Here is a 113893-nt window from a genome sequence, read left to right as displayed (position 1 = left end):
CGTGCGTGGCGGCGCCGGATGCCAGCGCCTGTTCGTGCGTGTGCAAGCCAGGGAACAGCGGCAGCAGCGACGGGTGGATATTCAGCATACGGTTTTCGTAGTGGGCGACGAAGCCCGGCGTGAGGATGCGCATGAAACCGGCCAGCACCACCAGGTCGGGGCTGAAGCCGTCAATGACTTCCTGCAGCGCAGCATCAAATGCTTCGCGGCTAGGGTAATCCTTGTTGCTGACTACGGCGGTCGGAATGCCGTGCGCGGCCGCGAATTCGAGGCCTTTGGCGTCCGCCTTATTGCTGATGACGGCGGCAATGCGGGCGGGCCATTGTTCGGCCTGGGCTGCACGGACCACCGCTTCCATATTGCTTCCGCGTCCGGAAATGAGGATGACGATGTTTTTCATGGCCGCCATTGTACCTGCTCAGGCGAGCCAACGCGACATTATGCTGCTGCGCAGCAAACTATGCAAGAGGGGAATCGGGACTACTCGAAGGAGTAGAAGACGCGGAACGGTACTTTCTTTTCAGCCCAGAAGTCGGCGGCATCGCGGAACACATCGAGCAGGCACTCGCGCGCTTCGCGGTCAAACTTTTGCGTATTCGGCAATTGCTCGAGCACGACCAGGAAGCCGGCTTGCTCGCCCGCCTTGGCCATGGTGTCGGTCAGGGTTTCGCGCAGCGCGTCGAAATTCTTGGCGTGCGGCTTCGGAATATGGAAAGACTCGGCAATAATCCCCAGGACTTGCTGCTTGGTCAGGCCGGCATGGCAATGCGCATACAAAAAGTGCTGCCCCAGGCGCGCTGCCTCGTCCTGCAGCTCTGCCACGCGGAAGGCGCGAATAGACTGGACTAAATTAGGCGGCACAGTTATCAACAAACTCATCTTTCCCTCAAATCGACCTATCCAATACAAGCCTCAGGCGGGTCAATGCGCCGGGGCCGGAGCTTTCGTTTCTCCCTGTCAATCTGATTCCTCGCCATAAGGGTAACGTGTTGTACTCTATGAATCAACCCGAAAGTGAGTCCTAACGCAAGTTTTGTTAAAAACTTACCATATTAACCCAAAAACATGGGGTTACATTTTGTTGCCTTACTTCCCACAGCGATGCGGCCGGCGGCGTTAATATTTAGGCGTGCAATTCCAATTCAACCCAGCGAACTGCTCAAAAAACCAGAAACGAGGTAAATAGAATGAACGCCAAAACTAAATTGTTTTTCGCAGCACTGAGCCTCGGCGCCCTGCCACTGGCGCAAGCGCAAGCCACTAATTTCGAAGACTACGGTCACGTCACCCGCGTCTCCCCGGTCACCGAACAGATCAATCGCCCGCGCCAGGAATGCCGCACCGAATATGTTCAGGTCCAGCAGCCGGCCGAGCGCGGCGTCGGCGGCAGCATCATCGGCGGCCTGTTGGGCGCAGCGGTCGGTAGCCAGGTCGGTGGTGGCCACGGCAAGACCGCCGCCACCGCCGCCGGCGCGATTGCCGGCGCCGTGATCGGCGACCGCACCCAGAACGCCAATGCGCAGCCGGGCGCGGTACAGGAGCAGGCCGTGAAGCAATGCCGCATGGTCGATGCCTATGAAACCCGCACCACCGGCTACAACGTCGAATACGACTACCGCGGCCGCAACTACACCAGCTTCATGAGCTACGACCCGGGCCAGCGCATCCGCCTGCGCGTGAATATCGAACCGATGAATAACTAAGCGCAAACGAATACCAGGGGGCGCGCCGCTTTTCCGCTGGACGGGAAAGGGGCGCGCCCCTTTTTCGTTTGTGCGCTTGCTTGCAAGCAAGATAACGCGGGATAATGCCGCCATGCTGATCAAACGTAAATCCATCGAAAAAGAGGAATCGCTGCGGCCCGCTTCCCGGCCCGCCGCTAAGCCGGCCACCCGCAAGCCCAAGTTCGCCCCGGTCACCCTGTCCGAACTGGACGGTGTGCGCTACCTGCACTTCGGCACCGAATGGGTGCAGGGCGCCATGCGCATCCGCAAGCCGGACTGGCCGGAACTGGAGTACGCGCAGCAGATGATGGCGTGGATGCTGTGGCACGCAGCGCCCGCCCATATCGCCCAGCTGGGCCTGGGCACCGGCGCGTTGACCAAATTCTGCTACAAGACTTTCCCCGACGCCCGCGTCAGCGCAATCGAGCTCAACGCGTCGGTGATCAGCATCTGCTATTCCATGTTCAAGCTGCCCGACAACGACGGCCGGCTGGATGTGTTGGAAATGGATGCCATGGATTACGTCACCAATCCTGCCAACCACGGCACGCTGGACGCGCTGCAGGTCGACCTGTACGACGCCACCGCCCGCGGTCCCGTGCTCGATACCCCCGAGTTCTACCAAGCCTGCGCCGCCTGCCTGAATGATGATGGCATCATGACCGTCAACCTGTTCGGCGACCATCCGAGCTACGCCAAAAACCTGAAGGCGATGAAGTTCGCCTTCGCGCAAGTGGTCTCGCTGCCGGAAGTGCATGATGGGAATGTGGTGGCGATCGCCTTCAAGACACGCCGAACGATCGACCTGGCAGCGCTGGCCGGGCGTGCCGCGCAAATCGTCGCCGACACCAAATTGCCCGCAAAGTCCTGGGTCAAGGGACTGCAAGCCGCACTCGCATAAGGTTACACATGGCAAAAGCACTCGATCTTCAAGTTATCTTCACCTGGCTGCTGGCTGATGGAATGGTCGAGAAGGCCGAAGTCAAGGGGCTTTACTCGCATGCGCAGGGCATCCTGCGCAATACGCCGGGCATCATGCACCCGCTCAGCGCGGTGGCGCACTGCAAGCTGGTGTCGGTCAAGGATGAAAAGCTGCTGACCCTCGATGCGCTGACCGAATGGGTCGCGCGCCGCTCCAAGCTGCCCTTCTACCGCATCGATCCGCTGAAGATCGACTTCACCAAGGTGGCCGACGTGATGTCGGCCAGCTATGCCGCTCGCTTCAACATCCTGCCGGTGGAAATCACGCCCGACACGCTGACCGTCGCCACCGCCGATCCGTTCGCCCTGGAGTGGGAAGGCGAGATCGCCAAAGTGTCGCGCCGCATCATCCGGCGCGTGATTTCGAACCCGCTCGATATCTCGCAGTACACCTCGCAGTTCTTCTCGCTGGCCAAGTCGATCAAGCACGCCAACAAGAATACCGGCCAGGACCTGGCACTGCGCAATAACTTCGAGCAGCTGGTCGAACTTGGCAAGATGAACAAGACGGTCGACGCCAACGACCAGCACGTGATCAATATCGTAGACTGGCTGTGGCAGTATGCGTTCGAGCAGCGCGCGTCGGATATCCACCTCGAGCCAAAGCGCGACCTGGGCACCATCCGTTTCCGCATCGACGGCGTGCTGCACCAGGTCTACCAGGTGCCGGCGGTGGTGATGATCGCAATGACGGCGCGTATCAAGCTGCTGGGGCGCATGGACGTGATCGAGAAGCGCCGCCCGCAGGACGGCCGCATCAAGACCCGCACCGCCGGCGGCCAGGAAATCGAACTGCGTTTATCGACGCTGCCGACCGCCTTCGGCGAAAAGCTGGTGATGCGTATCTTCGACCCCGAGGTGGTGGTGAAGACCCTGCCGGAGCTCGGCTTCCCGCAGGAAGACGCGCAGCGCTGGGACGCGCTGACCTCGCGCCCGCACGGCATCATCCTGGTGACCGGCCCCACCGGTTCCGGCAAGACCACCACGCTGTACACCACGCTCAAAGCGCTGGCGACGCCGGAGGTCAACGTCTGCACGGTGGAGGACCCGATCGAGATGGTGGAGGCATCCTTCAACCAGATGCAGGTCCAGCCGGGCATCGACCTCACCTTCGCCGACGGCGTGCGCGCCCTGATGCGCCAGGATCCCGACATCATCATGGTGGGCGAGATCCGCGACCTGGAGACCGCGGAAATGGCGATCCAGGCCGCGCTGACCGGCCACCTGGTGCTGTCCACCCTGCACACCAACGACGCGCCCTCCGCCGTGATGCGCCTGCTGGAACTGGGCGTGCCCTACTACATGCTGGAAGCCACCCTGATCGGCATCATGGCGCAGCGCCTGGTGCGCACCCTGTGCAAGGACTGCAAGGAAGCCGGCGGTGAAATCGCCGATGATATCTGGGAAGGCCTGAGCGGAGGCTGGGACATCAAGAAGCCGGAGCAGGTGTATCGCCCGGTAGGCTGCCCGGAATGCCGCCAGACCGGTTTCCGCGGCCGGACCGGCATCTACGAGCTGCTGACCACCAGTGAGACCTTCAATTCCCTGATGCAGGCGGAAGCCGACATCACCGCCTTGCGCAAGCAGGCCGTTTCCGAAGGCATGAAGCCGCTGCGCATCGCGGGCGCTTTCAAGGTACGCGAAGGGGTCACCACGGCCGAAGAAGTGCTCAAAGTGACCGCGATGCGTTAATGAAAAAAGCCGCTTGGCAAACGGCGCAAGTCACGTATATAATACGGCCTCTTCGGGTCGTTAGCTCAGTTGGTAGAGCAGCGGACTTTTAATCCGTTGGTCGCAGGTTCGAGCCCCGCACGGCCTACCAGAATGAACAGGAAAGCCTCGTCTTCGGACGAGGCTTTTTTGTTTTCGGATCCAGGAATATGCTACGGAATACCCACGTCACCCGCACGCTTTGCGCCTTGCTTCTACTGCTCAGCGGCCAGCTTCTACTTGGCGTTTCCCAATTCAGTTCGCTCAATTTCCACAGCGATCCCTCCCTTGACCTTCAATCCGCCGACAGCTTCGGCAAATGGCTTGAACTCGCGGCACGCTACCCCGGCGAAATCCTGCCCGCAATCCCGTTCGGGATACTCGATAGTATCTACGGCGTGATTGCCCTGGTTTGCATGCTGCTGCCCGTCTTCATTGTCGCCATATCCCGCACACGTCGCGGACTGCAGTACTTCACGCTGGCAGCGCTTGCCCTGCTGATCCTGGCCGACTTGCACTGCCTGCTGAATTTCAGAAGCGAAAACTCGGCGAACGAGATCCTCTGCGCCTACCTGCACTGCCTTGCCGGACTGGTAAGCGGCGGCCTGGCAGTAGTTCTCGCGGCCTGCCGCGCGCTGTCAGGGCGTCCGAACAGCACCGGCACCGGCACCGAAGAATAGCAAACGGCCATCGGCAGTGGCGGCAAGCAATTGGCCGTCGTGCCATATGGGCGCCGCGATGAAGGCGCCCAGCCGCTTCACGTGCTCGATCGAGGCCAGCACCGAATGTCGGCCCTCGTACAGGCGCTGGCCATTGAATTTTCCAGTGTCCGGGGCAAGCAGCCCGAATTCGTCGGCCGCGCTCTCCGCTGTGCGCCACGACCATTGCAGCTTACCCGTGGCGGCGTCCAACGCGAACAATTCGCCGCGCATGGTGGCGCCGAACACGGCGCCCTCCGACAGCAAGGGGGTTGCATAAGTCCACACCTTGGTATCGTGTTCGAACAGCGGCTTGCCCGTGCGCTTGTCCAGCGCGACCAGCAGGTTGCTGTCGGAGGTGCCGAAATAGACGCTTCCCGCATCGCTGACGGCGCCTGAGAGTACCCACGAACCGTTGCCGTTGTAGCGCCATTTCATTTTGCCGCTGGCCAGGTCCAAGGCATAGAAATAGGCATCGCGCGAACCGATATATACCGTGTCCCCGTCGATCAGCGGCGGCGCCTGAACGCCGGTCGTGTTGCCGGTCTTTTGCTCGGTCTGATAGCGCCATAGCTGTTTGCCATTGACCGCATCCAGCGCATACACCGCCCCGTCCCAGCTGCCGAATACCAGCGCCTTTCCGCTGACGGCCGGCGCGGCGTGGATCATGCCGCCGCTCTTGAATGACCATTGCATCTCGCCTGTCATTGCGTTGAGCGCGTACAGCCGCCCGTCGGAACTGCCGAAATACACGCGGCCGCCAGCCACCACGGGCGACGATAGCCAAAAGTCCCACGGATCGCCTGTTGCGGCACTTTTCCTGGCCCGGCCGTGCAGGCCATAGCTGTCAAAGCGCGCTTCGCCTTGCGTGGCAAATTCCCACAATTGAACGCCGGACTGGGCATCCACGGCATGCAGCAGGCCGTCGCGCGCCAACACGTACACGATGCCTTCCGCCACGGCGGGCGTGGAGCCGATACCGGCGCCGGCATGATAAAGCCATGCCAGCTTGCGGCTCGCCAGGTCGAAGGCGTACAGGTTGCCGTTCTCCGCGCCGATGTATAGCCTGCCTTGCGCAACGACAGGGCTCGCGGAAATCTGTGCGCGCAGTTCGATGGTGTGCTCCAGGTTCAGCGGCAGCGCCGCATCGGCACAGGCCGCAGCGAGGCATAGCGCCAGCGCCAATAGGGAATTAAACAATCGCATGAAGGTCTCCTTGGTGAATGCGGCGATTCTAGCGACGTGCGGCGCGGCCAACCTTCAGGCTTGCTAAAGGCCGCCGCCGCGCATGCTGCTACACTCTCCAGCCATGAAAATCCTTCTCGTAGAAGACGATCTGGAACTGGGCCGCGCGCTGCAGGCGGTGCTGCTGGACGACGGTTTCGATGCCGTCTGGGTGCGCATGGCATCGGATGCGCGGCGCCTGCTGGCGCCGGAGACATTCAGCGCCGCCGTGCTGGATCTCGGCCTGCCCGACGGCGACGGTATGGCGCTGCTGCGTGAACTGCGCAGCGGCGGCGCCCAGTTGCCGGTGGTATTGATTACCTCGCGCGATGCGCTGGAAGACCGCTTGGCCGGCTTCGCCAGCGGCGCCGACGACTATCTCGTCAAGCCATTCGACATGGCGGAGCTGTTGGCGCGCTTGCGCGCCGTGCTGCGGCGCACGCATGGCGCTGCGGCCGGATCGGGCCTGTGGTCCTGCGGCGCGCTCGCGCTGGACGACCGGCGCAAGTTCGTCACCTGCGAAGGCGAACCGCTCGCCTTGTCCCCGACCGAGTACTCGCTGCTCTGCGCGTTGCTGCAGTCCGCCGACCGTGTTGTGACGCGCACGGAGCTGGAAAACCGGGCACTGGCCGGCAGCGAAAGCCAGTCGCTGGACGTCCACATGTCCAACCTGCGCAAGAAGATCGGCGAACGGCGCGTGCGCACCGTGCGCGGCGTCGGCTACATGATCGCGCCATGAAGGCACAGCGCTCCCTGTTCCGCCGCCTGCTGGGCGGCTTCCTGCTTGTCATGCTTGCCATCTGGCTGGGCGTGGTCGGCCTGGCCGTGTACGAGACCAAGGTGCTGCATGCGCGCCATACCGCGGCCGAGAACCGGGGCTGGGCGCGCCAGGTCATGCTCAACCTGCGCTCTGTCGCGCGCGACCCGGCGCAAGCGGCGAGCGTGGCGCAACAAGTCGAAAGGCTGCGCTTCGAGATGCTGCGCGAAGTCGATTACTGGTCCAAACCGGCCATGCTGCAGGTATGGCTGCACGGGGAACGCATCTACCGCTCGGAAGGCGGCCTGCCCGGTGGCCTGACGCTGCCGCAGCCGGATAGCCCTGCGCTGGGTGCCGACTGGTCCTATGACACCGAGCACGATGCGGCCAGCGGCTTGATCGTGCGGCGCGACGCCATGCACGACACCAGCTGGCTGCTGACCGGGTCGGGCGCCGCCTACTATATCGCGCCGCTGCTATACAGCCTGCCCTTCCTGCTGCTGCCCGCATGGTTCATCGCCCGGCGCGGCCTGCAGCCATTGCAGGAAATGGTGGCCGCCATCGAGCAGCGCACCGGCAGCGACTTGCAGCCATTGCCGCCCTCAGGCTACCGGGAACTGTCGCCGCTCGCAGCTTCCGTCAATCGCCTGATGCAGCGCCTGACCGAAAGGGTCGAACGCGACAAGGAGTTCCTGACAGACGCGGCGCACGAACTCAAGACGCCGCTTTCCGTCATCCAGGCCAACGCCCACCTGCTGCTGAACCATCGGGAAAATCCCGCACGCGCGCACGAAGCCGATCACGGCTTGCGGCAAGGCGTGGCGCGCGCCACGCATACCGTGCACCAGTTGCTGGCGCTCGAACGTGCGCGCCACGACGACGAAGCCGGCGCCCCACTGCCGCTCGACCTGGCGCACATGCTGCGCGAGCGCATGGCGCACGCCGCACCGCTGGCAATACAGCGCAATGTGGAGCTGGAACTGGAGGCGCCGGCGGCCTGCATGCTCCCGCTGCATCGGGAGAGCATCGTGGCCCTGCTCGACAACATCGTGGGCAACGCCATCAAGTATTCGCCCGACGGCGGGCGCGTCATGGTATCGCTCGCGGGGAGCGCGGCGCCAGTGCTGGCGATCAGCGATGAAGGCCCGGGCATCGCGCCCGAACTGCGCACCAAAGTGTTCGAGCGCTTCTACCGCATCGCAGGCCAGCTGCAAGCGGGCAGCGGCCTGGGACTGGCGATCGCCGAACGGGCCGCCCAGCGCAACCGGGCCCGCATCGCACTGCTTGCCGGCGACGGCGGGCGGGGACTGCGGGTGCAGGTCAGTTTTTCGGAAGCCTAGCGGAAGCGCTTAGGCTGGCGGCGGCGGTTGATGGCATTCTGGTCCTGCAGGATCGAATCGACCCGCGCCGACGCGGAGCGCGACAGATCGAGCGCCAGTGCCACGTCGGGGAAGTGCTCCGGCATGCGATACCCCAGCCAAGCGTAGGCGGAATACAGGCGGCAAGCGTCTTCCGCCTCCTGCAGGTTCATCCAGTGCAACGGGTTCTGTTCCGGATGCAGTTGCGTCACGCGCTTGCGTGACAGGGAAACGCACCAGTGCTCCCAGGCCTTCTGCAAGGCGGCCACGTGAGATGAAACCGGCACCAGCGACAAGGTGAATTTTTCCGCCACCGACAGCGGCAAGGTATCGAGCCATTCGGCGCGCTCGAATTGTTCCTCGGTGATGCGCGGGAAGAAGAAACCGTCCGGCACATCGATATTGTGCACAAAGCGCTTTAACAGCCGCGCCAGCGAATCTTCGCCGGTGACGGCGGCGATGCGGTGCAGGTGCTCCAGCGTCGGCGCCACGGCGAAGCCGGTCGACTTGATCTGCGGCAGCTTCTCCTTGAGCAGCGAGCGCATCACGCCGTGCGTCTCGTCGTCGTAGCCGGCCACATGGCCTTCCTCGTGCACGCCGTAGCGCCCCGCCCGGCCGGCGATCTGGCGCGCCAGCGCAGCCGGGATTTCCTCCTCCTCGTAGCCGTTGTACTTGACCGTGGTGGTCATCACCACGCGCTGGATCGGCAGGTTCAGGCCCATGGCGATGGCATCCGTGCCGACCACCACATCCGCATGGCCGTCGCGAAAACGCTGCGCCTGTGCGCGCCGCACTTCCGGCGACAGGTTGCCGTACACCGTGGCGACCGACAGGCCGGCCTCGGTCACCATATCGCGCCACATCAGCACTTCACGGCGCGAGAAGGCGATCACCGCGTCGCCCTTGCGCAGGCCCTTCAGTTTGCGCACGGCGGACGATTCCATGCCCAGCGGCGCCTTGCGCTTCAGGATGTGCACTTCCAGTTCGCATTCCAGGCGTTCGGCCAGCGCCTCCACCGCGCGCCGCGCTTCAGCGGCGCCCACCAGGTAGACCGTGCGCGCCGGCGCACCGCAGACGGCCGCGGTCCAGGCGGCGCCGCGGTCGCGGTCCGCCAGCATCTGGATTTCATCGATCACCGCCACGTCCACCGGAGTGCGCGTATCGAGCATTTCCACCGTGCTGGCAATATGGGTGGCGCCCGCCTCGATGCGGCGCTCTTCGCCGGTGACCAGGCTGACCTTCAAATCGGGATCGGATGCCTGCAGGCGTTCGTAGTTTTCCAGCGCCAGCAGGCGCAGCGGCGCAAGATAGACCCCGCTGCGCGCTTTTGCCAGGGCTTCCATGGCCTTGTGGGTCTTGCCGGAGTTGGTCGGTCCCAGCAGCGCGATGAACTTGCGCGGCATGCGGCGCGCCACCTCGAAGGTGTCGGGATATTCGGCCAGGTTGATGCTTTGGCGGGTGCGCTCGGCATGGCGCTCTTCGCGGTGGCGTTCCACCGCATGCTCCAGGCGCTGGCGGATGCGGTCGAACACCAGGCCCGACGGCTCCGAGGTCTGCATGTCTTGCAGCGCATGCAGGAAGTCCATCGGCGCCATGCCGTAATCGTCGCATTCCTCGCGCAGTTCGGCGGCGAAAACGACGACATCGGCATGCAGCGCGCTTTGCGCCGCCTCGCCGCCGCGCTCCAGCAGCAAGGCCGCGCGTCCGTCGCGATCCAGCTTGCGCCACTTGGACGGCTTGGCCAGCACGCCTTGCTGCGGCACCAGGTCGTAGGGAATGTGCAGGCCGTCCAGCTCCACCGAACCGGTGAAGCGCAGGAATACCCGGCCTTCCTGCTTTGCCAGCCCGATGCCGCGGGCCGTCAGGCCCAGTTCATGCACCAGCTGTTCGTCGTCGTCAAAATCTGTCATGGCGTGGCGATTATAGCGCCTTGACGAGGCCCACGGCGCGGAGCAAGCTGGCACGCTGGCACGCTGGCAAGGCGCATTGGACGCGGTGCAGGCCGATGGCAGCTGGCGCCGCATCCTCGCCGGCTACGGCCATGGGCTGCCCCTTAATTCCAGATGCGGTAGATCCAGTAAGTCTCATCCTCCAGCCCGCGCCGCAGGATCTCCGTTGGACTCAGGCCGCTGATTTCACGGGCCTCGCGGCTCATATGCGCCTGGTCGGAATAACCGCCGCGCTGCGCCACATCGCCCAGCGATATCTTGCCTTTCAAGGCCTCGTCGCGGGCTGCAAGGAAGGACTGTTCGGCACGATAGGCGCGGCGCAAGCGGCGCAGCGGCTGGCCCGCCCATTCGCGTATGCGGCGTTCGGCCATGCGCGCGCTGCGGCCGATGCCTGCGGCGGCGGCTTGCGCGCCAAGGCGGCGCACCCAGTCGCCGGCGGCGCCATCAAACGGCCCGCCCTGGCGCACGGCCTGCCAGCGCGGCTCAAGGAATTCCTCCAGCAGCGCCACGCGCGCTTCGTCGCTGGCTGCCGCAAGCATGCCAGCGGCAAGTTCCCGCCATTCGGCGCCGAGCAATGCGTCGATGGGCAGGAACTGGCCGGCAAGACCATTCATGTCGATCCCGGTCAGCCGGTGCAGCGCGTCCGGGAAAAACAGAACCATCATGAAATGCGCCGGGCCGGGGTTGACCGAGGCGGTGGGTCCTTGCTGGATACCCGAGAGCAGCACGCCGCCTTCCGGACAGACCATCTCCGGCCGCCACGGTTCGACCATCACGGACTGCCCGGCCAGCTGCAGGAACAGGGTTGGAAATGCGCTTGCCGGGTAGCGGTTCAAGCGCTGTTCATCGGGCAGCTCGCAGCCGATCGTACTGCGCACCACGACCGCCCGCACACATGAGGCGAGCGACCGGCGCGGCACGATGAATGTACTAATTGGCAACATGCGGAGCATTGTAGCGCGATGTCGCAAATGTTCAAGACCGCCCCACTTAGCGCGCGCATACTGGCCGACATGGATACCACGACTACCTCGGCCGCCAGCGCGCCGCGCCGGATTTCCGCTCTCCCCGGCCCCAGGGGCCTGCCTTTTCTTGGCAACACCTTGCAGCTGCGGCCAAGCAAGGTGCACGCCGACGTCGAAGCCATGGCCCGCCGCTACGGTCCCCTCTTCCAGATGCGGATCGGCCGCCAGCAGGTACTGGTGGTCGCCGATGCGGCCCTGGTCGGCGCCATCCTGCGCGAACGGCCCGATGGCTTCCGCCGGCCCGACGTCACGGCCCGGGTCTCCGATGAGCTGGGCGGCGAACGCGGCGTCTTCCTGGCCGAGGGAGCAGTCTGGCGCAAGCAGCGCAAGATGGTGATGCAGGCCTTTGCGCCGCACGCGATCAAAGCCTACTTCCCCCTGCTGGCGCGCGTTGGCGCACGCCTGCAGCAGCGCTGGGCCCAGGCCGCCCGGGATGGCCGTCCCATCGCCCTGAATGCGGACTTGAAGCGCTACACCGTCGACGTGATTGCCGGCCTGGCCTTCGGCGAGGAAGTCAACACCATTGAAAACGGCGACGATGTGGTGCAGCGGCAGCTGGAACTCATCATGGAAGGAACGGCGCGCCGCTCCCTAATGCCGGTGCCCTACTGGCGCTACGTCAAGCTGCCCTATGACCGCCGGCTGGAAGCCGCCGTGCGGGCCACGCGCGCGGCGACCAACGGCTTCATCGCCAAGGCGCGCCAGCGCATGCAGGACGATCCGTCCCGCGCCAGCCATCCGCACAATATGCTCGAAGCCATGCTGGCCGCAGCGGACCAGGAAGGCAGCGGCATCGACCAGGGAGCGGTGATCGGCAATGTCAGCACCATGCTGCTGGCGGGCGAGGACACCACGTCCAGCGCCCTGTCCTGGCTGATATGGCTGCTGGCGCGCCATCCAGCCGCATTGCAGCGGGCGCAGGAGGAGGTACGCGGGGTGGCGCCCGATCCGTCGGCATTCACGATCGAGCAAATGGACCGGCTCGAATTCGTCGACGCCTGCGCGCACGAAGCCATGCGCCTCAAACCGCCGGCGCCCTTCCTGCCGCTGCAGGCCAATCATGACTGCGTGGTGGGCGATGTGCGGGTGCCGAAGGACTGCGTGCTCTGGTGCGTGCTGCGGCACGACAGCGTGTCGGAAGCGAAAGTGCACAATGCCGCCGCCTTCGATCCGCAGCGTTGGCTGGACGGCGGCAATGTGCGCCAGCTGGCCATGCCGTTCGGTTCGGGGCCGCGCCTGTGCCCGGGACGCTACCTGTCCCTGCTCGAGATCAAGGTGGCCATGGCTTGCCTGCTGGGGGCCTTCGACATTGTTTCGGTCGACGGCGACAGCGGGGAATACCACGGCTTCGTCATGCAGTCGGGCGCCTTGACGATGCGGCTTTTACCAAGAGCTGGATAGTCAGCGCGAAAACGAAGGCGCAGAAGAACGAAGCCGGCACCGGCTGGGCGCGCAGCAGCAGCGCGATGGACACGCAGAAGGCGGCGAAGGCGAAGTAGCCGAGCATCGTGCCGCGCAGCAGCATCACAGCGCTGCCGCGGCCGGCCTGCACGTGCGTGAAGCCGACCAGCACCGTCCCCATCACCGGGAACATGGCGAAGAAGCCGCTCAGGCGCGGGCCCAGTCCTGCCGCCGCGGCGCTGACCGACATCACCAGTACGGCCCCCGCCAGCATGCGCCAGGGCAGGTCGCCGCCGCGCCTGGCCGGCTGCGCCTGCTCCTGCGGGCCGGGCGCCGGGAACAAGCGCGGCGCAACCAGCAGCGCGCCAACCACCGCGATCGCCGCAAATGGCAACGACAACCGCATCGACTGCAGTGCCGCCACCGCGACCGCCCACGCGCACAGCGCGACCGGCATCGCACCCGCCACGCCCAGGTGCCCCGACGCCCACGCGTAAGTGAGGCTGAAGGCAATCATGGCCAGCACGGCCATCAAGGTTCCCTCCGCCGCTGCGGCAGCGAAGCCGCTGCCCTGTTCCAGCGCGATCGCCAGCAGGATCGGTCCGGCCACGATCGGAAAAGCCGAGAGCCAGCCTGCAACGGCGGGGCCCCAGCGCCGGCCAGCCAGGGTGACGGCGTAAATCAGGAAAGGAACGAGGAAGAGTTTCAGCGCGAGGATGGAATTCATGGGCCGCGAGTCTACCATGCGCATGCTTTGTAACGCCCAAGTAACAGCGCATTGACAGGGGGCCCCTGATTCCTCACTATCCGCGATTCGATTGATTCAACGAAGCCAGTGCAATGATTGCAACAAAAATCCTCCCCAAGCTCACTTCCCTGCTGATCCTCGGCGCCAGCGCCACCCTGGCTCAGGCGGCCGCGGTCGAACCGGCCAGGCATGCCATCACCCACGAAGACGTGTGGCTGATGAAGCGCGTCGGCGCCCCGCAGCCAAGCCCCGACGGCAAGTGGGCCGTGTTCTCCGTCACCGATCCAGCTTACGACAGCAAGGACCAATGGTCCGACATCTGGATCAAGTCCCTGGTTGACGACAGCGCAGCGCGCCGCCTGACATTCAGCAAAGGCAGCGAATCCGCGCATGCCTGGTCGCCGGACAGCCGTTTCCTGCTGTTCGTCGCCAAGCGCGAGGGCGACGAAGCGCCGCAGATTTACCGCCTCGACGTGGCCAATGGCGGCGAGGCGCAGCGCATGACCAGTCTGACGCTGGGTGCGCGCATGCCGAAGTGGAGCCCGGACGGCAAACAGATCATGTTCGTGAGCGAAGTCTTTCCCGGCGCCGACGATGAAGAAGCCGTGAAGAAGGCCGCCAAGGAACGCAAGGACCGCAAATACAGCGCCCGCGCCTACGAATCCTTCCCGCCGCGCTTCTTCGATAAATGGCTGGACGACAAGCAGGTGCGCCTGTTCGTGATGGAAGCGCAGGCGGGGGCAACGCCGCGCGACATCCTGGCCGGCAGCAAGCTGGCCGCCCTGCCTGGCTTTGGCGGCAGCCAGGGCGACGAAGGCCAGTCGCTGAACGCCGTCTGGGCACCGGACGGCAAGAGCGTGGTATTTGCCGCCTCCACCAACCGCAACGAAGCGGCGCGCGCCTCGACCTTCACCCAGGTCTACAGCGTGGCGCTGGCGGGCGGCGAGCCGGTGCAGTTGACCCGGGACGTCCGCAGCTATCACGACCTGCGCTTCGCGCCGGACGGCAAGACCCTGTTCGCCCTGACCGAAGAGGAAGTACCGCACAAGGTGTACGACCTGACCCGCCTGGCGAGCTTCACGTGGCCGTTCACCAGCGCGCAGCCAAAAATCCTGACGCAGGACCTGGACCGCTCGATCTCGCGCATCGCCCTGCCAAACGACGGCAAGCGCATTTACTACTCCTTCGAGCATGCCGGCCTGGAAAAGGTCAGCTCGATGAACTACAGCGGCGGCGACAAGCGTGAAGAGCCTTCGCTGCCGAACGGTTCGATCAACGCGCTGAGCGCGGGCGGCAAGGCCCTGGTGGGCGTCTGGGAATCCTCGATCAACCCGCCGGAAATCTATGCCTTCAACGGTACGCCGAAACGCCTGACTTCCTTCAACGTGGAGAAAGCCGCAAGCATCGACTGGCAGGCGCCGGAGCACTTCTGGTTCAAGACCCCGGATGGCCGCCAGATCCACAATATGATCGTGAAGCCGGCCGGCTTCGATCCGAACAAGAAGTATCCGCTGTTCGCAGTCATCCATGGCGGTGCTGCCAGCATGTGGCGCGACCAGTTCGTACTGCGCTGGAATTACCACCTGCTGGCCAAGCCGGGCTATGTGGTGCTGCTGACCGACTACAAAGGCTCCACCGGCTACGGCGAAGAATTCGCGCGCTCGCTCCAGTACGATCCGCTGAAGGGCCCGGGCGACGAAATCAACTGGGCGGTGGATGAAGCGATCAAGAAGTATCCATTCATCGACGGCACCAAACTGGCTGCGGGCGGCGCAAGCTACGGCGGCCACCTGGCCAACTGGCTGCAGGCCACCACCACCCGTTACAAGGCGATCGTGTCGCACGCCGGCGAAATGGACCTGGTGATGCAATGGGGTACCAGCGACAGCATCTACGGCCGCGAAATCAATGGCGGCGGCCCGGTGTGGAGCGACCTGCCGGTGTGGCGCGAGCAAAGCCCGATCATGCAGGGCGGGAATCACGAGAAAGGCACCGGCTTCAAGACGCCGATCCTGATTACGGTGGGCGAACTCGATTACCGTGTGCCGGTCAACAACGCACTGATGAACTTTGCGGCGCAACAGCGTTTGAATACGCCTAGCAAGCTGGTAGTATTCCCGGACGAGAATCACTGGATCCTGAAAGGCGAAAACAGCCGCTACTTCTACAACGAAGTGCATGGCTGGCTCGCCAAATACCTTCAATAAATAAGGAGAAGTAGAAGATGACGCTTGCAAACTGGTGCATCGCAGCAGCCTGCATCCTGCCCATGGCGGTGGCACTGACGCCGAAAGTCGCTTCGGTCAAGTCCAAGGACCGCTACGATAACGCCGAGCCGCGCCAATGGGCGGGGCGCCAGGAAGGCTGGGCCAAACGCGCCATTGCCGCACACCAGAACGGCTTTGAAGCCCTGCCGCTGTTCATTGCAGCCGTCATCCTCGCGCAGCAGGCCCACGCGAACCAGGACCGCATCGACATCCTTGCGATGGTCTTCGTCCTGATCCGCGTGACCTACAGCATCATTTACATCAGCAACCTGGCCACGCTGCGCACGCTGGTGTGGTTCGCCGGCATTGGCGTCAGCCTGGCGATCCTGGCACATTCCTGATCAGCCCCCCTCAAGGCAAGCCTGGCAGGCAGCGTCGGTAAAGCGCTTCTGGCACCAGCGCTTGCCAGGTTCCTTCTTCTCGATTTCCCGGAACATCTTGCAGTTCTCCGGCGCCAGTGCCGCGATCGCAGGCTGCTGGAGTTTCACGCCGTCCTTGTCGCTCATCGTCAGCCGCGAGCCGTTGTCGTCCGCGCGCATCTCGATCGTGCTTGCCTTGGTGATCAGGCTCATCGCGCTGCTCTGGCTTTCATCCGGACCGGCCACCATGATTGCCGCCATGCGGTGCTTGGAATCGAGCGTGATCATGGCATTGCTGCCTTCGTCGGCCGTAATATAGCCGCCCCGCTCGATGCCTTCTTCGTCATAAATGATCATGCCCGCGGCCTTGGTGCCGCGATTCGAAACGCGCCCTCCGGCCATGACGCCATTGGGCAGGTCACCGCCGACGCGGGCACGAACCGTGCCCTTGGAATCGACCACCACCAGCTCCTTGGCCCTGATGCTGTCGAACACGGCATCCTGGACCGCCGCCCCGGCGACGGCCACACCGCCCGCCAGCGCCAGCACGCTGAAGAGCCAGGCCGCGCTCTGGCGCGAAATTCGTTTGCGCAGGCTGGCGTTTTCCTGCTCTAGCGCCGCCAGGCGTTCTTCGATCGACTTCGTCACTGCCCTTCTCCCCTCCTGTTGTTGGAGCGAACAGCATAGCAAGGAGCAACGAACAACAATCTATCCCAATCTCACGCCGCCTTGGCCACCGTCGGCGCGGAGGCTGCGGCGGGGCGCAGGCGGATGGCCAGCGCCATCATTCCCGCCACCAGGCAGGCCGCGCCGGCGGCGAACAGCGCCGGGTTATACGTAAGCAGCAGGGTGCGCACCTGCCCGGCCCCGAAGGCCGCGACAGCAGCGCCCAACTGGTGGGCCGCAACGATCCAGCCGAACACCATTCCCGCCTTCTCCTTGCCGAACGTGGTCGCGCTCAGGCGCACCGTCGGCGGCACGGTGGCGATCCAGTCGAGGCCGTAGAACATGGCGAACAGCGACAAGCCGTACAGCGTGAACTCCGAATACGGCAGCCAAAGCAGCGACAGGCCGCGCAGGCTGTAATACCAGAACAGGAGCTTGCGGTTGTCGTAGCGGTCCGACAGCCAGCCGGAAGAAATGGTACCCACCAGGTCGAAGGCGCCCATCATGGCCAGCACCGATGCCGCCGGCACGGGCCCCATGCCGGCGTCGCCGCACAGGGAGATGAAGTGGGTCTGGATCAAACCATTCGTGCTCAGACCGCAGATGAAGAAGCTGCCAGCCAGCAGCCAGAATACCGCGCTGCCGGACGCTTCGCGCAGGATGCGAAACGGCGTCGCGAACCCCACCGCCATCGGCGCCGCAGCCTGCCCAGCGGCAGGCTGGATTGCGCCATACGGTGCCAGGCCGACGTCCGATGGGCGGTTGCGCATCAAGACGAAGACCGCCAGCGCGACCAGGCCGCATGCCACCAGCACCGGCACCACCGCCATACGCCAGCCGAAGTGCTCCACCAGCCAGGCGCCGACCGGCAGGAAGATCAGCTGTCCCGTGGCCGAACTGGCCGTCAGCAAGCCCACCACCAGGCCGCGGCGGGTCTCGAACCAGCGCGTGGAGACCACCGCGCTCAGCACCAGCGCGGTCATGCCGGATCCAACGCCCAGCATCACGCCCCACAGCAGCACCAGCTGCCAAAACTGCGTCATCCCCAGCGCCAGCAGAGAACCGGCCGTCACCAGGCTGAGCGCCGTCACCACCACATTGCGCAAGCCGAAGCGCTCCATCAGGATCGCCGAGAAGGGCCCCATCAGGCCAAACAGGGCGAAGCGTACCGCCAGGGCCGATGAGATCTGGTCCACGCCCCAGCCGAATTCCCGGCTCAGGGGCTGCAGCAGTGCGCCCGGCAAACCGAGCGCCGCGGACGATGTCAGCGCGGTCAGGAAGGTCAAGGCAACGATGACCCACGCGTAGTGGATGCCGCGGCGTTGCAACCGCTGGGAGATGGTATCGGCTATCATGCAGCTCAATATAAATGACGATCATCATTAAATCAAGGAAAATAAAAGCCGGCGCGATGCACCGGCTTGGGCTCGATCAGAGAAAGTTATTTCTTGATCTGCAGGGAGGATTTCACCTCCTGCACGCCTTCGACCCTGCGGGCCAGTTCGACAGCCTTGTCAGCCTCTGCCTTGGAAGGCACAAAGCCGCTCAGCATGACGATGCCTTTCTGGGTTTCCACGTGCACATCCATGGCTTTGACCAATGGATCGGCTGCCATTTCAGCCTTCACCTTGGTGGTGATCATGGTGTCGGACGCGGTGTCGGCCAGGTTGGCGCCAGCTTCGCGCGTGGTCTGCGCGATATTCGAGGTGGTGCTGCCGCCTGCATTGGCCAGTGCGGTCTTATGAGCGGACTTGGCATCGGACTTGCAAACCGATTTTGCCGAACCGCTCATATCGTCGCAGCGCTCCTTGGCCAGGTCATATTCAGCATCGGCCAGTTTGCGCTTGGCTTTCTCGACGTCCTTGGCCGTGTTCTGGTGCTGCGTGGTCGCATCCAGCTCGGCCCGGGCCAGCGCTACCTTGGCCTCTTCCTTGCAGACGTCTTCGGCGTTGTGCTTCAGGGTCTTGCAATTGTCCTTCGCCACCTTGTAATCGGATTCAGCCTTATCCTTGGCGGCTTTGTAGGCGTCGTTATCGGCAGCCTGCGCAACAGCGAAGGAAGTACTGAACAGGGCAGCCAGCGAAATACACAGGATTTTCTTCATGGTTAGTCCCCTTTAGGATGGTTTGCATGGCGATTAAACGCCTGCCGGGGACGAACTTCTGTGCGCGACCGTACACAGTTGGGTTATTGCTCGTCTTTTAGCAAGCCTTTGCCCCACAGGGCGCGCGCCTGTTCGAAGGGATTATGTTCGCTATCAAACACGGAGCCATCGGCTGCAAGTTGCAACCAGGCGCGCGTGTTGTGCGAACTGTGCGCAACCGGCTGGCGCACCTGCATCAGCCAGGCATGCACCTGCCGGTACTGCCCGGCGTTGGCGCGTTGCGTCCAGGCCAGCGCCACCAGGTCGGAAAAGGCCTCCTCTCGGCGCGTGTCGCGCATTGCCTTCGACAAGGCTTGCAATTCGGGACTATCGAGTTGCTCCTGCGGGCCCTCGACGAAACCGGCAGGCAAGGCATGCCAGCTGCCGTGCGCCTGGCGCCAGCAATGGCCGACCTCGTGCGCCGTCATGGCTTCGATCAGTACTTTCTGTTGCGCGGCAGGTACACCGTTCAGCACCTCTTCCGCCTGCGGATTGCCGCGCATGGAAAACACCAGCTTGCAGCGGCCATCGGCAAAGCCCATGGCCAGCGGCACGTCATTCGGCCCGGCCTGCGGCTGGACCACGATATCGATGGGGAGATTGAGTTCCTGCTTGGCGTAGGCCAGCACGGGAGAGCCGGCCTGCAGCCAGCGGGTTTCCGTTTCGGTCAGCTGTGCCGCGCCTGCCGAGGCAGCGCAGAAGGACAGCAGGATTGGCAGGCTCAGCTTCATGATGAACTCCGGTAACTAGCTTCAACTATACATGCCTTACGGCAAGCTAATACCGGAGTTTCGGGGCTGTTACAAAATATTGACTGAGCTAGTCGGCAAGTTTATTTTGCGAGCAAGGACTTGGCAGTCGGGAAAGATGGACGAATGTCATTGGGGACTGTCTTCATCTTGTCCAAGGCCTTCTGCACATCGGGGCGGATGACGACGTACTTCGCCATCATGTCCTTGGCGCGCGCGTAATCGCCGGTCGCCTCGATGGTGAGGAACTCGCGGTCAAGATCGATCACCGCCTGCTTGATCTTCTTGAAATCGACCGAGAAGGTACCGTCGCCGTGCGACACAAAACCGCCCTTGTCCAGCAGGTAATTGACCTGGATCGCCATGCCGCGCGCATGCGAATCGGTCAGGCCGAAGTGCAGCGTACGGAAAGCCGATGCCAGGAAGGAGATGTGCAGCTTGCGTTCCGCCGCCTCGCCCTGGCCCAGGGTATCGGCCAGTTGGCCCTTTTCCATCATGTACATCAGGGCATACAGGCCGGTGATATCGGCTTTCGCTTCCTCGATGGTGGAATAGGCCTCCTTCAGGTCCTGGCGCGGGGTCGATTCGTTGGCGCCAGCCTTGGTAATGTGCGGGCCCAGGCCGTGCGTGATTTCATGCGCCAGGATGTGGGTGAAGAAGGAATTGAAGTCCAGGTCCTTCTGGTCGGCGGGACGCAGCACCAGCTTGGCGATCGGGGTCAGCGTCGCCTTGAACTTTTCTTCCTGCACGTTCTTCAGCATCACGCGCTTGGAACCGCGCTGGCTGATGATGCGCTCATCGTTCGGCAGGTTGTAGGCGGCCGTTTGCACGCCCATATTGCCGTCGCCCGCGCCGTACACTTCGTTGACCACCACCATCGGCGCCACCGCGCCCACTTTAGGATTGCGGTACTGGGCGTCGAGCGGCAGATTGTCTTCCAGCTCCTGCATATGCTTGGCGAAGAAGTCCAGCTTGCGGGTTTCCTTCTCGTCGCGAATGTTCACATACGCCTCGAAGGCGGCCTTGTAGCCGAACAGCTCGTCGTTATAGGTTTCGTACGGGCCGATGGTGACGTCGACCGGCGAATCCAGGTCCATCCAGGCGAAGTCGGACGCCAGGTAGTCGTTGGAGAGGAAAGCATCGGCGCGCAGGTCGAGGAACTTCTTCAGCGAAGCGCTCGAGGTAGCGGCCGAGGCTTCCTTCAGCAGCTTGGCCAGCTTTTCCAATTCGGGCTTGTACTCGTCCGAATATTTGACGATCTTGAACTTGCCATCATCGCCCTTGCGGATGGTGGTGAAGAACCATTGCGCGTCCTGCTTCTGCGCCGCAGGCAGGGCGTTCATCCAGCTTTCCAGCTCTTCCTTGGTCGCGCCCTCGGGATAGAAGTTGGCGCCGGCAGGCTTGTGGGCCGGCACCTTGATGCCCGCCACTTGCTCCGGCAGGAAGGACTGGTGCTCATCGAGGATGGACCACGGGCCTTTGTTCAGCCACAGGTATTCGGTGCGGGCCTTGCCCAGCGGCGATTTGTCCTTCTGCAGCACGGCGTACAGGGACTCGTTGCCGGACCAGCGCTGGCGCAGCTGCAAAGTGTCGACGATCTTGGCGGCTTCGATCAGCTTCTTGATCGCCTGGCGGTCGCCGGCCGACAGCTGCGACGCATCGGCTTTCAGCTGCACCGGCGCGTAACGCTTGGTCATCTTTTGCAGCTGTGCGACGTCGGCCGGCGCCGCAGCGGCAGTGGCGCTCGCAATCGCAAGCACCAGCGGGGTCAAAAGGTTTTTCATGTGGCCTTTTCTCTACAGTTGAAAGGAAGGCCACATTGTATGCCTCGGCTTACCAGGCGCGGTAGGTTTTTCCGCTTTCTGCGCCTTCCACGCAACGGCTGTAAGCGCGCGCCACGCGGGCCGAGGACACCGGTTCGAAGCCATGGAACAAGGCCTCGAACTTCTGCGCCGACTCCTCCAGCAGGGAAGGATTGACAACGTTGATGCGCAAGCCGCGCTGCAGCTCCAGCGCCGCGCCCTGGGCGAAGCCTTCGACCGCATTGTTGACGGCGACCGTGTTGACGCAGCCGCGCAAGGGGTTATGCGCGTCCACGCCGCTGGTCAGCGTGATCGACCCGCCGTCAGGCAAATGATGCTGGGCCTCCAGCGCCACATTGACCTGCCCCATCAGCTTCGAATCGAGGCCGGTACGGAACTGCGCCTGCGTCATCTCGTCCAGCGGCCCGACATGCAGGGCGCCGCAGGCGACCACCACATCATCCACCCTGCCCGCCTTGGCGAACAGCGCACGCACGGAAGCGATATCTTCAATCGCCACGCGATGGTCGCCGCTGGAGCGGCCGGCGGTGACCACGCGGTGACGCTTGCCCAGCTCGCGTACCACGGCCCTGCCGATGGTGCCGCTGCCGCCGATTACCAGGACCGTACGCATTACCATACGCGGTAGGTTTTGCCGGTTTCCGCGCCTTCCACGCTGCGGCTGTAGGCCAATGCCACGCGCTTCGCCGGTACGGTTTCCATGCCGTAGAAATAAGGGCCATAGGCCGCCACCGATTCATCCAGCAAGGCCGGGCTGATGACATTCACGCGCAGGCCGCGCTGCAGTTCGATTGCCGCGCCAAGCACAAGGCCTTCCACCGCGCGGTTGACGGCACTGGCGTTGGCGCCGAAACGGATCGGCTGCTCGGAGACAATGCCGCTGGTGAGGGTGATCGAACCACCTTCGTGCAGGTGCTTCTGCGCCGCCAGCAGCACATTCACCTGGCCCATCAGCTTCGAATCGAGGCCGATGCGGAACTGCTCGGGGGTCATGTCCAGCAAGGGGCCGAAATGCAGGTCGCCGGCAGCCACCACCACGCCGTCAACCTTGCCCACCTGTTCGAACAGTGCCTGCACCGACGCCGGATCTTCGATCTTCACCTGGAACTGGCCGCTGCTGCGGCCGGCGGTGACGACTTCATGGCGCAGGCCCAGTTGTTCCACGATGGCTTTGCCGATGGTGCCGGAAGCGCCGATAACGATGATCTTTTTCATTTGAATCTCCTGTGGGTTGCGAAGTGAAGCCAGTATGCGCTCCGTCGCCACAGGAATAAATACGCTATCATTTAAATAATTACAAACCAATAGTTCGCAATGGATAAATTACGCAGCATGGAAGTGTTGGTCGCCGCCGTCGACTTGGGCAGCTTTACCGCCGCCGCCGATCGTTTCGGCATTTCGGCCGTCATGGTCGGCAAGCATGTGCGGGAACTGGAGCAGCGCCTCGGCGCCGCCCTGCTCACGCGCACCACGCGCCGCCATTCGCTGACAGAAATCGGCCGCCAATACGTGGAACAATGCCGCGCCATCCTGGCCCAGATCCATGCAGCGGAAAGCCTGGCCGAAACCATGCGCATCGCGCCGCGCGGCGTGTTGAAGGTATCGTGCGCCGTATCGTTCGGCATGGAATGGCTCGGCCCCATGATCGCCGACTACCTGGAGCAATATCCGGAAGTCAGCGTGGACCTGAACCTGAACGACCGCGCGATCGATATCGTGGAGGAGGGATTCGACATCGCCGTGCGCATCGGCACGCTGGAAGACTCGTCGCTGGTGGCGCGCCCGCTCAGGCCGTACGGGGTGGTGATCTGCGGCTCGCCGGCGTACCTGGCGCGGCGCGGCACACCGCAGGTGCCGGCCGACCTGGCGCAGCACGAATGCCTGGAATTCAGCGGCTGGACGCCCGGCTCGCGCTGGCGCCTGAAGGGCGACAGGGACGGGCGCCACGTCCCGCTCAGCCGCCTGCGCGCCAACAATAGCTATGCCTTGAAGCAGGCGGCCCTGAGCGGCTTCGGCCTGGTCATGCAAGCCGAAGTGGTGCTGGCGCAGGACATCGCCGCCGGCCGCCTGGTGCGGGTGCTGGACGACTACCTCCCCGCCCCGCGCCCCATGCACCTGCTCTACTCGCGCGACCGGCAGCAGACGCCCAAGCTCACCAGCTTCATCGACTTCATGCTGTCACGTTTTAAATGAAACCCTGAAGCTTAAGGTGCTTGCCAGCCGCCACCGAGGGCGCGGGCGAAGCTGACTGTGGCGAGCATGCGCTGGGTGTTGATTTGCACGGCGGCGCGGTCGGCGGCCAGGGCGCTGCGCTGGGCGTCGGTGACGTCCAGGTAGGTGCTGATGCCGCGCTCGTAGCGGGCGCGCGCGACGTCGTAGGCGCGGGTGGCGGCTTCGCGGGAAGTCGCCTGTACCTTGCCCTGCTGCGTACGCTGCTGCACGTCGGAGAGCGCGTCTTCCACTTCACGCAATGCTGTCAGCAGCTTGCCTTCGTGGTTGGCCACGGCTTCTTCGTAGCGTGCCTTGGCAACCGTCAGGTTCGACTGGTTGCGGCCGCCGTCGAAGATCGGCAGCGACAGGGCCAGCGGGCCGAAGCTGAATGCACGCGAGCTGCCCTTGCCGATATCGCCCAGGCTTTCCGAGGCATAGCCGAAGTTGCCGGTCAGGCTGATCGACGGGTAGAAGGCGCCTTCCGCCACACCGACGTTGGCGTTGGCGGCACGCACGCTTGCCACGCTGGACGCCAGGTCCGGACGATGCGCCAGCAGGTTGGCCGGCAGGCCGGCAGGAATCGCCGGCGGCGCAGGCAGCTCGGTGGCGGTGGCCGGTTCCAGCTGCGTGCTCGACGGCGATGCGCCGACCAGCACGGCCAGCGCGTGCTCCAGCGTGTTGCGCTGGCGTTGCACCTCTTCCAGGTCGGCTTCGGCGTTGGCGCGTTCGATGCGGGCGCGCGAGGTGTCCAGCTCGTTCGACAGGCCGGCGTTGAAGCGGGCGTTCACCAGTTCTTCGGTTTCCTTGCGGGTCGCCAGGGCGCCGCGCAGGATGGCCATTTCAGCATCCAGGCCGCGCAGCTGCCAGTAGCTGGTGGCGATCTGGGACGACAGCAGCAGCAGCACGCCGTCGCGGTCATGGCTGGCGGCCAGTGCTTGCGCGTCGGCCGATTCCACCGAGCGGCGCACGCGGCCGAACAGGTCCAGCTCGTACGAGAAGCCGGCGGCTACCGAGTAGTTATTGCCATGGATCGAGCGGTGGCCCAGAGCGATACCTTGCGAGGTATTGGCCGAGCTGCGCGTATTCGATACGCCGGTGCTGATCGTGATATTCGGCTTTTCGCTGGAACGCACCAGCCCCAGTTGCGCTTCGGCCTGGAACAGGCGCTGCGCCGCCGCCTTGACGGTCGGGCTGTCGCGCAAGGCCTGGTGTTCAAGCCGGTTCAGCGTGTCGTCGCCGAACACGGTCCACCACTGCGCCGGCAGTTGCGCTTCGCCGGATGCGCCTTGCGGGGCGTGGCGGAAGGCTTGCTCCGGCGCGCCGGCCGGGGCCTTGAAATCGTTGCCGACGGTGCCGCAGCCTGCCAGCACAGCCGCTGCGCTTACTGCCAATGCAATCATCTTGATGTTCATATCTTTTTCTCTCATTAGTGCGCACCAGCGCCGCCGCCCGATGGGGATTTCACCTTATCGGACAGCCACAGGATCAGGATGCAGGACAGCAGAATGCCGCCCACGATCAAAAAGCCGTCGTTGTATGCCATGACAAAGGACTCGCGCCGCACGATGCTGTCCACCGCCTTCAGCGCCTTGTCCGATGCCGTGATCGGATCAAAGCCCTTGCCGATGAACGATTGCGTCAACTGGTCAAGGCGCAGCTGGGTCGCCGCCGAGAAGCCGTTCACTGCCTCGCCCAGGCGGGCCGAGTGGAAGTGTTCGCGCTGCGTCAGCTGGGTCGCCAGCAGGGCGATGCCGATCGAGCCGCCCAGGTTGCGGATCATGTTGAACAGGCTGGAAGCCGATGCCGTGTCTTTCGGCGCAATGCCGTTCATCGCGAAGTTCGACAGCGTCAGCATCACGAATGGCTGCCCGAGCGCGCGCACCACCTGCGACAGCAGCAGCTGGTCGTAGCCGGTGGTCGCGTCCATATAAGCGTTCATGATGCAGGACACGCCGAACAGGCCCAGGCCAATCGAGCACAGGATGCGGTTGTCGACCTTCATCGACAGCTTGGCCGCAAACGGCATGATGAACAGCTGCGGCAGACCGGCCCACATGATCACTTCGCCGATCTGCATCGGCGAGTAGCCGGCGATCTGGCCCAGGTACAGCGGCAGCAGGAACGATGAACCGTACAGGCCCATGCCCATCACCGCGGCCAGCGCCGACGCCACCAGGAAGTTACGCTGTGCGAACAGGCCCAGGTTGACGAAGGGTTGCGGGCGCATGGCGCTCGTGATCACCCAGCCCAGCAAGCCGACGATCGCCAGGCCCGCAAAAGCGATGATGAAGCCCGATTCGAACCAATCCTTGCTATTGCCCTCTTCCAGGAAGATGGTCAGGCCGCCCAGGCCCATCGCCATGAAGGCGATGCCCAGCCAGTCCGCGTGGAACAACTCGCTAAGCTTGCGCTCTTCGTGATCCAGGCCGTAGGCCACGCCGGCGATCAGCAGGATGCCGGGCACCCAGTTGATGTAGAAGATCGACGGCCAGCCATATATTTCGCTCAGGTAGCCGCCCAGGGTCGGTCCCATGGACGGCGCCAGCGTCGCTGTCAGGCCGAAGATCGCCATGCCGACCGCGCGCTTGGATGCGGGAAGCTTGGCCATCACCAGCGTCATCGCCATCGGGATCAGCGCGCCGCCGGTAAAGCCCTGCATCATGCGGAACAGGATCATGCTTTGCAGATTCCAGGCCGTGCCGCACAGGGTCGAGAACAGCAGGAACAGGGCGGTCGTGCCCATCATGTAGGCGCGCATGCCGAAGGTGCGCGTCAGCAGCGCCGTCAGCGGGATCACGATGATCTCGGCCACCAGGTAGGCGGTCGAAATCCAGGAGCCCTCTTCCTGGGTGGCGTTCAGCGCACCGAGGATGTCGCGCAGCGAGGAGTTGGTGATCTGGATATCCAGCACCGCCATGAAGGCGCCCAGCATGCCGGCCGCCACCGCGATCCAGGTGCGGCCGGATACCCGTCCTTCAGGCACCATCATCGGGGCGCTCATTTTGCGTTCGCGTCGGATTTGATGCTGACTTCAGCGATAGCCGACATGCCAGGCACCAGGCGGCCTTCGTAGGCTTTCAGGTCTTCCGGCTTGAAGGTGATCTTCACCGGCACGCGCTGCACGATCTTGGTGAAGTTGCCGGTGGCGTTATCGGCCGGCAGCAGTGCGAACTGCGCGCCGGAGGCTGGCGAGAACGAATCTACGCGGCCCACCAGCTCTTTGCCCGGCAGGGCGTCGATGGTCAGGTTCACGTGCTGGCCAACGCGCATGTCGGCAAGCTGGGTTTCCTTGAAGTTGGCGGTAATCCATACATTGTCCTGCACCAGGGCCACCAGCTGCTGGCCCGGCTGTACGCGCTGGCCCACTTCCAGGCTGCGCTTGCCGACGCGGCCGTCGACCGGGGCGATGATGCGGTTGTAGGCCAGCTGCTGCTGCGCGTCTTTCAGCTGCACCTGCAGCACTTTGACTTGCGCCTTCAGCACTTCGCGGGCGGAGGTGGCGGAACCGATTTGCGCTTTCGCGGCTTCGGCGCTGTCCTTGCGCGCCGCCACATCGGCGGTGGCGCTGGCGCGGGCGGCGTTGGCGGCATCCAGTTCGGCTTTCGACACGGCCTTCATCTGGCTGGTATACAGCTGGCCGTAACGCTCGGCGTCCTGGGTTGCGCGCAGCTGGTTCGCTTGCGCCTGGGCCACTTGCGCGGAGGCGGCGCTGGCCTGTGCATTCACCTGGGCGATCTGGGCATCGGCCTGCAGCACCTGTTGCTGCACGCTGGCGATCTGCGCCTGGATCTGCTCAACCTTCACTTGCTGGTCGAACGGATCGAGCTCGGCGATCACATCGCCGGCCTTGACCAGCTGGTTGTCTTCCACCAGCACCTTGGTCACCACGCCGGCAATGCGCGCGGACACCGGATGCACGTGGCCCGCCACATAGGCATTTTCGGTTTCCACATAATGGTGGCCGCGGTACCACATGCGGCCGCCCGCGCCCAGTGCTGCCAGGGCGATCAGGCCGGCGATCAGGAGAACGCGACGGTTGGGTGGGGTGGCGGCAGGCGCGGCTTCAGGCACGGCGCTGAGCACTTTTTGTTCGGCTGGGTTGTGCTGGGACATGGTGGGAAACTCCCTAAAAATGAAATGAGTCGTGTGCATTATTCGCCAATCAATGCGTAAAGTCAAGAAATGAAACGATTGCATTTCATTTTAAATTGGCATAAAGTGGGGGCATCTGATAGTCTCTGCCTCCAATCATGTCTATTGAACAACTCATCGAGCCAGTCAAAGCTGGACGGCCCAAAGCGGCCGAGGCGGAAGCGCGCCTGAACGACCTGATGGACACGGCCGCCCACCTCATCCTTGAGAAGGGCTACGCCAAAGTCAGCCTGGAAGCCATTGCCAAAGAGGCCAGGGTTGCCGTGCGCACCATTTACGTGAAGTTCGGCGGCAAGGCCGGCCTGCTCAAAGCCATCCTGCTGCGTTACCGCGCGGGCGCCTTCGACCCGAGCGGCATGGAGACCTTGCACCGCCCTGTCCGCGAAACGCTGCTGGAATTCGGCATGCGCTTCCACCGCCTGGTCAGCACGCCCAGTGCGACGGCCCTGTACCAGATCGTGGTGGCCGAGGCGCACGCCAATCCCGACCTGGCCGAAGCCTTCTGGGATGCCGGCCCGCGCCAGACGCGCGAGCTGCTGGCGCGCTATTTCGCTCGCCCCGACATCGCCGCCCAGCTCGATACCGCAGCGCCGCCCGAGCGGCTGGCGATCTACCTGATGAACTGCCTGATGGGCGACCAGCTGCACCGCTTCCTGTTCGAATCGCGCTGCGGCGTGGCCACCACGCCGGAGCAGATCGAGCAAGGCATCGACCTGTTCCTGCGCGGCGTTTTGAAGCGTTAAGCCGTCTTTAAGCGTGCCCGGCAGCGTGTGTGCGCTAGCGCACGGTGGCCCGTCGGCCAGCTGCCGGATACTGGCCTTCTCAAGAACCAAAATTAAAGTGGGAGGTTGTATGAGCAAGGTCGACCGGCTCGAATGGAGCAGGAAAATCGCGACGCTCAACGAGCGCATCAAAGGTTTCCAGGAAAACCCCAGCAAGGAGCACCTGGATGCGGCGATCAAAGAACTGCGGGCCTATGCGGAAGCGGCCAGTAGCGGCGGCATTGAAATTCCGGAACGATTCATAGCGAGCTAAACAACAAACCGGGCCAATTGCCCGGTTTTTTATTGCGGCAAAGCGCCCGATGTGTCACGATGCCCACCCCTAGTATCAATTTTTGGTAGTGAAACATGAGCGAACAAGCAACCCAGCAGCAGCAACAGAACGACAACCAGAAGTTCTTCGAAAACGTCGACGCCTACATCGCCCTGGCCAATGCCCACGAAAACAGCAATGTCGGCGCGCCACAACTGGTTGGCGCCAGCCTGTTGTTTGCCGCCGCCCGCTACAACGCCTACTTGGTAGCCCGCGCCCAGCCGGACCTGGAAACCTTCAAAGGCAAGAAAGAAGAAGCGAAGGCCTACTTCATCGACCAGTTCAACAAGATGTTTGACGACAACTGGGCCGAATACACCGAGCAGTTCACCAAGAAATAATTGTCCCTCCTGGGGTCAGGAAGAAAAGTGGACATTTTTCTTCCTCCCCATGCCGCTCTGATCTAGATCAGCCCCTTGCATTACCAAGGTGATATCGTCGGTGAATGAGCCGACCGCCACGCCCCCTCTTCCCAGGCGCCTTCTACCATGTGACCTCGCGTGGCAACCGCAAGGCGAACATCTATCTCGACGAGCACGACTATTCAACTTGGCATGCGCTGTTCGCACGCACGGCCGAGCGCTTCGGCTTCATCTGCCATGCCTACGGCCAGATGCCGAACCATTTCCATCTGCTGCTGCAGACGCCACGGCCGAACCTGTCCGAGGGAATGCATTTCCTGAATTGCCTGTATTCGCAGAATTTCAACGTCCGGCATGGACTGACGGGGCATGTGCTCCAGGGACGCTTCCATTCGGTGCTGCTGGACGCCGAATCGCACTTCCTCGAACTGGCGCGCTATATCGCGCTGAATCCGGTGCGCGCCGGCATGGTGGCTTGCGCGGCGGATTGGCGCTGGAGCAGCTACCGGGCAATCGCCGGACTCGACACGCCGCCCGCTTGGCTGGATACGGCAACGATCCGAAACCGCTTTCACGGCGAGGATGATGCCGGGCGCATACGGGCATACTGCAATTTCGTCGCCGCGGGAGTGGGCGGGAAGGATCCACTGAAGGCGCCCGCCCTGCCCCAGGCCTTCGGCAAGCAGGCGAAGCAGCAGGCGATCGCCGAAGCACTGCGGGCGGGTCTGCACAGCCCCGCGCAGATAGCCGAGCATTTCAAGGTCTCGACCAAGACGGTACAAAGAATACGCGCAGCCGAAGCTGCGCGTTAAGGAAACAATTGTCCACCTTTCTTCCTGACCCAGGGGTGGACAAAAGTTGCTTTAGCGCTTGCGTGGGGGCGGCAGGTCGGTGCAGACGCCTTCGTAGGCTTCGGCGGCCATGCCGATCGATTCGCCCAGGGTCGGGTGCGGGTGGATCGTCTTGCCGATGTCGATGCCGTCGGCGCCCATTTCGATCGCCAGGGCGATTTCACCGATCATGTCGCCGGCATGGGTGCCGACAATCGTGCCGCCGATGATGCGGTGGGTTTCCGCATCGAACAGCAGCTTGGTGAAGCCTTCGTCACGGCCGTTGGCAACGGCGCGGCCGCTCGCGGCCCATGGGAAGTGGCCCTTCTCGACCTTGATGCCCTTGGCTTTCGCTTCGTCTTCGGTGATGCCGGCCCATGCCACTTCCGGATCGGTGTAGGCCACCGATGGAATGATCCTGGCATCGAAGTGCGCTTTCTCGCCGTGGGCGGCTTCCGCCGCGACGTGCGCTTCGTGCACGGCTTTGTGCGCCAGCATCGGCTGGCCGACGATATCGCCGATGGCGAAGATGTGCGGTACGTTGGTGCGCATCTGGCTGTCGACGTTGATGAAGCCGCGATCGGTCACGATGACGCCTGCCTTGTTGGCGGCGAGCTTCTTGCCGTTCGGGCTGCGGCCGACCGCTACCAGGACCATGTCGTACAGCTGCGGTTCCGGTGCGGTGGCGCCGGCTTCGGCGGCCTCGAAGGTGACCTTGATCCCTTCCGGCAGCGCTTCCACGCCGACGGTCTTGGTCTTGGTCATGATGCGGTCAAAGCGCTTCTCGTTGTACTTCTGCCAGACTTTCACCGCTTCGCGGTCGGCGCCCTGCATCAGGCCGTCCATCATTTCGACCACGTCGATGCGCGCGCCGAAGGTGCTGTACACGGTGGCCATTTCCAGGCCGATGATGCCGCCGCCGATGACCAGCATCTTCTTCGGCATGAAGCGCAGTTCGAGCGCGCCGGTGCTGTCGACGATACGCTTGTCTTCGGGGACGAAGGGCAGCTTCACCACGCTGGAGCCAGCGGCGATGATGGCTTGCTTGAACTGCACAACCTTCTTGCTGCCGTCGGCTGCGGTGACTTCGATGTGGTTAGGGCTGAGGAACTGGCCCACGCCCTGCACCACGTTCACCTTGCGCATCTTGGCCATGCCGGCCAGGCCGGTGGTCATCTTCTTGATGACGCCTTCCTTGTAGCTGCGCACCTGGTCGATGTCGATCGTCGGCTTGGCGAAGGTGACGCCGTTCTTGGCCATATGGCTGGTTTCGTCGACCACGGCCGCCAGGTGCAGCAGGGCTTTCGATGGGATGCAGCCGACGTTCAGGCAGACGCCACCCAGGGTCGCGTACTTCTCGACCAGGACGGTGTTCATGCCCAGGTCCGCAGAACGGAAGGCGGCGGAGTAGCCGCCAGGGCCGCCGCCCAGGACCATCATGTCGCAGGTGACGTCCACTTGGCCGGCATAGCCGCCAGCTTGCGGAGCGAGCGCAGGAGCGGCCGGTGCCGGCGCTGCGGCGGCTGGCGCCGGGGCGGCGGCGGGTGCTGCGGGTGCAGCAGCCGCTGGGGCCGGGGCAGCGGCGCCGGCGGCTTCTTCCAGCACCATCAGCGCGGAGCCTTCGTTCACTTTGTCGCCAACTTTGATCTTGAGCTCTTTGATCACGCCAGCGTGGGTCGATGGAATCTCCATCGATGCCTTGTCGGATTCGACGGTCGCCAGCGATTGGTCGACCTTGACGGTATCGCCAACCTTGACCAGCAGCTCGATCACTTCAACATCCTTGAAGTCGCCGATGTTCGGTACTTTAACTTCGATCATCGCGGCCTCCTTACAGCAGAATCTTGCGCATATCGGCCAGCACTTCGGCCAGGTATGCAGCGAAGCGGGCACCGGACGCGCCGTCGACCACGCGGTGGTCGTAGGACAGCGACAGCGGCAGCATCAGGCGCGGCACGAACTGCTTGCCGTCCCATACCGGCTTCATGGAGGACTTGGACAGGCCGAGAATGGCCACTTCCGGTGCGTTCACGATCGGGGTGAAGGCGGTTCCGCCGATGCCGCCCAGCGAGGAAATGGTGAAACAGGCGCCCTGCATATCGGTCGGCTTCAGCTTGCCTTCGCGCGCGGCCAGCGACAGCTCGCCCATTTCCTTGGCGATCTGGGTGACCGACTTCTGGTCGGCGTTCTTCACCACCGGCACCACCAGGCCTTGCGGCGTGTCGGCGGCGAAGCCGATGTTGTAGTACTTCTTCAGGATCAGGTTCTCGCCCTTCTCGTCCAGGGACGAATTGAAGGTCGGGAATTTCTTCAGCGCGGTCACGGAGGCCTTGATCACGAACGCCAGCATGGTGAGCTTGACGGCATCCTTGTTCTTGGCATTGGCGTTGTTGCTGTCGACGCGGAACTGCTCCAGGTCGGTGATGTCGGCGTCTTCGAACTGCGTCACATGCGGGATCATCACCCAGTTGCGGTGCAGGTTCGGGCCGGAAATCTTCTTGATGCGCGGCAGCGGGGACAATTCGGTTTCGCCGAACTTGCTGAAGTCCAGCGACGGCCATGGCAGCAGGTTCAGGCCTGCGCCGCCACCGGCTGCCGGCGCCGCGGCGGGTGCCGCGACCGCGCCGGACACGATGCCCTTCACGTAGTTCTGCACGTCGAGCTGGGTCACACGGCCTTTTTGGCCGGTGCCGCCAACGCGGGCCACATCCACGCCCAGCTCGCGGGCGAACTTGCGGACGGACGGGGAGGCATGGGCCAGCTTGCCATTGACCGCAGGTGCGGCAGGTGCGGATGCGGCCGGCGCTGCTGCGGCCGGCGCTGCTGCGACCGGAGTCGACGCTGCCGCAGGCGCTGCGGCAGGCGCCGGTGCGGGCGCGGCGGCGGGCGCAGGCGCGGGCGCCGCGCCACCAACGGCGTCGACGATCAGCACCAGCGAGCCTTCGGCAACCTTGTCGCCTACCTTGACCTTCACTTCTTTCACCACACCGGCGTGCGACGATGGGATTTCCATGGAGGCCTTGTCGGATTCGACCGTCACCAGGGACTGGTCCTTGGCGATGGTGTCGCCAACCTTGACCAGCACTTCGATGACTTCAACTTCCTTGAAGTCGCCAATGTCCGGGACTTTCACTTCAACCGGGCCGGCGGCGGCTGCAGGCGCAGCGGCCGGCGCAGCGGCGGCAGGCGCAGGGGCGGGTGCAGGGACGGCGGCAGGAGCGGCGGCGGCAGCCGGTGCGGCGGCGGCGCCGGAGGCTTCAACGATCAGCAGCAGCGAACCTTCCGCCACCTTGTCGCCGACCTTCACCTTGATCTCCTTGACGACACCGGCTTGCGACGAAGGGATCTCCATCGATGCCTTGTCCGACTCGACGGTCACCAGCGACTGGTCGACCTTGATCGTGTCACCCACCTTGACCATCAGTTCGATGACTTCAACTTCCTTGAAATCGCCGATATCCGGGACTTTCACTTCAACCATACTCATAGTGTTTGCTCCGTCTTCTATTTATTGGGTCACCGGATTTGGCTTGTTCGGGTCGATGCCGTACTTCTTGATGGCGTCTTCCACCACCGACATCGCGATCTTGCCTTCGTCCGCCAGGGCGCGCAGGGATGCGACGGTGATGTAGTAACGGTTCACCTCGAAGAACTCGCGCAGCTTGGCGCGGCTGTCGGAACGGCCAAAGCCGTCGGTGCCCAGCACCTTGTAGGTACGGCCGGCAGGCATGTATGGACGAATCTGGTCGGCAAATGCACGCATGTAGTCGGTGGTGGCGACGATCGGGCCGGCGGTGTCCTTCAGCAGGCCGGTCACGTACGGCACGCGCTGTTCCTTGGTCGGGTTGACCATGTTCCAGCGGTCGCAGTCGGCGCCATCGCGCGCCACCAGGGTCAGCGACGGTGCGGACCAGACGTCGGCGGCGATATTCCAGTCGTTCTTCAACAGTTCCGCCGCAAAGATGGATTCGCGCAGGATGGTGCCCGAGCCGACCAGCTGCACGCGCTGCTTGGCGGCCTTGTCGCCCTCCTGCAGCAGGTACATGCCCTTCAGAATACCCTCTTCCTGGCCTGGCTTCAGGCCCGGGTGGGCATAGTTCTCGTTCATGATCGTGATGTAGTAGAACACGTCTTCCTGCTCGCCCACCATGCGGCGCAGGCCGTCCTGGATGATCACGGCCAGTTCGTGGCCGAAGGTCGGGTCGTACGGCACGCAGTTCGGGATGGTGGCTGCAACGATATGGCTGTGGCCATCTTCGTGCTGCAGGCCTTCGCCGTTCAGGGTGGTGCGGCCGGCGGTGCCCGCCATCAGGAAGCCGCGGGCGCGCATATCGCCCGCCGCCCACGCCAGGTCGCCAACGCGCTGCAGGCCGAACATCGAGTAGTAGGTGAAGAACGGGATCATCACGCGGTTGTTGCTCGAGTACGAGGTCGCCGCGGCGATCCACGAGCTCATGCCGCCCGCTTCGTTAATGCCTTCCTGCAGGATCTGGCCGGCCTTGTCTTCGCGGTAGTACATCACCTGGTCCTTGTCGACCGGCTCGTACAACTGGCCTTGCTGGTTGAAGATACCGATCTGGCGGAACAGGCCTTCCATACCGAAGGTACGGGACTCGTCAACCAGGATCGGCACCACGCGCTGGCCCAGGGACTGGTCGCGCAGCAGGGCCGTGATGATACGCACATACGCCTGGGTGGTGGAGATCTCGCGGCCTTCCGGGGTCGGGTCGGTCACGGCCTTGAAGGCGTCCAGGCCCGGCACCACCAGCTTCTCGTCGGCCTTGGTGCGGCGCGACGGCAGATAGCCGCCCAGCGCCTTGCGGCGTTCGTGCAGGTACTTCATTTCAGGCGCGTCGTCGGACGGCTTGAAGAACGGGATGTCCTTCAGCTGGTCGTCCGGGATCGGGATGTTGAAGCGGTCGCGCATTTCGCGGATGGCCTCGTCGTCCAGCTTCTTGGTCTGGTGCGCGGTGTTGCGCGCTTCGCCGGACTTGCCCATGCCGAAGCCCTTGACGGTCTTCACCAGCAGCACGGTTGGCTTACCGACCGATTCGTTGGCCTGCTTGAACGCGGCGTAGATCTTGTGCGGATCGTGGCCGCCGCGGGTCAGGCGCCAGATGTCGTCGTCGGACATGTTGGCGACCATTTCCAGCAGCTTCGGATGCTTGCCGAAGAAGTGCTTGCGCACGTAGGCGCCGTCCTTGGCCTTATAGTTCTGGTATTCGCCGTCCACGGTTTCCATCATGACGCGCTGCAGGATGCCGTCCTTGTCCTGGGCCAGCAGGTTGTCCCAGCCCGGGCCCCAGATGACCTTGATGACGTTCCAGCCGGCGCCGCGGAAGTCCGCTTCCAGCTCCTGGATGATCTTGCCGTTGCCGCGCACCGGACCGTCCAGGCGCTGCAGGTTACAGTTGACCACGATGTTCAGGTTGTCCAGCTGTTCGCGGGCAGCCATGCCGATCGCGCCCATCGATTCCGGTTCGTCCATTTCGCCGTCGCCGCAGAAAGCCCAGACTTTGCGGCCTTCGGTATTGGCGATGCCGCGCGCGTGCAGGTACTTCAGGAAGCGCGCCTGGTAAATCGCCATCAGCGGGCCCAGGCCCATGGACACGGTCGGGAATTGCCAGAATTCCGGCATCAGTTTCGGGTGCGGGTAGGAGGACAGGCCTTTACCGTCCACTTCGCGGCGGAAGTTCAGCAGTTGTTCTTCGCTCAGGCGGCCTTCCAGGAAAGCGCGCGCGTAGACGCCCGGGGACGAGTGGCCCTGAATGTACAGCAGGTCGCCGCCATGGGTTTCGCTCTCGGCTTTCCAGAAGTGGTTAAAGCCGATGCCCAGCATGTTCGCCAGCGAGGCGAAGGAGGACAGGTGGCCGCCCAAGTCGCCGTCGGCGCGGTTGGCCTTGACCACCATCGCCATCGCGTTCCAGCGCATCCACGAGCGCAGGCGCTCTTCATATTCCAGGTTGCCTGGGCAGTGGACTTCTTTGTGGGCGGGGATGGTGTTGACGTAGGCGGTGTTGGCGGAGAACGGGATGTCGGCGCCGCGGCGGCGGGCCAGGTCGACCAGCCGCTCCATCAGGTAGTGGGCGCGCTCAGGGCCTTCGTTTTCCAGGACGGCTTCCAAGGCCTCCAGCCATTCTTTGGTTTCCTGTGCGTCAGGATCTGTGGCCGTTTGTGCCGTGACCTGGTCAAGTTGAGCTGACATGTAACTAGTCTCCTATCGATTTGAAGGCGCCCCACCCTGTGCTCCGGACGGTGCTGGTGATTATTTACTAAGACTTTGGCTAAGTGTGAAGGATTCTATCAGCGAATCCGTTGTTTTTCAAATTACGAAAGAAGATTTCGCAATGTGAAATATCGAGATTTTGAGCCAGGTCAATCGTGCGCGCTGTAACCGGTAGTAGCCTGACATTGAACAAACGAGGGGGCGCCATGTTTTACGAATTCCTATCAGAAAACCGCAGTTGGCTGCTGGACCGCTGCAAGGCATACCGCATAGTGCGCAGCCAGACCTCCACCGATGACCGCACCGACGAGGCCATTGCCTTTTTCCTCGACAAACTGATCGAGTCGCTCAAAGTCGAACTGGCGACCAGCAGTACCCACGCCGACGACGCAATCGCGGGCAGCACTGTCGGCATTCCCACCCACTTCGATATCGGCACCTCAGCGACCGAGCACGGCAAGGAGATGGAGCGTCTGGGCTTCAATGTGAACGACGTGGTACACAGCTATGGCGACATGTGCCACGCCATCGTGGAGCGGGCGATTCAGCAAGGCTTGAGCTTTGCCGTCGAAGAATACCGGCTGCTGAACCGTTGCCTGGACAATGCCGTTGCCAACGCGGTGAGCGAATTCACCTACCAGCACGACAGCGACCTGGCCAGTCTCCAGGCCGACGATGAAAGCCAGCGGCTGGGAGCGATCGCCAATGAATTGCGCAACCAGCTTGGCACCGCAACGCTGGCCGTGGCCGCGATCAAGTCGCGCGAGCTGACGCTGGGCGGCACCACAGGCACCATCCTGGAGCGCAGCCTGCAAAGCCTGGGGCGCCTGGTGGAAGATATGCTGGAATACGCGGAGCACAAGGATTCTTCCAGCGACTTGCTGGAATTGCTTTCGCTGCGCGAGTTCATGATGCAGCTGCTGCATACCGTCGAGCCGGTGGCAGCCAGCCTGTCGCTCAAGCTGACCTTGTCCGATGTCGACCCCAGCCTGGCGATCAAGGGCGGCCACGAGACCTTGCAGGCGGCTTTGGCGGGACTGCTGCAGGCTGCTTTCCAATTCAGCCATGCTGGCGAACAAATCCATATGCATGCCTATGCCAACGGCAAGCGCATCCTGATCGATATCGTGTGCCCCAGCCGCCCCAACGATTCGCTGGTCCAGCATCCGGCACTGGCGGTGGCGGGCCAGCTGCTCAATGGCCTGAACGGCAAGCTGGAATTGCGTGACGGAGGGCTCGTCCCCTATACCTTGTCGCTCGCCCTGCCTCGCTACAGCATGCCCACCTGAGAGCAGCCGTACCGCTACCCGCTTAATTTCCTGCTCCGGGGCCGGCGAACCCTGCCCCCCCCCTACTTCGCGCACAGTCCCAGGCTCGGACTGAAGGGGTCGAGCCAGAGTTCCTTGCGGGCCACCATGGCCGGGTCGATGATACGGTTCGGCAGCTCGATCCGACGGCGCTGGCACAGCCTGGCGCGCTGCAGGTGGCTACGGTGGTGTTCAAGCACAAAGCGCTCCAGCGTGCCGTCTTTCAGCATCGCTTCCATGCCGGCCACCAGCCGCTTGCGCAAGCGCGGTTGCTGGGGCGAGACGAAAAACAGCGTCGGGATGTGGTCATGCAGGACAAAGCTGTCCTCGATGGCGAGCTGCGGGAAGGCGGTCTTGCGCTGGTCATACTCGTCGAAGATCTCATTGACGCCGCGCGGGAAGTAGTCGAAGCGGCCAGCCATCAGCATATCGAACAGTCCCAAGTAGTTGCTGCCGGTGACATAGCGGAAGCCGTTGTCCTGCAGCGAGGCGCGCGTGACCCAGGACGCTCCAACGCCCGCGGTCAGCGCTTTCAGCTCGCCCGGCAGCGTCAACTTACGCATGCGCGCCTGCTGCCTGCCGTCGATCAGGGCGATGCGCCAGCCCAGAAGCCCCATATCGGTCGGCACCGGCACATAACTCAGCGATTTGAGCCATTTGGCGTCGGCGGGATAGGCGGTAACGTTGATCAGCTTGCCGTCCTTGAGCGCCTCCAGCATGCGCGCCCGCTCCATATGGGCGTCCGCGTAGTCGATTGTGTAGGGGCCGAACTCCGGCACCGTGCGCTCCATCACCAGCTGCAACAGGGCCTTCGAATATTCGCGGCGCAAGTCGGCCGCCGATGCCGCACGGTCGAAGAGCACGGCGTCCACCGCCTGGGCAGGCCGGCAAACGGCCAGCAATAGCACGAAAATTGCACGCAAGCATCTCATAATTGCCCGTCATCGCCAGTGTTGCTATTCGCTGCCTGATAAGCAGCCACGCATTGCCGCCTTCCTAACGGAAGTATATCTTGTTAATAGTCACTTCCCTGGCACAACAAGGAGAAACGCCATGTCTTTCCGTAATCTCAAAATTGGGGCGCGCATCGGGGGCGGTTTCCTGATCCTGATGTTGCTCGTGGTCATGATGGCCGTCATGGGGATTATTCGCATGGGGCAGATCCAGGACCGCCTGCTCGACATCGCCAAGGTCAATAACGTGGAAATGCAGTTGCTGGTCAAGATGCGCGACTCGATTACCGAACGCGGCATCGCCAACCGCAATATCATATTGCTGGACGATACCGAAGCGATGAAACCGGAAGCGGCCCGCATCGACAAGGCCACAGCCGCTTACGCCGAGGCGGAGGGCAAGTTGCGCCAGATGTTCGACAGCCTCGCCGCCACCACCGAGCACGAAAAACAGGCCATGGAAAAAATCAAGGCGGCCGAACAGGCGACCCTGCCGCCTTTGCGCAAGGTGACCGAGCTGGGCCTGGCCAACAAGAACGAGGAAGCGACCGCCGCGCTGTTAACGCAGGTGCGACCGGCCCAGAAAAAGTGGCTGGACGAGATCAGCGACTTGATCGTCTTTGAAGACAAGCTGAACCAGGAAGCCATTGCAGCCGCCGAATCCGTGTATAGCTCGGCCCGCGGCTGGATGATCGCCATCACCGCCGCGGCGATCGCCGTCGGCCTGGTGGTGGCCTGGATTACCACACGCAGCGTCACGGTGCCGATCCAGGCGGCTGTCGAGGCGGCGCAGACGGTGGCCTCGGGCGACCTGACCCACGACATCAAAGTCCTGTCGCGCGATGAGACAGGCCAGCTGCTGCAAGCCTTGAAGGATATGCGCGGCAGCCTTGAAGGCATTGTCGGCCGCGTGCGTGCCGGGACCGACGCCATCGCCACCGCCTCGACCCAAATCGCAAACGGCAACCTGGACCTGTCCTCGCGCACCGAGCAGCAGGCCAGCTCGTTGGAAGAAACCGCGTCCTCGATGGAGGAACTGACCAGCACCGTGCAGCAAAACGCCGAGAACGCGCGCCAGGCCAACACCCTGGCCGGATCGGCCACCCAGGTCGCCGAGCGCGGCGGCGACATCGTGACCCAGGTGGTGGCCACCATGGGCGAGATCAATGCGTCGTCCACCAAGATCGTGGACATCATCAGCGTTATCGACGGCATCGCCTTCCAGACCAATATCCTGGCGCTGAATGCCGCGGTGGAAGCGGCGCGCGCCGGGGAGCAGGGCCGCGGCTTCGCCGTGGTGGCGTCGGAAGTGCGCAGCCTGGCCCAGCGCAGCGCGGCGGCGGCGAAGGAAATCAAGGCACTGATCGACGCCTCGGTGGAGCGGGTCCATGCCGGCAGCCAGCTGGTGGACCAGGCGGGGACCATCATGAATGAGGTGGTGGACAGCGTAAAACATGTCAGCGCCATCATCGGCGACATCACCGCGGCCAGCGTGGAGCAATCCACCGGGATCGCACAGGTCAACCAGGCCATCATCCAGATGGACGACGTGACGCAGCAGAATGCGTCGCTGGTGGAAGAAGCCGCGGCGGCGGCCGGCGCCTTGCAGGAGCAGGCGCAAGGCCTGGTGGAGGCGGTCAGCGTCTTCAAGGTCAACGGCGCCACGCGGCCGGCGGCGGCCGCACCGCGCGCCATGGCGGCAGTCAGGCCTGCGGCCGCCGCTAAAGCCCCGGCCAGGAAGGCGCCGCTGCGGGCCGTGCCTGCCGCCCAGGCTTCCACGGGCGCCAGCAAGAAAGCGCCTGCGAGCGGCGACGATTGGGAAGAATTCTAAGGCGCGCACGGCGCAGCGGCCAGCCGGGGGCGTTGTCCGCCTGCAGCGCGTTCGCCTATCATAGCGCGATATGAGCAATGAATACGTCCACCCGACCCCCGGCTTTCCCGGCCGCCTGCTGGCCCGCCTGGCCAATTCCCGCAGCTTTGCGCATGCGCGCCGCGCCGTGCTTTCGCGCCTCCCTTTCCTGGTGCTGGAAAGCGATGTGCGCGATGTCGTCTACCTGACGTGGATGATGGATGCCGCCACCGCGCAGGCCATGGTTCCGCCAGGCGTGCGCCTGTGGCAGCGCAATGGGCTGACGCCTTTCAGCGTCCTGACCTACCGTCACGGCAACTTCGGCCCGGCGCTGGCGGGACCGGCGCGCCGGCTGCTGCCGTCGCCCCTGCAAAGCAATTGGCGCTTCTACCTTGAAGAGCCGGGCAAGGTGTATTTTGTGCGCAATGTCATGAGCAGCACGCTGCATGCGCTGGGTACGCGCATGTTCAGCGATATCCTGCCGACGCATTTGCCGGCCCGCTTCCTGCATGAGCGCGATGGCGACCGCTTCTCCACCATTATCGCCCCCGGCGAAGGCAGCGCTCCCCGGCTGGAGGCCCATGCCAGCGTATCCAACCAGCGCGTCCTGCCGGCCAGCCTGGCTGGCGCCTTCGCAAGCTGGGAGGAAGCGGTCAATTTCCTCGCTTGCCAGCATACGGCCATGATTGAAGTGGCGGCGCTGGGGCGCATGGCGGTTTCGGACATCAGCCTGCCGATCGAACTCGATGAAGTGCTGCCGCTGGCGGCAGGCTCGGTCACGTGTCCGATGGCCGGCGCGGATGCCGGACCGCCCTTCTGCTTCGCCGTTCCGCGCGTGCGCTTCAGGGTTCTTTCGGAGTCTCTAGCAGCGTCTTGAGCATGCGGCGCGGGTTGGCCATGAAGTCATGCATGACTTCATAGTGCTCGGTGTCTTCGTAGGCGCGCTGGCGGATGCCTTGGTCGCTGCAGACATAAATGGAGGCCTCGGGGTAAGCCATCAGGATTGGCGAATGCGTCGCAATCACAAATTGCGATCCCGCTTGCACTAATTGATGGATGCGCGCCAGGGCGCTCAATTGACGTTGCGGCGACAACGCCGCTTCCGGCTCATCCAGAATATAAAGCCCCTTGCCGCGGAATCGGTTTTGCAGAAGTGCCATGAACGACTCTCCATGCGATTGTTCATGCAGCGATTTTTCGCCATAGCCGCTGACGCCAAGCCGCTCGACCTGGGTTGCGACGTTGAAGAAGCTTTCCGCCCGCAGAAAAAAGCCGTCTTGGGGCATGCGCACGCCGCGCGCAATGCGCAGGAACTCATGCAGGCAAGAGTGCGACGCATGGGTGCTGAAGCCGAAATTCTTGCTGCCGCCTTCCGCGTTAAAGCCCAGCGCAATCGCCAGGCCCTCCAGCAAGGTCGACTTGCCCGAGCCGTTTTCGCCGACGATGAACGTGACGGCCGGGTCGAATGCGAGTTTGCCAAGGTGGCGCACGGCGGGCAGGCAAAAGGGATAGGCCGAGAAATCAGGCTGCTTGTCGGGATGCAGCTGGACGTCAATCAGGTACTGTGTCGAGATCATTTGTTGACAATCGTACAATCATGTGCGGTGCAGCACAAGGCCGCCAGCATTTATAATGGCGTCTTTCCATTCCACCAATCCATGCAATCATGTCTGCACAACTGATCGACGGAGTAGCGCTCTCCCACAAACTGCGCGCCGAAATCGCTTCCCGCGCCGCCGCATTGACCGCCAAAGGCAAGCAGCCAGGCCTGGCCGTGATCCTGGTCGGCGACGACCCGGCCAGCCACGTCTACGTGCGCAACAAGGTCAAGGCTTGCGAAGACGCCGGCATCCGCTCCGTGAAAGAGCAGTACGCTGCAGACATGAGCCAGCAGGCCCTGCTCGAGCGCATCGCCACCCTGAATGCCGATCCGGGCATCCACGGCATCCTGGTGCAAATGCCGCTGCCCAAGCACATCGACCCGCACAAGGTGATCGAAGCCATCGCCACCAGCAAGGACGTGGACGGCTACTCGGTGCTGAGCGCCGGCGAGCTGATGACAGGGTTGGAAGGCTTCCTGCCTTGCACCCCTTACGGCTGCATGAAGCTGATCGAATCGACCGGCGTCAACCTGAAGGGCAAGCACGCTGTCGTGATCGGCCGTTCCAACACCGTCGGCAAGCCAATGGGCCTGCTGCTCTTGCAAGCCAATGCAACCGTCACCATCTGCCATAGCGGCACGGCGGAGCTGGGCTACCACACCCGCCAGGCGGACATCGTGGTGGCGGCAACCGGCCGCCGCAACACCCTGACTGCTGATATGGTGAAACCGGGCGCTATCGTGATCGACGTCGGCATCAACCGCGACGAGAACGGCAAGCTGTGCGGCGATGTGGACTTTGCCGGCATCAAGGACGTGGCGTCGCATATCACCCCGGTGCCGGGCGGCGTGGGTCCGATGACCATTACCATGCTGCTGATGAATACTATCGAGTCGGCGGAGCGCGCTTAAACCGCGCGCTTAAACCGCGCGTTTAAACCAGTAAACCCGCGGCTGCAGAATCACCGGTGTCCGACCCTAGGGGTCGGACACCGCTTTTAAGGTTTTAGAGGAGTCGAGAATGACTGACAACCCATTGCTGGACTTTAGCGGCCTGCCGCGTTTCGATGCGATCAAGCCCGAACACGTCACGCCGGCCATCGAGCACCTGCTGGAGCAGAACCGCGCCGCCGTAGCGCAGCTGGAAGCGCCGGCAGGCGATGTGACCTGGGATAACTTCGTCACCCCGCTGGAAAACTCCACCGAACTCCTGGGCCGCGCCTGGGGCATCGTCAGTCACCTGAACAATGTGGTGGACACGCCCGAACTGCGCGCCACCTACAACGAAAACCTGCCGAAAGTGACCGAATTCTGGACCGCCCTGGCCCAGAACGAGGCGCTGTTCGCCAAATACAAGGCCCTGCGCGCCAGCGCGGAATTCGCCGCCCTGTCGCCAGCGCGCCAGCGCATCATCGACAACGCCATCCGCGACTTTCGCATGGGCGGCGCCGAACTGCCGGCCGACAAGAAAGAACGCTTCGCCGAGATCCAGGAAGAACACGCCGCCACCAGCACCCGCTTCAGCGAAAACGTGCTGGACGCCACCAACGACTGGAAGATGCTGGTGGAAGACGAGTCCGAGCTGCGCGGCCTGCCCGACGATTCCCGGGCCGCCGCCCGCGCGCTGGCGGAAAAGGAAGGCAAGCAAGGCTGGATGTTCACCCTGCACTTCCCGTCCTACTATCCGATCCTGCAATTCGTGGAAAACCGCGCCCTGCGCGAAAAAGTCTACCGTGCCAACGCCACCAAGGCGTCGGAACTTGGCGATGCGTTCAGCAAGCGCGAAGACTGGGACAACACCGGCAATATCGCGACCCTGCTGAAACTGCGCGCCGAAGAAGCCAGCCTGCTCGGCTACAAGAACTTCGCCGAAGTCTCGCTGGTGCCGAAAATGGCCAAGTCGCCGGAACAGGTGATCGAATTCCTGGAAGACCTGGCCAAGCGCGCCCGCCCGTTCGCGGAAAAGGACCTGGCCGAGCTGCAAGCCTACGCCGCCAAGGAACTCGGGATCCAGCACTTGCAGTCGTGGGACCTGCCCTACGCCTCCGAAAAGCTGCAGCAGCACATGTATTCCTTCTCGGCGCAGGAAGTGAAGCAGTACTTCCCCGAGCATAAGGTGATCGACGGCCTGTTCAAGCTGGTGCAGAACCTGTTCGGCGTCAGCATCAAGCCTGACAGCGCGCCGGTCTGGCACAAGGACGTGCGCTTCTTCCGCATCGAGCGCGACGGCAAGCTGGTCGGCCAGTTCTACCTCGACCTGTATGCCCGCGAAGGCAAGAGCGGCGGCGCCTGGATGGACGACGCGCGCGGCCGCCGCATGAAGAACGGCGCGCTGCAAACCCCGGTCGCCTACCTGACCTGCAATTTCACCGAGCCGCTGGAAACAGACGGCCAGGTGCAACCGTCGCTGTTCACCCACGATGAGGTGATCACCCTGTTCCATGAATTCGGCCATGGCCTGCACCATATGCTGACCCAGGTCGAGGAACTGGCGGTATCGGGCATCTCCGGCGTCGAATGGGATGCGGTCGAGCTGCCGTCCCAGTTCATGGAAAACTTCTGCTGGGAGTGGGATGTGCTGAGCCATATGAGCGCGCACGTGAAAAGCGGGCTGCCGCTGCCGCGCGCCCTGTACGAGCGCATGCTGGCGGCGAAGAACTTCCAGTCCGGCCTGCAGACCCTGCGCCAGGTGGAATTCGCCCTGCTCGACATGCTGCTGCACTACGATTTCCAGCCATCCGGTGCGCAATCGGTGCAGGATGTGATCGACGACACCCGGCGCAAGTTCGCCGTTATCATTCCGCCAAGCTTCAACCGCTTCCAGCACGCTTTCAGCCATATCTTTGCGGGCGGCTACGCGGCGGGATACTATAGCTATAAGTGGGCCGAAGTGCTGTCCGCCGACGCCTATGCCGCCTTCGAAGAGGCGGCGGCGCTGGACGGCGGCAAACTGTCCACCGAAACCGGTAAGCGCTTCCAGCAGGAGATCCTGGCCGTCGGCGGCTCCCGCCCGGCACTGGAATCGTTCACCGCCTTCCGCGGCCGCGAGCCGACCATCGACGCCCTGCTGCGCCACAGCGGCATGGCGGCTTAAAGGAGATTGAAAGAAATGAAACGCGCTGCCCTGCTTTTGCTGCTGCTGACTGCCAGCGTGGCGCACGCTCAGATGTATAAGTGGAAAGACGACAAGGGCGTCACCCACTTCAGCGAGTCGCCGCCGCCGGTGAGCGCCAAGAACTCTGAGGTGAAGAATTACAACACTTCCGGCACCGGCTCGGTCGACCTGCCGCCGGAACTGGCCGACGTCGTGCGCGCCCGCCCGGTGGTGCTGTACACCTCCAACGGCTGCGGCGCCGGCTGCAATCTGGCCCGCACCCTGCTGGCCACGCGCGGCATTCCCTACCGCGAAAAGACCGTCAATACGCCCGAGGACCATGAAGCGCTGAAAAAAGCCGGCAGCGATGGCCAAGTGCCGCTGTTGCTGATCGGCCGTGCGCGCCAGCTCGGCTTCGAGCAGGCCAGCTGGGATGCCGCACTGACCGAGGCCGGCTACCCGGCCACCAAGGTGCTGCCGGCCGGCTATTCCAATCCGTCGCCAACGCCGGCCGCCGGTGCGCGCGCGCCAAGCGCGGAAGAAGTGGCACGCAACAAGGCCGCCGCCAGGGAAGCCGCCGCCGCGGCCGAGAAGGCGCGCCGCGAACGCGACACGCCGGCCAACGGTCCGGATAACTTCCGCTTCTGATTGATGACGCAGATTGATTTCCACAGCGGCGTGGCGGACAAGGTGGCGTACGCCTGCCGCCTGCTGCGCAAGGCCTACGCCAGCACGCCGCGCATCGTCGTCATGACCGAGGACGCGGCGCAGCTGGCGCAGCTGGACCAGGCCTTGTGGTCCTTCTCCGCCACAGACTTCCTGCCGCACGTGCACGCCAACGACCCGCTGGCGCCCGATTCAGCCATCATCCTGGTCGATAGCGACGCCACCGAACTGCCGGAAGCGGGGCTGCTGGTCAACCTGTCGCGCCGCGCCCCGGCGCAATTCGAAGCGTTTCCCCGTTTGATCGAAGTCATATCCTCCGCCGAGGACGATGCGGCGGCGGGCCGCCTGCGTTATGCTGCCTACAAACGGCAGGATTTCCCGCTCAAACATCTCACCGTAGGCAAGCAATGAACCAGCCTTTTGACGCCAGCATCCCGGTCCTGACCGAGATCATGAATAACGAAGCGCCGGCCCCCGTTGCAGCCGAAACGCCTGCGCTGCCGGTACTGGACGACGCTGAAGCCTGGGACAGCCTGGAACGGCGCCTGTCCGAACGCGTGCTGCACCAGCTGTCGACCCGCATCGACTTCGTGCTCGAGCAGCGCATCAAGGACAGCATCACCGATGTCCTGAACCACGCGCTGCACGGGCTGACGGCGGAGATCCGCGAAGGCCTGCACGACACCATCGGGCAGATCGTTTCCCGCGCCGTGCAACAGGAAATCACCCACCTGCAGGCCAGCTCCGGCCAGCGTAAATAATTCCTGCTTTGCCATTCGGGATTTTTGCTGTATTTTCTCTGGCAAATCTGAATCTTTTGACTGGAGACCCCGATGCAGTTCAAGAACAAGTTCATCCCTGTCGCCATCGCCCTGGCATTTGCCGGCGCCGCCCACGCCCAGGACACCATCCGGATCGGCCACGTGTCCCCGGTTTCGGGTCCCAACTCGCACCTGGGCAAGGATATGGAAAACGGCGCCCGGATGGCTATCGAAGAACTGACGGCCAAGGGCATCAAAATCGGCGGCAAGCCGGTCAAGTGGGCGGTCCAGTTCGAGGATGACGCGGGCGACCCGAAACAGGGCACCGCCGTCGCGCAAAAACTGGTGGACGCCAAGGTACAGGGCGTGATCGGCCACCTGAACTCCGGCACCACCATCCCGGCCTCCAAGATCTACTACGACGCCGGCATCCCGCAGATTTCCCCTGCCGCGACCTCGCCGGTGTACACCAAGCAGAAATTCAACACCGCCTTCCGCGTGGTCGCCAACGACAATAAGCTGGGCGGCACCCTCGGCGCTTACGCCGTGCAGAAGCTGGGCGCCAAGAAGATCGCCGTGATCGACGACCGCACCGCCTACGGCCAGGGCGTGGCCGACGAATTCATCAAGGGCGCCAAGAAAACCCTGCCCGGTGTGCAGCTGGTCGGCAAGGAATTCACCACCGCCAACGCTTCCGACTTCAACGCCATCCTGACCAATATCAAATCGAAGAACCCGGACCTGGTGTTCTTCGGCGGTATGGACTCGGTCGGCGGCCCGCTGCTGCGCCAGATGAAGGCCCTGGGCATCAACGCCAAGTTCATGGGCGGCGACGGCGTCTGCACCGACGCCCTGTACCGCCTGTCGTCCGGCGCCGCCGCCGACGGCGTGGTGACCTGCGCCGAAGCCGGCGGTGTGACGGCGGAAATGCAGAAGAACATGGACGACTTCCGCGCCAGGTACAAGAAGAAGTACGGCCAGGAAGTGCAGCTGTACGCGCCGTATGTGTACGACGCCATCATGACCATGGCCGACGCCATGCAACAGGCCAATTCGTCCGAGCCGGCCAAATACCTGCCAGTGCTGGCCAGGATCAAGCACCAGGGCGTAACCGGCGCCATCGAATTCGACCAGTTCGGCGACATCAAGGACGGCGCGCTGACCCTGTTCACTTACAAGGGCGGCATCAAGACCAAGATGGAAGTAGTAAAGTAATACGCGAGAATATCGGGGGGGAGCCCGTGGGCCGCCAGCCAGCATGGCGGCCCTTTTCGTTTCAGGAGAAAGTGCAATGCAAACCAAAACCATCATCGCCGCCATCGCCGTGACCTTTGCTGGCGCCGCAAGCGCCCAGGAAGTGGTCAAGATCGGCTACGTCGGCCCTCTGTCCGGCCAGTCCGCCCACCTGGGCAAGGACAATCAGAGCGGCGTGCGCATGGCGGTGGAAGAATTGAACGCCAAAGGCTTCAAGATCAACGGCAAGGCGGTCAAGTTCGAGATGGTGTCCGAAGACGACGCCGGCGACCCGAAACAAGGCGTCTCGGCCGCGCAAAAACTGGTCGACGCCAAGGTCAGCGGCGTCGTCGGCCACCAGAATTCCGGCACCACCATCCCGGCCTCGAAAATCTACTACGACGCCGGCATCCCGCAGATTTCCGCATCGTCCACCAGCCCGATCTACACCAGCCAGGGCTTCAACACCACCTTCCGCGTGGTGGCGAACGACTTCAAGCTGGGCAGCTCGCTGGGCAAGTACGCCACCCAGAAACTGGGCGCCAAGCGCATCGCCGTGATCGACGACCGCACCGCTTACGGCCAGGGCGTGGCGGCCGAGTTCCTGAAGGAGGCCAAGAAAGGCGACGGCGTGCAGATCGTCGACAAACAGTACACGACCGACAAGGCCTCCGACTTCAACGCCATCCTGACGTCGATCCGCGCCAAGAACCCGGACCTGGTGTTCTTCGGCGGCATGGATTCGGTGGGCGGCCCCCTGCTGCGCCAGATGAAAGCCCTGGGCATCAAGGCCCGGCTGATGGGCGGCGATGGCATCTGCACCGAGGCCCTGCCCAAGCTGTCGGGCGGCGCCGACGACGCGGTGGTCTGCGCGGAAGCGGGCGGCGTGACGCCCGAGCAGGAGAAGAAGCTGGCCGATTTCGCCAGCCGCTTCAAGAAACGCTACGGCTACGAGGTGCAGATCTATGCACCGTATGCCTACGACGCCGCGATGGCGATCGCGCAAGCCATGGCCGACGCCAAATCGGCCGAGCCGGCCAAATACCTGCCGTTCCTGAAAAAGGTGCGCTACGACGGCATCAGCGGCGTGATCGCCTTTGACGACAAGGGGGATATCAAGGACGGGGCGCTGACCCTGTTCGGCTATAAAGCCGGCAAGAAGACGCGCATCGAGGTGATCAAGTAAATGAAAAAGCCGGGCTAGCCCGGCTTTTTTTTCAATCTCATTTCTGCGACAGGACCCATTTCACCAGGGTCTTCGCTTCCGCTTCGGTCACCTGCGGGTTGGCTGGCATCGGCACCGCGCCCCAGACGCCGGAGCCGCCCTTCATCACTTTCGCCACCAGCTTGGCTTCGGCGTCTTTCTGGCCAGCATATTTGGCGGCGACGTCCTTGTAGGCCGGACCCACCAGTTTGGTGGCGATCGCGTGGCAAGCCATGCAATTCTTGGCCTTCGCCAGGTCGGCGTTTGCAAAAGCGGCCTGCGACGAGAATGCCGCGGTAACCAGGAAACCAACCATCAGGGAACGTTTCATTTTCATCTCCAGGAAAAAACTGCGACAATTTTACTCCACAACGTCCATTTCGTATTATGGGTTGACCGATTGCTGGATATTGCTATGATGGAATACTAAGGAGCTATCCATGCCTATTATTCTATTGTTAATCGCCCTCGTGGCACTGAAGTATTTTGAAGTCTGGAAGTTCGCCGAAATGTCCTGGTGGTGGATCATCGGCGTTGCGGGCGTTGCCTTCCTCTGGTTCGAATTCGTCGAACCGATGCTGGGCCTCGACAAGCGCAAGGCGCACAACATCGACGAGCAGCGGCGCAAGGAACGCATCAAGAAGAACTTCGAAGATATGCAGAAGCGCAAGTAAGCGACAGGCTCAACAGTCGGGGTCAACTCTGGCATTCGGACACGCACGAATGTGCATGTCCGATTGCCAGAATTGACCCCGACTTTTTTGCCCCGCCTTTTTAACGCTTGAGCTGGGACAGGTCGCGCACGGCGCCGCGGTCGGCGGACGTGGTCAGCGCGGCGTAGGCCTGCAGGGCTTGCGAGACATAGCGCTGGCGCTCGCGCGGCTGCCAGGCGCCGGCGCCGCGCGCCTCCATGGCGCTGCGGCGCTGCGCCAGCGTTTCCGGCGCGACGCGCAGATTGATGGTGCGCGAGGGGATGTCGATGTCGATCATGTCCCCTTCTTCCACCAGGCCGATGGCGCCGCCTTCGGCCGCTTCCGGCGAGGCGTGGCCGATCACCAGCCCGGAGGAGCCGCCCGAGAAGCGTCCGTCCGTGAACAGCGCGCAGGCCTTGCCCAGGCCTTTCGATTTGATGTAGGACGTCGGATACAGCATTTCCTGCATGCCGGGGCCGCCTTTCGGGCCTTCGTAGCGGATGATCACAACGTCGCCGGCATGCACGGTGTCGCCCAGTATGGCTTCCACCGCCGCGTCCTGGCTCTCGAATACACGCGCTTTGCCGCTGAATGTGAGGATCGATTCATCCACGCCGGCGGTCTTCACGATGCAGCCCTTCTCGGCGATATTGCCGTACAGGACAGCCAGTCCGCCGTCTTTCGAATAAGCGTGTTCCAGGTCGCGGATGCAGCCGTTGCTGCGGTCCAGGTCCGACGAGGCGAAGCGCTCGGACTGCGAGAACGCCACCTGGGTCGGCACGCCGCCCGGCGCCGCGCGGAACAGCTGGTGCACGGCCGCGTCGTCGCTGCGCTTGATGTCGTACTGTTCGATCGCTTCGCCCAGCGTGGCGGTGTGCACGGTGTGCTGCGTGGTGTCCAGCAGGCCGGCGCGCGCCAGCTCGCCGAGGATGGAGATGATGCCGCCCGCACGGTGCACGTCCTCGATGTGGTACTTGTCCGTCATCGGCGCCACCTTGCACAGGCAAGGCACTTTGCGCGAGATGCGGTCGATGTCGGCCATGGTGAACGGCACTTGCGCCTCATGCGCCGCCGCCAGCAGATGCAGCACGGTGTTGGTGGAACCGCCCATCGATACGTCCAGCGCCATGGCATTTTCAAAGGCTTGCTTGGTGGCGATGGAGCGCGGCAGGACGCTGTAGTCATCCTGTTCGTAGTGGCGCTTGGCCAGTTCGACGATCAGGCGGCCGGCGCGCAGGAACAGTTCCTTGCGGTCGCTGTGGGTGGCGACGATGGTGCCGTTGCCCGGCAGGGACAGGCCCAGGGCCTCGGTCAGGCAGTTCATCGAATTGGCGGTGAACATGCCGGAACAGGAACCGCAAGTCGGACAGGCCGAGCGCTCGGCTTCGGCCACGTCGGCATCGGAGACGCTGCTGTCGCCGGCCTTGATCATGGCATCGATCAGATCCAGCTTGATGATTTTCTCGCCGCCGTTGACGGCCTTGATCACCTTGCCCGCTTCCATCGGCCCGCCGGAAACGAACACCGCCGGGATGTTCAGGCGCATGGCGGCCATCAGCATGCCGGGCGTGATCTTGTCGCAGTTGGAAATGCAGACCATGGCGTCGGCGCAGTGCGCGTTGACCATGTATTCCACCGAGTCGGCGATCAAGTCGCGCGACGGCAGCGAGTACAGCATGCCGCCATGGCCCATGGCGATGCCGTCGTCCACGGCGATGGTGTTGAATTCCTTGGCCACGCCGCCGGAAGCTTCGATCTCGCGCGCGACCAGCTGGCCCAGGTCCTTCAGGTGCACGTGGCCCGGAACGAACTGGGTGAAGGAATTGACCACGGCGATGATCGGCTTATTGAAGTCGCCGTCCTTCATGCCGGTGGCGCGCCACAGGGCGCGGGCGCCCGCCATATTGCGGCCTTGGGTGGTGGTATAGGAACGGTATTGCGGCATGGTGGGATCTCCTGGATAAGAGCCTAAGGGTGCCTTTTGCGCCGATAGTTGTCAAATATATGATAGGCGTGCCTGTGATATTCTTTGCGAATGAATATCGAACTTCGCCAGCTGCGCTATTTCGCCACCGTCGCCGAGGAGCTGCATTTCGGCCGCGCCGCGCGCCGCCTGCATATGACCCAGCCGCCGCTATCGCAAACCATCATGGCGCTGGAACAGATGCTGGGGGCGCCCCTGTTCGAGCGCAACCGGCGCGGCGTGACGCTGACCGCCGCCGGCGAAGCCCTGCTGCCGGAAGCGCGCCGCCTGCTCGAACAATCGGCCGGGCTGGCGGAGCTGGTGCAACGCGCCGCCGCCGGCGCCAGCGGGCGGCTCGCGCTGGCTTTCGTGTCGTCGGCCGATTACAGCGTGCTGCCGCCAACCCTGCGCGCCTACCGCGCCGAATTTCCGCAGGTCGAGATCACGTTGAAAGAGGCCACTTCCGACCTGCAGCTGGACGACTTGCTGGAAGGCCGGGTCGATGCCGGCCTGCTGATCCCGCCCCTGCCCGACCGTGCGCGCCAGGAGCTCGATTACCTGCCCGTGCTAAGGGAACCACTGGTCCTGGCGGCACCGGCCGGCATGCCGGCGCTGGTGCGCGCCAAGGCGGCCGACTTGCGCACGCTGGGCGGCCTGCCGCTGATCATCTTCCCACGCCACATCTCGCCCGGACTGTACGACGCCATCCTGTCGGTGTTCCGCGCGGCGGGCATCACCGCCGAGGTGGGCCAGGAGGCGATCCAGATGCAAACCATTGTCAGCCTGGTATCGGCTGGCATGGGATTGGCACTTGTGCCACAATCCGTGTCGAATTTGCGCCGGCCCGGGGTGGAATACCTGCCCCTGGTCCAGAGCACGCCGCTGGTGGAAACCGGCCTGGCCTGGCGGCGCGACAATGCCTCGCCCGTGCTGCGCGGCTTCCTGGAATTAATGAGAAAGAGAATCTGAATGCCGCTGAACCATCCAATGCCCGATCCGGTCGCCGTCAGTATCGGCCCCTTCTTCGGCATCGGGCCGCTGAATATCCACTGGTATGGCCTGATGTACGTGCTGGCCTTCCTCATGTTCATCGCCCTAGGCCGCGTGCGCATCAAGCAGCCGCACATCGCCGCCCAGGGTTGGACCAAGGAAGACCTGGACGACATGCTGTTCTATGGCATGCTGGGCGTGATCGTGGGCGGCCGCCTGGGCGAAGTATTCTTCTACCAGCCGGAGATGCTATTGACGCCTCAGCGCATCATCAGGGTCTGGGAGGGCGGCATGAGCTTCCACGGCGGCTTCCTCGGCGTGCTGATCGCCATGGCCCTGTGGTCGCGCAAACGCAAACGCAATCTGCTCGATGTGTATGACTTCATCGCGCCGCTGGTGCCGCTCGGCTATGCGGCCGGCCGCATGGGCAATTTCATCAACGCCGAACTGCCCGGACGTGTGGTCGGCGATCCCTCGCTGCCATGGGCGATGATTTATCCGAACCTGTACGACAATATGCCGCGCCACCCTTCCGCGATCTACCAAATGCTGGTGGACGGCATCCTGGTGTTTTGCATCCTGTGGCCGTTTGCACGCAAGGCGCGGCCGCGCCTGGCCGTCGGCGCCCTATACGTGCTGCTGTACGGCTGCGCGCGCTTCTTCACCGAGTGGTTCCGCACCCCGGACTGGGAGATTAACGTGGCGGGCCTGCCGGTGACCTCCGGCCAGATGTTGTCGCTGCCGATGATCGTCGGCGCCATCATCATGCTGGTGTGGGCTTACCGCTCAAACCAGCCCAACGGCGCCGGCCAGCGCGCCTAAGGCGATCAGCCACAGCGGGTTCAATTTGGTTGCATAGGCCGCCCCGGCGGCGGCCAGCGCCAGCACCATGCCGCGCCATCCGGCGCCGGCCACGCTCAGAAAAGTCCACGCGGCGCCGGCCAGCATGCCGGCCGCCAGCGGCGCCAGCGCATCGCGCAGCGCGCCGGTCCAGCGGCCATCGGCGCCGCCATGACGATTGATCACCGTTCCCAGTGCCAGCACCAGGCATGACGAAGGCAGGATCGCCGCCATCGTCACGACCACCGCGCCCAGCCAGCCCTTGATCATCCAGCCGACCAGCGTGACGAACAGCAGGTTGGGGCCCGGCGCCGCCTGCGCCAGTGCGTACATGGCGGCGAATTGATCATCGCTCATCCAATGGTTCTGCACCGAGACGTAGTGGTGCACATCGGGCGCGACCAGGACCACGCCGCCGCCGATCGCCGTCAGCGACAGCACGGCCAGGTGCCAAGCCAGCCCGCCCAGTTTGACGTCTTCGCTCACGGTTTCCTCCACACGAAGGCGAACAGCAGGAAACCGATCGGCACCAGCGTCGCCACCACCGCGATCAGGCCGACCTTCACGACGCCCAGGCCAATGAACGCGGCCACCAGCAATGCAAGCTGCGCCGCGCGGCGTCCTCCCCCTACCGTTCCGCGCAGCATGCCTGCCGCCAGCTTGATTGCCGTGGCGAGGATCAGGCCCGACGCGGCCGCCGCCATGCCGCGCATGGCATTGACGAAGAGGGGATGGCCTGCCAGCCCCTGGTAGGCCGCGCCCAGAGCGATCACAATAAAAAATGGTCCCAGCAGCAGGCCGGCCAGCGCGGAAAATCCACCGGCCACACCGGCGTAGCGCTGGCCGACCATGACGGAGAGGTTGCAGATCGTGGGACCAGGCAGCAATTGCGCGATGCTGAGCAGTTGGCCGAATTCGGATGCCGTCAGCCATTGCGTGCGCTCGACCAAGTGGCGATAGGCGAACGGCAGTACGCCGCCGAAGCCTTGCAGGGCCATATGGGAAAAAACCTTGAACAGCGACCAGCATCCGACTCTTGCTTCCATCCCGGCCTCCAAACGCCGCGCAGCTATGCCAGCGCGTGATAGAACATATACGCCGCCAGCGCGAACAGCACCACGGCAAAGACGCGCTTGAGCGACGCCACATCCATCTTGTGCGCAAGGCGCGCACCGAGCGGCGCCATCGTCACACTGGCGGCCGCGATTACAAGCAATGCCGGCAGATAGACAAAGCCCAGCGAATGCGCCGGCAGTCCCGGCGCAGCCCAGCCGACATAGATGTTCGACACAGTGCCGAACAAGGCAATCGGGAAGCCCAGCGCCGCACTGGTCGCAACCGCCTGGTGGATCCGCACATTACACCATGCCATGAAGGGGACGGAAATAAAGCCGCCGCCCGCCCCCACCAGCCCCGCCATGGTACCGATCACGCCGCCCGCTGCGATCATGCCCGGCGTTCCGGGCAACTCGCGCCCGGCGGACAGATGTCGGCTGCGCAGCATCTGCACCGCTGAAAACGCCACGAAGGCGGAAAACAGCAGCGACTGCGCACAGGTGTTCATCTGCTTGCCGATCCACGGCCCGAGCATGGCGCCGGCCGCGATGCCCGGCGCCAGCAGCGCAACGATGCGCCACCGCACCGCGCCATGCCGATGATGCGCGCGCACCGAAGACAGTGAAGTGAACATGATCGTGGCCAGCGAGGTCGCGATCGCCATATGCACCACCAGCTCCGGGGGAAAGCCCTTGGCGGTGAAGATCATCGTGATGAAGGGCACCAGCACCATGCCGCCGCCAATTCCGAGCAAGCCCGCCGCGAACCCGCCGCCCGCCCCCATCGCGAGCAATATCAACATCAATCCAATATCCATAAGGCCTGGATTTTACGCTGTGTCGCCGGCCTCCGTTAAAATACTGCCCTTTTATCTTTTTATCATTTTCATGAAACGACTGCTTTCCGCCATCGTGCTTTCTTGCTGCGTCGCTTTTGCCCATGCAGAAGGCTATGAAACAGGCGTTGAAGCCTACCGTGCCGGCGATTACGCGAGAGCGCTCAAGATTTTCCAGGAATTGTCTGCCCGCGGCTACGGCGATGGTGACTGGATGTTGAGCATCATGTACGCGAACGGAGCTGCCGTTATGCAGGACAGCAAGAAGTCCGAGGAATATGCCATGCGGGCGGCCGAGCGCGGCGTCGAAAACGCATATACCCTGGTGGCGATCCTGCATCTCTCGAAAAAGTCGGACCGTTTCGACCCTGCCAAAGGGGTCGCCTGGCTCCAGAAAGGCGTCAAGGCGCACAATCCCGAAAGCCTGCGCATTCTCGCCCTTCATAAATCGAAGGGCAAATATATGCCCCAGGATAAGGAAGGCGCTTTCAGGTTAATGAAGGAGTGTATGGAATTGAACGACGCCTTATGCGCAATGGGCCTGGCTGAAATGTATGCGAAAGGGACCGGAACTCCGCAAAGCTACACCAAGGCATTCAGGCTCTACAAATCCGTCCGAGACGACGCCGGTGAGGCCAACTACATGCTAGGGCGCATGAGCGAAGCCGGCCAGGGGACTGACAAGGACTTCGGGCTCGCAATGGAGTACTACTTGAGCGCCGCAAAGAAACAGAACGGCGGCGCGATGAACCGTATCGGAGAACTATATCTGCGCGGCCAGGGCGTAGCCCGTGACTATGCGCAGGCGGCATACTGGTTCGAAAAGGCGGCCGATTTCCAGAATAGCGATGGTCTTGTAAATGGCGGCCACCTCTACGCACAAGGCCTTGGCGTCAAACGCGACGACGCCGAGGCGGTGAAGTGGTATCAGGAAGCCGCCGAAAAAGGAAACAGCGACGCGATGCGGGCGCTGGCGCGTTTCCATGAAGAGGGACGCGGCGTTGCCGCAAGCAGTTCGAATGCCAGTCAGCTGTTCTGCAATGCGGCCTTGAACGACCAGCCGCGGATGCTGGAAGAGCTGGCTGAAGCAAACCTGGAAGCTGCGGCGCGCAAAAACATCATCGGCGAACTGGCGGTCCTGTATCACTGCAAGAATAAGAGCGAAGCCCGCGAAGCCGCCAGCGCCCTGGAAACCCGCCTGACGGCAGCCGAACGCGACGCCGCGCAAGCACTCGCCGGCAATTTCAAGGACGGTGGGATCGGTAAGGCGCTGGACAGCTTTGCCCCGTCCAGCCTGTAGAACTCAATCCTTCAGCAGCTTATTGACCGCAGCCCATTGCGCCGGCGTGACCGGCGTGATCGACAGGCGGCTACCTTTTTGCAGCACCACCATCTCCTCAAGCTGGGGCAGCGTGCGCATTTCCGCCAGCGACAGCAGGCGCGTTTTGCGCACGCCCTTCACATCGACGGAAACCCAGCGCGGCTGCTCCTGCGTGGCTTTCGCATCGTAGTAATGGCTCTTGGAATCGAACTGGGTCGCGTCCGGATACGGACCGCTGACCACTTCCGCAATGCCGGCAATGCCAGGCTCGGGACAGGAGGAATGGTAGAACAGGACGCCATCGCCAGGTTGCATCGCGTCGCGCATGAAGTTGCGGGCCTGATAGTTGCGCACACCGAACCAGGGCACCGTCTTGCCCTTGGCGGACATGACATCGTCGATGCTGACTTCGTCGGGCTCGGACTTCATCAACCAGTATTGCATGGCTCCCCTCTGGGCGTAAAAAAACGGTTGCGCACCCTCGGGTGCTGGCAACCGCTTTCATATGAATGAGGCCCCGCCTGTGCCGTTATGCCGGCATCCCGAACCTTACGGTTCAAGGTGGTTACAGTTAGTTCAACTTCGGGTTCATCAGACTAGTGACGCTCACGCCCGCCAAACAAATTTCCGCAACCGATGCGTGTAAATGGTTCAAGGAATATATGGCAAATCTCGAACACCGCAGGGTGACACGAAGTTTACTCCTCAAACGATTTTCGGGAAAGGCCTTTCGGACAATTAGAACAGATTTTCTTGCGGGGTCAGTGCGTTGTCGAGCACCTTGTGCATGGCGCCCAGCTTTTCCTGGACTTCCAGCATGGACGGGCCGCCGTTCGCCGTCTTCGACGCCAGGAACTCGGCCGCCATGCCCAGCGCCGCCATGACGGCGATGCGGTCATTGCCCTTGACCTTGCCGGCGTCGCGGATGGCGTTCATCTTTTTGTCCAGCAAGTTGGCCGCTTCGCGCAGCGCGCGTTCTTCATCGGCCTTGCATGCCAGCTTGTAGGGCTGGCCCATGATGGTCACGTCGACATGGATCATTGGGCATCCTCAGGAGTGTCAGCTTCGGCTGCCGGAATCTTGTCCAGCAGCGCCGTCACGCGCGCATGTGCTTCGCTCAGGCGGCGTTGGTATTCAAGATTATCGGCCACCAGGGCCGCATTGGCTTGGCGCAATTGGGCGTTCTCTCGGCGCAAGGTATGCGCGAGCTCCGCGAGGCGGTCGATTTTATCGGAAAGTTCTTGGTAGTCTGCGATCATCCAGAAACTATAGGGCCGCACGCTTGCACGGTCAACTTGGTGTTAGACATGCATGCGATTGTAGCTCATTTGCAGTGAGGCCCTGCAATGTTCCTGGCTGCGCGGCGCCGTGTGGAAGAGATCCACTAAAGCGGCTCCGATTACAAATCTGTAATCGCTTGCCGCTCCCGCCACTACGAGGTCCTCCTGCTTGATATCATGGTGCCGGGTCGTGATGGCTGGAGATCCTGAAAGGCTTGCGCCGCGAGGGGCGCGATACGCCGGTGATCCTACTCACCGTGCGCAATGAACTGGACGACCGCCTGCAAGGGTTGAACCTGGGCGCCGACGATTACCAGCGCCTGCGCAAGAAGCTGGCCCTGCCCGAACAAGTCGCCATTGAAGCCATGCGCGGCGTCGGCCACCGCCTGCGCAAGCCGGACGACGATGTATGACGCCGGCCCGACCGCCCCCGCTCCGCTCCTTCCGCCTGCGCATTGCGCTGATCACGACCGGGCTCGCCGTCGGCGTGATCGCGGTGCTGTTCGTCGCGTCCGCGCTGACGGTGTTGGCGCGGCGCGCGGGCATCCTGGACCGCATGATGGCGGCGCATCTGTCCGGACCGGGCTTCGGCACCAACGCGGCCGCGGTCTTGCCTTCCATCGACGCCCACTTGAACGCCAGTTTCAGCGGCTTTGCCCCGCTTGAAAGCACGGAGCATTTCGCCATCGTGCGGGTAGTAGACGACAGCGGCGGCGTGCTGGTGCAGCTGGGCGTGAACACCACATGTCGGAAGCCCAGCTGAAGCCCACCATCGGGCGTTTCGGCGGCGCAGTGTTCCTGCTTTGCCTGCTGGTCGGAACTGGAACAGGCGCTGGCCGATGTGCTGGATGAAGTGCGGCGCCTCGATAATGTGGTGCGCAAGCTGCTGATGCTGTCGCGTGCCGATGCCGGGCAGCTGCAGATCCCCATGCAGCCGCTCGACTTGGCGCCCCTGCTGCGCGAGCTGGCCGACGACCTGGACCTGATGGCCGCCGACCGCCCGCTGCGCCTTGAGCTGCCGCCGCGCATGCCGGCGCTCGGCGATGCCGACCTGCTGCGGCAGGTACCGCAGAACCTGGCCAGCAACGCGGTCAAATATGGCATTCCGCAGGGATGAATAGCCATCACGGCCCGCGCCGCGGGCGCGGGCTGGCAAATCGATATCGCGAACGCCTCCACCGGCATCGCTCCTGAGCATCGCGAGCGTCTGTTCGACCGCTTCTACCGCGGCGGCCAGGCGTATAACCGGCGCATGTCCGGCGCTGGCCTGGGTTTGGCGCTGGCTCGCGAACTTGCCCGCGCACATGGCGGCGACTTGGTCCTGGCCGCGTGCACGCCCGCCCAAGTCACTTTCCGCCTGACCGTCCCGCAGGCGTAAACAAGCAGGCCACCATCCAGTACCGATTTTCAAGTATTTGATTTCATTGGTATTCATGTCGAAAATCTTTACATCAATAGAATATTCCATCTGATATCAATTAACAAGTAAGCAATAAGTTCTTGTATTCATTCATGCTTATTCTTTTGGCATGGTCTTTGCTATGTCAGCTCTGCAACTGATAAGTCCATAAAACCATGACGTCCAAATTAGCAACCTGAATGGAGAAATGCATGAACAAAACGCTTTGCCGGTCGCTTGCTGGGGCACTTGCCCTGGCCGCGGCGACCCAAGCCTATGCAGCACCGGTGTTCACGATCGACCCCACCGTCATCAGCGGCACTGGCAAGCTCTTTCAAGCCGACGCCATCAACGGCTTTTCTTCCACGCGCATCGTGCAGAATCCCGGCGAACCGGCCAATGTCTACCATGCCAATGGCTACGCCTTCTTTAATGGCTTCTCGCTGAAAGGCTCGACGGTATCCGGCGGCAATTCCCGGCTCAACGTCGACTACGGCCTGTACGCGGTGTTCAGCCAGAACATTACCTGCCAAGCCATCGTGTCGCCGGGCGTGAAGTGCTCTGTGACGAGTTTCAACTTCGAGTTGTGGGCGGACCCGGGCAACGACAACAGCTATTCGCAATCGAGCCTGGCGCAGGACCCGTCCGTGACGAAGAAAGGCATCCAGTACAAGCTGGCCAGCGCCGGCCTCCTGCGCGACAGCGGGGGCGGCCTGAACGAACTGGGCGGCTCGTTCCAAAACCTGAATTTCGGCTGGGTACTGCACGACGATCCGGCCAAGCCGAACGGCTATGGCTTCTTCAAGGACCCGCGTCCCTTCTATTCCGCCGCATTCTCCGCCTTCAACAACACGTCGCAGGGCATCCTGTGCGATACCGTGAAATGCGACAAGGCCAAGAAGATCGCCATCAATTCGCAAACCGGGGTCCTGGACTTCGCCGTGCCGGAGCCGGGCAGCCTGGCCCTGCTGGGACTCGGCCTGGTGTTATTGGGCAGCCGCCGCATTCGACGCAGCTAAGCTTGCAACGGCCGCTATCCCCTCCCCTGGGCGGGGATAGCGTACGAAGCATCCCGTAGCGAATTGCAAGTCATTGATTTTATTGACTTTCATGTCGGTAAATTTTACAGCAATAGAGTAGTTTCCAAAGTTTCAATTTATAAGTAAGCAATAAGTGCTTGATTCCTTTAGGGCCATGGATTGCTTGGCACAGCGCTTGCATAGGAGGCATTTGCTTGTTGTCGCTTCCTCACTATAAAAACTGAATGGAGATCGAGCATGAAGAAACAATTATGCGGGCTGATTGCAGGTGCTCTGGGTCTGTTAGGCGCATCCCAGGCATCGGCCGCTCCGGTTTTCTCCGTGGACCCCACGGTGATCAGCGGTACTGGCAAAGTCTTCCAAGCCGACGCCATCAACGGCTTTTCGTCCAACCGCATCCACCATGACGCTGCCGATCCGGCAAACGTCTACCGCGCCAACGGCTACGCCTTCTTCAACGGCTTCGGGCTGAACAGCTCGCCGGTGTCCGGTGGCAATACGCGCGTCAATGTCGATTACGGCCTGTACGCGGTCTTCAGCCAGCAATTCACTTGCAGCGGCATCCTGGCGCCGAACGTGACTTGTAACGTGACCAGCTTCAACTTCGAATTGTGGGCCGACCCGGGCAACGACAACACCTATTCCCAGTCCACCGTGGCGCTGGATCCGAGCATCGGCTTGACCGGCATCCAGTACAAGCTGGCCAGCTCCGGCCTGCTGACCGACGGCAAAGGCGGCCTCGATCCGCTGGGTGGCGCTTTCCAGAACCTGAACTTCGGTTTTGAACTGTACGACGACCCGGTCAATCCTGACGGCTACGACTTCTTCACCGACCCGCGCCCGTTCTACAAGGCCGCGTTCTCGGCCTTCAATAACACCTCGCAGGGTATTACCTGCGACGTCGCGAACTGCGTGGGAGCCAAAGTGGTCGCGATCAATTCGGAGTCGGGCATCCTGGACTTCAACAGCAAGACCGTGCCAGAACCTGGCAGCCTGGCCCTGCTCGGCCTGGGCCTGTTGGTCGTCGGCAGCCAGCGCATGCGCCGCCGTTAAACGGCCGTGCAAACGTACGGCAGGTTGCTGCGCTTGCCCGCATCAGCCCGCCGTGCCATGATTGTTTTTCTGCGCTGCGCGTTTGTCGTACTTGTTAGCTTTCACAATGCTATTTTCGGGATGACTTTACGCTTGGCGCGAGCTGGAGGAGCTCGCCATGCAAAACAGCCCAGACACCACGTCCACCGCTGCGGCCGACCTGCCCGTGGAGGACGCGGCCGCGCACCCCACCGTGAGCGAAGGCGATCCACTGATTGCGCTTTTGCCCGACCAGGTCACGCAGGAACTTAACTTCGGCATCAGACTGGTCGACACGCCCACCGGGCGCAACCAGGCCAGCATGCTGATCCACCGCATGTACAGCTGGCGCGGCTTCAGCGGCAACCATGCGCTGACGCCGGTGGCCAACCGCGTCACCCTGATGGCAAGCCAGCACGGCGAAACGGTCGGCACGCTGAGCGTAGGCCTCGACTGCCCGGAAGGCCTGCTGGCCGACGAACTGTTCAAACCGCAGCTGGACGAGTGCAGGAGCCGCGGCGGCAAAATCTGCGAGATCATCAAGTTCGCCTTCGACGTCGCCGGCAGCAGCAAGCAATACCAGGCCGCCCTGTTCCATCTGGCCGTGATCACGGCGCGCGATCTGCACCAGCGCACGCATATGTTCATCGAAGTGCAGCCTCGCCATGGCGGCTTTTTCGAGAACGCGCTGGGCTTCCAGCAGATCGGCGATCCGGTCATCAATCCCCGGGTGAATTACCCGGGCATCCTCATGTCCGTCGAAATCGCCTATATGACAGAGCAGATCCAGCGCTTTGGCGGCAAAGGTGCCGTCCCGGGCGTGCGCTCCTACTACCCGCACTTCTTTTCGCCGCGTGAAGAAGAGGGAATCGTCAACCGCATGCTCAACCTTCCCAAATGACGGCCCGCTTCAACTATGAAGAGGCGTTTTCGCGCAACCTTGGCTGGGTCACGCCGGAAGAACAGCAGCGCCTGCGGGGCAAGCGCGTCGCCATCGCCGGCATGGGCGGCGTCGGCGCCGTGCACCTGCTGACCTTGGCCAGGCTGGGCATCGGCGCCTTCCATATCGCCGATTTCGATTGCTACGACATTCCCAACCTGAACCGCCAGGCAGCGGCATTCATGTCGACCATGGAGCAGCCCAAGGTGGCGGTCGCGGCGCGCATGGCGCAGGACATCAACCCGCAGCTCGAGATCCGCCAGTTCGGCGACGGCGTCACCAGCGCCAACGTCGGCCAGTTCCTGGATGGCGTCGACCTCTATGTCGACGGCCTGGACTTCTACGCGTTCGCAGCGCGCACGCTGGTGTACGGCCATTGCGCGGCGCAACGCATTCCCGCCACCATGGCGGCGCCGCTGGGCATGGGCGCCTCCTGCCTGAATTTCCTGCCGGGGCAGATGAGTTTTGAAGACTACTTCCAGTGGGGCGACCGCCCGGAGGTGGACAAGGCCCTGCGCTTCCTGGTCGGCCTGGCGCCCGCCAGCCTGCACCGCGGCTACCTGGTCTGGCCGCAAGGGGTCGACCTGGCGCAGCGCCGCGGCCCCTCCACCAGCATGGGCTGCCAGCTGTGTGCGGGGATTGCCGCCAGCCAGGCGCTGAAGATCCTTCTTGGCCGCGGCAAGGTCATGGCCGCCCCCTACGGCTTCCAGTACGACGCATACAGCGACCGCTACGTGACCACCTGGCGCCCCGGCGGCAACCGCCATCCCTTGCAGCGCCTGGCGATGGCGCTCGCACGGCGTAAGTTCATCGGGACGGCTCCTCCACAAGCAAACTGACGGAAACACTGGCAGAGCGATGCCCGCTATTGGTGGCGGTCATCGTCACGGTATGGCTTCCCGGGCTGAGCGCCGCAGTGCGCAGCATCAGGCCATGCCCCAGCCAGCCGTCGCGGTCCGATGCCCAGGCAATCGCGTCGCCGGCCAGCACGCCATCGACACAATCGAATGCGCTGCCCTCGAAGCGGATCTGCGCCTGCGGCGCCACCACGCTGTCCGGCGCCGGCGACACGATCAGCAGCTCCGTCGGCGCCAAGCAAGACATGCGCGCGCCCTCTGCAGCAGGCGGCTGGTACATTTCCTGGCCCGCCGGCAGCATGGCGGCGACCAGCGCCAGCAAAACATAAATGTGCATGGGCTCCTCCCAGGGGATTGGCGTATCGGGCCAGTTTAGGAGGGAATTAGTATTGTTACATGATTAACATCTAATTAATGCTTGACCGAGCGCAAAGAAATTCTCTTGAAAAGCGAAAGTGTCGTCCCTATAATTGTTAGCACTCGTTAGCCGAGAGTGCTAACAACTGACAATAAACCGAGTAAAAGGAGTTTTGTATGAACCTTCGCCCTTTGCATGACCGCGTCATCGTCAAACGCCTGGACCAGGAAACCAAGACCGCGTCCGGCCTGATCATCCCTGATGCAGCCGCTGAAAAGCCGGATCAGGGTGAAGTGCTGGCAGTTGGCAACGGTAAAGTTGCCGACAACGGCACCGTGCGCGCTCTGGAAGTGAAAGTGGGCGACCGCGTTCTGTTCGGCAAATACGCCGGCCAAGCCGTCAAAGTCGACGGCCAGGAACTGCTGGTAATGCGCGAAGAAGACATCATGGCCGTGGTGCAGAAGTAATCACAGCCCCCTAGATAGACAGAATTCAGGAGAAACAAACATGGCAGCTAAAGAAGTCATTTTCGGCGATTCCGCACGTGCCAAGATGGTCGAAGGCGTGAACATCCTCGCCAACGCAGTTAAAGTCACCCTGGGCCCTAAAGGCCGCAATGTGGTGCTGGAGCGCTCCTTCGGCGCCCCAACCGTCACCAAGGACGGCGTTTCGGTCGCTAAAGAGATCGAACTGAAAGACAAACTGATGAACATGGGCGCGCAGATGGTCAAGGAAGTCGCTTCCAAGACCTCCGACAACGCCGGTGACGGTACCACCACCGCAACCGTGCTGGCCCAGGCAATCGTGCGCGAAGGCATGAAGTACGTTGCCGCCGGCATGAACCCAATGGACCTGAAGCGCGGCATCGACAAGGCAGTGACTGCCACCGTCGAACAGCTGAAGTCGATGTCCAAGCCAACCACCACCTCCAAGGAAATCGCCCAGGTTGGCGCGATCTCCGCCAACTCGGAAACCTCGATCGGCGACCGTATCGCTGAAGCGATGGAAAAAGTGGGCAAGGAAGGCGTCATCACCGTGGAAGACGGCAAGTCCCTGCACGACGAGCTGGACATCGTGGAAGGCATGCAGTTCGACCGCGGCTACCTGTCCCCGTACTTCATCAACAACCAAGAGAAGCAAGTTGCCGTCCTGGAGAACCCATTCGTTCTGCTGTGCGACAAGAAGATCGCCAATATCCGCGACCTGCTGCCAGTACTGGAGCAAGTAGCGAAAGCCGGCCGTCCACTGCTGATCATCGCTGAAGACATCGAAGGCGAAGCACTGGCGACCCTGGTGGTCAATAACATCCGCGGCATCCTGAAGACCTGCGCAGTGAAAGCCCCTGGCTTCGGCGACCGTCGCAAGGCAATGCTGGAAGACATCGCAATCCTGACCGGCGGCCAGGTTGTTGCTGAAGAAGTCGGCCTGACCCTGGAAAAAGCCACCCTGGCAGAACTGGGCCAAGCCAAGCGCATCGAAGTGGGCAAGGAAAACACCATCGTCATCGACGGCGCAGGCGAAGCCTCCGCAATCGAAGGCCGCGTGGCGCAGATCCGCACCCAGATCGAAGGTGCCACCTCCGACTACGACCGCGAAAAACTGCAAGAGCGCGTCGCCAAGCTGGCCGGCGGCGTTGCCGTGATCAAGGTTGGCGCAGCCACCGAAGTCGAAATGAAAGAGAAGAAGGCCCGCGTTGAAGACGCACTGCACGCAACCCGCGCAGCTGTGGAAGAAGGCATTGTGCCAGGCGGCGGCGTAGCCCTGCTGCGCGCCCGCGCCAACCTGAACGTGAAAGGCGACAACGCCGACCAGGACGCAGGTATCAAGATCGTCCTGCGCGCCATGGAAGAGCCTCTGCGCATGATCGTCACCAACGCCGGCGAAGAAGCTTCGGTGGTTGTGAACGCCGTGCTGGCCGGTTCCGGCAACTACGGCTACAACGCTGCCAACGGCACCTACGGCGACATGGTTGAAATGGGCGTTCTGGACCCAGCCAAGGTAACCCGCTCTGCCCTGCAGAACGCGGCTTCCATCGCTGGCCTGATGCTGACCACCGACTGCATGGTTGCTGAAGTCGTAGAAGACAAGCCAGCCGGCGGCATGGGCGGTATGGGTGGCATGGGCGGCATGGGTGGCATGGACGGCATGATGTAATAGCCGGCTCCCACGAGCATCCCGAAAGCCTGCATGGTTCGCGCCTTGCAGGCTTTTTTGTTTCGTACAATATGAGGGACGTGTCCGGTGACAGACGACTCGAACAACGGTATCGGCAGAACGCCTCCCGACGCGAAAGTCCTCGGGCTTTTAGAGAAGGCTGGGGAATTCAAGTGGATGCTCGCGATAGCAGCCACAACGCTTTATGTCGACTGCGCACTGATGGTGCACGCACATAAAAATCTACTGACCCTCGATTGGCCGAAGTTCAACTGGACTGCAGCATTGGGAACATTGGCAGTTGCGGCCCTTTTCTTCTCGATTCTCATTTCCGCAGTCCTGCCATTTTTAGAGTTCTTCTTTGCCAACGCGGTTCGCCTGGCTTACTATCAATGGATATGGACGCCTGACTCCGACCAGGTGGGGCGTTTGTGGCGGCCCAGGAACATGGTCAAATACCATGAGCTCAAAGAGCATGCGGACCGCACACAAAGTCAGTACGTCCTCGCAAAATGCAAAGAATGGGATGAAAAAAATCGGAAGAGCGCGGAGGAAGCAGCCCAATTGGGCAGCGTCGCCTTCCGAGCGCTCTGGTTCCTGATCGCGAACCTGATTCTCAGTCTGAAATATGGTCCCGCCGCGATATTCAGCCTTGCCGGATCAATGGAAAGCGACGCGCTACGGGCGACAATACTTGCCGTCGCTGGGATACTGTGCTGGATCTCGTGCGTATCGTGGTGCCGTGATCCCAAGCCTGACAAATGGATAGCGTATGCTCCACTCTACGATGAGCTTCACGCAGCAGAAGAACGCCAGCGCGAAGCATATGAAAAATAGGCCTGACATGTGGGGCTGCAAATACAAGCAGCTAACGACGTAGACGCCAATCACAGCTAAAGGAAAAACAACGATGCACAAATTCGAAGGAAAAGTCGCACTGGTTACCGGCTCCGGCCGCGGCATCGGCCGCAGTGTGGCGCTGCAATTGGCGGCACAAGGCGCACGCGTGGTAGTCAACGACCTGGACGCCGGCCCCGCCGAAGAAGTTGTGGCTGAAATCAAGGCGGCCGGTGGCAGCGCCGTCGCCTGCGAAGGCAGCGTCACGGCTCCCGATTTCGCCGACCGCTTCATCAAGAGCGCGGTGGACAACTTCGGGGGCATCGACATCATCGTCAACAACGCGGGCTACACCTGGGACAATGTGATCCAGAAAATGAGCGACGAGCAGTGGTATGCCATCATCGATTGCCATCTCACGGCGCCATTCCGCATCCTGCGCGCGGCCTATCCCGTGCTGAGTGCAGCGGCCAAGGCGGAAGCGGCCGCCGGCAAGGAAGTATTCCGCAAGGTGGTCAACGTGTCGTCCATCGCCGCGCAAGGCAATGCGGGGCAAGTGAACTATGCCGCCGCCAAGGCCGGCATCGTCGGCCTGACCAAGACCCTGTCGAAGGAATGGGGGCGGCTCAAGGTCAACGTCAACTGCGTGGCATTCGGCCATATCGAAACGCGCCTGACGCAGCCGCTGAGCGGCGATGAAAACAAGACTGTTTCGATCGAAGGACGCGAGATCAAGGTCGGCATCGGCGAAGCCGTGGTGGAAATGTCGAAGAAGATGATTCCGCTGGGCCGTCCCGGCCAGCCGGATGAGGCGGCAGCGGCCATCGTGATGCTGTGCGGTCCAGAATCGAACTACATCTCCGGTCAGGTCATCACTTGCGGCGGCGGCCTGGCCGGCTTGTAAGCCCCCTCCTTTACAGCAGCATCAAGCCCGCGTGGATCGCACCACGCGGGCTTTTTCATGCGCTGCGGCGCTGCCATGACCACCAAATTACTTTCACTTGATCGGCTGCGCGCAGCAGCTGATACCATGCGCGCATGACGAACGAAACCATCACCTGCCCTACCCATGGCGACAGCGAATTCGCCCATGTTTGCAAACACCTGATCGAGCACCCGGCCCAGCCTTGGTATTGCGGCTACCCGGAAGAGGATGCGCCCTGGCGCGATGCCTGGTGCGCGGCATGCAATGCAGCGTTCGAACGCGAAGGCGAATGGAACGAGAAGAATGAAGGCGAGGCCGAGATCGGCCTGCTGTGCTGCCATTGCTACGAGGAGGGCATTGCGCAAAGCGTCACCAGCATGGACGACACCACGGCGCAAGCGTGGGTCCAGTACCTGGACACCCAATGCAAGGTCCTGCGGGATAAGCAGCAAGCCATGACCGGGCGCCTGAAACTGAACGACTATTCGCGCTGGGACTATTACCAGGAAAACGCGCAGCTGGTGTTTTCCGGCGGCGCGCAGCCTGACCTGGTGGCGGACGTCGAATTCGTCGGCACCCTGTCCACCGCCAGCGACACCTGGATGTGGTCATGGGCGAATTTCAGCCTGCTGCAGCCGGTCCGTTCGCGCATCCTTGCCGTACGCGACTTCGGCGAAGAGCACGACTACCCATTGCTCACCGTCCCCAAATGGAAAGCGCAGCAGCAGGACGGCTGGCACATGACCGCCATCGCCCTCGACGTGCTCGGCGCCATGGGCGCCTACCGCGTACCGACGGATAATGGATTCATCTTCATGGTCGTGCTGTCCGCACAATTGCGCAATTAGTTTCCACGAAGCATCATCAGCCTGCACGCCGCCTTGGGTTGCAGGCTTTTTTCAGCGTGCTGATTTTTTCCGCAATTGTCGTGCTACAATCTTGATATCTTTTGCGCAAGCCACATTTCAACGGGACAACATGAAGAAATTCCTCGCCGCAGTACTCCTTCTCGCCGCCGGTGCCGCAACCGCAGGTCCTGTTGAACTCATCAAAAATGGCAGTTTTGAAAAGAATGGCGTGAACGCCAACACGTGGACCATCATGTCCGCGCTGGACGGCTGGACCGTCGGTCCGAACGGCGCGGAAGTGCGCAACAACATTGCCGGCGCGGCCAAGGACGGCAACAATTACCTGGAACTGGATTCGACCGCCAACAGCTGGATCAGCCAGTCCTTCAATACGATCAGCGGCGCCCAGTACAACCTGTCGTTCTTCTACGCCCCGCGCGAGCATACCGCGGCAAGCACCAACGGCATCGACGTGTTCTGGAACGGCAACCTGCTGAAGCATGTGGCCGAGGATAACTTCACCTCCCTGACGCAATGGCAGAAGATCGACCTGTCGATGTTCGCCATCGGTAACCTGTCCACGCTGCAGTTCAAGGCCAGCGGCATCAGCGACGGCTACGGCGGCTCGCTGGATAACGTATCGATGTCCGTCAAAGTGCCGGAACCGGGCACGCTGGCGTCGATCCTGCTCGGCCTCGGCATGCTGGGTTTCACCCTGCGCCGCCGCCAGAAATAAGCAGCAGCATCCGCTTCAAGAAAGCCTGCCAGGTTCGCCCCTCGCAGGCTTTTTTTGATTCTGCTTGCCGGCAAGCGGATCTGTTAGTATGGCCCCACTTTCACTGCAGCTAGCGCTACCCATGTCTTCCTCACGTAATGCCGCTATCGCCGGCACTATTGCCGGCTTGCTTGTTGCCGGCTTTGGCGCCTGGTATGTAAGTCACCACAAACCTGGAGCGCCAGTGTCGCCGGTGCCCGCAGTATCCGCACCGGCTGCAACCGCCGCGGTGAGCCGCGAACAGGCGGTGCAAAAGCTGATGGCGCTGCCGGAACTGAAACACTGGGCCGATGTGATCGAGAAGCGCAGCGAAGGCGAACGCCATGGCGCGCTGATTGAGACCGACCCGGCGCCGCGCGATGTCAACGGCCGCCCCTACTACCAGCTTTCCTTCGTCGAAAACGGCGACGATATGGCGCAGGCGATGGCCAGTTTCCTGGTCTCGCAAGCGAATGGCGATATCCTGGTGGAAGACGATGTGAGCGGCGACCTGCTGCCGCTTGATCAATGGCGAAAGAGCCTGAAGGACTGAACCAGGTACGCGCATCGAATCCATGTGGGCGACACTGGAGCGGTGTTTGCCCGATAATGGCGATCCTATCTGCCGGGCGAGTCCTTTCCGGCGCGGACCCGATGGTGGCCATGCATATGCGATGGTCACGCAATATGCCGCGCCCCGCAACCACCTGGCCGGCACACCACAAGTATGCCGACATGATGCGCGCCCGTATCGACTGGCGCCAAATTACGGAAGTTGAAGCCTTAACTGGATGGTGAAGATGTTCAAGAAGTTGTTCGCGGCGTTTAGCGCCAAATCGAAGACGCGCGCTGACGCTCCCTACGGCACGGAGGAGTTGAATACTGTGCACAATATGCTGTTCTCCGACGATGTGGGCCACCTGTTCGGCGATGCGCCGGACGCGCGCGTGGTGCAAGCCATCGCGCAAGACCCCAATGAAGAATCCCGCGTGCGCCTGCTGGCCGCGCAGTGGCTGCGCGCCAATGGCCATGCGCCGGCGGCGCCGGAAGTGCTGGGCGTGGTCATCGAGGTACCGCTGGAAGAGAGCATGGACACCCTGGCGGCCTACGCCGATGGGCGCGTGCGCTACATCAACGCAAGCGGCCGCACCGCTGTATTCGAAGGCGCCCCGTCCGATGTGGCGGAGCAGGCGAAAATACTCGTGGCGACCGCCATCCCGGCCTTCTTCAAGGCGGCGCAGCAAAAGCCCGCTTACGTCCCGGGCGCGGGCCAGTTGCGCTTCACCTTCCTGTCGCAGGACGGCAACCGGGTGACGGAAGGTTTTTTCAGCGACGTCGTGCGCGACGAGCTGGCCAAGCCCGTACTGGAGCAAGGCCAGCGATTGCTGGATCTGGTGGTCAAGCAGGGGAACGCGCAGTAAGCGGCGCGGGTGCGCCCTGCACCCTGGCAACCCACCAGACAGAGAACAGCATCAGCGCAGTGGCGACAAGACCGATCGTGTCGTAGCCGAGGATGTGGCCCGCGGCATCGGTATGCACCAGCAAGCCGCCGGCAAACGCGCCAATCCCCGTTCCCACCTGCTGTACCGCCGCATTCGCGCTGAGGAAGGCGCCGCGGCGTTGCGGCTCGGGAATCGTTGTCAGCAGCGCCTGCATCGGCACGAAGCGGCCCGACATCGCCACCATGAAGAAGGGGAAGAACAGCATCACCAGCAGCAGCGGGATCTGCGGCATATGGGTCATGAACAGGGTTGGCGCAATGGAGAACAGCGCCATCCAGCGGAATACGCGCTGCTTGCCGGCGCGGTCCGACCAGGCGCCGATCAGGCGTGAGCTGAACAGGGTCGCAATGCCGCCGCACAGGTAGACGTAGCTGATCTGCGCCGGCGCGATACCCTGGTTCCCCACCAGCATGGGCGAGATGAAGGGAATCACCATCATGCCGCTGACCGTCACCAGAAAGCACAGCAGGAAACCGCGCAAGTGCGCCGCCACCTTGAACAGGCCAAGCAGCTCCGGCAGCACGCGCGCCAGCGGCACCGGCGTATTGGCCAGGTGCGCCGTCATCGAAGGCAGCGAACGCGCGGCCACCAGCCACACCAGCATCGACAGCACCACCAGCAGGTAGAACGGCGACTGCCAGCCGAAGTGCGCCCCGAGCATGACGCCCGCCGGCACGCCCGCAATGGCAGCCATGCTGAAGGAAGTCATGACGATGCCGGTGGCGGCGCCGCGGCGCTCCTGCGGAATCAGGTCGGCGATGATGGACATGCTGATAGCACCAAGCACGCCGCCGGTCATGCCGGCAAAAGCGCGCGACAGCACCAGCACGTGGAAGTTAGGCGCCAGCGCACACGCCAGGTTGGACAGGTTGAACAGCATGAAAACCGTCAGCTGCAGCTTCTTGCGGTCGAAGCGGTCGGCATATGTCGCCGCCAGCAGGCCGGACAGGCCGGCGCACCAGGCGTAAGCCGACACCGCGCCCGAAACCTGGGCGGCGCTGATCGTGAAAGCCCGCATCAGCTGCGGGGCCAGCGGCATCATGACCATGAAGTCCATGATGACGGTGAATTGGATGAACGCAAGCAGCCAAAGGACGGTGCGTTCGCGTTGCGGTGTAAGTGTCTGGGTCATCAGTTAAGTTGGGTGATTTCAGTGATTGCGCGCTTGAGGATAGCGCGAATCGCGTCGACGTGCTCGCGGGTGCTTCCCGGTCCCCTGCCGCGCGAGATGACGGCGTCTTTCAGTGCATGCATCAGGGCGCGCAGATCGCCGCCGTCCTCGCGGCCGGCGCTGCCGGACAGGCGCGCCATCACGGCATCGACCATGGCACGGTTTTCGTCGAGGAACTGCTGCCCTTCCGGCAGGATCGAATACAGCTTCTTGTTGCCGTCCTTGACGATGTCGACGTGGCCCATATCGGCCATCATCGACAGCAGCGGGTAGATGGCGCCAGGGCTGGGCGTGTAGCTGCCGCCGGTCAGCGCTTCCAGCTCCTTGATTAATTCATAGCCGTGGCGCGGCTTGTCGGCGATCAGCTGCAGGACCACGTAGCGCATGGCGCCGGAATCGAACATCTTCGGTCCGCGCCCGCCGCCGCCGCGGTGGTGATGGTGGTGTTCATGGTGCAGGCGATGGTGGCCCCGGAAAAAATGGAACATGGCTTCCTCCTTGAGAGTTAAGATATATCTTAATGCGATATATCTTAACAGGATTTTTCCGACCTTTGGAAGTCACTTTCACGGTTTTTTTTACGTTGACCTTTTTTAAACATTGGCGCTAAATTCATCTGCCGCCACCATCGGCGGCGGCGGAGACACTGCAATCATGATCAACTTTCAGAAAAGAGTCGAAAATGAAAAAGCAAACCGAGAAAAAGCTGTTCGCTTTCAAAGTCGCAGATAAGAAAGCCGAAGCCGACAAGAAACCAGCCGCCAAGTGGCAAGCCCGCGAAGGCGTAGCAAGCGCAGGTTGCTCCTTCCCGTCGGAACGCTACTACCGTTCCTTCGGCGACAACGGCGTGTACTGCTGAACCGCCGCATACCGGGAAGCCTCTGTCCGATGGAGCGGGGCTTTTCATTTTCCCGGCCTTCCGCTCCCATGAGCAAAAACACGGTCCTGATCATCAGCAACTCCGGCGACCTGCACGCCGACCTGGTGGCGCCGCTGCTCGCCATGCGCGGCATGCAGTGCTTCCGCATCGACCTCGATACCTTCCCGCGCGACTATCAGCTTAGCCAGCGCTTCATGCATGGCGCCTTGCATGGGCGGCTGCGCCACCTGCCCAGCGGCGCCCAGGTGGGCCTGCACGATATTGGCGCTGTCTGGAACCGGAAATCGGGCGAATTCGCCTTCCCCAGTACCGACCTGGCGCCGCAGGAGCTGGCCTATGCGCAGCAGGAAAGCGAGCAGGCGCTATTCGGCCTGCTCTACACCATCGACTGCTTCTGGATGAGCCATCCGACCGCCCTGCGCGGCGCGAACTGGAAAGGCGAACAGCTGCAGCGCGCCATGTGCCAGGGCTTTCGCGTGCCGGCGTCCATCGTCACCAACGATCCCGGCGAGGCGCGCGCCTTCCTGTCCGCACTGCCCGGCGAAGGGATCTTCAAATCGCTGTCTTCGCCCCTTCTGGGCGCCGACCGGGTGGATGAGGACGAACGTATCGTCAACGGCCTCGCAACAACCCTGGTGACGCAGGAGATGCTCGATTGCCTGGACGCGGTCGGCGAGCTGGCATGCCACTTCCAGGAATACATACCCAAGCAATACGAACTGCGCGTCACCGTCATCGGGGAGCGCGTCTTCGCCGCGCGCATCGATTCGCAGGATGACGAGCGCACGCGGGTCGACTGCCGCGACATGTCGGCCGAAGTGCGCTACAGCGCCGTGCAGCTGCCGCCGGAAATCGAGCAGCGTTGCCGCTCTTTCGTGCGTAGCTACGGCCTGGCTTTCAGCGCGCTGGACCTGATCGTCACACCGGAGGGCGACTACGTCTTCCTCGAAAATAACTCCTGCGGCCAATTTCTCTTCATCGAACAGCTGGTGCCCGAATACCGCCTGCTCGAAGCGGTGGCCGACCTACTGTGCAAGGAGTGTGCATGCCGCCAGCAGTCGACTTTGCAGCGCTAGACACGCTGCGCCAACTGGAAGAGCTGCGCGGCAGCCGGGTACTGGTGCTGGCCGCCAGCACGCTGGACATCGAAATGCTGCCCGCGCTGTATGAACAGCTGTGCGGCATCGGCAAAACGGAACGGCTCGACGTTCTGCTGCACAGCCGCGGCGGCATCGTCAACGGCGCGCGCCGCATCGCCCTGCTGCTGCGCGAATTCACGCGCCACCTCGGAATGATCGTTCCCCACTATTGCGAGTCGTCGGCCACGCTGCTGGCCATGGCGGCCGATGAAATCGTCGCCGGCGACCTGGCCATCTTCTCCCCCATCGACCCGCACCTGCACGGCGATGCCGGTGCCGGCACAGGCACGCTCTCCGCGCAGGACATCCGCCTGTTCGGCAAGATGTGCGCCAGCTGGTTCGGCGCCGACCCGGACGCGGCGCGCGAACAGGCGCTGGGCCTGATGTGCCAGAACATCTTCCCGCCAACCCTGGCCGCCTTCTACCGCAGCACGCTTGAAGTCGAGCAGATCGGCGAGGAACTGCTGCGCCACCAGCTGCCGCAGCTGGATCCCGCGCGCCGGCGCGCCATCGTGCTGCGCCTGATGCAGGACTACCACTCGCACAACTACGCCATCACCGGCCGCGAACTGGGCGAGCTTGGCCTGAACGTGGTACGCCAGCCGCAGGCAGAAGCGCTGGCCTGGCAGATTTCCCGCCTGCTGCAGGCGAGCGTCGGGCGCGGCATCGCCGATTCCGAAGAAGATGAATGGGACGATATGCTGCTGGCAAGCCGCGATTGCGTGAGCATGCGGCGGCGCCGGCCAGGCGGACTGCATCCGCGCTGGCGCGAAGCAAGGCTGGCGCCATGAGCGCCGCCGAATTCTTCGCCGACACGCTGCGGCTGATGGCAGCCCTGCTCCTGTGCACCGCAGCCTGGGGCAAGTGGCGCGCGCTTGACCGCTTCCGCGACAACCTGGCAACCAGTTTCGGCGCCAGCCCCGCGCTGGCGGCCCTGCTGGCGCCGGGCATTGCTGGCGCCGAGCTGATACTGGCCATCGGGCTGCTGCCGGGCGGCGCCGCCAGCCGGATGGCACTGGTGGGGGCGCTGCTGCTGTTCGCACTCTTCACCGCTGTCGTGGCGTGGAAGTATGCGACAGAGGACATCGTCAAATGCAGCTGCTTCGGCGACGCCGACCGCTCCGTTTCCGGCTTCGACCTGGCGCGCAACCTGGCCATCATCGCCGGCATCGCGTTCAGCCTCCTGGCAAGCGGCGCGAACGGCGGCAGCTGGCAAGCCACCGTGTGCGCAACGGGGGTGGCGACGCTGCTGGCCGTGGTGCTGGCCAATGCCCACGACATCATGATGCTGCTGTTGTATGCCAGGGAAGGAGCGGTGTGATGGATACCAGCACCCTTTACCTGGTGCTTGGCCTGCTGGCGTTTGGCGTCGCGCTCTCGCTCAGGCTGTCGCTGGCGGCGGTCGATGCCGCGCGCAACTTTGCTGCCGCCCGCACGCTGCAGCCAACGCCCCCATTGGACGAAGTCATCCCGGCCATTTCGGCGCGCCCGCTGCAAGGGCGCGCACACAAGGAGCTTTCCAGTCTCGAGATGCCGGCCGTACTGCTATTCCTTTCCAGCACCTGCCCCAAGTGCCGCCAGAAGCTGCCGGAGGTCGCCGGCTACCTTCCGCTGCTCGAGCATGCAGGCCTGGAACTGTGGCTGGTCAGCCGCGAACCGGCATGGCGCCTGCGGCGCTTCCTGCGCGGCAGCCCGCTGGCCCAGCATGCGCTGCGGGTGGGCATGCGCGACTACAAAATGCTGAACCCGACCATGGGCTCGCCTTTCTACCTGTTCGTCGACAACGACGGCAAGCTGCAAGCCGGCGGCATGGTCGGCGATGAGAATTGGCAAACCTTCCAGCAGCAGATGCAGGAAATTGGAGCACAACGGGAGGCGGCCTGAATCCGCACCTGCAACGCTTGCACATGATGCGTCCCTTCGCGTGGCGCATGACAGCCGGCGTGCTGTTCATGGCGCTGGCAGTGGCAGTGCAACTGGCCTATCCAAAGGCGCTCGCATACTTCATCGACAATATCGGCAAACGCCACGCATCGGAATGGTACGCCGGCTTTTTCCTGGCGGTGCTGGGCATCCTGGTGTTGCAGGCCATCGCCACCACCCTGCGCTACTACCTGTTCGAATCGACCGGCTACATGATCGTCACGCGCATCCGGCGCCTGGTGTACGCCGCCCTGCTGCGCCAGCCCATCGCCTTCTACGACAAGCATCACGTGGGGGAACTTACCAGCCGCCTCGCCGCCGACGTCGAGCAGTTGCACGACACCCTGAGCATGGGCCTGGCGATTACGCTGCGCTGCCTGTGCATTGTGGCGGGGGCGATCATCATGCTGCTGGCGATATCGCCGCCGCTTTGCCTGGTGCTGCTTGGCTATGCGCCGCTCAGCATTCTGCTGGGGAACTGGGCGGGAACCCGGCTCGCCGGCCGCGCACGCGACATCCAGCGCACCCAGGCCGCATGCGGCAAAGTAGCCCATGAACATTTTGCGAACATCCGCCTGGTGCGTGCCTTCGGCCAGTACCTGGGCGCCGTTGCGCGTTATGAGGAGGCCACCGGCCAGGCGCTGCGAACGGCAGTGAACAGCACCCGCCTGTTCGGACTGTATCGCGGCGCATCCTCCTTCCTGACCTATTTTGCGCTGCTGTTGGCGCTCTGGTACGGCGCGCGCCTGATCGGCCAGGGCGCGCTCAGCATCGGCGAGCTGACCGCCTTTGTGGTGTACGCCGCCATGGCGACGGAATCGGCAAGCATGATCAACGACTTCTGGGCCGACTGGGTGCGTACGCTGGGCGCCACCGAACGCCTGTTCGAGATCATGGACAGCGCACCGCAGCCGGAACCTGAACCGGCAGCAGCCGCGCCGGACGGCCAGATCACGTTTGACCGCGTCAGCTTTCGCTACCCCGAGCGCCCGCAGCAACTGGCGCTCGATAACGCCAGCTTCAGCGTCGACGCCGGCAAGACGATAGCGCTGGTCGGCGCATCGGGGGCGGGGAAGTCAACGATCGCCAACCTGCTGCTCGGCTTTTATGAACCGCAGGAGGGACGCCTGCTGTTCGATGGACGCCAACTCGCCCCCCACGAGGCGCGTGCCGGCATCGCCATCGTGGAGCAGGAACCCGCACTGTTCTCAGGCACCATCCACGAGAATATCGCGTTCGCTCTGCCTGGGCGGGCGGCGACGCGCGATGAAGTGACGGCGGCAGCCCACCTGGCGCATGCGCACGGCTTTATCGCGGCCTTCCCGCAAGGCTACGAAACCGTGGTCGGGGAACGCGGCGTGCAGCTATCGGGCGGCCAGAAGCAGCGCATCGCCATCGCCCGGGCCTTGTTGCGCAATCCGGCCATCCTGATCCTGGATGAAGCCACCAGCGCGCTGGACGCCGCCAGCGAAATGCAGGTGCAGGCCGCGCTGGAGCGGCTGATGGACGGCCGCACCACCATCATCATCGCCCACCGCTATTCGACCGTGGTGAAAGCCGACCGCATCCTGGTGATGCAGGAAGGCCGCATTGTGCAGCAAGGCCGGCATGAAGAACTGCTGCGTGACCACGAAGGCTTATACCACCACCTGATGCAGCATCAGCTCAGCCAATACCGCAATATCGCAAGTGCAGCTTGAAAGGTAAATTAGTTGTCGAGGTGGGAGATCTGCAGCCGGCGGCTTTCGTGCACAACGCCGCCGGATTTGTGCTCCAGCACCAGTTCGGCTTTTTGCTCGTCCAGCGAGATGCCGACCGAAAGGATGTCGATCAGCAGCAGTTGCAGGATGCGCGAGATCATCGACAGGAAGGCGCTGCTGTCTTCCGCGTGGTCCACCGCCAGGCAGAGCGTGGCTTTCTTGGCCAGCGGCGACTGGCTGCTGGTGATGGCGATGACGTCGGCGCCGGCTTTACGCGCCGATTCCACCGCTTCCAGCAGCTCGGGCAGCTTGCCGGAGTTGGAAATCGCGATCACGACGTCACCCGGTTTCAGCAGCTCCGAGGCCAGCTTGAACAGGTGCGAGTCGCCGTAAGCCGCCGTCGGAATACGGAAGCGGAAGAACTTGTGCTGGCCGTCCAGCGCCACCACGCGCGAATTGCCCATGGCGTAGAACTCGACCTTCTTGGCCTTGGACAGCAGTTCGATGGCGCGATCCAGCGAGTGCACATCCATCTGGTCGCGGAATTTCAGGATCGCGGAGACGGTGTTGTCGATCACCTTGGCGCTCAGGTCGTGCGTGCTGTCGGAGACACGCACCTGGCTGTGGCGTACCGGGATGGCGCCGGTCAGGCTGGAGGCAAATTTCAGCTTGAAGTCGGCCAAGCCCTGGAAGCCCAGCGAGCGGCAGAAGCGGATCACGGTCGGCTGCGACACTTCCGCCAGGCGGGCGATGTCGGCGATCGGTTCGTTCAGCACCAGGCGCGGCTGCTCGATCACCAGCTGCGCCACGCGCTGTTCGGCCGGCGTCAGTTCCGATTTGAGCGTCTGCACCCGTTCCATCAGGGTGTTGGCGCCGGTGCGTCCGCGCAGGTGCTCGGACAGGATGGTCGCCACGCCGTAGAACGCCGGGTTCGGCGCGGTGATGACGTAGGTCGGGATGTCGGCCAGGTAGGACGAGAAGCGGCCCTTGGCTTCAAAGCGGCTGCGGAACTGCGATTCCTTGAACCATTCTCCCATGCGCGGCACGATGCCGCCGCCGATGAAGATGCCGCCGAAGGAACCCAGCGTCACCGCCAGGTTGGCCGCGGCGCCGCCCAGCATGGCGCAGAAGCATTCCAGCACTTCAATGCACAGTTCATTCTTGTCTTTCAGTGCGCCGGCGATGATTTGCTGCGACGTCAGTTCGCGCACATTCAGGCCGTTGCGGCGCGCCAGCGCGCGGTAGATGATTTCCATGCCCGGGCCGGAAATCAGGCGTTCATTCGATACGTGCGGCCAGGTTTGCCAGGCATATTGCAGGATGGCGTATTCGCGCTCGTCGGCCGGGGCGAAATTGGTGTGGCCGCCTTCCGATCCCAGGGTCACGAAACCATCCGTGGTCGGGATCACGCCGGAGCAGCCCAGGCCTGTGCCGGGGCCCAGCACGCCGATCACGGAATTCTGCGCCGGGGTTCCCCCGCCGACCTGCATCAGGTCATCGGCCTTGAAGCCGGGGATCGCCATCGCCAGCGCGGTGAAGTCGTTCACGACCAGCAGGGTATGCAGGCCAAGCTCGCGCCGCACTTCGTCCGTTGAAAATTGCCAGTCACGGTTGGTCATGCGAATGAAATCGCCATGGACCGGGTTGGCCAGCGCCAGCGCGCCGTGATTCAGGGTGATGTCGCCGTGGTCGGCCAGATAGCTGCGCAGGAGAGGAACGATGCCGGTGAAGTCGTCGCATTGCAGCACGCGGACGGACTGGAACTCGCCGGGCGCCGTTTGCAGGGCCAGGCGAGCATGGGTGGCCCCGATGTCAGCCAGCAGGCGGGGGCCATCCGCAAAAGCGGAACGGTGAGCTTTTGGGTCTGCCTCTATCTGTTTCATCTTCTATTTAAATTTTAGATAACACCTGAAGGCGGGAGAATACCCTAAAACCGCCGCGGCGGGGTCAAGCGGCGTACCCGAACCACGCCCCATACCCCGGCAACTGAACCTCGCCGTCCACCACGTCGCCCGGCAAGCCGGGCTGCTCCAGCTTCTGCGCGCCCTGCGCCGCAGGCAAGCGGAAGTTGACCGGCGCCGCGCCCAGGTTAAACAGCCCGATCACACTGCGCTCCCCTTCCAGGTCGCGCCGCAGCGCAAGCACCGGCTCCGGCGCGTCATAGAACACGATATCGCCGCGCGTCAGCTGCGGCATGCTCTTGCGCCAGGCGATCATGCGGCGCGCGAAGTTCAGCGGCGAATCCGGATCCGTCTCCTGCACCGAAGCCGCGATAGCCTTGTGCTCCTCCGCCACCGGCAGCCATGGCGTACCGGACGTGAAGCCGCCATGCGCGCCGTTGGTCCAGGCGATCGGTGTACGGCAGCCATCGCGCCCCTTGAATTCAGGCCAGAAGGTCTTCCCGTACGGGTCCTGGATCAGCTCATACGGCACATCGGCTTCGCTGAAAGCCAATTCATCGCCCTGGTACAGGCAAGGCGTGCCTTTCAGCGACAGCTGCATGGCCAGCACCAGCTTGGCGAAGGCCGCCTGGTTGCTCATGCCGTTCCAGCGTGTCACCACGCGCACCGCGTCGTGGTTGCCGACCGACCACGAAGGCTGGCCATCCTTGACGCGCGCCTTGAAGTCCTCGACCTGCTTGCGGATATGGCCGGCGCTGCTGTCCGCAGTGAGCAGATTGAAGCTGTAGGCCATGTGCAGCTTGTTGCCGCCCGCCGTGTATTCGGCCATGACGGCCAGCGAATCGTCCGCCCCCACTTCGCCAATCGCGACCGCGCCGTATTCATCCAGCAGCACGCGCAGCTTTTCCAGGAAAGCGACGTTTTCGGGCTGGCTCTTGTCATGGATGTGGGCCTGCATGCCGTACGGGTTGGCGTCGCTGACGGTGGATGTGTCGCGCACCAGGGCCGGCGGATTGCTGCGCAGCTGGCGGTCATGGAAGTGGAAGTTGCAGGCGTCCATGCGCACGCCGTCCACACCGCGTTCGAGCCAGAACCGCAGCGCGTCGAGGTGCGCCTGCTGCACTTCCGGGTTGTGGAAGTTCAGGTCCGGCTGGCTGACCAGGAAGTTGTGCATGTAGTACTGCTTGCGGCGCGAATCCCATTGCCACGACGAGCCGCCGAATACGGACAGCCAGTTGTTGGGTGGATTCCCATCCGGCAGCGGATCGGCCCAGATATACCAGTCGGACTTCGGATTGTCGCGCGAAGAGCGGCTCTCCTTGAACCAGGGGTGGTCTTCGGAAGTGTGGGACATGACCTGGTCGATCATGATCTTCAGGCCCAGGCCGTGGGCCTTGGCGATCATGCGGTCAAAGTCGGCCAGCGTGCCGAACATCGGGTCGACATCGCAATAGTCGGCCACATCGTAGCCGAAATCGCGCATCGGGGATTTGAAGAAAGGCGAGATCCAGATAATGTCCACGCCCAGCTTGGCGATGTAGTCGAGGCGATCGGTGATGCCATCCAGATCGCCGATGCCGTCACCGTTGGTGTCAAGGTAGCTGCGTGGATAGACCTGATAAATGATTGCTTCTTTCCACCAAGGTGTGCTCATATTCCCAATCCCGATAAAAACTGTGATGTAGATAATATACATGATGAACACAGGAAGTTCAAATCCTATTATTCCTTAAAAATCAATAACTTATAAATTCTCAAGTAGTCAAACTACATGTAAGTGAAACCAGTAGTTGCCAAGAAAGATGGCTTCGCATAGCATCGCGCCCATTATTCGAAACGGGAGAGCTCATGTCGACGCAGGAACTGGAACAGGGTAACGGGCCAATGCCCCGGCAAATCCCGTACATCATCACCAACGAAGCCTGCGAGCGTTTCAGCTTTTACGGGATGCGCAATATCCTGGTGCCTTTCCTGATCAGTACCCTGCTGCTGTTCATCCCGGCGGAACACCGCGCCAACGAAGCGAAGCACGTCTTCCATACCTTCGTGATCGGTGTCTACTTCTTCCCGCTGCTGGGCGGCTGGCTGTCGGACCGCTTCTTCGGCAAATACAACACGGTGTTCTGGTTCTCGCTGATCTACTGCGCGGGACATGCCTGCCTGGCGCTCTTTGAAGCCAACCTCAATGGCTTCTACTTCGGCCTGTTCCTGATCGCTTTCGGTTCGGGCGGCATCAAGCCCCTGGTGGTGTCCTTCGTCGGCGACCAGTTCGACCAGACCAACAAGAAGAAGGCCAAGGTGGTGTTCGACGCTTTCTACTGGAGCATCAACTTCGGTTCCTTCTTTGCCTCCCTGCTGATGCCGATCTTCCTGAAAGACTTCGGTCCGGCCGTGGCATTCGGCGTTCCCGGCATCCTGATGTTCATCGCCACCATCGTATTCTGGCTGGGCCGCAACAAGTATGTGCACATTCCTCCCTCGGAACCGAGCAAGGAATCCTTCACGCGCGTCGCCAGGACTGCCCTGATGTCGGCCATGCCGGGACAATCGCGTCCGGGCCTGACGGTTGCCTTGATTGGGGTGGTGGCCGGCGTCGTATCGCTGGCGATGACGCCGTCCTGGGGCTTCGTGATCGCAGCCTGTACCGCCCTGGTGCTGGTCATGGCGTTCGGCGGCATCGGCACGTCGATGCAACTGGAACGCGCGCGCGGCAAGCATAGCGACGAAGCGGTGGACGGCGTGCGTGCAGTGCTGCGCATCTTTATCGTGTTTGCCATGGTGACGCCGTTCTGGTCCCTGTTCGACCAGAAGGCATCCACCTGGATTGTGCAGGCCAACGATATGGTGCATCCGACCTACGAATTCCTGGGCTGGTCGTTCTCCTTCGTGCCGGCGCAGATGCAGGCGCTGAACCCGCTGCTGGTGATGCTGCTGATCCCCTTTAACAACATCGCGCTGTTCCCGCTGCTGCGCAAGCTGGGCATCGAGCCGACGCCGCTGCGCCGCATGGGCACCGGCATCCTCGTCTCCGCGCTGGCGTGGGTGGTGATCGGCACGCTGCAGGTGGTCATGGATGGCGGCACGCCGGTATCGATGGCGTGGCAGATCCTGCCGTATGCGCTGCTGACCTTTGGCGAGGTGCTGGTTTCCGCCACCGGCCTGGAGTTCGCGTATTCCCAGGCGCCGTCTTCAATGAAGGGCGTGATCATGGCGCTCTGGTACCTGGCGGTCACCGTCGGCAACCTGTGGGTGTTGATCCTGAACGCGGGCGTGAAGAACGATGCCGTATCGGCATATATCAAGACCACCGGCTTCTCGGTCATGGCCTTCCAGATGTACTTCTTCGCCGCCTTCGCCGCCCTGGTGGCGGGCTGCTTCGCGCTCTATGCAATGCGCTACAGGATGGTGGACTTCTACCGCAAGGAACCGGAGCCGCAAGTCTGCTACGGCACCACGCCTGAAGCGCAAAAAGCCTGACACGCATTCCGCAGGAGGCGGCGCGATACGGCGGCAATCCGCACAAGGCGCCGCCGCAATTCCGGATTTCCGCCGCACCTGGGTTTCCCGGCAACGCTCATCGCCTAGCCGGCACCAATAAAATCAAGCACTTGCCATGCCGCCCGCTGCTGGCATGGAAGCTGCTAATTGCTGGTCAAAACACACCCTTGTCGAGGAGACCCAGCATGACCAAGCTCAAACTTGCATCCATCATCGTGGCCGCAGCTTTCGCCACCACTGCCAACGCCGAGGAAGTTGTCCGCCTCGGCAACCTGAAGTTCGCCCACTACGGCGCCGTCTCGTATATCAAGGAAATCGCCCCCAAGTGCGGCATCAAGGTTGAAGAACACGTCTTCGCCAAAGGCCCGGACGTGATGCAGGCCATCCTGGCCGGCGAGCTCGATGTCGGCGCCACCGCGTCCGAAGCCGCCATCCAGGGCCGCGCCAATGGCGCCCCGATTTATGTTGTCGCAGGTTTCGCCAAAGGTGGCGCGCGCCTGGTCGCGCGCCCCGACAGCGGCATCAAGGCCATCAAGGACCTGAAGGGCAAGAAAGTCGGCGTGACGCGCGGCGGCATCCACGAAGTGCTGCTGGCAGCCGAACTGGCGCAGGCCGGCCTGAGCTTCTCCGACCAGCCGGGCAAGGACGTGCAGCTGGTATTCCTCGCCTTCGCCGATCTGAACCAGGCCCTGCTCGGCAAGAACCTGGACGCCATCATGCAATCGGAGCCGCAATCCTCGCAAGCCATCAACAAAGGCTACGGCGTGGAAGTCATGAAGCCGTATGACACCCCGATCGGCGAGCCGGTGCGCACCCTGGTCATGAGCGAAAAGTTCTACACCACCCACCGCGCCACTGCCGCCAAGTTCATGAGCTGCTTCGTACAGGCCACCAAGACCTTCATCGACGACAAGCCGGCCGCCGAGAAGTACGTGCGCAACGCAATCTTCAAAGGCCAGATCACCTCCGACGATTTCCAGGACGCGATCTCCAATTCGCCGTACACCTATGATATCTCGCCGCAGCACATCCAGATCACCACCGATGTGATGAACAAGACCGGCGTGGGCAAAATGCGCAAGGCGCCCGTGGCCACCGAGTGGGTCAAGACCGACCTGCTGGACGAAGCCAAGAAAAGCCTGAACATCAAATAAGGCGGAGTCCATCATGGCAAAAATGAATTTACGCCAGGTTGCCGCAGGCTCCGTCGTGCCCGTCCTGCTGATCGCAATATGGCAGGTATGCGCTTCGCTTGAATGGATCAATCCGCAAGTGCTGCCCTCGCCGTGGGCCGTGGTGACCAAGTGGGTCGAATACCTGCTGCCGTTGCAAGCGTACGATCCGGCTGCCAGTTCCTGGCTGGCCTGGGCGCTCTCCGGCGAGCTGATTGGCGATACCGTCAGCAGCATGTACCGCGTGCTGGTCGGCTTTGCCGTCGGCGCCGGCCTGGCCTTGCCTTTCGGCCTGGTCATGGGTTCGAGCAAGCGTATGTACGACTGGCTCAACCCCTTGCTGCAGGTGCTGCGTCCGATTCCTCCGATCGCCTATATTCCGCTGGCCATCTTGTGGTTCGGCCTGGGCAACGCACCCGCGGTATTCCTGATTGCACTGGGCGCTTTCTTCCCCGTGCTGATGAATACCATCGCCGGAGTGCGCCAGGTGGACGGCATTTATGTCCGCGCCGCCCACAACCTGGGCGTCAGCCAGAGCACCATGTTCTTGCGCGTGATGTTGCCGGCTGCCGTACCCTACATCCTGTCCGGCGTGCGCATCGGCATCGGCACCGCCTTCATCGTGGTGATTGTGTCGGAAATGATCGCCGTGAACAACGGCCTCGGTTTCCGCATCCTTGAGGCACGCGAGTACTTCTGGTCCGACAAGATCATCGCCGGCATGATCAGCATCGGCCTGCTTGGCCTGGCGATCGATATCGGCATGAACAAATTGAATAATCACTTGCTGCGCTGGCACCGCGGCCTGGAGAACTGAAATGAGCGCAACCCATATCGACGTCAAAGGCGTCAACAAGGTATTCAAGACCGACAACCGCGAAGTCGTGGCGCTGCGCGACATCAACCTGCAAATCCCGCACGGCCAATTCGTTTGCCTGCTGGGCCCATCGGGCTGCGGAAAATCGACGCTGCTGAATGCGATCGCCGGCTTCTCGCTCCCCTCCAGCGGCGCGATTACGGCCGACGGCCAGCTGGTCACCGGTCCGGGGCCGGAACGCGGCATGGTGTTTCAGGAATATGCGCTGTTCCCCTGGATGACGGTGGAAAAGAACATCGCCTTCGGCCTGGAAATCAAGGGCATGGCGCAGGCCCAAATCAAGCAGCGCGTGGACCAGCTGCTGTCCATGCTGTCGCTGTCGGACTTCCGCAACCGTTATCCGAAAGACCTGTCCGGCGGCATGCGCCAGCGCGTGGCGATTGCGCGCGTGCTGGCACTTGATTCGCCGATCATGCTGATGGATGAACCGTTCGGTGCATTGGATGCCCTCACCCGCCGCAACCTGCAGGACGAGTTACTGCGCATCTGGTCGGAACTGAAGAAAACCATCATCTTCGTGACCCACAGTATCGAAGAGGCCATCTACCTGGCCGACCGTATCGTGGTCATGACCTACCGTCCCGGTACAGTCAAACGCGACATGATTGTCGAACTGCCGCGCCTGCGCGACCCCGCGTCGGCCGAGTTCAACGCGCTCAAACGCGAGCTTGGCGCGCTGGTGATGGAAGAGCAGCAGCGCCATCACAGCGACGAACTGCGCATGGCGGCAGTCGACTAAACCCCGCTCCGCGGCCGGGTCAGGCCCTGGGGCCTGGCCCTGGATTACCGGTTTAGAATTGCACACATGCGCAAACCCCACCTCCTGCTGCTTCCCGCGGCCGCAATCGTCATCGCAGCCGCCTACCTGATCGGCGCCCACCGCGCCGGCAACGAACAGCTGGCCCAGGGCCGGCGCCAACTGCAACTCATGGCGCCGGAACTGCAATCGGTACTGGAACGCTTCGAAACCCTGCCCTTCGTCCTGGCCCGGCAGCCCGACCTGGCCAACGCCCTCGCCCACCCGAACGACCAGGACGCCATCACCCGCCTGAACCAGACCCTGCAAACCATCCAGCAGCAAGCCAAGGTCGGTGCGCTGTACCTGATGGACCGCAGCGGCCTGACGCTCGGCGCCAGCAACTGGGACCAGCCGCGCGGTTTCACCGGCAAGAATTTCTCTTACCGCCCTTACTTCCAGGCTTCACTGAAAGGCGAAGCCGGCCGCTTCTACGGCATCGGCACCAGCACCAGCGAAGCCGGCTACTTTATCTCGCAGCCGGTGCCCCGGCACGGCGAGATCGCCGGCGTCATCGCAGTCAAGATCAGCCTCGCCGAACTGGAACACAATTGGAACAGCAGCGAAGACCCGATCCTGCTGGCCGACCGCCACGGCGTGATCTTCCTCAGCAACCGCGCCGCCTGGCGCTACCACAGCCTGGCGCCGCTGCCAGCCAGCGCCCTGGCGGAACTGGCCAGCACGCAGCAATATATCGGCCACCAAGTTACACCGCTGGCGCGCGATCCCGGCCCGCGCGTCACGCAGGAAGTGGGCCGCCTGGGCTGGCAGCTGATGATTTTCCCCAACCAGCTGCGCGTGGTTCGCGGCGGCATCTACTGGGCGCTGTCGGCGGCGCTACTCCTGGCTTGCGGCGCAATATCCTACTGGGCCATGCACCAGCGCCGCCGCCGCCGCGAAGAGCGCCTGGCCTTTGACCGCGAACTGGAAAGCCGCATCGCCCAGCGCACGCAACAGCTCAGCGAAACCAACCGCATCCTGCGCACGACGCAGAATGAGCTGGTGCAGGCGGGAAAACTCGCCATGCTGGGCCAGATGGCGGCGGGCATGACGCATGAATTGAACCAGCCACTAGCGGCGATCCGCGCCTTTGCCGACAACGCACGCACCTTCCTGGAGCGCGGCCAGCCGGAGCAGGCGGCCAGCAACCTGGGGCACATCAGCGATGCCAGTGCACGCATGGGCGCCATCATCAGCCAGTTGAAGGGCTTCGCCCGCAAGGACGAAGCGGTCGGTCCCGTGGATTTGGGGCGCGCAGTACGCAGTTCGGCTTTCCTGCTGGAGAGCGAAAGCAAGCGGCGCAATGTCGTGCTGGAGATCGACACTGGCGCCGCACCGCTGACAGTGGCGGGCGACGTGGTGCGCATCGAACAGGTCCTGATCAACTTACTGCGCAATGCACTGGATGCGGTTGAAGCGACGCCGCAGCCGCGCGTCTCCGTATTTCTGGCCCGTGAAGGCAGCGAAGGCGTCGCGCGCATCATCGATAACGGCCCCGGGATTCAGCAGGAAGCGGCGGCTCACCTCTTCGAGCCCTTCTTCACCACCAAGCCTGCCGGGCAAGGTCTGGGGCTTGGGCTGGCGATTTCGTCTTCCATCGTACAAGCGATGAATGGGCGGCTGACGGCGCATAACATGGCATCCGGCGGAGCGCAGTTTGAGTTACGCTTACCCCTTATTCAGGAAGGAACGGGCAAATGAAGGCGCTATTGGTTGAAGACGAGGCCGTGCTGCGCCTCGCCACTTCGCAAACACTGGAACTGGGCGGATTCGCTGTGCAGGCTTGTGCCAGCGCGGAAGAAGCGACGCCTCTGTTGCAGGCCGATTTTCCCGGGGTGGTCGTGACCGACGTGCGCTTGCCCGGCCGCTCCGGCCTGGATCTTCTGGCAAGCATCGCGGCGCTGGATGCCGAATTGCCCGTCATCGTGGTCACCGGCCACGGCGATGTCAGCATGGCCGTGGCAGCAATGCGCGCGGGCGCCTACGATTTCATTGAAAAGCCCTTCTCATCCGAACGGCTGATGGATGCCGTCAAACGCGCCCAGGAGCGGCGCAGCCTGGTGCTGGAGAACCGCCAACTGCGCAGCGAACGCGCACAGCATCCCGACATGCCGGACCTGATCGGCCGCTCCGAAGCCATCGAGCACTTGAAGGTCGTGGTGCGCAACATCGCGCCGACAAGCGTCGATATCCTGGTCAACGGCCAGACCGGCACCGGCAAGGAAGTGATGGCGCGCCTGATCCACGCGGCCAGCGGACGGAAAGGGAATTTCGTCGCGATCAATTGCGGCGCCTTGCCGGAGTCCGTGTTCGAAAGCGAGATCTTCGGCCATGAACCAGGGGCATTCACCGGCGCCCAGAAGCGCCGCATCGGCAAGCTTGAATACGCCAACGGCGGCACGGTGTTCCTCGACGAGATCGAGAGCATGCCCATGGCATTGCAAGTCAAGCTGCTGCGCGTACTGCAGGAGCGGCGCCTTGAGCGGCTGGGCGGCAACGAGTCCGTCGCACTGGACTGCCGGATCATCGCCGCCAGCAAGGCGGACCTGTTGGCCTTATCGACGCAAGGCCAGTTCCGCGAAGACCTGTATTACCGGATCGGCGTGATCAGCATCGACTTGCCGCGCTTGCGCGACCGGCGCGAGGACATTCCGCTGCTGCTGGCGCACTTTGTCGCGGAAGCGGCGCAGCGCTACCAGCGCCCCCTGCCACAATGGACGGCGGAGCAGATGGCAGCATGGCAGGCATCCGACTGGCCGGGAAATGTACGCGAGCTACGCAATTTCGCGGAACGGCTTACGCTTGGACTTGTGCCCCCGGCCGCCCCGGCAAACAGTATCGCCAGCGCCGCGGCGATCGTCCCCGCAGCAGTGGATGCCGAACAAGCCTCACTGCCGCAGCAGGTCGACGCCTTTGAACGTGACCTGATCCTGCGGGCGCTGGCGGCTGCGGACAACAACGTGGCCCTGGCTGCGGATCGCCTCCTCCTGCCGCGCAAGACCTTGTACGACAAATTGAAAAAGCACCAGATCCAGCGCGATTGAAATGTAGTATAACTACACGCTTTGCGATAAGATTTCTGTAGCACCACTACTACGGAGACTTCATGAAGCAGCGTTACTTAACGGCGGCCCTGGCGGCGCTTGCAGCCAGCATCGCATCGCAGGCCCTGGCTGCACCAACCACGGCCCTTACCGCCTCGCCGGGCGCCGCGACACCCGCCACGCTGGCTTCCTGCGAAGGCCCACACGAAACTGTCCTGGCACGCACGCAAGGCTTCGATGCGCGCGCCCTGTGGCTCGATGGACGGCTGGCCAAATGGACCGGGATCGAGGCTGAAGGCAGCTTCAAACTCTATTACGCCACAGCCGCCGGCATCAGCGCGCCGCAAGGCGGAACCGTCGGCGGCGCCGACGGAGCACTGGAACTGAGCGCAACTACCGCGCCGCTGGCACCGGGGCTGGCCGCACGCTTCAAATATACCGGCGACGGCGTGGTATTGGCGCTTCCCTCCGCCGACCACGCCCGCCTGCCAACCTTGCTGGCCAAGCAGCTGGTACTGGTGCAGCAACACCCGGATGGCACCGTGCGCGACGCGACCGCACTGCAAGTCCCGGGGGCCTTGGATGACCTCTACGCAGCCGCCGAGCAGGTCCCCGATCTCGGCGCTACCGCAGGCAAAGGCAGCACGGGTTTCAAACTGTGGGCGCCGACCGCGCAGCGCGTAGCCGTGTGCGTGTTCGACACCGGCAGCAGCAAAGCAAAATCGATCACCGCCATGCACGCCGATACGAAGACCGGTATCTGGTCCGCCAGCGCGCGCGGCAACTTGTCCGGCCACTACTACAAATATGTGGTGGATGTGGTGGCCCCCAGGACGGGCCTGGTGCGCAATCTGGTTACCGATCCCTACTCGGTCAGCCTGGCCGCCGACTCCGCCCGCAGCTATATTGCAGACCTGGCCGACCCGCGCCTGGCACCCGCAGGCTGGAACAAAGACCAGCCACCGGCCACGGTGAAGGCGCAGCCGGACATGTCGATCTACGAACTGCATGTGCGCGACTTCTCGATCAACGACCTCTCGGTCAGCGCCATGAATCGCGGCAAATACACAGCCTTCCGCGAAACCGGCTCCAGCGGCATGAAGCACTTGGCGATGCTGGCCAGGGCTGGGCTGACCGACGTGCACCTGCTGCCGGTGTATGACCTTGGTAGCGTACCGGAAAAAGGCTGCGTCTCGCCGGTCGTCCATGGGGCGCCGGACAGCGACCAGCAGCAGAAAATCGTCGGCGATAACGCCCTGAAGGACTGCTATAACTGGGGTTACGATCCATGGCATTACAACGCGCCGGAAGGCAGCTACAGTACTGACGCATCCGACGGTGCGCGCCGCATCATCGAGTTGCGCGAAATGGTGATGGCACTGCACAAGGCCGGCCTGCGGGTCGGCACCGACGTGGTCTATAACCACACTTATCGGGGCGGCCAGCATGAACGTTCCGTTCTGGACCGCATCGTCCCAGGGTACTACCAGCGGCTTAACCTGAAAGGCGACGTAGAGAATTCAAGCTGTTGCTTCAACACCGCCACAGAGAACCGCATGATGGCCAAGTTGATGATCGACTCGGCCGAACTGTGGACAAAGCACTACCACATCGACTCCTTCCGCTTCGACCTGATGGGCCACCAGCCGCGCGCGGCGATGGAGGCGCTCCAGTCGCGCGTCAACAAGGCCGCCGGGCGCCATGTGAACCTGATCGGCGAAGGCTGGAATTTCGGGGAAGTAGCGGATGGTGCGCGCTTCGTACAGGCTTCGCAGCTGTCGCTGAATGGCAGCGGGATCGGCACATTCAGCGACCGTGCACGCGATGCCGTCCGCGGCGGCGGCGCAGGCGACTCGGGGCCGCAAATGATTGCCCTGCAAGGCTACGTCAACGGATTGGTGTACGACCCGAACGCCAACGCGGGACTGCGTCCGGTGGCGGATCTGCTGGCCGCTTCCGACCTGGTGAAAGTGGGGCTGGCCGGTTCGATCCGCAGCTATCGCATGCAGACCTATACCGGCGAGACGAAGGAACTGCAGACTATCCCCTACGGCGGAAGCCAGCCCGCCGGCTACGCGAGCCAGCCGGGCGAAGTGGTCAACTATGTGGAGAACCACGATAACCAGACGCTGTACGACATCGACGCCTTCAAGCTGCCGCTGGCAACCACCAGCGCCGACCGGGCACGCGTGCAGATGCTGGCGGCGGCGATCAACGCATTCTCGCAGGGAGTAGCCTACTATCATGCGGGCTTTGATATCCTGCGCTCCAAGTCGATGGACCGCAACAGCTTTGAATCGGGCGACTGGTTCAACCGTATCGACTGGACCTACCAGACCAATTACTTCGGCTCCGGCCTGCCACCGGCAGCCGACAACGGCAAGGACTACGCCCTGATCCAGCCTTTGCTTGCCAATGCCGCGCTGAAGCCGACGCCCGTCGATATCGCTTTTGCGCGCGATACCTTCCGCGATTTGCTGCGCATTCGCGCAAGCAGCACGCTTTTCCGCATGCGGACGGCCCAGGACATCCGGCAGCGCCTGCATTTCCTCAATACCGGGCCGGGCCAGGTAGCAAGCGTCGTGGCGGCGAGGCTGGATGGTTCAGGCTATGAGGGCGCGGGGTTCCGCACCGTGGCGTACTTCATCAACGTCGATAAGGCGGAGCAAACGATTACTTCCCCCGGCGAGGCCGGAAAAGCATATCGCCTGCATCCGGTGCAGGCTGCGGCGCAGGCCGGCGACAAGCGCGCGATGGAAGCGCGCTACGATGCAATAAAAGGCAGCTTCACCATTCCAGCGAGGACGGCAATAGTATTCGTCGAATAATCTTTACGGCCAGGGCCGTCCAACCATGTCAACTATACTCCGCGCAATTCAAGGCGACATCACTAAAATGCCGGTCGATGCAATCGTCAATGCAGCCAACTCTTCGCTATTGGGTGGAGGCGGCGTTGACGGCGCAATCCATCGCGCTGCGGGGCCAGACCTAGTCCACGAATGTCGACTCCTCGGTGGCTGCAAGACTGGCCAGGCAAAATTGACGAAGGGCTACCGGCTGCCGGCCAAGCACATCATCCATACTGTCGGACCGGTTTGGCGCGGCGGCACAAATGGTGAGCCGGAGCTCTTGACGGCCTGCTATCGCAGCAGCGTCGAGTTAGCAGCAAAGCACGGTTCCGTCTCGCTGGCATTCCCCAGCATCAGTACGGGCATCTATGGCTACCCGATCGAGTTGGCCGCCAATCTGGCCGTATCGACAGTGCGCACAGCTGTCGAGCAATTCCCAGGCATTCAAGAAGTCATCTTCTGCTGCTTTTCGCAAGCTGACCTTGCAGTCTACGAAGCGATTCTCAAACAATGAAACAGCCTTCACTCTCCAACGGCGAATGACTTGCCGGTACGTAGGCTTGCCAACTACGTACCCCCAAGCTTAGTCGATCGCTTGCGCTGCAGGCGGTCTTACTGTGCCAGCAAAATAGTAGCGTTCTTACCGTTGGTATGGACAGCACCGTTTTTCACGGTATATGAAAGGCCCGAATAGGCATCCCTCACTTTTGCGCCATCGGCGAATACGCCGCCGACGGCAATATCGACTGGCTGCACGGTCTTCACGTCCAGCGCGACGACAACCTTATCGTCGCCACGCACGCGGCTGAAGGTGTATGGTGCGTCCGCCAGTTTCTTATGCTCGCCAGCACCGATCGCCGGATGCTGTTGACGGAATTTTCCAAGCTTCGCCCAATGCGCCCGTATTTTTGCGTTCGCCTTCAAGTCGCCCCAATTCATGAACGAGCGCAGCTTCGCATCGCCCTTCGCGTCGGCCACGTCAAGGCGCCGTGAAATCTCGTCGCCGTAGTAAATCTGCGCTGCGCCCGGCGCAAGAAGCAGCTTGTTCGCGGTCTCGAAAGGCTTCTGTCGGGCGGGATCGAATGGATTGCCGTCATCGTGAGAATCCATGTAGTTCATGACCGTGTACCCTTTCAGCGGCCCCGCCAGCTGCGTCGCATACTTGCCGAACAGGGACTCGTAATCACCCTTCGCATCGTGCACCATGCCGAAGTTGATCAAGCCATCAAAGCCGTTGGCGTAGAAATTCGCTTTCGCGCCGCCCCCCATGTCGAAGTCCAGGCCGTGCGCGATGTTGTAGTTGTACACCTCCCCCACCATGAAAAAGCGGCCATCGCCCAGCACCTGCTTCGGATTCAGGCTTTTCCATTCATCGTGCGCCGCCAGCGCCACCTTGCGCAATTCCGCCCATACGCCCGGCTCGACATGCTTGGCCGTATCGGCGCGGAAGCCGTCGATGCCGAACTTGCGCACCCAGTCCGCATGCCACTTCATCAGGTAGTAGCGCGGTGCGCGCGGATAGCCGGTGCGCGCGAAGAAATCGTCCAGCTCCTTCGTCTCGCGTTCGTACCGCCCTTCGGACTTCCACTTGGCTGCCAGCGCCTCCGGCAATTCAACCGGCGCATCGCTCTCGGTACGGAAATCGGGCAGGTTCTTCACCAGCGTGCAGCTCACGGTGGTCGCCACATCCTTATACGAGCATTGCGGCTCCGTACGCACCCAGCCTTCCGGCCAAGCCGGATCGGCAACCGTCACCGGCCCGGTGTGATTCATCACCACATCCAGCAGCACGCGTATGCCGCGCGCATGAGCTGCTTCGACGAAATCACGGAAGTCCTTTTCCGTGCCGAGATTGGCGTCCATCGCCGTAAAATCGCGCGCCCAGTAGCCGTGGAAACCGTAGGATTTTCCTGTGCCCTCGTCGGTCCCGGCATGGACTTGTTCTACCGGAGGCGTTGTCCAGATCACATCCACGCCCAAGTCGTCGAAATAGCCGGACTTGATTTTCGCTGTCAGTCCCTTGAAGTCGCCACCCATGAAGCCACGCAGCGGCGCGGCATCGGCCTTGCGGCCATAAGCGAGATCATTGCTCTTGTCGCCGTTCGCGAAACGGTCGGTCACCAGGAAGTAAACGGTCGCATTCTCCCAGAGGAACGGCTTCGGCGGCGCGGCGAATGCACTGTGTGCGCCAGCGGAAAACAACAAGGACAATGCGATGGATGACAGTTTCATTCGGCTTTTCCTATGTAATAACAGATGGATTACTGCGGCCAGTATGCATGGCGATGCTGGCCACGCTGTCTGCAATGGCAATCAGGCCGGCCAGGGCCTGCTGCGTCGGGATATCGTGCTGCGCGGGATCGGCTTCATATCGTTCCAGATAAACGCGCAGGGTCGCGCCCTCCGTGCCAGTGCCGGACAGGCGATACACGATGCGCGAGCCATCCGTCATCATGATGCGGATGCCTTGCTTGCTCGCGTGCGAGCCATCCACTGGATCCGAATATTCGAAATCGTCGGCGGAGCGCACTTCGTAATGGTTCAGCTTCTGTCCTGGCAGATTGGTCAGCTTGATGCGCAAATCCTGCATCAGCAACTGCGCGTCGTCGGCTGCGAAAGCTTCATAATCGTGGCGGGAGTAATAATGGCGTCCGAATCGCCGCCAATGTCCGGTGACGATTTCCTTGACCGACGTACCGCGCACCGCCAGCAGATTAAGCCAGAACAGCACGGCCCACAGCCCGTCCTTTTCACGGATGTGGCGCGAGCCGGTGCCGTAGCTCTCTTCACCGCATAAAGTCGCCTTGCCCGCATCGAGCAGCGTGCCAAAGTACTTCCAGCCGGTGGGCGTCTCGTAGCACGGCACGCCCAATTCCGCTGCGACCCGGTCGGCGGCGCGCGAAGTCGGCATGGAGCGGGCGATGCCTGCCAGGCCGTCAGAATAGCCTGGCGCCACCGTGGCGTTGGCCGCCAGCACAGCCAGGCTGTCGGATGGCGTGACCACGAAATTGCGGCCCACGATCATATTGCGGTCGGCATCGCCGTCCGACGCCGCGCCAAAGTCGGGCGCGGCATTGGCGCACATGATATCGATCAGCTCTTCCGCGTTGGATGGATTGGGATCGGGATGCAGGCCGCCAAAATCCTCCAGCGGCGTGCCATTGATGACCGTACCGGCAGGCGCTCCCAGCATGCCTTCGAGGATGGCTTGCGCATACGGCCCTGAGACCGCGTTCATGGCGTCGAAACGCATGGTGAAGCCGCCTGCGAACAAGCGGCGGATGGCATCGAAGTCGAACAACTGCGCCATCAACTCGGCGTAATCGGCGACAGGATCGATCACCGCCACCGTCATGCCCTCGATCGTCAAGCGCGCGCCAGCAGCGTCGACATCAATGTCCGGTGCGTCGCTGATGCGATATTGTTCCAGCGCCAGCGTACGCGCATAGATCGATTCGGTCAGCGCCTCCGGGGCGGGACCGCCGTTTTCGGCGTTGTACTTGATGCCGAAGTCCCCGTCCGGGCCGCCGGGGTTGTGACTGGCGGAAAGAATGATACCGCCCATCGCCCCATGTTTGCGGATCACACAGCTCGCGGCAGGGGTGGACAGAATACCGCCTTGCCCCAGCAGCACCCGCGCGAAACCATGCGCGGCGGCCATCTTCAGAATCACCTGGATCGCGGCGCGATTGTGATAGCGGCCGTCGCCGCCCAGCACCAGCGTTTTGCCGGCGGCTTCGCCGAGCGTGTCAAACACGCCCTGCACAAAATTTTCGAGATAGTGGGGCTGCTGGAAAACCGCGACTTTCTTGCGCAGTCCCGAGGTCCCCGGGCGCTGCCCTGGAATGGGGGAAGTTGCTACCGTATGGATTGCCATATTCGCTCCTTCTGGGGTGAAAGTCGGGGTCAGCTCTGGCAATCGGACAGGGCGCTGCGCGCCATGTCCGATTGCCAGAGCTGACCCCGACTTTCACCGTTGTACCGCGAATAGCGCGATCGGTGCGCGCCGCAGGAAGGCTCAGGCCTCTTTCTTGGCTGAATCGCTGACGATCAGGGTGACAATGCCGCCGACCACCATCGATACGCCGCCCAATACCAGCACGTTGACCGAATGGCCATGGAACAGGTTTTTGATGACCGGGCCGAGCACCAGGTTGGCGACGATTTGCGGCAGCACGACGAAATAATTGAACACGCCCATGAAATAGCCCATGCGCTTGGCAGGCAGCGCGCCTGCCAGGATCGCGTACGGCATGGTCAGGATGCTGGCCCACGCAATGCCGACGCCGATCATCGGCAGCATCAGCATATTCTTGTCGTGAATGAAGGCGATGCTGACCAGGCTCGCGCCGCCAATCACCAGGGACAGCATGTGCACGAATTTGCGGCTGGTGATGTGGGCCAGTTTTGGCAGGACAAAGGCAACCAGGGCGGAAACACCGCCGTACAAAGCGAACAGCTTGCCGACCCAGTTGCCGGCTTCCTGGAAGACGGCGGTTTGCGCATTGGTGGTGCCGAACACGTTTTCCGCCACCGCAGGCGTAGTGAAGACCCACATGCCCATCAGCGCGAACCAGCTGAAGAACTGCACCACGGCCAGCTGCACCATGGTTTTCGGCATGTGCACGAAGCCGCCGAACACTTCCTTCAGCGACGACAGCATGCCGCGGCGCTGCGCGCGCTCCATGCGGAATTTCTCGACATCTTCCGGCGGCAGTTCGTCGGCGCTCAGCACGGTCCACAGCACGGCGAAGAAGTAGGCGGCGGCGCCCGCGTAGAAGGAGTAGCGTACCGAGTCAGGAATGGCGCCGTTGACGACCTCATTACTGACGTGCAGGTAGTCGGTGAAGATGGTCGGCAGCAGCGAGGCAATCACGCCGCCAAGGCCGATGAAGAAAGTCTGCATCGCAAAGCCAGATGTCTGCTGCGATTCGTCCAGCTTGTCGCCGACGAAGGCGCGGAACGGTTCCATCGAAATATTGATCGATGCGTCCATCAGCCACAGCACGAGGATGGCCATCCACAGCGCGGTGGAATTCGGCATCAGGATCAGTGCAATACTCGCCAGCAGCGCGCCAATGAAGAAGAATGGGCGGCGGCGGCCCCATTTCGGGTGCCAGGTATTGTCGGAGAGGTAGCCGATAATCGGTTGCACCAGCAGGCCGGTGACCGGCGCGGCGAGCCAGAACAGCGGCAGTTCGTCGGGAGTGGCGCCGAGAGTGGAGAAAATGCGGCTGGTATTGGTGTTCTGCAGCGCGAAGCCAAACTGGATGCCGAAGAAGCCGAAGCTCATATTCCACAGCTGCCAGAAGGTCAGCCGCGGTTTGCTGATGATGGAGTGCATCTACTGTCCCCGAATAATTTGTAGCAAAATAACATGGCAGTTTAGGGCTGTCAACGCATATACAGCCCGTAAACCGCGTGTTTTCGGCTCAATTTGTAGTCATGCTACAAAGTTACCCTCAGTTTTACCTTCATTGCACTACGCGCCGGCAAAATCAGCTGCAATGTGCGGCTGCGGGCATCCCAACGGGAATCTACCGGCTTGTCATCGAGCTCGACGCTGCGCGGGCGGCGCGCCACGTTGTGAACTTTCAGGGTGTAGGCGCGGGAAATGGCCTGCCAGGATTTGCCAACCTCGGTTTCGATACCGATGCCGAAACCTGAAGCCGACGCGTCACCCTCGAAGCGGGCGATTTCGTATTTGCCCTGCTCGTAGGCGTTGGCTGTGGCGCCGTCGTCGTCATACAGCTTGCCGCTGGTCGCCCCGGCGCTGGCGTCGTAGTAGTAGTTCAGTTCCACCTGCCTGGTACTGTAGTCGCGCGTGGTCTGCACCACATTCGCCAGCGGGACGAATGCGCCAGCGCGCACGAACACCGGAATATGCTCGACCGCCACCGGCACCACCTCGTTGATGCCACCCTTGTGCGCGGCACCAGTGTAGAAGTCGAACCAAACCTTGGCCGATGCCGGGAAATTCACTTCCTTGCGCTGCGCGCCAGGTTCGGTGACCGGGGCGACCAGGAAGTCGCGGCCCCACAGGTAGGTCGAGGCCACGCCGTTGTCGCCGCCCTCGAACATGATGGGGCGCATCAGCGGCAGGCCGGTCTGGCTGTTCTCGAAGGCCGCGCTGTAGTTATACGGCAGCATGGCGTAGCGCAGCCGGATCGCTTCGCGCGCCAGCGACTTGGTGCGTTCGGCACGGAACACCGGCTCGGCCGCCACTTCTTCCTGCGCGTGCGGGCGGAACACCGGCTGGAACACGCCGTATTGCAGCCAGCGCACATACAGCTCGTCATCCTGCATCGGCGAGGCGAAACCGCCCAAGTCGGAGTGCATATAGGCCAGGCCCTGCATACCCATCTGCAGCGCGATCTCCATTTGCGACTGCAGGCCACCCCAGCTGCGCTGCACATCGCCCGACCAGGGGATCATGCCGAAGCGCTGCGAACCGGAATAGCCGGCGCGCATCAGGATGAAGGGCCGCTCGTTCGGGAAGTCTTTCCTGTACCCTTCCGCGATCAGGCGCGCCCAGTCGTGGCCGTAGATGTTGTGAACCTGGTCCGCGCCCAGCTCCCCACTGCCGCCATGGCGCAGCGCGGACGGATGCACTTCCGGCTCGCCCAGGTCGCCCCACCATCCGGCCACGCCGCCCGCCTTCAGTTCCTTGTAAATATTCCAGAACCACTCGCGTCCTTCAGGGCGGTATAAGTCAACTAGGCCGGTGTTGCCAAAGTAGAAGTCATACTTGAAGGGCGCGCCTGCGGTGTCGGTGGCCAGCACCTTCTTGTCCACCGCTTCCTGCCAGCGCTTGGAGGTGGTCAGCACGAAGGGCTCGGTGATAACGACGGTTTTCACGCCCTTTGCCGCCAGGTCGGCCATCATGCCTGTCGGGTTCGGGAAGCTGTCCTTGTCCCAGGCCAGGTTGCCCATGGTGCCTTTGACGGTCTTGCCGAACCAGTACAAGTCCAGTACCACGGCGTCGAGCGGGATCTTGTCGGCGATGAATTTGTCGACCACGGCCCTGGTTTCAGCTTCGGTGTGGTAGCCGAAACGGCTGGCGAAATTGCCGAAAGCCCAGCGCGGCGGCAACGGCTGGCGGCCCGTCAGGCTGGTGTAGTTGGCCAGCACGTCTTCCCACCGCGCGCCGGCGATCACTTGATAGGTCTTGCGACCGCCTATGGTTTCATAAGACAGCGTGCCGTCCTTTTTGCTGTCGAAATCAAGGTAGCCGGTCTGTGGATTATCGAAGTGTATCGCGTATTTTTTCGACGACAGCGCCATCGGGATCGTGAAATTCAGCAGCTGCGAACGGGCCTCGTAGCCATAGTGGGCCCGGTTGTAGAGCTGGAAGCGGTTGCCGCGGCGGTTCATGCCGGTGGCGCGGGCGCCCGCGCCGTACAGCGCCTCATCGCCGTCCAGTGCGAATTCGATCGCTTCCATCGTGCCATCGCGGCGGTAGCCCCGCTTCTCGGCCAGCAGCGGCTGGCCTTTGTAGACATAGCTGATGCGGAATGGCTGCTTCTCCACGCGCACCGCGATACCCGCGGTGGCAAACTCCAGCATCGCGCCCTCTTCCCGCAGCGTGCTGGCCACATCGGCAGGCGGCAGCACTACCGCATGGGACACCGGATCGGCGCTTTCGCCGTTCGGAATGAAAGTGGTCTCCACCACGGCCGCCGAATACGGCCGGATGATGTATTTGCCGTCGCTTGTGCCGATTTCGAAGGCATTGCCATTGCGTACGGCAGAGAGGAAATGGCGCTCCGCGTTCTGCGCCATGGCGGCCTGGCTGGCAAGGGCCAGGATTGCAATTTTAATGAGTTTCATGGGGTGTTATATTAGCGGGCAGTTTTATCAGAGAGGAGATTGAATTGATTAAAACGACTATGAAAAAGCCACTGGTTCTGGCACTGGGACTGGCCTTGGCAGCGGGCTTCGCCCATGCCGCTCCAGCCCCGAAAAAAGGCAAGGGCACCCCGGCCGAGGCCAGGAAGTTCATCGCGCAGACCGAAGAAAAGTTCGACAAGCTGAGCGACGACGCCAATAAGGCTTCGTGGGTAGCGCAGAACTTCATCACCGACGACACCGAAGCGCTGACCGCCTATTTCGGCGAGCTGCAGCTGGATGCGGCCGGCCAGGCGGCGCTGGAAGCACGCCGTTTCAACGGCGTCAAACTGAGCGACGATGAAGCGCGCAAGATCAAACTGCTGCAGCTGACGCTGATGCTGCCGGATCCGAAGGAACGCCAGGCTTACGCCGACGGCAACGCCAAGCTGAATGGCGCCTACGGCAAAGCCAAGTACTGCCCGACCGACGGTCGCCAGTGCATGGCCCTGGGCGATCTGGAAAAGACCCTGGCCACCAGCCGCGATCCGAAAGTCCTGCTGGACGCGTGGAACGGCTGGCATATGCAGTCGCCTTCCTACAAGAAGCTGTACAGCGACTACGTCGAACTGTCCAACAAGGGCGCGCGCGAAATGGGTTATGCCGACACCGGCGCCCTGTGGCGTTCGGGCTACGACATGACGCCGGACCAGTTCTCGGCCGAGATGGAACGCACCTGGCAGCAAGTGAAGCCGCTGTACGATTCCCTGCACACCTACGCGCGCTACAAGCTGCGCGAAGCCTACGGCCCGGACGTGGTACCGCTGGAAGGCCCGATCCCGGCCCACCTGTTCGGCAATATGTGGAGCCAGAGCTGGGAAAATATCTACCCGCTGCTGATGCCTGCCACCGGCGCTTCCAAATTCGACTTGAGTAATGTGCTGGAAGAGCGCAAAACCAGCGCCAAGGAAATGGTGCAGTACGGCGAGCGTTTCTACACCTCGCTCGGCATGCCAAAGCTGCCTGAAACCTTCTACCAGCGCTCGCTGCTGGAAAAACCGCGCGACCGCGACGTGGTTTGCCACGCTTCCGCATGGCAGATGGACGGCAAGGACGATGTGCGCATCAAGATGTGCATCCGCCCGACCGAAGAAGAATTCGCCGTCATCCACCATGAGCTGGGCCACATTTACTACGACCTGGCTTACAAGAACCAGTCCAACCTGTTCCGCAACGGCGCCAACGACGGCTTCCACGAAGCAATCGGCGACACCATTGCCCTGTCCATCACCCCGAGCTACCTGAAGAAGGTCGGCCTGATGAACGAGAACCCGGATCCGAACGCCGACATCGGCGTGCTGCTGAAGCGCGCGCTGGCCAAGGTGGCTTTCCTGCCGTTCGGCTACTCCGTGGACAAATGGCGCTGGGACGTCTACAGCGGCAAGACCAAGCCTGCCGACTACGACAAGAGCTGGTGGCAGCTGCGCGAGCAGTACATGGGCGTGAAGCGCCCGCTGCCGATGCAGCCTGACGGCTTCGATGCCGGCGCCAAGTACCACGTGGCCGCCGACGTGCCGTATGCGCGCTACTTCCTGGCCCACCTGCTGCAGTTCCAGTTCCATCGCGCCCTGTGCAAGGAAGCCGGCTACACCGGCCCGTTGCACCAATGCTCGATCTACGGCAGCGAGAAGGCCGGCAAGAAGCTGTGGTCCATGCTGGAGATGGGTACGTCCAAGCCATGGCCTGAAGAGCTGAAGGCCGCCACCGGCGAAGATCGCATCGACGGCCAGGCCCTGCTGGATTACTTCGCCCCGCTGAAAGTCTGGCTGGACGAGCAAAACAAGCAGTTGGCCGCGAAAGCCAAGTAAATACAAAAATCGGGGGCCGCGGCCCCCGATTTTTTTTACAGCTGGATGCTTAGAACTTGTAGTTCGCGCCCAGCAGGACAGTACGGCCATACTTCTGGTATTCCAGTTGCTGGTTGCGGTTGCCGTTGTAGGTTTCGTAGGCGGCGTTGCGCAGATTGTTCACCTGGAGCACCAGGCCCAGGCCCTTGAACATGCCTTCGCTGAAGCTGTAGCCGATCTGGAAGTCGAGGATGTTCTCGCCCACCACGTAGCGCAGCGAACGCTCGCCGGCGAAGTTGCCGATCTCTCCCACGAAGTCAGAACGCTTGCGCTGGCTCAGACGGGTCTCGAAGCCGTTCTTCTCGTAGTACACGGTCAGATTGCTGGTGTTCTTCGACAGGCCTGGCAGCATGATGTTCTTGCCCAGGCTCGCGTTCGGATCTTCGATGGTGATGGCGCTGTCGGTGTACGAGTAGCTGCCGCTCATGCCGAAGCCGTCCAGAGCTGGGGTCAGCATGTTCAGGGGCAGCGAAGCGGTCAGCTCCAGGCCCTTCATGATGCCGCCATGGCCGTTGTACGGAGCCTTGTAGTTACCGATCGGCGTGATCGCATTGGTGCCAGGAATCTGCGCCGAGAAGTCGTGCTCCATGGTCTGGGTGAAGATGTAGGTGTCCAGCTTCTTGTAGAAGAACGCCACCGCCGCATAGGCTTTCTTGCCGAAGTATTTTTCATACGACAGGTCGAACGCCTTGGCGCGCCATGGATCCAGCTGGGCATTGCCGCCTTCGCCGCCCGGTTTGAAGGTGTTGGTGCTGACGTTGAAGTCCAGCGCGGAGCGCAGCTGGTCGACACGCGGACGGGCGATCTGCTTGGCCAATGCCATACGCACGGTATGATCGTTCGGCAGCTGGAAAGCCAGGTTCAGGCTAGGCAGCACGTCCGTGTAGGTCTTGCCGTCGTGGACAGCCTTGACTTCCTGGCCGACCGGGGCGGTGCCGTCCCAGTATTTGGCGTCGGACGATTGATCCGTGTGCTGGACCTGCACGCCGAAGTTGCCGCGCAGGCTGACGTCGCCCAGCTCGTGTTCGATATTGGCCTTGGCGAAGGACGTGGTGATCTTCTCGTTGACGGTCCAGGCCTTCGAGATCAGATAGTTCTTGTTGTCTACCGGAGCGAAGGTCATGTACTTGGACACGACGCCTGGAACGTTCCAGGCAGGGATGGTACCCACGCCGGCAAAGCCCAGGTCGACCGGCGCGTACATCAGGTCGGAGGAAATGGTGGTCGGTGCGCCATTCAGCAGAATATCGCCTTCAGGCTGGCGCTTGTCCTTGCTGCGGTCGGAGTAATGGACGCCGATATCGAAACTCGAGAAGTACTTTTCCACCGCGCCGGATGACTGGATATTGGCCGCCAGCTTATAGCCGTTCAGCGTATCTTCCACATGCGGGGTCTTGCCGTAGCCCGAACCGTAGATGGTCTTGCGCACATACAGGCTGGAAGGGTCGCTGTAGTTGCGGCCCGGATCCATGGTCGGGAAACCGCCGGTGCGCAGTGCCAGGGCGACGGAATCCAGATATGGGTTGCCGGCGGCGTCGCTGATCTGCAGGTTGTTTTCCAGGTTCGTTTCATCGCGCTTGGCGGTGGAACGGCTGATATCGGCCACCAGGGACCAGCCACTCAGCTTCCATTCATTGTTCCAGCCGATAGCGCGGATATCGTCCTTGCGCTTGTCGTACATGCCGCGCACCAGCGGATACACACCGGTTGCGGTGCCGGTCGCGAAGGCGCCGTTGTCGGTGGTGACATTCTGGAAGTTCAGGCCCGGCGTGAAGCCGCCGTTGTAGCCGCCGACGTGTACTTCGAACTGGTTGGCGGTGTCTTCATGCTTGAAGCGCGACGCATACACGTCGATCATCGAGGTGAAGCTCTTGTTCGGACGGTACTGCAGCACGCCCATCAGGCCGTCGCGCTTGTTGTAGCCGCTGCGTGCCAGGGACTTGATGCCGTCGGTGACGTTGGTACCGGCAGGCACGCCTGGACGGGACTCGTTCTTCCATGGCTCGTACAGGCCGGTCTCCTGGTCCAGGACCGGGGAATCCAGGTGGGCAAAGCCCAGCGCCACACCGATGGTGCGGTCCGCGAACTGGTCGATGTAGCTGAAGCTGAAGCGGCCGCCGCGCGAGCTGGTATCGGCGATCCGGCCCATCGAGTTCTTTTCCATGCGGGCGTTCATGGACACGGTGCGCGCGCCGAAGGCCAAGGGACGCACGGCTTGCAGGTCGAGGGTACCGGACAAGCCCTGGCCGACCATGCCGGCGTCAGGGGTCTTGTAAATGGTCACTGCGCTGATCAGCTCAGACGGATACTGGTCGAATTCGACGCTGCGGTTGTCACCGGTCGAGACCTGCTCGCGGCCATTCAGCAAGGTGGTGGCGAAGTCCGGCGACAGACCACGTACGGAAATGTTCTGGGCGCGGCCGGCAACGCGCTGGGCGGCCAGGCCTGGCAGACGGGCGATGGATTCGGCGATGGAGCTATCCGGCAGCTTGCCGATGTCTTCCGAAGAGATGGCCTCGACGATGGAAGTCGCGTTTTTCTTTACCGAGATTGCGTCCTCAATCCCGCGGCGGATACCCGACACGGTCACGGATTGCATTGGCGCTTCAGCTGCCTGGCCGGTGGCCGCGGTCTGCGCGTAGGCGGAACCTGCAATTGCGGATACGAAAACAGCACAGCCGGCCGCAACCGGGCTCAGTCGGAAAGCGGTATTGCCTCGCTTGGTGGCGAAGATAGTCATCAAAGTCCCCTCACTTATTAAACATTTTTTCCCGCAACCTGCCCAGACCGGTTTATTTCGACTACACGGGAATCCTTGGAAATCGAACGCTCTTACGGACGCTCTGAGCCGGATTCTGTACTAAAACTAGATTTGATGTCAATGAATGACCATCATCACAGCCGTGTATTTCTGCCTCTATTGGCGGGCTCCCTCTGGGATTTTTGGCAAGCACGTTGTATTTCGGCTACAACTCTGCGCATACCGATGTGTAGTGGAACTACACGAAAATTAAGTGTATTGTCGGGCCCATAAGTTATTCGAACGGGAGACCCGATGAAGAAGACCGCATTCGCCGCCCTGCTGGGTATTGCTTTACTGCAAGGGGCAGCCGCCGCCCCCGCCACGGTCCGGCATATGGAGCCGCCATTCTGGTGGGCCGGCATGCACAGCCCCAAACTGCAGCTGATGGTGCATGCGACGAACGTGGCGGAGCTGGAACCGGCCATCGACTACCCGGGCGTGCGGATCGGCAGCGTCAGCCGGGTCGCCAACCGCAATTACATGTTCATCGACCTGATACTGGCGCCCGGCGTTGCCCCAGGGCGCTTCGATATCCGTTTTTCAGCGCCGGGCAAAGCCGCCCTTCTATATAGCTACCAGCTCCTGGCGCGCGCCCCCGGTTCCGCGCAGCGCCAGGGATTCACCAGTGCCGACGCCATCTACCAGGTCATGCCGGACCGCTTCGCCAACGGCGACACTGCCAACGACAGCGTGGCCGGCATGCCGGACCAGGCCAATCGGGCCGACGGCAACGGCCGCCACGGCGGCGACCTGGCCGGCATGGCCGCACACCTCGACTATGTGAAAGAGATGGGATTCACTCAGATTTGGCCGACGCCACTGGTGGAGAACAACCAGGATATCCACTCCTACCATGGCTACGCGGCCACCAACCATTACAAGATCGACGCGCGCTATGGCAGCAACGAGGACTACAAAGCCTTCGTGGCGCAGGCGCGCTCGCGCGGCATTGGCGTGATCCAGGACGTGGTGCTGAGCCACATCGGCAGCCGCCACTGGTGGATGAAGGATATGCCGATGCCGGACTGGCTCAGCTACGACGGCAAGTACACGCCGACCGCCCACCACCGTGTCGCCAACACCGACCCGTACGGCAGCAAGGAAGACGCGCGCAACTTTACCCAGGGCTGGTTCGGACCGCAGATGCCGGATATGAACCAGGGCAATCCCTACGTGGCCAACTATCTTATCCAGAACAATATCTGGTGGATCGAGTATGCGGGCCTGTCGGGCCTGCGCGTGGATACTTACGGCTACTCCGAATCGGCCTTCCTGACCGAATGGTCGAAACGCCTGCTGGCGGAATACCCGAACCTGAATATGGTCGGCGAGGAATGGAGCACGCGGATTCCCATCGTGGCCCGCTGGCAGGCGCTCAACGCACCAAGCATGATGGACTTCCCCCTGAACGACGTGCTGCGCAAGGCGCTGGGCGACACAGACGGCACTTACCGCCTTTACGACGTCTACGAAACACTGGCGCAGGATTACCTCTATCCGAATCCTTCCAACCTGGTCCTGTTCGAAGGAAACCACGACCTGGCGCGCAGCTTCAGCATGGTGAACAGCGACCCCGCCCTGTTGCGCATGGCGCTGGCCTTTACGATGACCGTGCCGCGCATTCCGCAGTTCTACTACGGGACGGAGGTCCTGATGCCAAGCACGGTGAAGGGCCGCGACGATCCGTCCTACCGCCACGATATGCCGGGCGGCTGGGCCGGCGACAAGGTAAACGCATTCACCGGCGAAGGCCTGAGCGCGGAACAGCGCGGGATGCAGGTTTTCGTGAAGAAGCTCGCCAACTGGCGCAAGACATCCAGCGCGGTCCAGCATGGCAAAATGATGCAGTTCGGTCCGGAACAGGATACCTATGTCTACTTCCGTTACGATGGCACACAAAAAATCATGGTGGCGCTAAACAAGAATGCCAGAGACATCACACTGGACGCCGACCGCTTCCGCGAAATGCTGGCTGGCGCGAAAACCGGCACCGACGTCATCACCGGCCGCAGCATGCCGCTCGATGGGAAATTCACCCTGCCTGCCCGCAGCGTGCTCGTGATGGAGGTCCAATGATGCGGCGCGCTATTGCCGCAGCCATCGCGGGTGCGGTGGCGTGCGCACCAGCACTGGCCGATACCAGTTTCGAGCTGCCTTTTGGCGCCTACAAGGCGCGCTTCGCCACGCCTGATACGCAAGCGGACCTGCGCAGCTACACGCAGTCCACCACCATGCCGCTGCGCGACAATGCGCCACAGTCGATCACCTATGCCGAACAGCCAGGCCAGCCCAAGGTCCGCAGCGGCAACCTGGCCTTCGACGCCCTGTTTGCGCTGGCAATTACGGAAATGAAACAGGATTCCGTACAGGCGATCCGCGACGGCAGCTATAACGCTGGCCAGCCGATTGCATGCTTGTGCTTCGAAACCGGGGAGAAATGGCATTACGTGTGGACACGCGACCTGTCCTACGCAGCTAGTCTTGGCCTGGCGATGCTTGACCCGCAACGCACTCGCAACTCGCTGCAGTTCAAGCTCTCCGGCTATCGCGGCGCGAAGCCGGCGCTGGCGGCAGGCAGCGAAGACGGCCTGCAGATCGTGCAGGATACCGGCAGCGGCGGCAGTTGGCCTGTCAGCACCGACCGCGTCAGCTGGGCCTTCGGTGCCGAACAGGTGCTCAAATCCCTGCCGCCGGAAGAACGCGCGCAATTTGCGGCGACCGCGCTGCATGCCCTGCGCAATACCATTGAGAACGACCGCATTGCCGCCTACGATCCGGCGAGCGGTCTGTACAACGGAGAGCAGTCCTTCCTCGACTGGCGCGAGCAATCGTATGCGGCCTGGATTTCGAACGACCTTTCCAGCATGGCCACGTCGCAGTCTCTGTCGACCAATGTCGCACATTACAAAGCCCTGACATTGGCTGCGGAACTTGCACTGGAAGCCGGCGATAACGACGATGTGCGGCGCTACGTCCTCTGGGCGGCGGACCTGAAGATTGCCATCAATGACCGCCTGTGGCTCAAGGACGCCGGCATGTACAGCAGCCTGACCGCAGGCCATTTCGACGGTGCGCCCCTGCACAAGTTCGACTGGCTTGGCGAGTCGCTCGCCATCATCACAGGCGTGGCGGATGCCGAACAGGCGCAATCGATCCTGGCCCGCTATCCGCATGGACCGCTGGGGGCTCCGGTGATCTGGCCGCAGCAGCCAGGTGTCCCGGCGTACCACAATCGCGCCTTGTGGCCCTTTGTGAGCGCCTACGGCCTGCGCGCTGCGGCCCAATACGGCAACGTAGCCGTGGCGGATGCTGCCTACGCCAGCCTGCTGCAAGGCGCGGCGCTGAAACTGTCGAACATGGAGAACATGGAATGGCAAGGCGGCGATCCGTCCGCACCGGCCATCAATTCCCGGCGCCAGCTTTGGTCTGTCGGGGCTTTCCTGGGAATGGTGGTACAGCAGGCGTTCGGCGTCACCGTGGACTCGGAACGCCTGAACATCAATCCATTCATCACGTCCCGCCTGCGCCGCGAATGGTTCACGGGCAGCGAACAGGTGGAACTTTCCGGGCTCGCCCTGCATGGCAAGCGGCTGCGCATCAAGATCAAGCTTCCTCCTGCCGTGGCGCTGGAGGGCTACTACCTGCCGACCGGCGCAAAGGTGAACGGCAAGGACATCCAAGGTCCCGTCGCATGGAATGCGCTGGCGGACGATAACCTGGTCGAGGTGGAAATGGGGCCGCTGGTGCCGGGACGCAGGCAAATCACCTTTGCCGGCGGCGAGACGGCATCCACTGCACCGCCGGAACCCGTCGTCCAAATCGTGCCCGGGAATCCGGGCGCGAGACTGCATATCGCGCCGGGCGCGAACTTGCAGGGTGAGGCCCGGTATAACATCTATCGCGACGGGCAGCTCATCGCAAGCAATATCACTGCTGGCGACTGGACCGATCACAGCACCCCGCTGGCGTCGTCCTGCTATGCGGTGGAGACCGTCTACCCGGCGACCGGCACGCGCAGCCATCACTCGCAAGCCCTGTGTCCCGCGGCGGAGGACAACAACGCCGGTCCGATCGACAGCGTGACCGTTGCCAAAGACGGCCGCTATTACGTCCAGTTCCGCTACGACAACCATGCCCACCAGATCAACCTCGGCGTCACCAACGCCGTGTACATGCTGCACCTGCGCGACCAGCAAGGAGCGGTAGCGGCCGAGGGCATCATCCAGATGCCGCACAATGCCCCCGGCAACGGCCCGGCATGGTCCACACCGTTGACCGCGCAGCTGAAACAAGGAAGCTACCGGCTCGAGCTGGAGCCGTTCTACAATATGAGCGGCCTGCAAAGCAATGCCGCTTACGCCGATGCCGGCGGCGCCGGCGGTGCCCGTAACGAAGCGAAGGTGCAAGGCGCACGCCTGCTCCCCGCCGCTGCGGCGCCGAAGCCCGCGCGCCACGGCACCCTGCAATTGGTGGAAAAATTCACATCCCCCCAGCTCGGCAACGAGCGCACTTTGCGCATCTACCTGCCGCCAAGCTACGGCAGCGACACCAAGCGCCGCTATCCCGTGCTTTACATGCACGACGGCCAGAACCTGTTCGATCCCAAAACAGCCAGCTTCGGTACCGAATGGAATATCGACGAGGTGATCGACCGCCTGCTGCGCGACGGGGAAATGGATGAAGTGATCGTGGTCGGCATCGACAATAACAGCGACCGCGTTGCCGAATACACACCCTGTTGCGATCCCAAACACGGCGGCGGAAAACTCAAGGCCTACGCCGACTTCGTGGCGAAGACGGTCAAGCCCTGGGTCGACAAGCAATACCGCACCAAGCCGGGCCGCCAGCACACAGCGGTGATGGGATCATCCCTGGGCGGCCTTGCATCGATCGGCATTGCGCAGCGCTACCCGCAGGTATTCTCGATGGCTGGGGGCTTCTCCAGCTCCTTCTGGTGGAACAACAAGGACGCACTCAAGCATCCACCGAAACGGATGCCGGTGAGGTTCTATATCGATGCGGAACGGTGTATGACGGCCTGGATGACAGCGAAACATTCCGCCAGGCCCTGCTGAAGAAAGGCTACCGGGAAGGGCGCGACCTGCTGTTCCTGGTCGATGAAGGCGGGCGCCATAATGAGCAGTCCTGGGCCAGTCGCGTCCACGTCGCGCTGGCCTGGTTCTTCGGCAGGAAAAAACCTTAAGCCGGTAAGGTCTGCAGGCTGCGGCTTGCGGACAGCCGCGGACGCGCGCCGCCCATCGCATCGCGCACCTTGAACACCGAAACAGCCTCGGTCAGGCTGGCGGCTTGCTGCTGTAAGGCTTCGGCGGCGGCGGCGGCCTCCTCCACCAGCGCCGCATTCTGCTGCGTCACCGAATCCATCTGGGCGATGGCATCGCTGATCTGCTCGATGCCGTCGCGCTGCTCGCCGGTTGCAATCGCAATCTCGCCAATGATCGACGTCACACGCCGCACGCTGTTGACCACTTCCTCCATGGTCACGCCGGCCTCGCCGACCAGGCGGCTGCCCTCTTCCACACGCTCCACCGAATTACCGATCAATTCCTTGATTTCCTTCGCGGCGGCTGCGGAACGATGCGCCAGGTTGCGCACCTCGCCTGCCACCACCGCAAAACCGCGCCCCTGTTCGCCTGCGCGCGCAGCTTCCACCGCCGCATTCAGCGCCAGGATATTGGTCTGGAACGCGATGCCATCGATCACGCCGATGATATCGACAATCTTGCGCGACGACTCGTTGATCGCGCCCATGGTCTGTACCACTTCGGACACGGTGGCACCGCCGCGCACCGCGACGTTCGACGCTTCGTCGGCCAGCTTGCGCGCCTGGGTCGCGTTCTCATTGTTTTGCCGAACGGTGCTGGTCAGCTCCGTCATCGACGAAGCGGTTTCCTCCAGCGAGGCGGCCTGCTGTTCGGTACGCGACGACAAGTCCATGCTGCCCGTCGCCACCTCGCTCGAAGCGCTGGCGATGGTCTCCGTACCGACGCGCACACGGCCCACAATTTCGGCCAGGTTGCCGCTCATCTGCTTCAAGGCGCCCAGCAGCTCGCCGACCTCGTCGGTGGTCTTCACTTCCACTTCGCGGCTCAGGTCACCGGCAGCCACGGTCTTCGCAATTTCGATAGCCTGGTCGAGCGGACCGGTAATGCCCTTCACGATCCACCACACGATGGCGGCGCCGATGGCTGTCGTCACGACCAGTACGATGAGCAGCGTGATGGTGGCGGAACGGCTGGTCGCCTCCGCCGCAGCCGTGGCTTCGGCCACATTCTTCTTCGACTGCGTGTCGATGAACTCGACGATCTCGTCGATCTTCTTGGTTGGTGGACGATCCATGCCGGCAACGGCCTTGTCGACTATCTTGTAGCTGTCCGGGTTGGCCGTGTCGAACTGTTTGAGCGCGGCCATATAGTTCTTGCCCAAGTCCTCGTGCATCTTGATCGCTTCATCATCAAGATTGGTTTCAAGCTTCAACTTGGCAAACAAGCCGGACAGTTTCTGCAACTCGGCATTTGTGGCTTGCCCGCTCTTGACGAAAGCGGCCGAGTATTTTTCCAGCTGGGCCGGATCATGGCCGCGCACCAGGATGTTTTTCCACTCCTGAACTTGAATCTTGAATTCAACCTGGGCGCCGCGCGCAGTATCGACAGCCTGGGTCAGATCGACCGAGCGCTGCATGCTCTGGGCATTGTTCGACTTGATGAGGTTAATCGCACTCCAGCCCTGGTAGCCGACCGTCAACAGCGCCAGCAGGAAGAAGCCGCCCAGCGCTGCAAGGCGGACCCCGATTTTGAGGTTTCCAAAGTTCATGATCTGTATCCCTTGTAGTTAGACCACGTGCCGAAATTTTCTCTAGGGCAAAAATAAGTGTGCCTTGGTTTCGGTCTGCAATCTAAATCATGCGCCTTTGGGTAGTAAAAGCCAAGAAACCTCTGTTGGCTTACGCCTACTTGTGGCGCGGGGGGAACTCAATACGGTAAAGATCCGTGTTTTTCTCCGTCGCGAGCCGCTCGACATAGTGCATGCCGAGCTTTTTCAACAGCGCAGATGAAGCAATATTGGCAGGAGATACAATCCCGAGCAGGAACGGCAGCCCGACAATATCGCGGCCATAAGCCATCGCAGCGGACGCCGCTTCCCAGGCATACCCCCTTCCCCAAAACTCCGGCAGGTAGGCATAGCCTATATCGGTACCCGGAAGCGTGTCGCGCCTGATCAGGCCGCACATGCCGATGCAGGCGCCATCTTCCTTGCGCGTCACCATCCAAAGGGAATAACCAAGGCGCACCTGCATCTCGATCGGGCCCGCCAGCAGCGCAGAGCGCGCGCCGTCCAGGTCGCGCACGCCTTTGTCGCCAATATTTTCAAGGAAGGATGGCTCATTCACCAGGCGCAGGTAGAACGGCGCATCGTCAACAGTGAGGGGACGCAGATTCAGTCGTTCGGTATCGATCATTGCTCCGGCCAATCGTTGGGGTCGGCCAGGAACTTGTACATCACATACACGTCAACAAAACCGAGCTGCTGGTGGCGATAGGCGCGCGGCAGCGTGCCGATCACGGAAAAACCGAGCCGCTTCCACAGCAGCACGGCGGATACATTAGTGCTTACAACGTAATTGAACTGCATGGACAAATAGCCGTCGCGCCGCGCCTGCTCCAGGCAATGGCGGCCCAGCATCTTGCCGATACCCACGCCCTGCGCGGCGGGACTGACCATGAAGGAAGCGTTGGCGACATGCGAACCGCGGTCCAGCTGGTTGGGCAGCAGGCGGTACATGCCGAGCAGGCGGCCGGTGTTCAGCACCGCCACCCAGGTCTTGATATTGCGTCCGAACCAGTAGGCGTGGCAGTCGTCGCGGCTGGTTTCAGCCGCGAAGTAATAGGTATCCCCGCTCGCGATCAACTCCTGGAAAATCGTCCACATGGAGTCGAAGTCGGCCTCGCTGGCCGGGCGGATGACAATGTCTTTCACAGCTGCTCCCAACGGCAGGAATGATGATGAATTGTCATGCATTTTTCCTTGCAAGTCCAGCGGGCATCGGGAGCCGGAAATCCGCCTGGGGCGGGCGCCCCGGCAGCGCCAGCCGCGCCACGGCGCGCGGCGATTCGGCCACCACCTGGCCGCGGCGCAGCACCAGGCGCCGCGCCGCGCGCAGGCGGATGGCTTCCACCGCATCGCCGGCATCGAGCAAGACCAGATCGGCATGGCAGCCCGGGTGCAAGCCATAGCCTTCCAGCCCGAGGATCCTGGCTGGCGTCTCGGTCACCGCCCGGAAGCAGTCCCTCATCGCATCCTGCCCTGTCATCTGCGCGACGTGCAAGCCCATGTGGGCCACCTCGAGCATATCGCCGGAACCCAGGCTGTACCAGGGGTCCATCACGCAATCGTGGCCGAAAGCGACATCGATTCCCTGCGCCAGCATTTCCGGCACACGGGTCATGCCGCGCCGCTTGGGATAGCTGTCGTGGCGGCCTTGCAGCGTGATGTTGATCAGCGGGTTGGCGATAGCCGCCACGCCAGCCTCCTTGATCAACGGCAGCAGTTTGCTGACGTAATAGTTGTCCATCGAATGCATCGAGGTCAGGTGCGAACCGGCGACGCGGCCCTGCAAGCCGAGGCGCTGCGTATGGAAGGCAAGCGTTTCGATATGGCGCGACAGCGGATCGTCCGATTCGTCGCAATGCATGTCGACGCGCAAGCCTTGATCGGCGGCGAATTCGCACAGGATGCGCACGGACTCGGCGCCGTCAGCCATGGTGCGCTCGAAATGCGGTATGCCGCCGACCACATCGACGCCCATGGCGACGGCACGCTTCAGGTTGGCCAGCGCGGAGGGACTGCGCAGCACACCGTCCTGCGGGAAGGCCACCAATTGCAGGTCCAGGTAAGGCGCCACGCGGCGCTTCACGTCGAGCAGCGCCTCCACCGCCAGGAGCCGGTCGTCGCAGACATCGACATGGCTGCGGATCGCCAGCAAGCCGCGCGCCACGGCCCAATCGCAATACTGCAGCGCGCGCGCCACCAAGGCATCCTGTGTCAGCTGCGGCTTCAGCTCGCCCCACAAGGCGATGCCTTCGAGCAGCGTCCCGGACTGGTTCACGCGCGGCAGGCCATAGCTGAGCGTGGCATCCATATGGAAGTGCGCATCGACGAAAGGCGGGGTCACCAGGTCGCCTTCGGCATCGATCTCGCGCGCCCCCTTGGCTGGCAAACCTGGCGCGACAGCGGCGATGCGGCCCTGGTCGATCGCAATATCGACGCCCCGGCGGCCGTCCGGCAAGCTGGCATTGCGGATGACAAGATCCATCGGCTGACTCCACGAATGAGATGGCCGATTGTAAGCAGGAGAACGCAGGACTTGCAATGTTGCAGTGCATAACTTTCGCTTCAAAAGTCGGCAAAAATGTCTTTCCATTACCATATTTCGCCGCTAGAATGGGTTTATTGCAGCGCACCATTTCCCATCGATCCAGGAGAAAATATGTTTTCGATTCCCGAGCAATTTTCCGCAGCCACCAAGTCGCAGCTGGAAGCGCAGCTGAAAATCCTCAACAACTTCGCCGCCACCGCATTCGAAGGCGCGCAAAAGGTGATT

The 113893-nt window shown here is 62.6% G+C and carries 106 protein-coding genes, 1 tRNA gene and 1 other RNA gene (2 of these 108 running past the window's edge); 64 read left to right on the top strand and 44 right to left on the bottom strand.

Annotated elements, in window-relative coordinates; translation table 11 throughout:
* Nucleotides 1-400, bottom strand: the 5' portion of a protein-coding gene (gene purN, locus H597_RS0108785; RefSeq protein WP_028101810.1) for a phosphoribosylglycinamide formyltransferase. Its footprint begins 209 nt before the window's first position; the window shows 400 of its 609 coding nt (coding positions 1-400); it begins with the start codon at nt 398-400; the stop codon falls past the left edge of the window.
* Between the two features lie 80 nt (nt 401-480).
* A complete protein-coding gene (locus H597_RS0108780; protein WP_028101809.1) occupies nt 481-879 on the bottom strand; it encodes a barstar family protein in 399 nt (132 codons plus the stop codon).
* A gap of 308 nt (nt 880-1187) precedes the next feature.
* Between H597_RS0108780 and H597_RS0108775 the strand changes: the two genes are divergently transcribed.
* From H597_RS0108775 to H597_RS0108755, 5 genes are all read left to right on the top strand, one after another.
* Entirely contained in the window at nt 1188-1703 is a 516-nt protein-coding gene (locus H597_RS0108775) for a glycine zipper 2TM domain-containing protein (protein ID WP_028101808.1), read from the top strand.
* 112 nt (nt 1704-1815) lie between these two features.
* Nucleotides 1816-2625 carry a spermine/spermidine synthase domain-containing protein gene (locus tag H597_RS0108770; protein ID WP_028101807.1) on the top strand — a complete coding sequence of 270 codons (810 nt, stop codon included), beginning with the start codon at nt 1816-1818 and terminating at the stop codon, nt 2623-2625.
* Nucleotides 2626-2633: 8 nt separating this feature from the next.
* Nucleotides 2634-4397, top strand: a complete 1764-nt coding sequence (gene tfpB / locus H597_RS0108765) for a type IV pilus assembly ATPase TfpB (protein WP_035373571.1) — start codon at nt 2634-2636, stop codon at nt 4395-4397.
* 54 nt (nt 4398-4451) lie between these two features.
* Nucleotides 4452-4527 (top strand) — tRNA-Lys (locus tag H597_RS0108760).
* A 58-nt stretch (nt 4528-4585) separates the two neighbouring features.
* On the top strand, nt 4586-5095 hold the full coding sequence (locus H597_RS0108755; RefSeq protein ID WP_154668025.1) for a hypothetical protein: 510 nt from the start codon (nt 4586-4588) through the stop codon (nt 5093-5095).
* On the opposite strand, the gene H597_RS0108750 is transcribed toward H597_RS0108755, so the two are convergent.
* Nucleotides 5054-6319 (bottom strand): outer membrane protein assembly factor BamB family protein, encoded by a 1266-nt coding sequence (locus H597_RS0108750; protein ID WP_035373570.1) that lies wholly within the window; start codon nt 6317-6319, stop codon nt 5054-5056. The genes H597_RS0108755 and H597_RS0108750 overlap by 42 nt on opposite strands.
* A gap of 103 nt (nt 6320-6422) precedes the next feature.
* Here H597_RS0108750 and H597_RS0108745 point away from each other — a divergent pair, with 103 nt between their 5' ends.
* Together H597_RS0108745 and H597_RS0108740 are read left to right on the top strand one after the other, a co-directional pair.
* Entirely contained in the window at nt 6423-7076 is a 654-nt protein-coding gene (locus tag H597_RS0108745; protein WP_028101803.1) for a response regulator, read from the top strand.
* On the top strand, nt 7073-8434 hold the full coding sequence (locus tag H597_RS0108740) for a sensor histidine kinase (protein WP_028101802.1): 1362 nt from the start codon (nt 7073-7075) through the stop codon (nt 8432-8434). The genes H597_RS0108745 and H597_RS0108740 overlap by 4 nt, the downstream gene beginning before the upstream one ends.
* Here H597_RS0108740 and H597_RS0108735 read toward each other — a convergent pair.
* Together H597_RS0108735 and H597_RS0108725 are read right to left on the bottom strand one after the other, a co-directional pair.
* Complete coding sequence (locus H597_RS0108735) at nt 8431-10362, bottom strand: helicase-related protein (protein WP_028101801.1); 1932 nt, start codon at nt 10360-10362, stop codon at nt 8431-8433. The genes H597_RS0108740 and H597_RS0108735 overlap by 4 nt on opposite strands.
* Before the next feature lie 143 nt (nt 10363-10505).
* The gene (locus tag H597_RS0108725) at nt 10506-11279 is read right to left on the bottom strand and encodes a helix-turn-helix domain-containing protein (RefSeq protein ID WP_229632130.1); all 774 of its coding nucleotides are present in this window, start codon (nt 11277-11279) and stop codon (nt 10506-10508) included.
* Nucleotides 11280-11372: 93 nt separating this feature from the next.
* Between H597_RS0108725 and H597_RS0108720 the strand changes: the two genes are divergently transcribed.
* Entirely contained in the window at nt 11373-12827 is a 1455-nt protein-coding gene (locus H597_RS0108720; protein WP_229632129.1) for a cytochrome P450, read from the top strand.
* On the opposite strand, the gene H597_RS0108715 is transcribed toward H597_RS0108720, so the two are convergent.
* Entirely contained in the window at nt 12778-13554 is a 777-nt protein-coding gene (locus H597_RS0108715; RefSeq protein WP_083941014.1) for a hypothetical protein, read from the bottom strand. The genes H597_RS0108720 and H597_RS0108715 overlap by 50 nt on opposite strands.
* A 113-nt stretch (nt 13555-13667) precedes the next feature.
* Here H597_RS0108715 and H597_RS0108710 point away from each other — a divergent pair, with 113 nt between their 5' ends.
* Nucleotides 13668-15782, top strand: a complete 2115-nt coding sequence (locus H597_RS0108710) for a dipeptidyl-peptidase 5 (RefSeq protein WP_035373569.1) — start codon at nt 13668-13670, stop codon at nt 15780-15782.
* 17 nt (nt 15783-15799) lie between these two features.
* Nucleotides 15800-16183, top strand: a complete 384-nt coding sequence (locus H597_RS0108705) for an MAPEG family protein (RefSeq protein WP_028101796.1) — start codon at nt 15800-15802, stop codon at nt 16181-16183.
* Here H597_RS0108705 and H597_RS33180 read toward each other — a convergent pair whose 3' ends face one another.
* The 7 genes from H597_RS33180 to H597_RS0108670 all read right to left on the bottom strand — a co-directional run bounded on the left by H597_RS33180 (nt 16184) and on the right by H597_RS0108670 (nt 22797).
* Complete coding sequence (locus H597_RS33180) at nt 16184-16849, bottom strand: hypothetical protein (protein WP_028101795.1); 666 nt, start codon at nt 16847-16849, stop codon at nt 16184-16186.
* A 71-nt stretch (nt 16850-16920) separates the two neighbouring features.
* The gene (locus tag H597_RS0108695; protein WP_028101794.1) at nt 16921-18222 is read right to left on the bottom strand and encodes an MFS transporter; all 1302 of its coding nucleotides are present in this window, start codon (nt 18220-18222) and stop codon (nt 16921-16923) included.
* Nucleotides 18223-18308: 86 nt separating this feature from the next.
* On the bottom strand, nt 18309-18971 hold the full coding sequence (locus tag H597_RS0108690; RefSeq protein ID WP_028101793.1) for a BON domain-containing protein: 663 nt from the start codon (nt 18969-18971) through the stop codon (nt 18309-18311).
* A gap of 83 nt (nt 18972-19054) precedes the next feature.
* Nucleotides 19055-19741 carry a hypothetical protein gene (locus tag H597_RS0108685; RefSeq protein ID WP_028101792.1) on the bottom strand — a complete coding sequence of 229 codons (687 nt, stop codon included), beginning with the start codon at nt 19739-19741 and terminating at the stop codon, nt 19055-19057.
* A 101-nt stretch (nt 19742-19842) separates the two neighbouring features.
* A complete protein-coding gene (locus H597_RS0108680; RefSeq protein WP_028101791.1) occupies nt 19843-21543 on the bottom strand; it encodes a dipeptidyl-peptidase 3 family protein in 1701 nt (566 codons plus the stop codon).
* Between the two features lie 49 nt (nt 21544-21592).
* Nucleotides 21593-22195, bottom strand: coding sequence for a short chain dehydrogenase (locus H597_RS0108675; RefSeq protein ID WP_028101790.1), 603 nt, complete (start codon nt 22193-22195; stop codon nt 21593-21595).
* Nucleotides 22195-22797, bottom strand: coding sequence for a short chain dehydrogenase (locus H597_RS0108670; protein WP_028101789.1), 603 nt, complete (start codon nt 22795-22797; stop codon nt 22195-22197). The genes H597_RS0108675 and H597_RS0108670 overlap by 1 nt, the downstream gene beginning before the upstream one ends.
* Nucleotides 22798-22896: 99 nt before the next feature.
* Between H597_RS0108670 and H597_RS0108665 the strand changes: the two genes are divergently transcribed.
* Nucleotides 22897-23775, top strand: a complete 879-nt coding sequence (locus H597_RS0108665; RefSeq protein ID WP_028101788.1) for a LysR family transcriptional regulator — start codon at nt 22897-22899, stop codon at nt 23773-23775.
* An 11-nt stretch (nt 23776-23786) separates the two neighbouring features.
* Here H597_RS0108665 and H597_RS0108660 read toward each other — a convergent pair whose 3' ends face one another.
* The 3 genes from H597_RS0108660 to H597_RS0108650 are packed head-to-tail and all read right to left on the bottom strand — an operon-like array spanning nt 23787 to nt 27906.
* The gene (locus H597_RS0108660) at nt 23787-25205 is read right to left on the bottom strand and encodes an efflux transporter outer membrane subunit (RefSeq protein WP_051293636.1); all 1419 of its coding nucleotides are present in this window, start codon (nt 25203-25205) and stop codon (nt 23787-23789) included.
* A 14-nt stretch (nt 25206-25219) separates the two neighbouring features.
* A complete protein-coding gene (locus H597_RS0108655; protein WP_051293635.1) occupies nt 25220-26794 on the bottom strand; it encodes a DHA2 family efflux MFS transporter permease subunit in 1575 nt (524 codons plus the stop codon).
* Nucleotides 26791-27906, bottom strand: coding sequence for an HlyD family secretion protein (locus H597_RS0108650; protein WP_035373568.1), 1116 nt, complete (start codon nt 27904-27906; stop codon nt 26791-26793). Before H597_RS0108650 ends, H597_RS0108655 begins: the two co-directional genes overlap by 4 nt.
* Before the next feature lie 137 nt (nt 27907-28043).
* Between H597_RS0108650 and H597_RS30265 the strand changes: the two genes are divergently transcribed.
* The 4 genes from H597_RS30265 (at nt 28044) to H597_RS0108630 (ending at nt 30214) form a co-directional block, all read left to right on the top strand.
* Nucleotides 28044-28688 carry a TetR/AcrR family transcriptional regulator gene (locus tag H597_RS30265; RefSeq protein WP_051293634.1) on the top strand — a complete coding sequence of 215 codons (645 nt, stop codon included), beginning with the start codon at nt 28044-28046 and terminating at the stop codon, nt 28686-28688.
* Nucleotides 28689-28797: 109 nt separating this feature from the next.
* Nucleotides 28798-28980 carry a hypothetical protein gene (locus tag H597_RS0108640; protein WP_028101784.1) on the top strand — a complete coding sequence of 61 codons (183 nt, stop codon included), beginning with the start codon at nt 28798-28800 and terminating at the stop codon, nt 28978-28980.
* Nucleotides 28981-29075: 95 nt separating this feature from the next.
* Nucleotides 29076-29381 (top strand): DUF3144 domain-containing protein, encoded by a 306-nt coding sequence (locus H597_RS30260; protein WP_051293633.1) that lies wholly within the window; start codon nt 29076-29078, stop codon nt 29379-29381.
* A gap of 104 nt (nt 29382-29485) precedes the next feature.
* Nucleotides 29486-30214: a transposase gene (locus tag H597_RS0108630; RefSeq protein ID WP_028101783.1), complete on the top strand. Its 729-nt coding sequence runs from the start codon at nt 29486-29488 to the stop codon at nt 30212-30214.
* 51 nt (nt 30215-30265) lie between these two features.
* Here the strand turns inward: H597_RS0108630 and lpdA are convergent, their stop codons facing one another.
* From lpdA to aceE, 3 genes are read right to left on the bottom strand one after another with little or no spacing between them, the layout of a single operon-like run.
* Nucleotides 30266-32053, bottom strand: coding sequence for a dihydrolipoyl dehydrogenase (lpdA, locus tag H597_RS0108625; RefSeq protein WP_028101782.1), 1788 nt, complete (start codon nt 32051-32053; stop codon nt 30266-30268).
* A gap of 10 nt (nt 32054-32063) precedes the next feature.
* Entirely contained in the window at nt 32064-33719 is a 1656-nt protein-coding gene (aceF, locus tag H597_RS0108620; RefSeq protein ID WP_028101781.1) for a dihydrolipoyllysine-residue acetyltransferase, read from the bottom strand.
* Between the two features lie 21 nt (nt 33720-33740).
* Nucleotides 33741-36437, bottom strand: coding sequence for a pyruvate dehydrogenase (acetyl-transferring), homodimeric type (gene aceE / locus H597_RS0108615; RefSeq protein WP_028101780.1), 2697 nt, complete (start codon nt 36435-36437; stop codon nt 33741-33743).
* 227 nt (nt 36438-36664) lie between these two features.
* Between aceE and H597_RS30255 the strand changes: the two genes are divergently transcribed.
* Nucleotides 36665-37747 (top strand): hypothetical protein, encoded by a 1083-nt coding sequence (locus H597_RS30255; protein ID WP_051293632.1) that lies wholly within the window; start codon nt 36665-36667, stop codon nt 37745-37747.
* Nucleotides 37748-37809: 62 nt separating this feature from the next.
* On the opposite strand, the gene H597_RS0108605 is transcribed toward H597_RS30255, so the two are convergent.
* Nucleotides 37810-38688: a transporter substrate-binding domain-containing protein gene (locus tag H597_RS0108605; RefSeq protein ID WP_154668024.1), complete on the bottom strand. Its 879-nt coding sequence runs from the start codon at nt 38686-38688 to the stop codon at nt 37810-37812.
* Between the two features lie 130 nt (nt 38689-38818).
* Between H597_RS0108605 and H597_RS0108600 the strand changes: the two genes are divergently transcribed.
* Nucleotides 38819-40549, top strand: a complete 1731-nt coding sequence (locus H597_RS0108600; RefSeq protein WP_028101778.1) for a methyl-accepting chemotaxis protein — start codon at nt 38819-38821, stop codon at nt 40547-40549.
* 70 nt (nt 40550-40619) lie between these two features.
* Nucleotides 40620-41444 (top strand): DUF2071 domain-containing protein, encoded by an 825-nt coding sequence (locus H597_RS0108595; RefSeq protein ID WP_028101777.1) that lies wholly within the window; start codon nt 40620-40622, stop codon nt 41442-41444.
* Here the strand turns inward: H597_RS0108595 and H597_RS0108590 are convergent.
* Nucleotides 41410-42144: an AAA family ATPase gene (locus H597_RS0108590; protein ID WP_035373563.1), complete on the bottom strand. Its 735-nt coding sequence runs from the start codon at nt 42142-42144 to the stop codon at nt 41410-41412. The two genes, H597_RS0108595 and H597_RS0108590, sit on opposite strands and share 35 nt — an antisense overlap.
* 89 nt (nt 42145-42233) lie before the next feature.
* Between H597_RS0108590 and folD the strand changes: the two genes are divergently transcribed.
* The 7 genes from folD to H597_RS0108555 all read left to right on the top strand — a co-directional run bounded on the left by folD (nt 42234) and on the right by H597_RS0108555 (nt 49107).
* Complete coding sequence (gene folD, locus H597_RS0108585; protein WP_028101775.1) at nt 42234-43079, top strand: bifunctional methylenetetrahydrofolate dehydrogenase/methenyltetrahydrofolate cyclohydrolase FolD; 846 nt, start codon at nt 42234-42236, stop codon at nt 43077-43079.
* Between the two features lie 109 nt (nt 43080-43188).
* A complete protein-coding gene (locus H597_RS0108580) occupies nt 43189-45261 on the top strand; it encodes a M3 family metallopeptidase (RefSeq protein WP_028101774.1) in 2073 nt (690 codons plus the stop codon).
* A gap of 15 nt (nt 45262-45276) precedes the next feature.
* Nucleotides 45277-45909 (top strand): glutaredoxin family protein, encoded by a 633-nt coding sequence (locus H597_RS0108575; RefSeq protein ID WP_028101773.1) that lies wholly within the window; start codon nt 45277-45279, stop codon nt 45907-45909.
* A gap of 3 nt (nt 45910-45912) precedes the next feature.
* Nucleotides 45913-46338: a DNA polymerase III subunit chi gene (locus tag H597_RS0108570; RefSeq protein ID WP_028101772.1), complete on the top strand. Its 426-nt coding sequence runs from the start codon at nt 45913-45915 to the stop codon at nt 46336-46338.
* Nucleotides 46335-46688: a DUF2486 family protein gene (locus H597_RS0108565; RefSeq protein WP_028101771.1), complete on the top strand. Its 354-nt coding sequence runs from the start codon at nt 46335-46337 to the stop codon at nt 46686-46688. Before H597_RS0108570 ends, H597_RS0108565 begins: the two co-directional genes overlap by 4 nt.
* Nucleotides 46689-46760: 72 nt before the next feature.
* Entirely contained in the window at nt 46761-47903 is a 1143-nt protein-coding gene (locus H597_RS0108560; RefSeq protein ID WP_028101770.1) for a branched-chain amino acid ABC transporter substrate-binding protein, read from the top strand.
* Between the two features lie 76 nt (nt 47904-47979).
* Nucleotides 47980-49107 (top strand): branched-chain amino acid ABC transporter substrate-binding protein, encoded by a 1128-nt coding sequence (locus H597_RS0108555; protein WP_028101769.1) that lies wholly within the window; start codon nt 47980-47982, stop codon nt 49105-49107.
* Between the two features lie 37 nt (nt 49108-49144).
* Here the strand turns inward: H597_RS0108555 and H597_RS0108550 are convergent, their stop codons facing one another.
* Nucleotides 49145-49456: a c-type cytochrome gene (locus tag H597_RS0108550; protein WP_028101768.1), complete on the bottom strand. Its 312-nt coding sequence runs from the start codon at nt 49454-49456 to the stop codon at nt 49145-49147.
* Nucleotides 49457-49565: 109 nt separating this feature from the next.
* On the opposite strand from H597_RS0108550, the gene H597_RS0108545 reads away from it, so the two are divergent.
* Nucleotides 49566-49799 carry a TIGR04438 family Trp-rich protein gene (locus H597_RS0108545; RefSeq protein ID WP_028101767.1) on the top strand — a complete coding sequence of 78 codons (234 nt, stop codon included), beginning with the start codon at nt 49566-49568 and terminating at the stop codon, nt 49797-49799.
* Between the two features lie 100 nt (nt 49800-49899).
* Here the strand turns inward: H597_RS0108545 and ilvD are convergent, their stop codons facing one another.
* Nucleotides 49900-51762 carry a dihydroxy-acid dehydratase gene (ilvD, locus tag H597_RS0108540; RefSeq protein ID WP_028101766.1) on the bottom strand — a complete coding sequence of 621 codons (1863 nt, stop codon included), beginning with the start codon at nt 51760-51762 and terminating at the stop codon, nt 49900-49902.
* Between the two features lie 90 nt (nt 51763-51852).
* Between ilvD and H597_RS0108535 the strand changes: the two genes are divergently transcribed.
* Nucleotides 51853-52749, top strand: coding sequence for a LysR family transcriptional regulator (locus H597_RS0108535; RefSeq protein WP_028101765.1), 897 nt, complete (start codon nt 51853-51855; stop codon nt 52747-52749).
* Nucleotides 52750-53592 carry a prolipoprotein diacylglyceryl transferase gene (lgt, locus tag H597_RS0108530; protein WP_028101764.1) on the top strand — a complete coding sequence of 281 codons (843 nt, stop codon included), beginning with the start codon at nt 52750-52752 and terminating at the stop codon, nt 53590-53592.
* Here the strand turns inward: lgt and H597_RS0108525 are convergent.
* The 3 genes from H597_RS0108525 to H597_RS0108515 are packed head-to-tail and all read right to left on the bottom strand — an operon-like array spanning nt 53557 to nt 55483.
* Nucleotides 53557-54096, bottom strand: coding sequence for a chromate transporter (locus tag H597_RS0108525; RefSeq protein ID WP_051293630.1), 540 nt, complete (start codon nt 54094-54096; stop codon nt 53557-53559). The genes lgt and H597_RS0108525 overlap by 36 nt on opposite strands.
* On the bottom strand, nt 54093-54656 hold the full coding sequence (locus H597_RS0108520) for a chromate transporter (RefSeq protein ID WP_035373558.1): 564 nt from the start codon (nt 54654-54656) through the stop codon (nt 54093-54095). The genes H597_RS0108525 and H597_RS0108520 overlap by 4 nt, the downstream gene beginning before the upstream one ends.
* 23 nt (nt 54657-54679) lie before the next feature.
* Nucleotides 54680-55483, bottom strand: coding sequence for a sulfite exporter TauE/SafE family protein (locus H597_RS0108515; protein WP_028101761.1), 804 nt, complete (start codon nt 55481-55483; stop codon nt 54680-54682).
* Here H597_RS0108515 and H597_RS33175 point away from each other — a divergent pair.
* Nucleotides 55365-56801 (top strand): tetratricopeptide repeat protein, encoded by a 1437-nt coding sequence (locus H597_RS33175; protein WP_229632128.1) that lies wholly within the window; start codon nt 55365-55367, stop codon nt 56799-56801. The genes H597_RS0108515 and H597_RS33175 overlap by 119 nt on opposite strands.
* A gap of 3 nt (nt 56802-56804) precedes the next feature.
* On the opposite strand, the gene H597_RS0108505 is transcribed toward H597_RS33175, so the two are convergent.
* From H597_RS0108505 to H597_RS0108495, 4 genes are all read right to left on the bottom strand, one after another.
* On the bottom strand, nt 56805-57266 hold the full coding sequence (locus H597_RS0108505; RefSeq protein WP_028101760.1) for an EVE domain-containing protein: 462 nt from the start codon (nt 57264-57266) through the stop codon (nt 56805-56807).
* 66 nt (nt 57267-57332) lie between these two features.
* Nucleotides 57333-57513, bottom strand: a non-coding RNA gene (gene ssrS / locus H597_RS34035) — 6S RNA.
* Nucleotides 57514-57560: 47 nt separating this feature from the next.
* Nucleotides 57561-57863: a cell division protein ZapA gene (locus H597_RS0108500; RefSeq protein WP_028101759.1), complete on the bottom strand. Its 303-nt coding sequence runs from the start codon at nt 57861-57863 to the stop codon at nt 57561-57563.
* Nucleotides 57860-58081: a hypothetical protein gene (locus H597_RS0108495; RefSeq protein WP_028101758.1), complete on the bottom strand. Its 222-nt coding sequence runs from the start codon at nt 58079-58081 to the stop codon at nt 57860-57862. Before H597_RS0108495 ends, H597_RS0108500 begins: the two co-directional genes overlap by 4 nt.
* 263 nt (nt 58082-58344) lie before the next feature.
* Here H597_RS0108495 and H597_RS35870 point away from each other — a divergent pair, with 263 nt between their 5' ends.
* The 8 genes from H597_RS35870 to H597_RS0108455 all read left to right on the top strand — a co-directional run bounded on the left by H597_RS35870 (nt 58345) and on the right by H597_RS0108455 (nt 63391).
* Nucleotides 58345-58515: a response regulator gene (locus H597_RS35870; RefSeq protein ID WP_229632127.1), complete on the top strand. Its 171-nt coding sequence runs from the start codon at nt 58345-58347 to the stop codon at nt 58513-58515.
* Nucleotides 58512-58865: a hypothetical protein gene (locus tag H597_RS0108485; protein ID WP_028101756.1), complete on the top strand. Its 354-nt coding sequence runs from the start codon at nt 58512-58514 to the stop codon at nt 58863-58865. The genes H597_RS35870 and H597_RS0108485 overlap by 4 nt, the downstream gene beginning before the upstream one ends.
* Nucleotides 58866-58943: 78 nt before the next feature.
* On the top strand, nt 58944-59219 hold the full coding sequence (locus tag H597_RS35865; RefSeq protein ID WP_028101755.1) for a sensor histidine kinase family protein: 276 nt from the start codon (nt 58944-58946) through the stop codon (nt 59217-59219).
* The gene (locus H597_RS35860) at nt 59220-59480 is read left to right on the top strand and encodes a sensor histidine kinase (protein WP_307579234.1); all 261 of its coding nucleotides are present in this window, start codon (nt 59220-59222) and stop codon (nt 59478-59480) included.
* Nucleotides 59481-59713: 233 nt separating this feature from the next.
* Nucleotides 59714-60520: a flocculation-associated PEP-CTERM protein PepA gene (gene pepA / locus H597_RS0108470; RefSeq protein WP_028101754.1), complete on the top strand. Its 807-nt coding sequence runs from the start codon at nt 59714-59716 to the stop codon at nt 60518-60520.
* A gap of 258 nt (nt 60521-60778) precedes the next feature.
* Nucleotides 60779-61594: a flocculation-associated PEP-CTERM protein PepA gene (pepA, locus tag H597_RS0108465; protein ID WP_028101753.1), complete on the top strand. Its 816-nt coding sequence runs from the start codon at nt 60779-60781 to the stop codon at nt 61592-61594.
* 157 nt (nt 61595-61751) lie between these two features.
* Nucleotides 61752-62513 carry an N-acyl amino acid synthase FeeM domain-containing protein gene (locus H597_RS0108460; RefSeq protein ID WP_229632126.1) on the top strand — a complete coding sequence of 254 codons (762 nt, stop codon included), beginning with the start codon at nt 61752-61754 and terminating at the stop codon, nt 62511-62513.
* Nucleotides 62510-63391 (top strand): ThiF family adenylyltransferase, encoded by an 882-nt coding sequence (locus tag H597_RS0108455; RefSeq protein WP_028101751.1) that lies wholly within the window; start codon nt 62510-62512, stop codon nt 63389-63391. The genes H597_RS0108460 and H597_RS0108455 overlap by 4 nt, the downstream gene beginning before the upstream one ends.
* On the opposite strand, the gene H597_RS0108450 is transcribed toward H597_RS0108455, so the two are convergent.
* Nucleotides 63360-63746: a PKD domain-containing protein gene (locus H597_RS0108450; protein WP_028101750.1), complete on the bottom strand. Its 387-nt coding sequence runs from the start codon at nt 63744-63746 to the stop codon at nt 63360-63362. The two genes, H597_RS0108455 and H597_RS0108450, sit on opposite strands and share 32 nt — an antisense overlap.
* A 197-nt stretch (nt 63747-63943) precedes the next feature.
* Here H597_RS0108450 and groES point away from each other — a divergent pair, with 197 nt between their 5' ends.
* The 8 genes from groES (at nt 63944) to H597_RS0108410 (ending at nt 70706) form a co-directional block, all read left to right on the top strand.
* Nucleotides 63944-64234 carry a co-chaperone GroES gene (groES, locus tag H597_RS0108445; RefSeq protein WP_028101749.1) on the top strand — a complete coding sequence of 97 codons (291 nt, stop codon included), beginning with the start codon at nt 63944-63946 and terminating at the stop codon, nt 64232-64234.
* 40 nt (nt 64235-64274) lie between these two features.
* Nucleotides 64275-65921 carry a chaperonin GroEL gene (gene groL, locus H597_RS0108440; RefSeq protein WP_028101748.1) on the top strand — a complete coding sequence of 549 codons (1647 nt, stop codon included), beginning with the start codon at nt 64275-64277 and terminating at the stop codon, nt 65919-65921.
* An 87-nt stretch (nt 65922-66008) separates the two neighbouring features.
* On the top strand, nt 66009-66758 hold the full coding sequence (locus H597_RS0108435; protein WP_028101747.1) for a hypothetical protein: 750 nt from the start codon (nt 66009-66011) through the stop codon (nt 66756-66758).
* Nucleotides 66759-66831: 73 nt separating this feature from the next.
* Entirely contained in the window at nt 66832-67662 is an 831-nt protein-coding gene (locus H597_RS0108430; RefSeq protein WP_028101746.1) for an SDR family NAD(P)-dependent oxidoreductase, read from the top strand.
* A 134-nt stretch (nt 67663-67796) separates the two neighbouring features.
* On the top strand, nt 67797-68531 hold the full coding sequence (locus tag H597_RS35855; RefSeq protein ID WP_028101745.1) for a DUF6882 domain-containing protein: 735 nt from the start codon (nt 67797-67799) through the stop codon (nt 68529-68531).
* Between the two features lie 130 nt (nt 68532-68661).
* Nucleotides 68662-69267 carry a DUF642 domain-containing protein gene (locus tag H597_RS30240; RefSeq protein WP_035373555.1) on the top strand — a complete coding sequence of 202 codons (606 nt, stop codon included), beginning with the start codon at nt 68662-68664 and terminating at the stop codon, nt 69265-69267.
* A gap of 121 nt (nt 69268-69388) precedes the next feature.
* Nucleotides 69389-69838: a hypothetical protein gene (locus H597_RS0108415; protein WP_028101744.1), complete on the top strand. Its 450-nt coding sequence runs from the start codon at nt 69389-69391 to the stop codon at nt 69836-69838.
* Nucleotides 69839-70085: 247 nt separating this feature from the next.
* Complete coding sequence (locus tag H597_RS0108410) at nt 70086-70706, top strand: hypothetical protein (RefSeq protein WP_154668023.1); 621 nt, start codon at nt 70086-70088, stop codon at nt 70704-70706.
* On the opposite strand, the gene H597_RS30235 is transcribed toward H597_RS0108410, so the two are convergent.
* On the bottom strand, nt 70684-71919 hold the full coding sequence (locus H597_RS30235; protein WP_035373552.1) for an MFS transporter: 1236 nt from the start codon (nt 71917-71919) through the stop codon (nt 70684-70686). The genes H597_RS0108410 and H597_RS30235 overlap by 23 nt on opposite strands.
* Nucleotides 71919-72446, bottom strand: a complete 528-nt coding sequence (locus tag H597_RS0108400) for a PadR family transcriptional regulator (RefSeq protein WP_028101742.1) — start codon at nt 72444-72446, stop codon at nt 71919-71921. The genes H597_RS30235 and H597_RS0108400 overlap by 1 nt, the downstream gene beginning before the upstream one ends.
* A gap of 194 nt (nt 72447-72640) precedes the next feature.
* Between H597_RS0108400 and H597_RS35470 the strand changes: the two genes are divergently transcribed.
* From H597_RS35470 to H597_RS0108370, 6 genes are all read left to right on the top strand, one after another.
* Nucleotides 72641-72817 (top strand): hypothetical protein, encoded by a 177-nt coding sequence (locus H597_RS35470; protein WP_169433286.1) that lies wholly within the window; start codon nt 72641-72643, stop codon nt 72815-72817.
* Between the two features lie 68 nt (nt 72818-72885).
* A complete protein-coding gene (locus H597_RS0108390; RefSeq protein WP_028101741.1) occupies nt 72886-73914 on the top strand; it encodes an ATP-grasp domain-containing protein in 1029 nt (342 codons plus the stop codon).
* On the top strand, nt 73884-74768 hold the full coding sequence (locus H597_RS0108385) for an SDH family Clp fold serine proteinase (RefSeq protein WP_028101740.1): 885 nt from the start codon (nt 73884-73886) through the stop codon (nt 74766-74768). Before H597_RS0108390 ends, H597_RS0108385 begins: the two co-directional genes overlap by 31 nt.
* A complete protein-coding gene (locus H597_RS35345; protein WP_028101739.1) occupies nt 74765-75298 on the top strand; it encodes a MauE/DoxX family redox-associated membrane protein in 534 nt (177 codons plus the stop codon). The genes H597_RS0108385 and H597_RS35345 overlap by 4 nt, the downstream gene beginning before the upstream one ends.
* Complete coding sequence (locus tag H597_RS0108375; RefSeq protein WP_028101738.1) at nt 75298-75861, top strand: redoxin domain-containing protein; 564 nt, start codon at nt 75298-75300, stop codon at nt 75859-75861. The genes H597_RS35345 and H597_RS0108375 overlap by 1 nt, the downstream gene beginning before the upstream one ends.
* Nucleotides 75862-75884: 23 nt before the next feature.
* Nucleotides 75885-77600 (top strand): ABC transporter ATP-binding protein, encoded by a 1716-nt coding sequence (locus tag H597_RS0108370; RefSeq protein ID WP_051293628.1) that lies wholly within the window; start codon nt 75885-75887, stop codon nt 77598-77600.
* 8 nt (nt 77601-77608) lie between these two features.
* Here the strand turns inward: H597_RS0108370 and H597_RS0108365 are convergent, their stop codons facing one another.
* Both H597_RS0108365 and H597_RS0108360 read right to left on the bottom strand, forming a co-directional pair.
* Complete coding sequence (locus H597_RS0108365; RefSeq protein ID WP_028101736.1) at nt 77609-79483, bottom strand: glucokinase; 1875 nt, start codon at nt 79481-79483, stop codon at nt 77609-77611.
* A 64-nt stretch (nt 79484-79547) separates the two neighbouring features.
* A complete protein-coding gene (locus H597_RS0108360) occupies nt 79548-81155 on the bottom strand; it encodes an alpha-amylase family glycosyl hydrolase (RefSeq protein WP_035373643.1) in 1608 nt (535 codons plus the stop codon).
* 194 nt (nt 81156-81349) lie between these two features.
* Here H597_RS0108360 and H597_RS30230 point away from each other — a divergent pair, with 194 nt between their 5' ends.
* The 8 genes from H597_RS30230 (at nt 81350) to H597_RS0108320 (ending at nt 92251) form a co-directional block, all read left to right on the top strand.
* A complete protein-coding gene (locus H597_RS30230; protein WP_051293627.1) occupies nt 81350-82978 on the top strand; it encodes a POT-type proton-dependent oligopeptide transporter in 1629 nt (542 codons plus the stop codon).
* Nucleotides 82979-83184: 206 nt separating this feature from the next.
* On the top strand, nt 83185-84153 hold the full coding sequence (locus H597_RS0108350) for an ABC transporter substrate-binding protein (RefSeq protein WP_028101734.1): 969 nt from the start codon (nt 83185-83187) through the stop codon (nt 84151-84153).
* Between the two features lie 13 nt (nt 84154-84166).
* The gene (locus H597_RS0108345; protein ID WP_028101733.1) at nt 84167-84988 is read left to right on the top strand and encodes an ABC transporter permease; all 822 of its coding nucleotides are present in this window, start codon (nt 84167-84169) and stop codon (nt 84986-84988) included.
* 1 nt (nt 84989) lies between these two features.
* Nucleotides 84990-85787 (top strand): ABC transporter ATP-binding protein, encoded by a 798-nt coding sequence (locus H597_RS0108340; protein ID WP_028101732.1) that lies wholly within the window; start codon nt 84990-84992, stop codon nt 85785-85787.
* 66 nt (nt 85788-85853) lie between these two features.
* A complete protein-coding gene (locus H597_RS0108335) occupies nt 85854-87545 on the top strand; it encodes a sensor histidine kinase (protein WP_028101731.1) in 1692 nt (563 codons plus the stop codon).
* Entirely contained in the window at nt 87542-88888 is a 1347-nt protein-coding gene (locus H597_RS0108330) for a sigma-54-dependent transcriptional regulator (RefSeq protein ID WP_028101730.1), read from the top strand. Before H597_RS0108335 ends, H597_RS0108330 begins: the two co-directional genes overlap by 4 nt.
* Nucleotides 88889-88950: 62 nt before the next feature.
* A complete protein-coding gene (locus tag H597_RS0108325) occupies nt 88951-91716 on the top strand; it encodes an alpha-1,6-glucosidase domain-containing protein (protein ID WP_083941009.1) in 2766 nt (921 codons plus the stop codon).
* Nucleotides 91717-91741: 25 nt separating this feature from the next.
* On the top strand, nt 91742-92251 hold the full coding sequence (locus tag H597_RS0108320; RefSeq protein WP_028101728.1) for an O-acetyl-ADP-ribose deacetylase: 510 nt from the start codon (nt 91742-91744) through the stop codon (nt 92249-92251).
* Nucleotides 92252-92349: 98 nt separating this feature from the next.
* On the opposite strand, the gene H597_RS0108315 is transcribed toward H597_RS0108320, so the two are convergent.
* From H597_RS0108315 to H597_RS0108300, 4 genes are all read right to left on the bottom strand, one after another.
* The gene (locus H597_RS0108315; RefSeq protein WP_307579116.1) at nt 92350-94044 is read right to left on the bottom strand and encodes an alpha-amylase family glycosyl hydrolase; all 1695 of its coding nucleotides are present in this window, start codon (nt 94042-94044) and stop codon (nt 92350-92352) included.
* Nucleotides 93980-95614 (bottom strand): alpha-D-glucose phosphate-specific phosphoglucomutase, encoded by a 1635-nt coding sequence (locus tag H597_RS0108310; protein WP_028101726.1) that lies wholly within the window; start codon nt 95612-95614, stop codon nt 93980-93982. Before H597_RS0108310 ends, H597_RS0108315 begins: the two co-directional genes overlap by 65 nt.
* A gap of 141 nt (nt 95615-95755) precedes the next feature.
* Nucleotides 95756-97081, bottom strand: a complete 1326-nt coding sequence (locus tag H597_RS0108305) for an MFS transporter (RefSeq protein WP_028101725.1) — start codon at nt 97079-97081, stop codon at nt 95756-95758.
* Between the two features lie 104 nt (nt 97082-97185).
* Nucleotides 97186-99567 (bottom strand): glycoside hydrolase family 31 protein, encoded by a 2382-nt coding sequence (locus H597_RS0108300; RefSeq protein ID WP_028101724.1) that lies wholly within the window; start codon nt 99565-99567, stop codon nt 97186-97188.
* A 59-nt stretch (nt 99568-99626) separates the two neighbouring features.
* Here H597_RS0108300 and H597_RS0108295 point away from each other — a divergent pair, with 59 nt between their 5' ends.
* Nucleotides 99627-101432, top strand: a complete 1806-nt coding sequence (locus H597_RS0108295) for a M2 family metallopeptidase (protein WP_035373550.1) — start codon at nt 99627-99629, stop codon at nt 101430-101432.
* A 49-nt stretch (nt 101433-101481) separates the two neighbouring features.
* Here the strand turns inward: H597_RS0108295 and H597_RS0108290 are convergent, their stop codons facing one another.
* Nucleotides 101482-104211, bottom strand: coding sequence for a TonB-dependent receptor (locus H597_RS0108290; RefSeq protein ID WP_028101722.1), 2730 nt, complete (start codon nt 104209-104211; stop codon nt 101482-101484).
* A gap of 315 nt (nt 104212-104526) precedes the next feature.
* Between H597_RS0108290 and H597_RS0108285 the strand changes: the two genes are divergently transcribed.
* The 3 genes from H597_RS0108285 to H597_RS35850 are packed head-to-tail and all read left to right on the top strand — an operon-like array spanning nt 104527 to nt 109477.
* Nucleotides 104527-106350 carry a glycoside hydrolase family 13 protein gene (locus tag H597_RS0108285; protein ID WP_028101721.1) on the top strand — a complete coding sequence of 608 codons (1824 nt, stop codon included), beginning with the start codon at nt 104527-104529 and terminating at the stop codon, nt 106348-106350.
* On the top strand, nt 106347-109349 hold the full coding sequence (locus tag H597_RS30225; protein ID WP_051293626.1) for an alpha/beta hydrolase-fold protein: 3003 nt from the start codon (nt 106347-106349) through the stop codon (nt 109347-109349). The genes H597_RS0108285 and H597_RS30225 overlap by 4 nt, the downstream gene beginning before the upstream one ends.
* Nucleotides 109301-109477, top strand: coding sequence for a hypothetical protein (locus tag H597_RS35850; protein WP_229632125.1), 177 nt, complete (start codon nt 109301-109303; stop codon nt 109475-109477). The genes H597_RS30225 and H597_RS35850 overlap by 49 nt, the downstream gene beginning before the upstream one ends.
* On the opposite strand, the gene H597_RS30215 is transcribed toward H597_RS35850, so the two are convergent.
* From H597_RS30215 to H597_RS0108255, 4 genes are all read right to left on the bottom strand, one after another.
* Nucleotides 109474-111105, bottom strand: a complete 1632-nt coding sequence (locus H597_RS30215; RefSeq protein WP_035373548.1) for a methyl-accepting chemotaxis protein — start codon at nt 111103-111105, stop codon at nt 109474-109476. The two genes, H597_RS35850 and H597_RS30215, sit on opposite strands and share 4 nt — an antisense overlap.
* 136 nt (nt 111106-111241) lie before the next feature.
* The gene (locus H597_RS0108265; RefSeq protein ID WP_035373545.1) at nt 111242-111751 is read right to left on the bottom strand and encodes a GNAT family N-acetyltransferase; all 510 of its coding nucleotides are present in this window, start codon (nt 111749-111751) and stop codon (nt 111242-111244) included.
* Complete coding sequence (locus tag H597_RS0108260) at nt 111748-112269, bottom strand: GNAT family N-acetyltransferase (protein WP_035373627.1); 522 nt, start codon at nt 112267-112269, stop codon at nt 111748-111750. The genes H597_RS0108265 and H597_RS0108260 overlap by 4 nt, the downstream gene beginning before the upstream one ends.
* A 34-nt stretch (nt 112270-112303) precedes the next feature.
* Entirely contained in the window at nt 112304-113605 is a 1302-nt protein-coding gene (locus H597_RS0108255; RefSeq protein ID WP_028101718.1) for an amidohydrolase family protein, read from the bottom strand.
* A gap of 174 nt (nt 113606-113779) precedes the next feature.
* On the opposite strand from H597_RS0108255, the gene H597_RS33160 reads away from it, so the two are divergent.
* Nucleotides 113780-113893, top strand: partial view of a phasin family protein gene (locus tag H597_RS33160; RefSeq protein WP_051293625.1) — the beginning only. It continues 465 nt past the right edge of the window; 114 of the gene's 579 nt are visible here — the first part of the coding sequence; the start codon lies at nt 113780-113782; its stop codon lies beyond the right edge, outside the window.

This window comes from Pseudoduganella violaceinigra DSM 15887, assembly GCF_000425385.1.
Lineage (GTDB): Bacteria > Pseudomonadota > Gammaproteobacteria > Burkholderiales > Burkholderiaceae_D > Rugamonas > Rugamonas violaceinigra.
This window is presented reverse-complemented; position numbering and strand designations above follow the sequence as displayed.

Excerpts from the sequence above, each read along its gene's own strand:
- H597_RS0108780 (WP_028101809.1), bottom strand. The coding sequence starts at position 879 with ATGAGTTTGTTGATAACTGTGCCGCCTAATTTAGTCCAGTCTATTCGC.
- H597_RS0108775 (WP_028101808.1), top strand. The coding sequence starts at position 1,188 with ATGAACGCCAAAACTAAATTGTTTTTCGCAGCACTGAGCCTCGGCGCC.
- H597_RS0108770 (WP_028101807.1), top strand. The coding sequence starts at position 1,816 with ATGCTGATCAAACGTAAATCCATCGAAAAAGAGGAATCGCTGCGGCCC.
- tfpB (WP_035373571.1), top strand. The coding sequence starts at position 2,634 with ATGGCAAAAGCACTCGATCTTCAAGTTATCTTCACCTGGCTGCTGGCT.
- H597_RS0108755 (WP_154668025.1), top strand. The coding sequence starts at position 4,586 with ATGCTACGGAATACCCACGTCACCCGCACGCTTTGCGCCTTGCTTCTA.
- H597_RS0108750 (WP_035373570.1), bottom strand. The coding sequence starts at position 6,319 with ATGCGATTGTTTAATTCCCTATTGGCGCTGGCGCTATGCCTCGCTGCG.
- H597_RS0108745 (WP_028101803.1), top strand. The coding sequence starts at position 6,423 with ATGAAAATCCTTCTCGTAGAAGACGATCTGGAACTGGGCCGCGCGCTG.
- H597_RS0108740 (WP_028101802.1), top strand. The coding sequence starts at position 7,073 with ATGAAGGCACAGCGCTCCCTGTTCCGCCGCCTGCTGGGCGGCTTCCTG.
- H597_RS0108735 (WP_028101801.1), bottom strand. The coding sequence starts at position 10,362 with ATGACAGATTTTGACGACGACGAACAGCTGGTGCATGAACTGGGCCTG.
- H597_RS0108720 (WP_229632129.1), top strand. The coding sequence starts at position 11,373 with ATGTTCAAGACCGCCCCACTTAGCGCGCGCATACTGGCCGACATGGAT.
- H597_RS0108715 (WP_083941014.1), bottom strand. The coding sequence starts at position 13,554 with ATGAATTCCATCCTCGCGCTGAAACTCTTCCTCGTTCCTTTCCTGATT.
- H597_RS0108710 (WP_035373569.1), top strand. The coding sequence starts at position 13,668 with ATGATTGCAACAAAAATCCTCCCCAAGCTCACTTCCCTGCTGATCCTC.
- H597_RS0108705 (WP_028101796.1), top strand. The coding sequence starts at position 15,800 with ATGACGCTTGCAAACTGGTGCATCGCAGCAGCCTGCATCCTGCCCATG.
- H597_RS0108695 (WP_028101794.1), bottom strand. The coding sequence starts at position 18,222 with ATGATAGCCGATACCATCTCCCAGCGGTTGCAACGCCGCGGCATCCAC.
- H597_RS0108690 (WP_028101793.1), bottom strand. The coding sequence starts at position 18,971 with ATGAAGAAAATCCTGTGTATTTCGCTGGCTGCCCTGTTCAGTACTTCC.
- H597_RS0108685 (WP_028101792.1), bottom strand. The coding sequence starts at position 19,741 with ATGAAGCTGAGCCTGCCAATCCTGCTGTCCTTCTGCGCTGCCTCGGCA.
- H597_RS0108680 (WP_028101791.1), bottom strand. The coding sequence starts at position 21,543 with ATGAAAAACCTTTTGACCCCGCTGGTGCTTGCGATTGCGAGCGCCACT.
- H597_RS0108675 (WP_028101790.1), bottom strand. The coding sequence starts at position 22,195 with ATGCGTACGGTCCTGGTAATCGGCGGCAGCGGCACCATCGGCAGGGCC.
- H597_RS0108670 (WP_028101789.1), bottom strand. The coding sequence starts at position 22,797 with ATGAAAAAGATCATCGTTATCGGCGCTTCCGGCACCATCGGCAAAGCC.
- H597_RS0108665 (WP_028101788.1), top strand. The coding sequence starts at position 22,897 with ATGGATAAATTACGCAGCATGGAAGTGTTGGTCGCCGCCGTCGACTTG.
- H597_RS0108660 (WP_051293636.1), bottom strand. The coding sequence starts at position 25,205 with ATGAACATCAAGATGATTGCATTGGCAGTAAGCGCAGCGGCTGTGCTG.
- H597_RS0108655 (WP_051293635.1), bottom strand. The coding sequence starts at position 26,794 with ATGAGCGCCCCGATGATGGTGCCTGAAGGACGGGTATCCGGCCGCACC.
- H597_RS0108650 (WP_035373568.1), bottom strand. The coding sequence starts at position 27,906 with ATGTCCCAGCACAACCCAGCCGAACAAAAAGTGCTCAGCGCCGTGCCT.
- H597_RS30265 (WP_051293634.1), top strand. The coding sequence starts at position 28,044 with ATGTCTATTGAACAACTCATCGAGCCAGTCAAAGCTGGACGGCCCAAA.
- H597_RS0108640 (WP_028101784.1), top strand. The coding sequence starts at position 28,798 with ATGAGCAAGGTCGACCGGCTCGAATGGAGCAGGAAAATCGCGACGCTC.
- H597_RS30260 (WP_051293633.1), top strand. The coding sequence starts at position 29,076 with ATGAGCGAACAAGCAACCCAGCAGCAGCAACAGAACGACAACCAGAAG.
- H597_RS0108630 (WP_028101783.1), top strand. The coding sequence starts at position 29,486 with ATGAGCCGACCGCCACGCCCCCTCTTCCCAGGCGCCTTCTACCATGTG.
- lpdA (WP_028101782.1), bottom strand. The coding sequence starts at position 32,053 with ATGATCGAAGTTAAAGTACCGAACATCGGCGACTTCAAGGATGTTGAA.
- aceF (WP_028101781.1), bottom strand. The coding sequence starts at position 33,719 with ATGAGTATGGTTGAAGTGAAAGTCCCGGATATCGGCGATTTCAAGGAA.
- aceE (WP_028101780.1), bottom strand. The coding sequence starts at position 36,437 with ATGTCAGCTCAACTTGACCAGGTCACGGCACAAACGGCCACAGATCCT.
- H597_RS30255 (WP_051293632.1), top strand. The coding sequence starts at position 36,665 with ATGTTTTACGAATTCCTATCAGAAAACCGCAGTTGGCTGCTGGACCGC.
- H597_RS0108600 (WP_028101778.1), top strand. The coding sequence starts at position 38,819 with ATGTCTTTCCGTAATCTCAAAATTGGGGCGCGCATCGGGGGCGGTTTC.
- H597_RS0108595 (WP_028101777.1), top strand. The coding sequence starts at position 40,620 with ATGAGCAATGAATACGTCCACCCGACCCCCGGCTTTCCCGGCCGCCTG.
- H597_RS0108590 (WP_035373563.1), bottom strand. The coding sequence starts at position 42,144 with ATGATCTCGACACAGTACCTGATTGACGTCCAGCTGCATCCCGACAAG.
- folD (WP_028101775.1), top strand. The coding sequence starts at position 42,234 with ATGTCTGCACAACTGATCGACGGAGTAGCGCTCTCCCACAAACTGCGC.
- H597_RS0108580 (WP_028101774.1), top strand. The coding sequence starts at position 43,189 with ATGACTGACAACCCATTGCTGGACTTTAGCGGCCTGCCGCGTTTCGAT.
- H597_RS0108575 (WP_028101773.1), top strand. The coding sequence starts at position 45,277 with ATGAAACGCGCTGCCCTGCTTTTGCTGCTGCTGACTGCCAGCGTGGCG.
- H597_RS0108570 (WP_028101772.1), top strand. The coding sequence starts at position 45,913 with ATGACGCAGATTGATTTCCACAGCGGCGTGGCGGACAAGGTGGCGTAC.
- H597_RS0108565 (WP_028101771.1), top strand. The coding sequence starts at position 46,335 with ATGAACCAGCCTTTTGACGCCAGCATCCCGGTCCTGACCGAGATCATG.
- H597_RS0108560 (WP_028101770.1), top strand. The coding sequence starts at position 46,761 with ATGCAGTTCAAGAACAAGTTCATCCCTGTCGCCATCGCCCTGGCATTT.
- H597_RS0108555 (WP_028101769.1), top strand. The coding sequence starts at position 47,980 with ATGCAAACCAAAACCATCATCGCCGCCATCGCCGTGACCTTTGCTGGC.
- H597_RS0108550 (WP_028101768.1), bottom strand. The coding sequence starts at position 49,456 with ATGAAACGTTCCCTGATGGTTGGTTTCCTGGTTACCGCGGCATTCTCG.
- H597_RS0108545 (WP_028101767.1), top strand. The coding sequence starts at position 49,566 with ATGCCTATTATTCTATTGTTAATCGCCCTCGTGGCACTGAAGTATTTT.
- ilvD (WP_028101766.1), bottom strand. The coding sequence starts at position 51,762 with ATGCCGCAATACCGTTCCTATACCACCACCCAAGGCCGCAATATGGCG.
- H597_RS0108535 (WP_028101765.1), top strand. The coding sequence starts at position 51,853 with ATGAATATCGAACTTCGCCAGCTGCGCTATTTCGCCACCGTCGCCGAG.
- lgt (WP_028101764.1), top strand. The coding sequence starts at position 52,750 with ATGCCGCTGAACCATCCAATGCCCGATCCGGTCGCCGTCAGTATCGGC.
- H597_RS0108520 (WP_035373558.1), bottom strand. The coding sequence starts at position 54,656 with ATGGAAGCAAGAGTCGGATGCTGGTCGCTGTTCAAGGTTTTTTCCCAT.
- H597_RS0108515 (WP_028101761.1), bottom strand. The coding sequence starts at position 55,483 with ATGGATATTGGATTGATGTTGATATTGCTCGCGATGGGGGCGGGCGGC.
- H597_RS0108505 (WP_028101760.1), bottom strand. The coding sequence starts at position 57,266 with ATGCAATACTGGTTGATGAAGTCCGAGCCCGACGAAGTCAGCATCGAC.
- H597_RS0108500 (WP_028101759.1), bottom strand. The coding sequence starts at position 57,863 with ATGATCCATGTCGACGTGACCATCATGGGCCAGCCCTACAAGCTGGCA.
- H597_RS0108495 (WP_028101758.1), bottom strand. The coding sequence starts at position 58,081 with ATGATCGCAGACTACCAAGAACTTTCCGATAAAATCGACCGCCTCGCG.
- H597_RS0108485 (WP_028101756.1), top strand. The coding sequence starts at position 58,512 with ATGACGCCGGCCCGACCGCCCCCGCTCCGCTCCTTCCGCCTGCGCATT.
- pepA (WP_028101754.1), top strand. The coding sequence starts at position 59,714 with ATGAACAAAACGCTTTGCCGGTCGCTTGCTGGGGCACTTGCCCTGGCC.
- pepA (WP_028101753.1), top strand. The coding sequence starts at position 60,779 with ATGAAGAAACAATTATGCGGGCTGATTGCAGGTGCTCTGGGTCTGTTA.
- H597_RS0108460 (WP_229632126.1), top strand. The coding sequence starts at position 61,752 with ATGCAAAACAGCCCAGACACCACGTCCACCGCTGCGGCCGACCTGCCC.
- H597_RS0108455 (WP_028101751.1), top strand. The coding sequence starts at position 62,510 with ATGACGGCCCGCTTCAACTATGAAGAGGCGTTTTCGCGCAACCTTGGC.
- H597_RS0108450 (WP_028101750.1), bottom strand. The coding sequence starts at position 63,746 with ATGCACATTTATGTTTTGCTGGCGCTGGTCGCCGCCATGCTGCCGGCG.
- groES (WP_028101749.1), top strand. The coding sequence starts at position 63,944 with ATGAACCTTCGCCCTTTGCATGACCGCGTCATCGTCAAACGCCTGGAC.
- groL (WP_028101748.1), top strand. The coding sequence starts at position 64,275 with ATGGCAGCTAAAGAAGTCATTTTCGGCGATTCCGCACGTGCCAAGATG.
- H597_RS0108430 (WP_028101746.1), top strand. The coding sequence starts at position 66,832 with ATGCACAAATTCGAAGGAAAAGTCGCACTGGTTACCGGCTCCGGCCGC.
- H597_RS35855 (WP_028101745.1), top strand. The coding sequence starts at position 67,797 with ATGACGAACGAAACCATCACCTGCCCTACCCATGGCGACAGCGAATTC.
- H597_RS30240 (WP_035373555.1), top strand. The coding sequence starts at position 68,662 with ATGAAGAAATTCCTCGCCGCAGTACTCCTTCTCGCCGCCGGTGCCGCA.
- H597_RS0108415 (WP_028101744.1), top strand. The coding sequence starts at position 69,389 with ATGTCTTCCTCACGTAATGCCGCTATCGCCGGCACTATTGCCGGCTTG.
- H597_RS0108410 (WP_154668023.1), top strand. The coding sequence starts at position 70,086 with ATGTTCAAGAAGTTGTTCGCGGCGTTTAGCGCCAAATCGAAGACGCGC.
- H597_RS30235 (WP_035373552.1), bottom strand. The coding sequence starts at position 71,919 with ATGACCCAGACACTTACACCGCAACGCGAACGCACCGTCCTTTGGCTG.
- H597_RS0108400 (WP_028101742.1), bottom strand. The coding sequence starts at position 72,446 with ATGTTCCATTTTTTCCGGGGCCACCATCGCCTGCACCATGAACACCAC.
- H597_RS35470 (WP_169433286.1), top strand. The coding sequence starts at position 72,641 with ATGAAAAAGCAAACCGAGAAAAAGCTGTTCGCTTTCAAAGTCGCAGAT.
- H597_RS0108390 (WP_028101741.1), top strand. The coding sequence starts at position 72,886 with ATGAGCAAAAACACGGTCCTGATCATCAGCAACTCCGGCGACCTGCAC.
- H597_RS0108385 (WP_028101740.1), top strand. The coding sequence starts at position 73,884 with ATGCCGCCAGCAGTCGACTTTGCAGCGCTAGACACGCTGCGCCAACTG.
- H597_RS35345 (WP_028101739.1), top strand. The coding sequence starts at position 74,765 with ATGAGCGCCGCCGAATTCTTCGCCGACACGCTGCGGCTGATGGCAGCC.
- H597_RS0108375 (WP_028101738.1), top strand. The coding sequence starts at position 75,298 with ATGGATACCAGCACCCTTTACCTGGTGCTTGGCCTGCTGGCGTTTGGC.
- H597_RS0108370 (WP_051293628.1), top strand. The coding sequence starts at position 75,885 with ATGATGCGTCCCTTCGCGTGGCGCATGACAGCCGGCGTGCTGTTCATG.
- H597_RS0108365 (WP_028101736.1), bottom strand. The coding sequence starts at position 79,483 with ATGAAACAGATAGAGGCAGACCCAAAAGCTCACCGTTCCGCTTTTGCG.
- H597_RS0108360 (WP_035373643.1), bottom strand. The coding sequence starts at position 81,155 with ATGAGCACACCTTGGTGGAAAGAAGCAATCATTTATCAGGTCTATCCA.
- H597_RS30230 (WP_051293627.1), top strand. The coding sequence starts at position 81,350 with ATGTCGACGCAGGAACTGGAACAGGGTAACGGGCCAATGCCCCGGCAA.
- H597_RS0108350 (WP_028101734.1), top strand. The coding sequence starts at position 83,185 with ATGACCAAGCTCAAACTTGCATCCATCATCGTGGCCGCAGCTTTCGCC.
- H597_RS0108345 (WP_028101733.1), top strand. The coding sequence starts at position 84,167 with ATGGCAAAAATGAATTTACGCCAGGTTGCCGCAGGCTCCGTCGTGCCC.
- H597_RS0108340 (WP_028101732.1), top strand. The coding sequence starts at position 84,990 with ATGAGCGCAACCCATATCGACGTCAAAGGCGTCAACAAGGTATTCAAG.
- H597_RS0108335 (WP_028101731.1), top strand. The coding sequence starts at position 85,854 with ATGCGCAAACCCCACCTCCTGCTGCTTCCCGCGGCCGCAATCGTCATC.
- H597_RS0108330 (WP_028101730.1), top strand. The coding sequence starts at position 87,542 with ATGAAGGCGCTATTGGTTGAAGACGAGGCCGTGCTGCGCCTCGCCACT.
- H597_RS0108325 (WP_083941009.1), top strand. The coding sequence starts at position 88,951 with ATGAAGCAGCGTTACTTAACGGCGGCCCTGGCGGCGCTTGCAGCCAGC.
- H597_RS0108320 (WP_028101728.1), top strand. The coding sequence starts at position 91,742 with ATGTCAACTATACTCCGCGCAATTCAAGGCGACATCACTAAAATGCCG.
- H597_RS0108310 (WP_028101726.1), bottom strand. The coding sequence starts at position 95,614 with ATGGCAATCCATACGGTAGCAACTTCCCCCATTCCAGGGCAGCGCCCG.
- H597_RS0108305 (WP_028101725.1), bottom strand. The coding sequence starts at position 97,081 with ATGCACTCCATCATCAGCAAACCGCGGCTGACCTTCTGGCAGCTGTGG.
- H597_RS0108300 (WP_028101724.1), bottom strand. The coding sequence starts at position 99,567 with ATGAAACTCATTAAAATTGCAATCCTGGCCCTTGCCAGCCAGGCCGCC.
- H597_RS0108295 (WP_035373550.1), top strand. The coding sequence starts at position 99,627 with ATGAAAAAGCCACTGGTTCTGGCACTGGGACTGGCCTTGGCAGCGGGC.
- H597_RS0108290 (WP_028101722.1), bottom strand. The coding sequence starts at position 104,211 with ATGACTATCTTCGCCACCAAGCGAGGCAATACCGCTTTCCGACTGAGC.
- H597_RS0108285 (WP_028101721.1), top strand. The coding sequence starts at position 104,527 with ATGAAGAAGACCGCATTCGCCGCCCTGCTGGGTATTGCTTTACTGCAA.
- H597_RS30225 (WP_051293626.1), top strand. The coding sequence starts at position 106,347 with ATGATGCGGCGCGCTATTGCCGCAGCCATCGCGGGTGCGGTGGCGTGC.
- H597_RS30215 (WP_035373548.1), bottom strand. The coding sequence starts at position 111,105 with ATGAACTTTGGAAACCTCAAAATCGGGGTCCGCCTTGCAGCGCTGGGC.
- H597_RS0108265 (WP_035373545.1), bottom strand. The coding sequence starts at position 111,751 with ATGATCGATACCGAACGACTGAATCTGCGTCCCCTCACTGTTGACGAT.
- H597_RS0108255 (WP_028101718.1), bottom strand. The coding sequence starts at position 113,605 with ATGGATCTTGTCATCCGCAATGCCAGCTTGCCGGACGGCCGCCGGGGC.